The organism is Enterococcus sp. AZ177 (assembly GCF_050544585.1).
In the GTDB taxonomy this organism is placed as follows: Bacteria; Bacillota; Bacilli; order Lactobacillales; family Enterococcaceae; genus Enterococcus_L; species Enterococcus_L plantarum.
Genome location: NZ_CP172944.1, coordinates 2,416,226 through 2,531,568, shown reverse-complemented (window position 1 = coordinate 2,531,568; position 115,343 = coordinate 2,416,226). Strand labels below are relative to the sequence as shown.

Annotated in this window: 120 protein-coding genes, 1 tRNA gene, 4 pseudogenes, 1 riboswitch and 2 other annotated features (1 of these 128 cut by a window edge); of the genes and pseudogenes, 107 read left to right on the top strand and 18 right to left on the bottom strand. The window is 35.8% G+C overall.

Translation table 11 applies throughout. From position 1 onward, the window contains the following. Positions 1-27 precede the first annotated feature (27 nt). From IGJ34_RS12505 to IGJ34_RS12490, 4 genes are all read left to right on the top strand, one after another. Positions 28-1,224, top strand: coding sequence for a M20 metallopeptidase family protein (locus IGJ34_RS12505; RefSeq protein ID WP_206835746.1), 1,197 nt, complete (start codon positions 28-30; stop codon positions 1,222-1,224). Positions 1,225-1,264: 40 nt separating this feature from the next. Beyond that, on the top strand, positions 1,265-2,929 hold the full coding sequence (locus tag IGJ34_RS12500) for a formate--tetrahydrofolate ligase (RefSeq protein ID WP_206849626.1): 1,665 nt from the start codon (positions 1,265-1,267) through the stop codon (positions 2,927-2,929). A 421-nt stretch (positions 2,930-3,350) separates the two neighbouring features. Beyond that, the gene (locus IGJ34_RS12495; RefSeq protein WP_430597584.1) at positions 3,351-3,944 is read left to right on the top strand and encodes a hypothetical protein; all 594 of its coding nucleotides are present in this window, start codon (positions 3,351-3,353) and stop codon (positions 3,942-3,944) included. A 211-nt stretch (positions 3,945-4,155) separates the two neighbouring features. Then, entirely contained in the window at positions 4,156-5,541 is a 1,386-nt protein-coding gene (locus IGJ34_RS12490) for a hypothetical protein (protein WP_069654450.1), read from the top strand. 73 nt (positions 5,542-5,614) lie between these two features. On the opposite strand, the gene IGJ34_RS12485 is transcribed toward IGJ34_RS12490, so the two are convergent. Further along, the gene (locus IGJ34_RS12485; RefSeq protein ID WP_430597583.1) at positions 5,615-6,724 is read right to left on the bottom strand and encodes an ABC transporter ATP-binding protein; all 1,110 of its coding nucleotides are present in this window, start codon (positions 6,722-6,724) and stop codon (positions 5,615-5,617) included. A gap of 186 nt (positions 6,725-6,910) precedes the next feature. Between IGJ34_RS12485 and mgsA the strand changes: the two genes are divergently transcribed. Both mgsA and IGJ34_RS12475 read left to right on the top strand, forming a co-directional pair. Beyond that, a complete protein-coding gene (mgsA, locus tag IGJ34_RS12480; protein ID WP_069654448.1) occupies positions 6,911-7,333 on the top strand; it encodes a methylglyoxal synthase in 423 nt (140 codons plus the stop codon). Between the two features lie 73 nt (positions 7,334-7,406). Then, positions 7,407-7,542, top strand: a riboswitch (THF riboswitch). 161 nt (positions 7,543-7,703) lie between these two features. Continuing rightward, the gene (locus IGJ34_RS12475) at positions 7,704-8,240 is read left to right on the top strand and encodes a folate family ECF transporter S component (protein ID WP_083241783.1); all 537 of its coding nucleotides are present in this window, start codon (positions 7,704-7,706) and stop codon (positions 8,238-8,240) included. A gap of 65 nt (positions 8,241-8,305) precedes the next feature. On the opposite strand, the gene IGJ34_RS12470 is transcribed toward IGJ34_RS12475, so the two are convergent. After that, complete coding sequence (locus IGJ34_RS12470; protein ID WP_430597582.1) at positions 8,306-10,069, bottom strand: ABC transporter ATP-binding protein; 1,764 nt, start codon at positions 10,067-10,069, stop codon at positions 8,306-8,308. Then, positions 10,066-11,790 carry an ABC transporter ATP-binding protein gene (locus IGJ34_RS12465; protein ID WP_206849630.1) on the bottom strand — a complete coding sequence of 575 codons (1,725 nt, stop codon included), beginning with the start codon at positions 11,788-11,790 and terminating at the stop codon, positions 10,066-10,068. Before IGJ34_RS12465 ends, IGJ34_RS12470 begins: the two co-directional genes overlap by 4 nt. Before the next feature lie 198 nt (positions 11,791-11,988). On the opposite strand from IGJ34_RS12465, the gene IGJ34_RS12460 reads away from it, so the two are divergent. The 3 genes from IGJ34_RS12460 (at position 11,989) to IGJ34_RS12450 (ending at position 14,919) form a co-directional block, all read left to right on the top strand. Further along, positions 11,989-12,834 carry a putative ABC transporter permease gene (locus IGJ34_RS12460; RefSeq protein ID WP_430597581.1) on the top strand — a complete coding sequence of 282 codons (846 nt, stop codon included), beginning with the start codon at positions 11,989-11,991 and terminating at the stop codon, positions 12,832-12,834. A 228-nt stretch (positions 12,835-13,062) separates the two neighbouring features. Next, complete coding sequence (locus IGJ34_RS12455; RefSeq protein WP_430597580.1) at positions 13,063-14,226, top strand: 3D domain-containing protein; 1,164 nt, start codon at positions 13,063-13,065, stop codon at positions 14,224-14,226. Between the two features lie 123 nt (positions 14,227-14,349). Further along, positions 14,350-14,919: a GNAT family N-acetyltransferase gene (locus tag IGJ34_RS12450; RefSeq protein ID WP_069654441.1), complete on the top strand. Its 570-nt coding sequence runs from the start codon at positions 14,350-14,352 to the stop codon at positions 14,917-14,919. A gap of 23 nt (positions 14,920-14,942) precedes the next feature. Here IGJ34_RS12450 and IGJ34_RS12445 read toward each other — a convergent pair whose 3' ends face one another. Together IGJ34_RS12445 and IGJ34_RS12440 are read right to left on the bottom strand one after the other, a co-directional pair. Then, positions 14,943-15,458 carry an LURP-one-related/scramblase family protein gene (locus IGJ34_RS12445; RefSeq protein WP_069654440.1) on the bottom strand — a complete coding sequence of 172 codons (516 nt, stop codon included), beginning with the start codon at positions 15,456-15,458 and terminating at the stop codon, positions 14,943-14,945. A 39-nt stretch (positions 15,459-15,497) separates the two neighbouring features. Continuing rightward, positions 15,498-16,367 (bottom strand): Cof-type HAD-IIB family hydrolase, encoded by an 870-nt coding sequence (locus IGJ34_RS12440; RefSeq protein WP_430597579.1) that lies wholly within the window; start codon positions 16,365-16,367, stop codon positions 15,498-15,500. A 197-nt stretch (positions 16,368-16,564) separates the two neighbouring features. Between IGJ34_RS12440 and IGJ34_RS12435 the strand changes: the two genes are divergently transcribed. The 5 genes from IGJ34_RS12435 (at position 16,565) to IGJ34_RS12415 (ending at position 21,190) form a co-directional block, all read left to right on the top strand. Then, on the top strand, positions 16,565-17,248 hold the full coding sequence (locus IGJ34_RS12435; protein ID WP_069654438.1) for a uracil-DNA glycosylase: 684 nt from the start codon (positions 16,565-16,567) through the stop codon (positions 17,246-17,248). Between the two features lie 153 nt (positions 17,249-17,401). After that, positions 17,402-18,382 carry a phosphate acetyltransferase gene (gene pta / locus IGJ34_RS12430; protein WP_069654437.1) on the top strand — a complete coding sequence of 327 codons (981 nt, stop codon included), beginning with the start codon at positions 17,402-17,404 and terminating at the stop codon, positions 18,380-18,382. A gap of 122 nt (positions 18,383-18,504) precedes the next feature. Then, entirely contained in the window at positions 18,505-18,978 is a 474-nt protein-coding gene (gene tsaE, locus IGJ34_RS12425; RefSeq protein WP_430597578.1) for a tRNA (adenosine(37)-N6)-threonylcarbamoyltransferase complex ATPase subunit type 1 TsaE, read from the top strand. Continuing rightward, positions 18,975-19,496 (top strand): GNAT family N-acetyltransferase, encoded by a 522-nt coding sequence (locus tag IGJ34_RS12420; RefSeq protein WP_069654435.1) that lies wholly within the window; start codon positions 18,975-18,977, stop codon positions 19,494-19,496. The genes tsaE and IGJ34_RS12420 overlap by 4 nt, the downstream gene beginning before the upstream one ends. A gap of 374 nt (positions 19,497-19,870) precedes the next feature. After that, positions 19,871-21,190, top strand: a complete 1,320-nt coding sequence (locus IGJ34_RS12415) for a 6-phospho-beta-glucosidase (protein ID WP_430597577.1) — start codon at positions 19,871-19,873, stop codon at positions 21,188-21,190. Positions 21,191-21,214: 24 nt separating this feature from the next. On the opposite strand, the gene IGJ34_RS12410 is transcribed toward IGJ34_RS12415, so the two are convergent. Beyond that, positions 21,215-21,967, bottom strand: a complete 753-nt coding sequence (locus IGJ34_RS12410) for a MurR/RpiR family transcriptional regulator (RefSeq protein ID WP_430597576.1) — start codon at positions 21,965-21,967, stop codon at positions 21,215-21,217. Between the two features lie 8 nt (positions 21,968-21,975). Further along, entirely contained in the window at positions 21,976-22,518 is a 543-nt protein-coding gene (locus IGJ34_RS12405; protein ID WP_430597575.1) for a GNAT family N-acetyltransferase, read from the bottom strand. A gap of 377 nt (positions 22,519-22,895) precedes the next feature. On the opposite strand from IGJ34_RS12405, the gene IGJ34_RS12400 reads away from it, so the two are divergent. The 15 genes and pseudogenes from IGJ34_RS12400 (at position 22,896) to IGJ34_RS12330 (ending at position 37,193) form a co-directional block, all read left to right on the top strand. Continuing rightward, positions 22,896-23,123 (top strand): hypothetical protein, encoded by a 228-nt coding sequence (locus IGJ34_RS12400; protein WP_240485887.1) that lies wholly within the window; start codon positions 22,896-22,898, stop codon positions 23,121-23,123. Continuing rightward, positions 23,120-23,629, top strand: coding sequence for a phage major tail protein, TP901-1 family (locus IGJ34_RS12395; protein WP_069655256.1), 510 nt, complete (start codon positions 23,120-23,122; stop codon positions 23,627-23,629). Before IGJ34_RS12400 ends, IGJ34_RS12395 begins: the two co-directional genes overlap by 4 nt. Positions 23,630-23,726: 97 nt before the next feature. Beyond that, a complete protein-coding gene (locus tag IGJ34_RS12390) occupies positions 23,727-24,068 on the top strand; it encodes a tail assembly chaperone (RefSeq protein WP_069655257.1) in 342 nt (113 codons plus the stop codon). Between the two features lie 56 nt (positions 24,069-24,124). After that, the gene (locus tag IGJ34_RS12385) at positions 24,125-24,409 is read left to right on the top strand and encodes a hypothetical protein (protein ID WP_430597574.1); all 285 of its coding nucleotides are present in this window, start codon (positions 24,125-24,127) and stop codon (positions 24,407-24,409) included. Positions 24,410-24,424: 15 nt separating this feature from the next. Then, positions 24,425-26,725 (top strand): phage tail protein, encoded by a 2,301-nt coding sequence (locus IGJ34_RS12380; protein ID WP_430597573.1) that lies wholly within the window; start codon positions 24,425-24,427, stop codon positions 26,723-26,725. A 13-nt stretch (positions 26,726-26,738) separates the two neighbouring features. Continuing rightward, positions 26,739-27,506 (top strand): distal tail protein Dit, encoded by a 768-nt coding sequence (locus IGJ34_RS12375; RefSeq protein ID WP_430597572.1) that lies wholly within the window; start codon positions 26,739-26,741, stop codon positions 27,504-27,506. Further along, the gene (locus IGJ34_RS12370) at positions 27,503-30,262 is read left to right on the top strand and encodes a phage tail spike protein (protein WP_430597571.1); all 2,760 of its coding nucleotides are present in this window, start codon (positions 27,503-27,505) and stop codon (positions 30,260-30,262) included. Before IGJ34_RS12375 ends, IGJ34_RS12370 begins: the two co-directional genes overlap by 4 nt. A 25-nt stretch (positions 30,263-30,287) precedes the next feature. Beyond that, the gene (locus IGJ34_RS12365; RefSeq protein WP_206835786.1) at positions 30,288-31,163 is read left to right on the top strand and encodes a phage baseplate upper protein; all 876 of its coding nucleotides are present in this window, start codon (positions 30,288-30,290) and stop codon (positions 31,161-31,163) included. Then, positions 31,163-31,393, top strand: a complete 231-nt coding sequence (locus IGJ34_RS12360; RefSeq protein ID WP_206835789.1) for a hypothetical protein — start codon at positions 31,163-31,165, stop codon at positions 31,391-31,393. Before IGJ34_RS12365 ends, IGJ34_RS12360 begins: the two co-directional genes overlap by 1 nt. After that, positions 31,390-31,656, top strand: a complete 267-nt coding sequence (locus IGJ34_RS12355) for a hypothetical protein (RefSeq protein WP_069655263.1) — start codon at positions 31,390-31,392, stop codon at positions 31,654-31,656. Before IGJ34_RS12360 ends, IGJ34_RS12355 begins: the two co-directional genes overlap by 4 nt. Further along, positions 31,656-32,174: a hypothetical protein gene (locus IGJ34_RS12350; RefSeq protein WP_069655264.1), complete on the top strand. Its 519-nt coding sequence runs from the start codon at positions 31,656-31,658 to the stop codon at positions 32,172-32,174. The genes IGJ34_RS12355 and IGJ34_RS12350 overlap by 1 nt, the downstream gene beginning before the upstream one ends. A gap of 230 nt (positions 32,175-32,404) precedes the next feature. Beyond that, positions 32,405-32,878: pseudogene (gene tnpA / locus IGJ34_RS12345) on the top strand (IS200/IS605 family transposase). A 235-nt stretch (positions 32,879-33,113) separates the two neighbouring features. Continuing rightward, positions 33,114-33,578: a MarR family winged helix-turn-helix transcriptional regulator gene (locus IGJ34_RS12340; RefSeq protein WP_111248604.1), complete on the top strand. Its 465-nt coding sequence runs from the start codon at positions 33,114-33,116 to the stop codon at positions 33,576-33,578. Beyond that, positions 33,575-35,311 carry an ABC transporter ATP-binding protein gene (locus IGJ34_RS12335; protein ID WP_430597570.1) on the top strand — a complete coding sequence of 579 codons (1,737 nt, stop codon included), beginning with the start codon at positions 33,575-33,577 and terminating at the stop codon, positions 35,309-35,311. The genes IGJ34_RS12340 and IGJ34_RS12335 overlap by 4 nt, the downstream gene beginning before the upstream one ends. Beyond that, complete coding sequence (locus tag IGJ34_RS12330) at positions 35,304-37,193, top strand: ABC transporter ATP-binding protein (RefSeq protein WP_069655268.1); 1,890 nt, start codon at positions 35,304-35,306, stop codon at positions 37,191-37,193. Before IGJ34_RS12335 ends, IGJ34_RS12330 begins: the two co-directional genes overlap by 8 nt. 62 nt (positions 37,194-37,255) lie before the next feature. Here the strand turns inward: IGJ34_RS12330 and IGJ34_RS12325 are convergent. Beyond that, positions 37,256-37,329, bottom strand: a tRNA-Arg gene (locus IGJ34_RS12325). A 171-nt stretch (positions 37,330-37,500) separates the two neighbouring features. Then, positions 37,501-37,578: a sequence feature (ribosomal protein L21 leader region), on the top strand. Positions 37,579-37,597: 19 nt separating this feature from the next. On the opposite strand from IGJ34_RS12325, the gene rplU reads away from it, so the two are divergent. The 9 genes from rplU to IGJ34_RS12280 all read left to right on the top strand — a co-directional run bounded on the left by rplU (position 37,598) and on the right by IGJ34_RS12280 (position 43,284). After that, positions 37,598-37,906, top strand: a complete 309-nt coding sequence (rplU, locus tag IGJ34_RS12320) for a 50S ribosomal protein L21 (protein ID WP_010762829.1) — start codon at positions 37,598-37,600, stop codon at positions 37,904-37,906. Positions 37,907-37,940: 34 nt separating this feature from the next. Continuing rightward, the gene (locus IGJ34_RS12315) at positions 37,941-38,285 is read left to right on the top strand and encodes a ribosomal-processing cysteine protease Prp (protein ID WP_025873320.1); all 345 of its coding nucleotides are present in this window, start codon (positions 37,941-37,943) and stop codon (positions 38,283-38,285) included. Positions 38,286-38,297: 12 nt separating this feature from the next. Further along, positions 38,298-38,585, top strand: coding sequence for a 50S ribosomal protein L27 (gene rpmA / locus IGJ34_RS12310; protein WP_010762831.1), 288 nt, complete (start codon positions 38,298-38,300; stop codon positions 38,583-38,585). Positions 38,586-38,892: 307 nt separating this feature from the next. After that, the gene (locus tag IGJ34_RS12305) at positions 38,893-39,243 is read left to right on the top strand and encodes a hypothetical protein (protein ID WP_430597569.1); all 351 of its coding nucleotides are present in this window, start codon (positions 38,893-38,895) and stop codon (positions 39,241-39,243) included. A gap of 299 nt (positions 39,244-39,542) precedes the next feature. After that, positions 39,543-39,761, top strand: a complete 219-nt coding sequence (locus tag IGJ34_RS12300) for a hypothetical protein (protein WP_430597568.1) — start codon at positions 39,543-39,545, stop codon at positions 39,759-39,761. 124 nt (positions 39,762-39,885) lie between these two features. Beyond that, a complete protein-coding gene (locus IGJ34_RS12295) occupies positions 39,886-41,661 on the top strand; it encodes a hypothetical protein (protein ID WP_430597567.1) in 1,776 nt (591 codons plus the stop codon). A 178-nt stretch (positions 41,662-41,839) separates the two neighbouring features. Further along, positions 41,840-42,307, top strand: coding sequence for a DUF2798 domain-containing protein (locus IGJ34_RS12290; protein ID WP_206835804.1), 468 nt, complete (start codon positions 41,840-41,842; stop codon positions 42,305-42,307). Positions 42,308-42,467: 160 nt separating this feature from the next. Continuing rightward, positions 42,468-42,872: a pyridoxamine 5'-phosphate oxidase family protein gene (locus tag IGJ34_RS12285; protein WP_069655271.1), complete on the top strand. Its 405-nt coding sequence runs from the start codon at positions 42,468-42,470 to the stop codon at positions 42,870-42,872. Positions 42,873-43,137: 265 nt separating this feature from the next. After that, the gene (locus tag IGJ34_RS12280; RefSeq protein ID WP_167351535.1) at positions 43,138-43,284 is read left to right on the top strand and encodes a hypothetical protein; all 147 of its coding nucleotides are present in this window, start codon (positions 43,138-43,140) and stop codon (positions 43,282-43,284) included. A 68-nt stretch (positions 43,285-43,352) separates the two neighbouring features. On the opposite strand, the gene IGJ34_RS12275 is transcribed toward IGJ34_RS12280, so the two are convergent. Beyond that, positions 43,353-44,162, bottom strand: coding sequence for a metallophosphoesterase (locus IGJ34_RS12275; protein ID WP_069655272.1), 810 nt, complete (start codon positions 44,160-44,162; stop codon positions 43,353-43,355). A 171-nt stretch (positions 44,163-44,333) separates the two neighbouring features. Between IGJ34_RS12275 and IGJ34_RS12270 the strand changes: the two genes are divergently transcribed. The 10 genes from IGJ34_RS12270 (at position 44,334) to recN (ending at position 53,278) form a co-directional block, all read left to right on the top strand. After that, entirely contained in the window at positions 44,334-45,398 is a 1,065-nt protein-coding gene (locus IGJ34_RS12270; RefSeq protein ID WP_430597566.1) for a M24 family metallopeptidase, read from the top strand. A gap of 315 nt (positions 45,399-45,713) precedes the next feature. Beyond that, entirely contained in the window at positions 45,714-46,139 is a 426-nt protein-coding gene (locus tag IGJ34_RS12265; RefSeq protein ID WP_010771224.1) for an Asp23/Gls24 family envelope stress response protein, read from the top strand. Continuing rightward, on the top strand, positions 46,132-46,581 hold the full coding sequence (gene nusB, locus IGJ34_RS12260) for a transcription antitermination factor NusB (protein ID WP_069655274.1): 450 nt from the start codon (positions 46,132-46,134) through the stop codon (positions 46,579-46,581). The genes IGJ34_RS12265 and nusB overlap by 8 nt, the downstream gene beginning before the upstream one ends. Positions 46,582-46,680: 99 nt before the next feature. Then, a complete protein-coding gene (locus IGJ34_RS12255) occupies positions 46,681-47,526 on the top strand; it encodes a bifunctional methylenetetrahydrofolate dehydrogenase/methenyltetrahydrofolate cyclohydrolase (protein WP_430597565.1) in 846 nt (281 codons plus the stop codon). A 9-nt stretch (positions 47,527-47,535) separates the two neighbouring features. Then, positions 47,536-48,879, top strand: a complete 1,344-nt coding sequence (xseA, locus tag IGJ34_RS12250) for an exodeoxyribonuclease VII large subunit (protein WP_430597564.1) — start codon at positions 47,536-47,538, stop codon at positions 48,877-48,879. 4 nt (positions 48,880-48,883) lie between these two features. After that, positions 48,884-49,123: an exodeoxyribonuclease VII small subunit gene (locus tag IGJ34_RS12245; protein ID WP_430597563.1), complete on the top strand. Its 240-nt coding sequence runs from the start codon at positions 48,884-48,886 to the stop codon at positions 49,121-49,123. Continuing rightward, positions 49,123-50,010: a polyprenyl synthetase family protein gene (locus IGJ34_RS12240; RefSeq protein ID WP_069655278.1), complete on the top strand. Its 888-nt coding sequence runs from the start codon at positions 49,123-49,125 to the stop codon at positions 50,008-50,010. The genes IGJ34_RS12245 and IGJ34_RS12240 overlap by 1 nt, the downstream gene beginning before the upstream one ends. A gap of 16 nt (positions 50,011-50,026) precedes the next feature. Continuing rightward, positions 50,027-50,842, top strand: coding sequence for a TlyA family RNA methyltransferase (locus tag IGJ34_RS12235; RefSeq protein ID WP_206835815.1), 816 nt, complete (start codon positions 50,027-50,029; stop codon positions 50,840-50,842). Between the two features lie 277 nt (positions 50,843-51,119). Then, positions 51,120-51,569 carry an arginine repressor gene (locus tag IGJ34_RS12230; protein ID WP_069655280.1) on the top strand — a complete coding sequence of 150 codons (450 nt, stop codon included), beginning with the start codon at positions 51,120-51,122 and terminating at the stop codon, positions 51,567-51,569. Between the two features lie 17 nt (positions 51,570-51,586). Further along, on the top strand, positions 51,587-53,278 hold the full coding sequence (gene recN / locus IGJ34_RS12225) for a DNA repair protein RecN (protein ID WP_430597562.1): 1,692 nt from the start codon (positions 51,587-51,589) through the stop codon (positions 53,276-53,278). Between the two features lie 228 nt (positions 53,279-53,506). Here the strand turns inward: recN and IGJ34_RS12220 are convergent, their stop codons facing one another. Both IGJ34_RS12220 and IGJ34_RS12215 read right to left on the bottom strand, forming a co-directional pair. Next, positions 53,507-53,620 carry a DUF4044 domain-containing protein gene (locus tag IGJ34_RS12220; protein WP_071868151.1) on the bottom strand — a complete coding sequence of 38 codons (114 nt, stop codon included), beginning with the start codon at positions 53,618-53,620 and terminating at the stop codon, positions 53,507-53,509. 70 nt (positions 53,621-53,690) lie between these two features. Continuing rightward, positions 53,691-54,647, bottom strand: a complete 957-nt coding sequence (locus tag IGJ34_RS12215; protein ID WP_069655282.1) for a magnesium transporter CorA family protein — start codon at positions 54,645-54,647, stop codon at positions 53,691-53,693. A gap of 184 nt (positions 54,648-54,831) precedes the next feature. On the opposite strand from IGJ34_RS12215, the gene IGJ34_RS12210 reads away from it, so the two are divergent. The 17 genes from IGJ34_RS12210 (at position 54,832) to ileS (ending at position 72,893) form a co-directional block, all read left to right on the top strand. Next, on the top strand, positions 54,832-55,203 hold the full coding sequence (locus tag IGJ34_RS12210; RefSeq protein WP_069655283.1) for a DUF3397 domain-containing protein: 372 nt from the start codon (positions 54,832-54,834) through the stop codon (positions 55,201-55,203). A gap of 278 nt (positions 55,204-55,481) precedes the next feature. Next, a complete protein-coding gene (gene mraZ / locus IGJ34_RS12205; protein ID WP_069655284.1) occupies positions 55,482-55,913 on the top strand; it encodes a division/cell wall cluster transcriptional repressor MraZ in 432 nt (143 codons plus the stop codon). A 13-nt stretch (positions 55,914-55,926) separates the two neighbouring features. Next, positions 55,927-56,886, top strand: coding sequence for a 16S rRNA (cytosine(1402)-N(4))-methyltransferase RsmH (gene rsmH / locus IGJ34_RS12200; protein ID WP_069655285.1), 960 nt, complete (start codon positions 55,927-55,929; stop codon positions 56,884-56,886). 16 nt (positions 56,887-56,902) lie between these two features. Then, positions 56,903-57,304 (top strand): cell division protein FtsL, encoded by a 402-nt coding sequence (ftsL, locus tag IGJ34_RS12195; protein ID WP_069655286.1) that lies wholly within the window; start codon positions 56,903-56,905, stop codon positions 57,302-57,304. A gap of 24 nt (positions 57,305-57,328) precedes the next feature. After that, on the top strand, positions 57,329-59,194 hold the full coding sequence (locus IGJ34_RS12190; protein WP_430597561.1) for a peptidoglycan D,D-transpeptidase FtsI family protein: 1,866 nt from the start codon (positions 57,329-57,331) through the stop codon (positions 59,192-59,194). Positions 59,195-59,239: 45 nt separating this feature from the next. Beyond that, a complete protein-coding gene (gene mraY, locus IGJ34_RS12185; RefSeq protein WP_069655288.1) occupies positions 59,240-60,205 on the top strand; it encodes a phospho-N-acetylmuramoyl-pentapeptide-transferase in 966 nt (321 codons plus the stop codon). Positions 60,206-60,281: 76 nt separating this feature from the next. Next, complete coding sequence (gene murD, locus IGJ34_RS12180; protein ID WP_430597560.1) at positions 60,282-61,652, top strand: UDP-N-acetylmuramoyl-L-alanine--D-glutamate ligase; 1,371 nt, start codon at positions 60,282-60,284, stop codon at positions 61,650-61,652. Between the two features lie 7 nt (positions 61,653-61,659). Continuing rightward, positions 61,660-62,751, top strand: coding sequence for an undecaprenyldiphospho-muramoylpentapeptide beta-N-acetylglucosaminyltransferase (murG, locus tag IGJ34_RS12175; protein ID WP_430597559.1), 1,092 nt, complete (start codon positions 61,660-61,662; stop codon positions 62,749-62,751). Positions 62,752-62,844: 93 nt separating this feature from the next. Beyond that, positions 62,845-63,798: a cell division protein FtsQ/DivIB gene (locus IGJ34_RS12170; RefSeq protein WP_069655291.1), complete on the top strand. Its 954-nt coding sequence runs from the start codon at positions 62,845-62,847 to the stop codon at positions 63,796-63,798. A gap of 161 nt (positions 63,799-63,959) precedes the next feature. After that, positions 63,960-65,282, top strand: a complete 1,323-nt coding sequence (ftsA, locus tag IGJ34_RS12165; protein ID WP_069655292.1) for a cell division protein FtsA — start codon at positions 63,960-63,962, stop codon at positions 65,280-65,282. A 26-nt stretch (positions 65,283-65,308) separates the two neighbouring features. After that, the gene (gene ftsZ / locus IGJ34_RS12160) at positions 65,309-66,559 is read left to right on the top strand and encodes a cell division protein FtsZ (protein WP_069655293.1); all 1,251 of its coding nucleotides are present in this window, start codon (positions 65,309-65,311) and stop codon (positions 66,557-66,559) included. A 15-nt stretch (positions 66,560-66,574) separates the two neighbouring features. Then, positions 66,575-67,252 (top strand): YggS family pyridoxal phosphate-dependent enzyme, encoded by a 678-nt coding sequence (locus IGJ34_RS12155; RefSeq protein ID WP_069655294.1) that lies wholly within the window; start codon positions 66,575-66,577, stop codon positions 67,250-67,252. Between the two features lie 13 nt (positions 67,253-67,265). Next, a complete protein-coding gene (locus IGJ34_RS12150; protein ID WP_069655295.1) occupies positions 67,266-67,871 on the top strand; it encodes a cell division protein SepF in 606 nt (201 codons plus the stop codon). A gap of 10 nt (positions 67,872-67,881) precedes the next feature. Continuing rightward, on the top strand, positions 67,882-68,154 hold the full coding sequence (locus IGJ34_RS12145) for a YggT family protein (RefSeq protein ID WP_069655296.1): 273 nt from the start codon (positions 67,882-67,884) through the stop codon (positions 68,152-68,154). Between the two features lie 22 nt (positions 68,155-68,176). Then, on the top strand, positions 68,177-68,959 hold the full coding sequence (locus IGJ34_RS12140; protein ID WP_111248623.1) for an RNA-binding protein: 783 nt from the start codon (positions 68,177-68,179) through the stop codon (positions 68,957-68,959). Between the two features lie 19 nt (positions 68,960-68,978). Continuing rightward, positions 68,979-69,683, top strand: a complete 705-nt coding sequence (locus IGJ34_RS12135; RefSeq protein ID WP_069655298.1) for a DivIVA domain-containing protein — start codon at positions 68,979-68,981, stop codon at positions 69,681-69,683. Between the two features lie 420 nt (positions 69,684-70,103). Further along, entirely contained in the window at positions 70,104-72,893 is a 2,790-nt protein-coding gene (gene ileS / locus IGJ34_RS12130) for an isoleucine--tRNA ligase (protein ID WP_430597558.1), read from the top strand. Positions 72,894-72,985: 92 nt separating this feature from the next. Here the strand turns inward: ileS and IGJ34_RS12125 are convergent, their stop codons facing one another. The 3 genes from IGJ34_RS12125 to IGJ34_RS12115 all read right to left on the bottom strand — a co-directional run bounded on the left by IGJ34_RS12125 (position 72,986) and on the right by IGJ34_RS12115 (position 77,438). Further along, complete coding sequence (locus IGJ34_RS12125) at positions 72,986-75,184, bottom strand: GH25 family lysozyme (protein WP_430597557.1); 2,199 nt, start codon at positions 75,182-75,184, stop codon at positions 72,986-72,988. 16 nt (positions 75,185-75,200) lie between these two features. Continuing rightward, positions 75,201-76,718, bottom strand: a complete 1,518-nt coding sequence (gene zwf, locus IGJ34_RS12120) for a glucose-6-phosphate dehydrogenase (RefSeq protein WP_206849658.1) — start codon at positions 76,716-76,718, stop codon at positions 75,201-75,203. A gap of 72 nt (positions 76,719-76,790) precedes the next feature. Next, positions 76,791-77,438, bottom strand: a complete 648-nt coding sequence (locus IGJ34_RS12115; protein ID WP_206835840.1) for a metal-dependent transcriptional regulator — start codon at positions 77,436-77,438, stop codon at positions 76,791-76,793. Between the two features lie 293 nt (positions 77,439-77,731). On the opposite strand from IGJ34_RS12115, the gene ssb reads away from it, so the two are divergent. The 4 genes from ssb to IGJ34_RS12095 all read left to right on the top strand — a co-directional run bounded on the left by ssb (position 77,732) and on the right by IGJ34_RS12095 (position 80,627). Beyond that, on the top strand, positions 77,732-78,256 hold the full coding sequence (gene ssb / locus IGJ34_RS12110) for a single-stranded DNA-binding protein (RefSeq protein ID WP_430597556.1): 525 nt from the start codon (positions 77,732-77,734) through the stop codon (positions 78,254-78,256). A 241-nt stretch (positions 78,257-78,497) separates the two neighbouring features. Then, entirely contained in the window at positions 78,498-78,992 is a 495-nt protein-coding gene (locus IGJ34_RS12105) for a DNA/RNA non-specific endonuclease (protein ID WP_430597555.1), read from the top strand. A 113-nt stretch (positions 78,993-79,105) separates the two neighbouring features. Next, on the top strand, positions 79,106-79,207 hold the full coding sequence (locus IGJ34_RS12100; RefSeq protein ID WP_069653760.1) for a putative holin-like toxin: 102 nt from the start codon (positions 79,106-79,108) through the stop codon (positions 79,205-79,207). Positions 79,208-80,015: 808 nt separating this feature from the next. Next, positions 80,016-80,627, top strand: coding sequence for a recombinase family protein (locus IGJ34_RS12095; RefSeq protein WP_206835844.1), 612 nt, complete (start codon positions 80,016-80,018; stop codon positions 80,625-80,627). A 67-nt stretch (positions 80,628-80,694) separates the two neighbouring features. On the opposite strand, the gene pepG1 is transcribed toward IGJ34_RS12095, so the two are convergent. After that, a complete protein-coding gene (gene pepG1 / locus IGJ34_RS12090) occupies positions 80,695-80,838 on the bottom strand; it encodes a type I toxin-antitoxin system toxin PepG1 (protein ID WP_340689660.1) in 144 nt (47 codons plus the stop codon). Between the two features lie 331 nt (positions 80,839-81,169). Here pepG1 and IGJ34_RS12085 point away from each other — a divergent pair. From IGJ34_RS12085 to IGJ34_RS12045, 9 genes and pseudogenes are all read left to right on the top strand, one after another. Continuing rightward, positions 81,170-81,497 (top strand): annotated as a pseudogene (locus tag IGJ34_RS12085) (transposase); the annotation flags it as partial. Positions 81,498-81,654: 157 nt separating this feature from the next. Continuing rightward, on the top strand, positions 81,655-82,908 hold the full coding sequence (locus tag IGJ34_RS12080; protein ID WP_430597554.1) for a DUF4135 domain-containing protein: 1,254 nt from the start codon (positions 81,655-81,657) through the stop codon (positions 82,906-82,908). Continuing rightward, entirely contained in the window at positions 82,872-83,594 is a 723-nt protein-coding gene (locus tag IGJ34_RS12075; RefSeq protein WP_430598538.1) for a DUF4135 domain-containing protein, read from the top strand. Before IGJ34_RS12080 ends, IGJ34_RS12075 begins: the two co-directional genes overlap by 37 nt. A gap of 105 nt (positions 83,595-83,699) precedes the next feature. Further along, on the top strand, positions 83,700-84,680 hold the full coding sequence (locus IGJ34_RS12070; RefSeq protein WP_430597553.1) for a lanthionine synthetase LanC family protein: 981 nt from the start codon (positions 83,700-83,702) through the stop codon (positions 84,678-84,680). Between the two features lie 68 nt (positions 84,681-84,748). After that, the gene (locus tag IGJ34_RS12065; RefSeq protein ID WP_206837909.1) at positions 84,749-84,925 is read left to right on the top strand and encodes a mersacidin family lantibiotic; all 177 of its coding nucleotides are present in this window, start codon (positions 84,749-84,751) and stop codon (positions 84,923-84,925) included. Positions 84,926-84,942: 17 nt separating this feature from the next. Next, the gene (locus tag IGJ34_RS12060; protein ID WP_206837912.1) at positions 84,943-85,113 is read left to right on the top strand and encodes a mersacidin family lantibiotic; all 171 of its coding nucleotides are present in this window, start codon (positions 84,943-84,945) and stop codon (positions 85,111-85,113) included. A 156-nt stretch (positions 85,114-85,269) separates the two neighbouring features. Continuing rightward, complete coding sequence (locus tag IGJ34_RS12055; RefSeq protein ID WP_430598537.1) at positions 85,270-85,707, top strand: cysteine peptidase family C39 domain-containing protein; 438 nt, start codon at positions 85,270-85,272, stop codon at positions 85,705-85,707. A 22-nt stretch (positions 85,708-85,729) separates the two neighbouring features. Continuing rightward, a complete protein-coding gene (locus tag IGJ34_RS12050) occupies positions 85,730-87,364 on the top strand; it encodes a peptidase domain-containing ABC transporter (protein WP_430598536.1) in 1,635 nt (544 codons plus the stop codon). A 33-nt stretch (positions 87,365-87,397) separates the two neighbouring features. Then, on the top strand, positions 87,398-87,745 hold the full coding sequence (locus IGJ34_RS12045) for a hypothetical protein (protein WP_206837918.1): 348 nt from the start codon (positions 87,398-87,400) through the stop codon (positions 87,743-87,745). Between the two features lie 56 nt (positions 87,746-87,801). On the opposite strand, the pseudogene IGJ34_RS12040 reads toward IGJ34_RS12045, so the two are convergent. Then, positions 87,802-88,493 (bottom strand): annotated as a pseudogene (locus IGJ34_RS12040) (IS6 family transposase). A 137-nt stretch (positions 88,494-88,630) separates the two neighbouring features. On the opposite strand from IGJ34_RS12040, the pseudogene IGJ34_RS12035 reads away from it, so the two are divergent. The 5 genes and pseudogenes from IGJ34_RS12035 to IGJ34_RS12015 form a co-directional block, all read left to right on the top strand. Further along, positions 88,631-89,372, top strand: a pseudogene (locus IGJ34_RS12035) (excinuclease ABC subunit A); the annotation flags it as partial. A 1,107-nt stretch (positions 89,373-90,479) separates the two neighbouring features. Beyond that, on the top strand, positions 90,480-91,667 hold the full coding sequence (locus IGJ34_RS12030) for a reverse transcriptase domain-containing protein (RefSeq protein WP_430597552.1): 1,188 nt from the start codon (positions 90,480-90,482) through the stop codon (positions 91,665-91,667). 36 nt (positions 91,668-91,703) lie between these two features. Continuing rightward, complete coding sequence (locus IGJ34_RS12025) at positions 91,704-92,099, top strand: hypothetical protein (protein WP_206837921.1); 396 nt, start codon at positions 91,704-91,706, stop codon at positions 92,097-92,099. A gap of 35 nt (positions 92,100-92,134) precedes the next feature. After that, on the top strand, positions 92,135-92,533 hold the full coding sequence (locus IGJ34_RS12020) for a VOC family protein (protein WP_206837924.1): 399 nt from the start codon (positions 92,135-92,137) through the stop codon (positions 92,531-92,533). Then, on the top strand, positions 92,523-92,741 hold the full coding sequence (locus tag IGJ34_RS12015; RefSeq protein WP_242596273.1) for a hypothetical protein: 219 nt from the start codon (positions 92,523-92,525) through the stop codon (positions 92,739-92,741). Before IGJ34_RS12020 ends, IGJ34_RS12015 begins: the two co-directional genes overlap by 11 nt. Before the next feature lie 196 nt (positions 92,742-92,937). On the opposite strand, the gene IGJ34_RS12010 is transcribed toward IGJ34_RS12015, so the two are convergent. Continuing rightward, on the bottom strand, positions 92,938-93,684 hold the full coding sequence (locus IGJ34_RS12010) for a TraX family protein (protein ID WP_206837927.1): 747 nt from the start codon (positions 93,682-93,684) through the stop codon (positions 92,938-92,940). A 552-nt stretch (positions 93,685-94,236) separates the two neighbouring features. On the opposite strand from IGJ34_RS12010, the gene IGJ34_RS12005 reads away from it, so the two are divergent. The 10 genes from IGJ34_RS12005 to hisE all read left to right on the top strand — a co-directional run bounded on the left by IGJ34_RS12005 (position 94,237) and on the right by hisE (position 102,034). Beyond that, positions 94,237-94,890, top strand: a complete 654-nt coding sequence (locus tag IGJ34_RS12005; protein WP_206837929.1) for a DUF4947 domain-containing protein — start codon at positions 94,237-94,239, stop codon at positions 94,888-94,890. A gap of 291 nt (positions 94,891-95,181) precedes the next feature. Then, positions 95,182-95,451 (top strand) — a binding site (T-box leader). A gap of 125 nt (positions 95,452-95,576) precedes the next feature. Next, positions 95,577-96,761, top strand: coding sequence for an ATP phosphoribosyltransferase regulatory subunit (gene hisZ, locus IGJ34_RS12000; RefSeq protein ID WP_206837932.1), 1,185 nt, complete (start codon positions 95,577-95,579; stop codon positions 96,759-96,761). A 2-nt stretch (positions 96,762-96,763) separates the two neighbouring features. Beyond that, a complete protein-coding gene (hisG, locus tag IGJ34_RS11995; RefSeq protein WP_069655429.1) occupies positions 96,764-97,447 on the top strand; it encodes an ATP phosphoribosyltransferase in 684 nt (227 codons plus the stop codon). Continuing rightward, positions 97,398-98,678: a histidinol dehydrogenase gene (hisD, locus tag IGJ34_RS11990; RefSeq protein WP_206837935.1), complete on the top strand. Its 1,281-nt coding sequence runs from the start codon at positions 97,398-97,400 to the stop codon at positions 98,676-98,678. The genes hisG and hisD overlap by 50 nt, the downstream gene beginning before the upstream one ends. 38 nt (positions 98,679-98,716) lie before the next feature. Beyond that, entirely contained in the window at positions 98,717-99,301 is a 585-nt protein-coding gene (hisB, locus tag IGJ34_RS11985) for an imidazoleglycerol-phosphate dehydratase HisB (protein ID WP_430597551.1), read from the top strand. Next, the gene (hisH, locus tag IGJ34_RS11980; RefSeq protein ID WP_430597550.1) at positions 99,302-99,928 is read left to right on the top strand and encodes an imidazole glycerol phosphate synthase subunit HisH; all 627 of its coding nucleotides are present in this window, start codon (positions 99,302-99,304) and stop codon (positions 99,926-99,928) included. Next, on the top strand, positions 99,906-100,631 hold the full coding sequence (gene hisA / locus IGJ34_RS11975) for a 1-(5-phosphoribosyl)-5-[(5-phosphoribosylamino)methylideneamino]imidazole-4-carboxamide isomerase (protein WP_069655311.1): 726 nt from the start codon (positions 99,906-99,908) through the stop codon (positions 100,629-100,631). The genes hisH and hisA overlap by 23 nt, the downstream gene beginning before the upstream one ends. Continuing rightward, on the top strand, positions 100,621-101,376 hold the full coding sequence (gene hisF / locus IGJ34_RS11970; RefSeq protein ID WP_069655312.1) for an imidazole glycerol phosphate synthase subunit HisF: 756 nt from the start codon (positions 100,621-100,623) through the stop codon (positions 101,374-101,376). Before hisA ends, hisF begins: the two co-directional genes overlap by 11 nt. After that, positions 101,373-101,678 (top strand): phosphoribosyl-AMP cyclohydrolase, encoded by a 306-nt coding sequence (gene hisI / locus IGJ34_RS11965; protein ID WP_069655313.1) that lies wholly within the window; start codon positions 101,373-101,375, stop codon positions 101,676-101,678. Before hisF ends, hisI begins: the two co-directional genes overlap by 4 nt. A gap of 44 nt (positions 101,679-101,722) precedes the next feature. Next, positions 101,723-102,034, top strand: a complete 312-nt coding sequence (gene hisE / locus IGJ34_RS11960; protein WP_069655314.1) for a phosphoribosyl-ATP diphosphatase — start codon at positions 101,723-101,725, stop codon at positions 102,032-102,034. A 69-nt stretch (positions 102,035-102,103) separates the two neighbouring features. Here the strand turns inward: hisE and IGJ34_RS11955 are convergent, their stop codons facing one another. Continuing rightward, complete coding sequence (locus IGJ34_RS11955) at positions 102,104-102,493, bottom strand: DUF4828 domain-containing protein (RefSeq protein WP_069655315.1); 390 nt, start codon at positions 102,491-102,493, stop codon at positions 102,104-102,106. A gap of 217 nt (positions 102,494-102,710) precedes the next feature. On the opposite strand from IGJ34_RS11955, the gene sfsA reads away from it, so the two are divergent. From sfsA to IGJ34_RS11885, 14 genes are all read left to right on the top strand, one after another. Continuing rightward, the gene (gene sfsA / locus IGJ34_RS11950; RefSeq protein ID WP_181429554.1) at positions 102,711-103,448 is read left to right on the top strand and encodes a DNA/RNA nuclease SfsA; all 738 of its coding nucleotides are present in this window, start codon (positions 102,711-102,713) and stop codon (positions 103,446-103,448) included. A gap of 8 nt (positions 103,449-103,456) precedes the next feature. Next, on the top strand, positions 103,457-104,458 hold the full coding sequence (locus IGJ34_RS11945; RefSeq protein WP_430597549.1) for a Gfo/Idh/MocA family protein: 1,002 nt from the start codon (positions 103,457-103,459) through the stop codon (positions 104,456-104,458). Positions 104,459-104,484: 26 nt separating this feature from the next. Next, on the top strand, positions 104,485-105,768 hold the full coding sequence (locus IGJ34_RS11940; RefSeq protein ID WP_206837945.1) for a DEAD/DEAH box helicase: 1,284 nt from the start codon (positions 104,485-104,487) through the stop codon (positions 105,766-105,768). Between the two features lie 38 nt (positions 105,769-105,806). After that, on the top strand, positions 105,807-108,521 hold the full coding sequence (locus IGJ34_RS11935; RefSeq protein ID WP_430597548.1) for a sigma 54-interacting transcriptional regulator: 2,715 nt from the start codon (positions 105,807-105,809) through the stop codon (positions 108,519-108,521). A gap of 149 nt (positions 108,522-108,670) precedes the next feature. Continuing rightward, on the top strand, positions 108,671-108,991 hold the full coding sequence (locus IGJ34_RS11930) for a PTS sugar transporter subunit IIB (protein ID WP_430597547.1): 321 nt from the start codon (positions 108,671-108,673) through the stop codon (positions 108,989-108,991). A 34-nt stretch (positions 108,992-109,025) separates the two neighbouring features. Next, complete coding sequence (locus tag IGJ34_RS11925) at positions 109,026-109,346, top strand: PTS lactose/cellobiose transporter subunit IIA (RefSeq protein WP_111248641.1); 321 nt, start codon at positions 109,026-109,028, stop codon at positions 109,344-109,346. An 83-nt stretch (positions 109,347-109,429) separates the two neighbouring features. Then, on the top strand, positions 109,430-110,722 hold the full coding sequence (locus IGJ34_RS11920) for a PTS sugar transporter subunit IIC (RefSeq protein ID WP_206837949.1): 1,293 nt from the start codon (positions 109,430-109,432) through the stop codon (positions 110,720-110,722). A gap of 122 nt (positions 110,723-110,844) precedes the next feature. Continuing rightward, positions 110,845-112,242 (top strand): glycoside hydrolase family 1 protein, encoded by a 1,398-nt coding sequence (locus IGJ34_RS11915; RefSeq protein WP_206837952.1) that lies wholly within the window; start codon positions 110,845-110,847, stop codon positions 112,240-112,242. 223 nt (positions 112,243-112,465) lie between these two features. Beyond that, the gene (locus tag IGJ34_RS11910; RefSeq protein WP_111248643.1) at positions 112,466-112,786 is read left to right on the top strand and encodes a PTS sugar transporter subunit IIB; all 321 of its coding nucleotides are present in this window, start codon (positions 112,466-112,468) and stop codon (positions 112,784-112,786) included. Positions 112,787-112,816: 30 nt separating this feature from the next. Next, positions 112,817-113,137: a PTS lactose/cellobiose transporter subunit IIA gene (locus tag IGJ34_RS11905; protein WP_430597546.1), complete on the top strand. Its 321-nt coding sequence runs from the start codon at positions 112,817-112,819 to the stop codon at positions 113,135-113,137. Positions 113,138-113,269: 132 nt separating this feature from the next. Next, complete coding sequence (locus IGJ34_RS11900) at positions 113,270-114,724, top strand: PTS sugar transporter subunit IIC (RefSeq protein ID WP_069655325.1); 1,455 nt, start codon at positions 113,270-113,272, stop codon at positions 114,722-114,724. 74 nt (positions 114,725-114,798) lie between these two features. After that, positions 114,799-115,017, top strand: a complete 219-nt coding sequence (locus tag IGJ34_RS11895) for a hypothetical protein (RefSeq protein ID WP_069655326.1) — start codon at positions 114,799-114,801, stop codon at positions 115,015-115,017. Between the two features lie 20 nt (positions 115,018-115,037). Continuing rightward, complete coding sequence (locus IGJ34_RS11890) at positions 115,038-115,235, top strand: DUF3188 domain-containing protein (RefSeq protein WP_069655327.1); 198 nt, start codon at positions 115,038-115,040, stop codon at positions 115,233-115,235. Further along, a protein-coding gene (locus IGJ34_RS11885; protein ID WP_069655328.1) for a DUF3284 domain-containing protein crosses the window boundary here: on the top strand, positions 115,235-115,343 show its 5' end (the start). The gene runs 305 nt beyond the window's last position; only the first 109 of its 414 coding nucleotides appear in the window; the start codon lies at positions 115,235-115,237; its stop codon lies off the right edge, out of view. The genes IGJ34_RS11890 and IGJ34_RS11885 overlap by 1 nt, the downstream gene beginning before the upstream one ends.

Here is a 115,343-nt window from a genome sequence, read left to right as displayed (position 1 = left end):
AATTTTAAAAGAAAAGGAGAAAAAATAATGCTAACAGAAAAACAAAAACGTTTCGCCGATAGCTTAGAAGAAGAGCTGATTCACATTAGACGACATCTTCATCAAAATCCAGAAATTGGCATGGAATTGCCGAACACTGTCGCTTTTGTAAAAGAGAAATTAACAGAATATGGCTATGAACCAGAAGCTTGCGGAGAGTCAGGTGTCACGGTAGTTGCAGGCAAAAAGAGTGGGAAAACATTCTTATTACGTGGTGATATGGATGCATTACCTATCCAAGAATTGACTGATTTGCCTTTTAAATCGGAAAATGGCTATATGCATGCATGCGGTCATGATATGCATACAACAATGCTCCTTGGAGCCGCTAAGTTATTAAAAGAATTTGAAGATGAGCTAGAAGGTCAAGTGAAATTACTATTTCAACCAGGGGAAGAAATTCTTTCAGGCTCAAAAGAGTGTATCAAAAATCATGTACTGGAAAATCCTAAAGTAGACGCTGGAATGATGATTCATGTTTTCCCGTTTAAAGGATTTAAGGCAGGACAAATCATGCCAACACCAGCAGGGACATTTATGGCTAGTGCGGATTGGTTTGAAATCAACATTAAAGGTCGAGGCGGACATGGGTCACAACCAGAGACTGCGATCGATCCAATCAACGTAGCCGTTCATATTTACACAGCCTTACAAGAACTTTCAGCAAGAGAAATTGGGTCAGAAGAACGCTTTGTTCTGACAATTGGTGAATTTACTGGAGGTACGCCGGGTGCGTCAAATATTATTCCAGAAACAACGGTAATGAAAGGAACTCTTAGAACCTTAAAAGAAGAGGTTCGTGAGCAGGTCAAAGAACGAATGACCGTTATGGCTGAGAATATTGCTAAGGCGTTTCGTGCTGAAGCAGAAGTTGTTTTCACTAATGGCTGTACGCCGAATGTGAATGATCCAGATTTAACGATCTTTGCCAAAGAAACGCTAATTGAAACTTTTGGTACGGATCGGATCGTAGCTATTCCGACATCAACACCGCTTATGGGCAGTGAGGATTTTGGTGAAATCAGTCAATTGATTCCAACAACGACTGTTTTATTAGTCGCATCAGAAGAAAATATCAATCTTCATAATCCAGCGATTGTTTTTGATGAATCTGTTTTAGTTGAAGGGGCGAAAGTCTACACAGATACAGCAATGTCTTGGCTAAAAAAAGGACAAAATTCATAATATTTTTATATGGAATAGCTTATGAACTGGAGGGATAGAAGTGGTTAAATCAGATATTGAAATTGCACAAGAAGCAACAATGCTGCCTATTGCGAAAGTAGCAGAAAAAATTGGTTTAAATGAAGAACAATTTGAGTCTTATGGAAAATATAAAGCAAAAATCGAAGTTGAAAAAATCGACGCAACTAAAGAAGGAAAAGTGATCCTGGTTACAGCCATCACGCCAACACCGGCTGGTGAAGGAAAAACAACGACCGTTGTCGGATTAGGTGATGCGTTGAATCGAATTGGAAAAAATACGATCATTGCATTAAGAGAACCTTCTTTGGGCCCAGTTTTTGGGATAAAAGGAGGAGCTGCTGGTGGTGGTTATGCTCAAGTTGTGCCAATGGAAGATATCAACCTTCATTTTACAGGGGATTTTCATGCAATTGGAGCAGCAAATAACTTGTTAGCAGCAATCATTGATAATCACATTTTTCAAGGAAATGAACTAGGCATTGATAATCGCCGAATCACTTGGAAACGAGCAGTTGATATGAATGATCGACAATTAAGACAGATTGTAGATGGTTTAGGTGCTCGCGTTAATGGTGTTCCTAGAGAAGATGGGTTTGAAATCACTGTTGCATCAGAAATCATGGCTATTTTGTGTTTGTCCAATGATATTGAAGACTTAAAAGAAAACCTAGCGAATATCATTATTGGCTACACATACGATAATCAACCAGTTACAGCGAAAGAATTGAATGCGCAAGGTGCAATGACCGCTTTACTGAAAGATGCAATCAAACCTAATTTAGTTCAAACCTTAGAAAATAATCCAGCCTTGATCCATGGTGGGCCATTTGCGAATATCGCTCACGGGTGTAATAGTGTGATCGCAACCAAGACGGCTAGAAAATTAGCTGATTACGTAGTGACAGAAGGGGGCTTTGGTGCTGATTTAGGTGCGGAAAAATTTATCGATATCAAATGCCGAAAATCTGGTATTCGACCTTCAGCCGTTGTAGTCGTGGCAACAGTTCGCGCACTAAAAATGCATGGTGGTGTTTCAAAAGATCAGCTTGGGGTTGAAAATGTAGCTGCGTTAACAAAAGGCTTACCGAATCTTTTAAAACACATCGAAAATACAACAACCGTTTTTGGTCTACCAACCGTTGTTGCTATTAATAAATTCCCAACGGATACCGAGGCAGAATTGAATCTTGTCAAAGAAGAATGTCAAAAACGTAATGTAAATGTGGTTCTTTCAGATGTCTGGGAACATGGCGGTGCTGGTGGTGAAGAGTTAGCGAGAGAAGTCGTTCGTTTAGCAGATCAGGACAATCACTTTTCATTTGCTTATCCAGATGAACTACCAATTAAAGAAAAAATTAGTGCGATTGTAGAAAAAATATATGGTGGAAATGCAGTTCGTTATGAACCAATTGCTGAAAGAGAAATTGCCAAACTAGAAAAATTAGGGTTTGCTCATCTGCCAATTTGTATGGCGAAGACTCAATATTCACTTTCAGATGATCAAACGAAATTGGGGAGACCAACTGGTTTTACGATAACAATCAGTAATATCAAGATATCAGCGGGTGCTGGCTTTATCGTTGCTTACACAGGAACAGTGATGACCATGCCAGGATTACCGAAAAAAGCGGCTTATGAAAAAATCGATGTTGATTCTAGCGGAAAGATAATTGGCCTATTTTAAAGTAAAATCAAACACAATAGAAGAAAATAACAGCGGGGACAGAAGCGTTTAATCTCGAGAAATAAGAAAGAATTCACGAAAATTTTTTTTTAGTTTTGGTGACCAAGTAGGTACTGTGGGACATCATCTCGTTCCTTGTTGTGCTTTACAGCAATTTCAGCTTATTTCCGAAGCCTTCAAATCTTAGTGCTTTAGCACTTAGAATTTGATGTGATCGAAGCGAAGCGTTGTTTAGTCGTATTTAGGGTGTGATACAAAAGTGATGTTTACTTTTGTATCACACTCTATTTCATATTTTAAGAAGTAAAACGCAAGATAAATCATCTTTCGTTAAATTGAATAGCAGATGTGTCTTGACACGCACCTTTTTCTCCCTTAAAATAAAGATTGTTATATATGTCAAGACACATCGGAGGAGAGCATGAAAAAGAATTCAGTTAGACAGTTGACGATATCAGCTTTACTCGTTGCAATGGGCATCATTATTCCTATGGTTATGCCAAGAATCACGATAGGGCCAGCTTCATTTACTTTAGCTAGTCATGTGCCAGTATTTTTAGCGATGTTTTTTTCACCAGGAGTGGCAGTTGCTGTTAGTTTAGGTACTGGCTTTGGTTTCTTTCTGTCAGCAACACCAATCATAGCAGTAAGAGCACTTTCTCATTTACTTTTTGCTCTTATCGGTGCGATGTATTTACAAAAACATCCGACAATCGTTTTAACTAAAAATAAATTTAGTTTATTTAACGGTCGCTTTCAACTGTTTAACTTTGTGATTGGCTTAATACATTCAGTTGCAGAATTAGCTGTAGTTAGTGCTTTTTATACGATGGGAAATATGCCGGAAACGTATTACACACAAGGATATATGTACTCGATCTTTTTGTTGATGGGCATCGGTGGATTAATTCATAGTTTGGTCGACTACAACATTGCGTATTTTGTGGCAAATGCATTAAGCAAACAATTTGATATTCCAGTATTTAGTCAGGCTAAAAAACTGGAACAAGTATAAATAACGATTCTTCCCCAAGAGACTAGGATATGACCTAACAAGTTGTATCCTTTTTTTATAAAAAAACCGTTTTTTCAACATATAAAGGATGATAGATACTTGATTTATATGGATATCCGATCATTTGATAAAGAATATTCGATTTTATTCCTAAAGTTATTTATTTATTCCTCGAAATGCACTATACTATCTAGTTGATAGGAGGGATTTTTTGGAAAATAAATATGAAAAATTTAATTTGATATTATCAATTATTGGGTTGATTGGTAGTTTTGTTTTTGCGTTATTTGAAAAACAAACGATTGCACTTATTGCACTTGTGTTAGGTCTGATTTGTTTTTATGGTTGGATCCAGTTTAAAGGGTTTACTGGAAGAAAAAAATGGGGGCTGCTCCTTTTAGGAGGCGCAGTATTATTAATGGGGACGAGTGCTTATATTTTATTTGGTAGCTTAGAGCCAGAGCTTGCCCAAAAAAAGGATAGCACAATCAACAGTTCGACAGTCAGCATCAAAGATACAACAACTTCTTCAAAAGAGTCGTCAGTGAAAACCCACTATACTCAAAATCAATTGCCGGATGGTTGGCAGCCGATAGTCGATTTTTCTGTACATAATCAGATAAAAATCACAGATACAGGTCATTTGACGATCGATTTTCGTTTTCAAAATAAAAGCATTTCTGGAAAAGTATTGTCCGAAACATCTGGAAAAGAAATTACAACATTTAATCTTTATGAAAGTAACGGTGTGCCCACAGTCGAATCGCTTAATTTAGATTTAGCGGCCGATACCTATAGTATTGTTTTAACCGAAAATCAAACGTATCAGGAAAAAGAACAAGAAGAAAAAATGGAATGGAAAGCAACATTTGTGTCATTTGAATCGAATGAAAAAGAACCAAATAATGATATGGAATCAGCGATTGTACTGAAAAATGGGAATGAAATAAGCGCTAATTTTACACAAGAAGATGAATTAGATTATTATAAATTTTTAGCAGAAAATGCTGGTACACTAAAAGTTACCACGACAATGTATATGGGTGCAGTTGATTTTGCTTTGCTCGACCAAGATGGAAAAGAAATCAAAACAAATAATTTTTATGATTCTGAAGCATCAATGAAAGAACCAAAAACAGAAGAATTAATGTTTGATTTAGAAGCAGGAACATACTATGTCCGTTACAAAAAAAAGGATACTGGCAAATATGAAATTAAATTAGATTTTACGATTAGTAATAGTGTATTAAAAACAAAAAATGATACCTTAGAGAAATCCTTGGAAGTCAATTCTGGTGATACAAAAAATATGTTTTTCTCAATGCAAGATGATTGTCACTATTTCAAAATCACTGCTGCACAATCAGGGAAATTGAAGGTTCGGGTTTCCGCTAATTTTCAATCAATGGAATTGGAAATTATTAATGCGGCAGATAAACTAACTGTCAAAAAGGAAAATCTATATCTAAACGGATCAGAAAAAGAAGTGAAATCAGAAGAATTAGAGTATGATTTAGATGCAGGAACTTATTATATCAAATGCAAACGTAATTCGAGTAGCACAGGAAACTATGAGATAGCCATTAATTGGTTATAAAATAAGAGTGTAAGGAAGATGTCAGAGAAACATTTGATTTTTTCCTTACACCCTTTTCACTTTTTTGAACGATTTAAGACAATTTAATCACTTGTTCAGTTTCTGGATCGAAGAAGTGAGCTTTGTTGATATTGAATGCTAAGTCGACCATTTCTTCTGGTTTATGAAAATCACGCGCATCTACTTTTGAAATAAACTCTGTATCACCTAATCTTGTATAGAGCATTGTTTCAGCACCTAATAATTCAGACACCACGACTTCAGAACGAACGACAGCATTGTTCATTGTATCTAAGGCAACCTGTTCGCTGTGAATAGCTTCAGGTCTAATGCCAAAGATAACAGTTTTACCTTCATAGCCTTTTTCAACTAATAATTTATTTTTTCCTTCCGGAATTATAAGTTCTAATCCGTGGCCGTCACGTATGACGCCATTAGTTAAGGTTACCGTAAAGAAGTTCATGGCAGGTGATCCGATAAAGCCAGCAACAAAGACATTATTTGGTGTATTGTAGACTTCTTTTGGTGTTCCGATTTGTTGAATAAATCCGTCTTTCATAATGACGATACGATCGGCCATAGTCATAGCTTCTGTTTGGTCATGGGTAACGTAAACGGTCGTTGTTTCTAGTCGACGGTGTAATTTGGCGATTTCGGCTCGCATGGCTACGCGTAATTTTGCATCTAAGTTAGATAAAGGCTCGTCCATTAAAAATACTTTCGCATCCCGAACGATTGCTCGACCCAAAGCGACACGTTGACGTTGTCCGCCAGATAAAGCAGCTGGTTTACGATGTAAATAATCAGTCAACCCTAAAATTTCTCCGGCGTTTTCAACACGATTTTTAATTTCCGCTTTATCATATTTACGTAGTTTTAAGCCAAAGGCCATATTGTCAAAGACAGTCATATGAGGATATAAGGCATAGTTTTGGAACACCATTGCGATATCACGATCTTTTGGCGCAACATCGTTCATTACGTTTCCACCAATAGAAAGTTCACCTTCAGTGATATCTTCAAGTCCTGCAATCATTCGCAACGTAGTTGATTTACCACAGCCTGAAGGGCCTACAAAAACAATAAATTCGCGGTCTGCAATTTCTAAGTTAAAATCTGTTACAGAGTAATTTTCTGCATGATCATATTTTTTATAGACATGTTTTAACGCCATTTCTACCATTCTCGTCACTCTTTTCTCTTTTTATTGTATCCTTAGTATAAATGAAAGCGCTATACATTCTCAACGTAAGGTTGCACAAGAAAGAGTCAATTTCTTCGTCAAAGTGACAAAGTAGCAATCATTCCTTTAACTCTATATTGGAAGATTTTGTTATAATAAGAAAAAGACTGAATTGAGGGATAACGAATGAAAATTGCATTGATAGCACACGATCGAAAGAAAGAATTAATGGTCAAATTGACTTTAGCGTATCAACCAATACTAAAAGAACACGAATTATTTGCGACTGGAACGACTGGCTTGAAAATTTCTGAAGCTACTGGGTTGCCTGTTCATCGTTTTAAATCTGGACCATTAGGTGGAGATCAACAAATCGGAGCAATGATTTCAGAAGATAAATTAGACATGGTCATTTTTTTGCGAGATCCATTAGCAGCACAACCTCACGAACCAGACGTAACAGCACTGATTCGTTTGAGTGATGTTTATGAAATTCCTTTGGCAACCAACATCGGTACGGCAGAGATTTTATTAAGAGGCTTACAAGCAGGTTTTGCGGACTTTAGAAATGTCGTTCATGCATTAGACAATAAACCATTGTCTTTCTAATGATGTTTCGTCTAAGTTAGTTGCAGCAAGGTAGGGAATATGTTATATTTCGTTTAGGCTTAGGCCTAAATAAAACAGAGTAGGAAATAAAGCGTTAAGTGCTGAAAGGATGGGATGTTGCCTTTCGGACGAAGAATAGATGAGAGTAGTGAAATAGCTAGACCAGTTCGTTTTACTTTTCTATGGTATAGTTGCACGAACCATCTCTTTAGGAAAATAGATAAAGTATCAGTGAAACAAAAAGCGTTTCAATACTACTTTCCTAATTTTCAAAAGAGACGACCAGTTCGTTTCACTTTTCTATATTCGCGGTTTTGTTTTCGCATTCGCTGCATATTTTGTGTAGCAGCTCTTAGAGGAGATGCTAGAAATGAAGAAAAGAAAAATTGATACACGAACCATTACGCTGATGAGTTTACTGATTGCGTTAATGGTGGTTTTTACACGGTTTATTTCGTTTGAAACACAGTTTTTACGAGTTAGTTTGACCTTTATTCCGGAATCACTGATGGCCATTCTGTTTGGACCGTTTTGGACAGGGATCGGCAGTGCTATAGCGGATACGGTCGGCATGTTATTATTTCCTAAAGGTCCTTATTTTCCTGGGTTTACCCTGAATGCATTTATTTCTGGTGCGATTTATGGATTCTTTTATTACAAGAAGGAATTAACATGGAAGCGAGTAATCATGGCGACATTATCTGTTACGTTGATTATTCACATGTTTTTAACGCCTTTGTGGCTTGGTTTGATGTACGGTGTGAATATTTCCAACCTTGCTTGGTGGGCACCTAGAATCGTGAAGAATATTATCTTTTTCCCGATACAAGTAGTAGCCACTTACTATTTAGGAAATAAAATTCCTTATAAACAACTTTTGAATAGATCATTGACCAATTTAAAATAAAAAAAGAACCCTCAACTTTCCAACATCCCAAGGAAGTTTGAGGGTTTTTTCTTTAATAAAAAGAATCACAATTGATTTTTAAATTGCGCTTCATACAAGGCGTGATAATAACCATCTGTTTTATTGATCAACTCATCGTGACTACCAATCTCAACCACAGAACCTTGCTCCATGACTAAAATTTTATCTGCATTTTTAATAGTAGAAAGTCGGTGAGCAATCACAAAACTTGTGCGGCCATCCATCATTTGTAAGAAGGCATCTTGTATATTTTTTTCGGTCAAAGTATCAACAGAGCTAGTCGCTTCGTCTAAAATCAGCATCGGTGGATCACTGATCATCGTTCTAGCAATCGTCATCAGTTGTCGTTGTCCTTCGGAAATTTTGATGCCACTGGCACCGATCAGAGTATCTAATCCTTCAGGTAAGCGAGTGACAAAATCAAAAATATAAGCTTTTTTCATCGCAGCTTCAATTTGAGCCTCGGTTGCTTTAGGATTTCCATAAGTCAGATTATCACGGATCGTGCTATCAAATAACCAAGTATCTTGCAAAACCATCCCAAAGCTTTTACGCAAACTATCTCTTGTCACTTGCGTGATTGTATGACTATCAATCAAAATTTGTCCATGATCTACTTCGTAAAAACGCATCAATAAATTAACCAAGGTTGATTTGCCAGCACCTGTTTTTCCTACAATAGCAATTGTTTCACCAGGAAATGCAGTTAAATTAAAATCTTGGATCAATGGTTTTGAGGGGGTATAAGCAAAATCTACATGTTCAAATACGACTTTGCCTGTAACATCATTTAGGACAAGTGCATGTTCACCATCTGGTTTTTCTTCAGGTTGACTGATAATGTCAAATGTACGATCTAATCCGGCCAATGCAGTTTGAATTTGAGTAGTGATTCCTGACAACTCAATAAACGGTTTAGAAAACTGACTTGAATAAATGGTAAAACTAGAGATTATACCAATCGTAATTGCTTGATTCCCACTTAATAACAGCAAGCCACCAACAAGACCAATCGATAGATAGGCTAGATGATCAATAAAACGGGAAAGTGGGTTTGTGAGTGAAGACGAGAACTGTGCTTTTTGCCCGCGTACATACAAATCTTGATTCAAGGATTCAAAACGTTGTTGGGCAACATTTTCTTGTTGAAATGCTTTGACGATTTTTTGATTGCCAACCATTTCAGAAACGTAACCAGAAATTTCACCCACGATTTTTTGCTGAGCAGAAAAGTTTTTCTGAGACGATTTTGCAACGATCCAATTGACTAGAAAAATAATTGGTGTAGCAATCAGAACAACAGCTGTAAGGAGTGGACTTAGTTTGAGCATAAAGAAAAATGCAATGATTACTACAGAAAGTCCTGAAAATAATTGGTTAAAAACAGCTGAGCAGGCGACAGATATGTTATCCATATCATTTGTAAAACGACTAACAATATTTCCGTGAGATGTTTGATCATAATAAGTTAAAGGTAGACGATTTAAATGAGCAAAAGCATCTTTTCGTAGTTCTGCCACTGAGAGGTAAGACACGCGATTACCTAAACGTTGGATCAGCCATTGACTGATCACTGTAATGACCAAAATCCCAGCTAACATAGCAAGTAATCCCAAGAGAATCGTAAAATCAACATTGCCTTTTCCAATCATTGTATCTACAGATTTCCCCATGTAATAAGTCATCAAAACGGTGGTTAATCCACTAAGAATTCCTAGAACAACTGCCGCAATCATTTCCTTAGGGTATCGGAGTAAATAGGGCATGAAACGATTAAATGAATTTGTCGTTGTTTTTTTGGGTGTCATTCGTTCGTTTCCTCCTCTTGTGAAGCGACGATTTCTTGATAAGCTTTAGATTGACGTAATAATTCTTCGTGGGTTCCTAGCCCAACTTGTTGACCACTAGCTAATACTAAAATTTGATCTGCTTGTTGAATCGAACTGATTCGCTGTGAAATGATAATAAGCGTCGTTTCCTTTAAATCTCTTCGTAATGCAGTACGTAAATTTAAATCCGTTTGATAGTCTAAGGCACTCAACGAATCATCTAAAATCAAAACGTCCGGTTTATGAATCAAAGCACGTGCAATGGTTAAGCGTTGTTTTTGGCCACCGGAAAAATTTTTCCCACCTTCGTATACTTTTGTATCTAAACCATCACTTAAGTTTTCAACAAAATCCTTGCATTGAGCGGTTTCTAATGCTTGCCAACATTCTTCATCGGTCGCATTTTCTTTCCCCCATTGAAGGTTTTCGCGAATTGTACCTGTAAATAATACCGCAGTTTGTGGTGTGATCGCGATTTTTTTGCGTAGTTTTTCTATAGACCAATCACGAACGTTGATTCCATCAACAAATAAATTTCCTTCACTAGTATCATAAAAGCGAGGAATCAATTGAGTCAAGGTACTCTTTCCGCCACCAGTCGGTCCTGTAATACCCAGAATTGAATTTTTAGGAATTTTTAATGAAATATCTCTCAAAGCCAATCCAGCAGTTGGTTGGTAACGGAAAGAAACATGATCAAAGACGATTTCTTTTGTGTTACCATCAGACGAAAGACCGTGCTGTGTTGCTTGAATGCTTGGCTCAACAGCTAATACTTCCTGAACTCTTGATGCAGAAGCTGAAGCACGCGTAAAAATGATAACTAAATTTGAAACAACAATCAATGCAAGCAACATCTGATTCATATAATTGATCAAAGCCAACACTTCACCTTGCTGTAATCCACCGATTTCGACTTTGATTCCACCAAGATAGAGCAAAGCTAAAATGCCGAGGTTCATTACTAAAGTAGTAGCAGGAGTCAACAATGCCGAGATATTCGAAACACGAATATAGATTGAAGAAAGATCATCCGTCACCTCATTGACATGTTTTTCTTCTGTTTGTTTTCTGGCAAAGGCCCGAATGACTCGAACGCCACTTAGATTTTGGCTGATTTGTCGATTTAACAGATCTAGTTTTTCTTGAACTTTTTTATACAAAGGCACAGTTGTTTTGATAATAAAATAAAGAATAAGGCAAAAAATTGGCAACATCAGTAGGAAAATAAGGCCCATCTGTACATTGATATAAAAAGCCATGATAACGGAACCGATACTGAGAAAAGGAGCTCGAATCACGAGGCGGATCAGCATCGCCAAAGCAAGCTGTAGCTGATTAATATCATTTGTCATCCGTGTAATCAAGGTATCTGTTCCAAAACTGTTTAATTCAGCGTGGGAAAGCTGGTTGATCTTTTTCATCAATTGATTTCTCAATTCTGTTCCAAATCCTTGTGAAGCAATAGAAGAATAGTATTGACAGATCATTACACAGACTAATCCAATGACGGACATCAACAGCATCCAACCTGCCATTTGGATCACATAACTTCGGTCATTATTTCGAATACCTTGATCGACTAAACGAGCCATAAATAATGGTAAAACTAACTCAAAACAAGCTTCTAGAAACTTAAAAAATGGGCCTAGAATGATTTGCTTGCGGTATTTTTTCGCATAGATGAGTAAACTGAACATGGTTTTCCTCCTAAATTTAAAAGTGTAACGGGCTCGTCCAGTCTGATAGAAAACTGAACGAATAAATAGAAAGCAATGAACAAAAATAATTTTTCTCTTCTATTGTATATCAATTGCTACTGAGAATAAAGTTGCTCGCATTAACCCATGGTTATTTGTTACAATAACGAATAAATGCTAATTTAAAGGAGAAGACACATGAATGAATTTATTAAGATCGTTTTATTATTTTTCATCTACTCATTTATCGGTTGGCTGTGGGAGACAGTTTACTGTTCATTGAAAGCTAGAAAATTTGTATATCGAGGATTTTTAGTAGGCCCTTATTGTCCCATTTATGGTTTTGGTATTTTGGGGGTTCTCTACTTTTTAGAGCCGCTCAAACAAAATATCGTTATTTTGTACTTATTATCGACAGTTTTAGTAACGATTCTTGAATACATCACAAGTTATGGCCTAGAAAAAATGTTCCATGCTTCTTGGTGGGACTATAAAGATGTACCGCTGAATATAAATGGTCGGGTCGCTTTACCTGTTTCTCTCTTTTGGGGAATTGGTTGTGTCCTGATTGTACGCATCATTCATCCCAAGGTAATGCTATTCGAAGACTTTTTATCTGAAAAATTTGGTATCCTATTGCCAATAATCTTATTGCTTCTGATCATGACAGATTTGATTTACACATTGGGTAACATGCAGGCATTCAAAAAAGTTACAGCTCAAATCAGTACAGCTATTGAAGAACGCAAACAAGAACTAGAAACTGTATTGACTGAAAAACGTGATGAGCTTTCTTCCAACCTTTCTGAACTAAAAGAGACTGTTTCAGAAGGAATTAATGAACGAAAACAAGCAAAAACGACGGAAAGAAATTCTTTGATGGAAGAGTTTAAAGAAACACCAGCAATTAAAAAATTAGTAACACATCTGAACTACAATCAAAAACGCTGGGTGAGAAATTATCCCAAGTTAAAGCTGAAAAATGTGAAAAATCCTTCTGAAGTCCAACAAGTTATTAATAAAAACAAAAAAAAGTCTAAATAATTTTTCTTTAGTATAACAGTCTATTTTTGTGTTTCATACTTAAGGGAAATGCTGATAGATAGAGGTTTTAACAGGGGGACTAGCACTAAAACAAGTAAGAGAAAAAGGCTTAATGTTACAGAAAAACGGGCATTTTCGCAAAAATGTAATAAATTGTAACGATACTGCAACAAAATAACCCTTATAGATTAGTATAATAGGTGGAGTTGGATTTAGTTAGGAAAGGTGTTGGATTCAGTGAAAGTAAAAAAATTGATACCATTTTTAGCTGCTATCATGCTAGTAAATGTTGCTCTTCCAATCGGTGCCGCAGCAGAGTCATTAGATGAGCTGAAGGATAAAGAAGTACAAGCCGCACAAACGGGAGAATCACTTAGCCAAGATATCAATACAGCTTTAAATGATGTTAATGAAAAATACGCTGAAATTGAAAAACTTAAAGCAGATATTTCAAAAGCTGAAGAAACAATCAAGAACTCTGAAGCCGAAATAGCAGCAACAGAGCAAAGTATTGCACGCCGTAAAGAAGTCGTTGGAAATCGTATGAAAGATGTCCAGCTAAGTGGGGAACAGCGTACATGGCAAGTATTATTAGATGCTGAAAGTGTATCTGATTTCTTTAATAAAGCGTATGCGATGACTATCTTACAAAACGCAGAAAAAGAAAAGATTGATCGTCTATCTAAAGATAAAGAGAAATTGTCTGAACTTCAAGAAACTGTAAAAAACAAACAAAACGAATTACAAACCAACGAATCAAAATTACAGGACGAAGCCTCTGCAATGGACGAACAAGTTGTCACATTAAAAGAGCAATTATCTAATAATCAAGCAGCGTTACAACAAATCGCCAGCGAAAAACAGACAGAACAAAAACGTATCACAGATGAAAAGAAAGCTAGCGAAGCTCGTCAAAAGCAAGCTGCATTAGAAGAAGCAAAAAGAAAAACTAATGCTAGTTCTCAAGAAAGCTCAAGTAGCAGTTCATCATCAAGCATTGATTCAAGTAGCAGTAGCTCAAGCAGTGAAGAACAACCTGTTGTTACACCACCAACACCACCGGTAGAGGTACCAAGCACTGGTGAAGAAAATAACGGTGAATCAAACGGTCGAGTACTGTACATGCAATCAACAGCTTATTCATGGAAAGAAGCTGGTTCAGGATTCATTACTGCAACTGGAATTGATTTACGTTCACAAAGCAATGTGATCGCAGTTGACCCAAGTGTGATTCCATTAGGCTCTTTTGTTGAAGTCGAAGGATATGGTTTTGCTGTTGCTGGAGATACTGGTGGCGCAATTAACGGCAACATTATTGATGTACATTTCCCATCTGTTGAACAATGTTTAAACTGGGGTCGTAGAAATAATGTTAAAGTGACAATTCAATAAAAATAGGCACTCGTTTGAGTGTCTTTTTTTTGAGCAATTATTAAAACAAATTAAAAAACAATTGAATGTAATGCGTGAACAAAAAATAAATGGTACACTCAATAAAGAAAGTGAGGAATAACAATGATTCGTTTTGCTACAAAAGAAGACGGAGAGGCTATTGCTCCGTTAATATTAGTTATTTTAAAAGATATGGAATTGCCTTTATTAGAGATTGTTCCAGAAGAAACACTGTTAGCAGTTTTAGCTGAGGCAGTGGCAGACCCAACATATCGTTATGGTTACCAACGAGGTTTAGTCTACGAAGAAGACGGCCGAGTAGCTGGAATAGCATTTGGTTATCCTAATGAAGATGAGCCGATAATTGATGAACCACTAAAAAAAATCCTAAAAAATTATAATTTGGATGAAGAAATAAGACTATTTATTGATCCAGAGACCTTACCAGGTGAGTGGTATTTAGATTCAATTTCTGTTGATGAAAAGCATCGTGGATCAGGAATCGGATCCGCGTTATTGGATGCTCTGCCAAAGATGGCTAAAAGAGATGGAAAAGACATTATTGGACTAAGCGTGGATAAAGGAAATCCTAATGCTAAAAAGCTGTATAGTCGTAAAGGGTTTAAAGATGTTTCGGAGATGATGATCAGCGGCCATTTATACGATCATATGCAAAAAAAAATCAGCGAATAATTTTCGCTGATTTTTTAGTTATCTTAACAAGTTCCCCAACCGATGATTGGTTTACGAGTGGCATTCTTTTTTTTATTGTACAACCAATAATCTAGTACTGCTGCTACGCATATACATAACGGAGCATCTTCGTCATTTGAGACATTTAAGCTAAAATAGTCACCTGAAAAAAGAGTCGCTTTGTTCATGTCCATAACTTTATGGTTGACTTGATAAATGGAGTATTGGTGATTTTTAATGTCGCCTAAAACAGTCCAATGCAAATGTTGGATGTAATAAAAGTCAGCATTCAAATGTAAAATTTTTCGCAATACCCCAACTTTTTCAAACCCTTTATAGAGTTCAAATCTTGTACCAAAGGCAAATGAGGTTTGTTTGATACTAGCGACCAATTCACCACTCATCGCGTATAGAGTAAGTGCATCACCACGAGTTCCCCAACGTCCAACAAGTAAGAAAAGAGACTTGCCATCTTCATCTTTGACAATGGTTCTTGTGATATTGCTTAATTGTTGTTCTTGAATAAAAAACTCAGACACCTTAGCTCACCTCTTTTCTTTGTTGGTTCGCTTGTTCTATTATAAATTTTCTCGAATTGCTCGTAAGATTGCTTCGCCTACCCCATTTTCTAAGTTAGTAGAAGTGAGGTATTTTGCATGGTCTTTGACTTCTAATTCAGCATTTCCCATGGCAAAGCTAACATCAGCCCATTGAAGCATACTAACATCGTTGAAATTATCCCCAATCGTCATAACGTCTTTTGCAGAAATGCCACGGTCTTTTGCAACATGAGCGACTGCGATTCCTTTTTGTGCATTTTTATGATTGACTTCAATATTATTTTGAGCAGATGAAGTGACTGCTAAATCATTCAATTGGCGAATTTGACTACTTGCAGGCCCTAACACTTTTGGACCGTCCATACTAAAACCGATTATTTTGAGCACTTCTATATCATTTTGAGCAATCAAAGCGCGCATATCGTTTATATAGGTAATATCGAGTAAAGACAAGTGAGCTGCGGCCATGGCAATCGCTACTTTGTATGTCAAATGTGGCATTGATGTTGCGATATGAGAAGCGAAGTTCTCGATTCTTTTTTCTTGTTGTTCAGAATAAATGCCTTTGTTGGTAGAGACTTCAAAATAGATATTGTGTGCATCTAAAATGTCTAAGATTTCAGTTGTCGTCTTCTTGTCTATTCCAGCAGTAAAAAGTGAATTTCCAGCTTTATCAAATACTTGAGCACCATTTAGAGTAATCATTGCACATTTAATACCGGCTTCATCTAGAGCTGGTTTTGCCTCTGTATAAGCTCGGCCTGTAGCAACCATAAACTCAATACCTAAACGCTCAGCTTCTCTAATAGCAGAAGCATTGTCTTTTGAAATACCCATTTTTGAATCTAATAATGTTCCATCCATGTCTGAAGCAATCAATTTAATCATGAAATTTTCTACACCTCGTTTATTTAACTTATCTATAGTTTACCATGTTTTTTCTTTTTCAGTGTAGAAAAAATTTCCTTGTCACCTCATACAAAATCAGATATCCTTAAAGTGTAAAAGAAAGCATCCAGAATAGAAGTTTTAATTAGTAAGAATAGAAAAATACCGTACTGCAAAAAAATGAAGGAGGCTGGCAAATGAAAGCAATCATTCATAATAGTTGGCAAGATATTTTAGAAGAAGAGTTCACCAAGGAATATTATTTGAAATTACGAGATTTTTTAAAGCAGGAATATAGCGAGCAAACGATTTATCCAGATATGTATCACATATACTCAGCGTTAGAACTGACGTCTTATGAAGAGGTTAAAGTAGTAATATTAGGGCAAGATCCTTATCATGGTCCTAATCAGGCGCATGGATTGAGCTTCTCTGTACAACCTGGTGTTCGAACACCGCCTTCTTTAAAGAATATTTACAAAGAATTACAAGAAGATCTGGGGTATCCTCCTGTGTCCCATGGATTTTTAGAAAGTTGGGCAAAACAAGGTGTTCTCTTATTAAATACAGTTTTAACGGTTCGAAATGGTCAAGCATATTCTCATCGAGGCCAAGGGTGGGAAAAGTTGACGGATTCGATCATTAAAAAATTAAGTGAACGTGAGAAACCGATTGTATTTATTTTATGGGGCAAACCAGCGCAAGAAAAAATTAAAATGATTGATACCAACAAGCATATCATTATTCAATCGCCACACCCAAGTCCCTTGGCTGCACATCGCGGCTTCTTTGGCTCAAAGCCGTTTTCGAAAACAAATCAGGCTTTAGAGCAGTTAGGGGAGACCCCAATCAACTGGCAATTACCTGATACAGTGTCTTAAAACAGCTCTATCTGTTATAGTGCAGAAAGGCGAGTTTGTGAAAATAATATCAGAATCAGCATTTTTTACACTAATACAGCTATAAATAACTGTTATTTTCTTGAAGAATGGTGTATGATAAGTTTGTATAAATAATCAGTTGGAGGGTATATCGTGGAATTATTCGATAGCTTAAAATTTAAAGTGATTCGCCGTAACATCAAAATTGTTTTCCCAGAAGCAACAGATCCTCGTATTTTAGGGGCTGCAGCTCGTTTGAAAGCAGAAGAATTAATGGAGCCAATCTTGATTGGTAAACAAGAAGCAATTGTTGAAGCAGCACATGCTCGTGGAATCAAAACGTCTAACTTTACGATTATTGATCCAGATAATTATGATGGATGGGAAGAAATGGTCACAGCGTTTGTTGAACGCCGTAATGGAAAAGTCACAGATGAAGATGCTCGTAAGATCTTAAAAGATGTCAACTATTTCGGTACAATGCTTACTTACATGGGTCTTGCTGATGGAATGGTGAGTGGTGCGATCCACTCAACTGGCGATACAGTTCGTCCAGCCCTACAAATCATCAAAACAAAACCAGGCGTTAGCCGTACAAGTGGTGCAATGATCATGGTTCGTGGTCGCGATCAAGAGAAATACATTTTTGCCGATTGTGCAATCAATGTCAATCCAACAGCCCAAGAATTAGCTGAGATTGCTGTTGATAGTGCAAAAACAGCTGAATTATTTGATATCGAGCCAAAAGTAGCAATGATGAGCTTCTCAACAAAAGGTTCTGCAAAAGCACCTGAAGTTGATAAAGTAGTTGAAGCAACAAAAATTGCGAAAAGCTTAGCTCCTGAACTTGAAATCGATGGTGAATTACAATTTGATGCTTCTTACGTAGCATCTGTTGCTCAATTGAAAGCACCGAATTCATCTGTTGCAGGACAAGCGACAGTCTTTGTTTTCCCAGAGTTACAATCAGGAAATATTGGGTATAAAATCGCTCAACGTTTAGGTAACTTTGAAGCAATTGGTCCAATCTTACAAGGATTGAACAAACCTGTATCTGACTTGTCTCGTGGAGCAAATGAAGAAGATATTTACAAGTTATCAATCATCACTGCCGCTCAAACATTAATGAACTAATTAAATTGACTAAGGAATCAGGACAAGACGTTTAGCGTTTTGTCCTGACTCCCTAGTTTTTTTTTCAATAATTCGGTATACTACATTACATACAAACAGGGAAAGTTTAGGTAGGTGAAAGAATGGATATTGCAATCAACAATCCTAAAGAAACGGAATCTTTAGCAAAAATTATCGGGCTGGTAGCTGAACCAAGCGATACAATTATTCTTTCCGGAGATTTAGGTGCTGGCAAAACTACGATGACTAAAGGAATCGCTTTAGGTTTAGGCATTGATCAGATGATTAAAAGTCCCACTTATACAATTATTCGTGAGTATCAACAAGGACGTATGCCTTTGTATCATATGGATGTATACCGCATAGAAAATGGTGCGGATGATCTCGGTTTGGACGAATATTTTGAAGGCGATGGATTATCTGTTGTTGAATGGGGCAAATTATTGGGTGAATTCTTACCGACAGACTATTTAGATATTACGATCACTAAAGATCCGCAAGTGTTAGAAAAAAGAGTCTTGTCATTCCAAGCTTTTGGAAAACGAGCGGAAAACTACTTAGATCGTATTCAGAAAAAAATGGAGGACGTTATATGACAGAGGTTGAATTTACGATTCGGGAGGCAATTCCAGACGATGCAGTAGAGATTTTGCGTGCGCTAAAAATAGCTGGCAGTGAGACTCCTTTTTTAGTAATGGATGAAAAAGGTTTAGAAATGACACCAGTTGAGATGAGTGAGAATTTAGCCAATCTTTATGAATCCCCAAATAATCTATTGATGGTTGCTTTAGCAGATGAGCAAGTCATTGGGACAGCATCTATCAAAGCATCATCAAAAAAACGGATAGAGCATATTGGTGAAATTGGGATCAGTATTTTAAAGGATTATTGGGGCTTTGGCTTAGGGACTTTGATGATGGAAGAATTGATCGAATGGGCAAAAGAAAGTGGTGTGATTCGCCGTTTAGAATTAACGGTACAACATCGAAACCAGCGGGCGGTTCATGTATATGAAAAAATAGGCTTTAAAACGGAAACAATCATGGCTCGAGGTGCTAAAACAGATGAGGATGAATTTTTAGATGTACATTTAATGAGTAGGCTGATTGATTAAAAATAAAAGAGGAGGTTGGGACAGAAGCGTTTAATCCCGAGAACTAAGAAGGAATTCACGAAAATTGTTTTTTCGAATTTTTGTGCCCAAGTAGGTACTGTGCAATATCAACTCGTTCTTTGCTGTGTTTACAGCAATTTCAGCTTGTTTCCGAAAGGATTGCTTCTCCTCCCACCGTTTATTCACATTTAGGGTGTGAAACAAAAGTGATGTTTACTTTTGTCCCACACCACTCTTTTTTTGTAACACCTTGATACACAAATGTCACAATTTACATCTTCTTTTTTATGTAACCACTTTCTTTTTTTCTATATATTCTCTCACAGTAAAAGGCTATACTAGGGTCAGATAAAACGCTTAAGGAGCTGAACGAGATGTCAGAGGGAATTAAAATCGTTACCATCGGTGGAGGATCAAGTTATACACCAGAATTAGTGGAAGGGTTTATTAAACGATACGATGAACTGCCAGTACGCGAGTTATGGCTAGTCGACATTGAAGCTGGAAAAGAAAAACTAGAAATCGTTGGCGCAATGGCGAAACGTATGGTTAAAGCCGCAGGTGTTGACTGTGAAGTACATTTAACATTAGACCGTCGTGAAGCATTGAAAGATGCTGATTTCGTGACAACACAATTACGTGTGGGACTTTTAGATGCACGTATCTTAGATGAACGCATTCCATTAAGTCATGGCTTAATCGGTCAAGAAACCAATGGTGCTGGTGGTATTTTCAAAGCGTTGAGAACTGTTCCTGTGATTTTAGATATCGTAGAAGATATGAAAGAACTTTGTCCAAATGCTTGGTTAATTAACTTTACCAACCCAGCTGGTATGGTAACAGAAGCTGTTTTACGTTATGGTAATTGGGATAAAGTTGTTGGTTTATGCAACATTCCAGTTAATGCTGTATTTGAAGAAGCAGAATTATTAGGTGAAAACAATCGTGATCTATTCTTCCAGTTTGCAGGAATCAATCATTTACATTGGCATACAATTACAGATAAAAATGGAAAAGATCGTACGGATGAATTAATTAAGGTAATGTATGGTCAAGATGATGCTAAATCAATCGTAGCGAATATCAAAGACAACAACCTAATCTGGGAACAAGTTGAAAATCTACACATGGTTCCATGTCCCTACCACAATTATTACTACTATACAGATAAAATGTTAGCTGAAGAATTAGAAGACTTCAAAAACAATGGCACGCGTGCTGAAAAAGTTAAAGAAATCGAGCATGAATTATTTGAATTATACAAAGATCCTAATTTAGACTACAAGCCAAAACAATTAGCAGAACGTGGTGGCGCTCGTTACAGTGACGCAGCGTGTGAAATCATCAACTCGATTCACAATGACAAACGTACAACAATGACTGTCAGCACTAGAAATAACGGGACGATTACAGACTTACCGGCTGAAAGTGCCGTAGAAGTAACGTGTACGATTACTGGAAAAGGTCCAGTTCCCTATAACTTCGGCAGCTTTAAACCGCAAGAACGTGGGTTGTTACAAGTGATGAAATCAATGGAAGAATTAACGATCGAAGCGGCTGTTACAGGTGATTACGGTACATTATTACAAGCTTTTACAATGAATCCGTTGATTACAAGTGGTGATGTTGCTAAAGAAGTAATGGATGAATTATTAGAAGCGCACAAACAATATTTACCAGCTTTCTTTAAATAAGATAAAAAGCAAGGCAACTCGTTTTTATGAGTTGTCTTGCTTTTGTTTTTGTACTTCTTTTGCCAAATATTCTACCGTATAAAGTGCTGGCACCTGGGATGTAATATCGCTATCCCCAATTCTTTCAGTTGAAATATAATAAGGGATATTTATATCTGAAAGAGCGGCTATTGTTGATTTTTCACTGTTAGTAATCGAAATAATGGAACAGTCATTCGTAATAAAATGATTCAAATAATCGATAATTGCATCGTTCTCACCACTTACAGACAAGGCAATCACACAAACATTTTTTGCCATACTTTTATTAAAAAAGTTTACCGGATGATTAATTGGGTCTTCTATATGGAAGGCCATACTGAAAATAGATGAAAAATATAAGGCACCATATTCAGCAATGATTTTTGATGAGCCGGTTCCAATAAAAACGACAAGCTCTCTTTTAGCTAACATTTTTGCTGCAGCCTGCATTCGTTCTTGATAAAAAGCTTCTGTGGAACGCTGGATGAAATTGGTAAAAGATGTTTCATCTACTGCATGTGTTGTAACGAGTTCAGCTAAAGATTTTCGATACAAATTTAATTTAACTTTAAATTCTGAGAACCCTTCACAGCCAAATTTTCGACAAAAACGCAAAATACTGGCGGTACTACTATGGGTTTCTTTGGCTAATTCACGAATCCGCATATATACTACTTCATCGATATGAGAGGCAATATATTTATAGATTTCTAAATCAATGGGACTAAGATCAGGACTATAATCTAAAAATAACAAGATATTCCCTACTTTCTTTGTTCATATTCGTTCGTTAAATCAAGACTATACACAAAATGACGAACGGACAGACCAGAATAATTTTTATCAAATTGTTTGACGATGGTCATACCATTTTTCTCAGCAATTTTTCGAGAGGAGAGATTCGTATCTCGAATGATAGAACAAATTTTTTTCGCTTTTAATTCATTTTTAGCATAGGCAATGCATAGTTGGCTAGCTGAAGTTGCATAACCTTGATTCCAATAGTGTTTATTGACTAGGAAGCCAATTTCTAATAAGGATTCATCTTCGACCTTTGAATAGACAATTCCACATTGACCGACAAAAACTTTACTTTTTTGATCGATGATCGCCCAGAGACCAAAACCATTTTCTTGATAGCTTTTTATATTCCAACGCAACCAATCGTTTACTTTTTCTTCTGTGAAGGCTGCTTCATACGCATACATCGTTTCTTCATCTTGTAGAATCAAACTTAGATCCTCAAAATCCTCGGATGTGAAATTTCTTAAATAGAGCTTTTCATTTTCAACTATTTTTTTATTCATACGAAACTTCCTTTAATTTAGACATAAATTCATGACGCACAAAGGACCATATTCCCCTTTAAACAGAAATTGTTCCTTATCTAACTGGTATTGCTGGATTATTTTTGAAAAGTCATTGGTGTATTTCTGTAAGATCATCTGTAGTATATCTTCTCTTACTCTTATTTCAGTTATAAGACAAAATGACTTTTCTTTATTTTACCATAGTAAATAGGCAAGGCTATAAAAAACACGATTTAAAAATCCAAACAGTGAAAGAAAAGTAACAGAATCTTGGGATAATTTTAACAGAATTCTGGGAGTTTAGAATCACTATTTCTTTGTATACTAGGTTCATCAAGTACGAATGGCTGTGACTATTTGATAAAGAGTCGCCCGTGACTTTAAATGAGAGGGGATGTCAAGTAGGATTGAGTACTATTTTTGTGAGAGAAAGTCAGCATATAACTTTTGAGCAGCAAGATCAGGCAATCAAAAAACAATTGAAAGTGATCGGAAAGCTGCAAAAAAGGGTGAAAGCAGAACAACGACGAAAAAATCAGCTTGCTTCTCAACTAAAAGAACTAAAACAGCAACAAAACACTAAGGAGGAAATAAACAGATGACAGCATTAAGTGGAGTAGATGTGGTTTGGCGTTTTCGTTTAGCTGAAGACGAAGGAAACGAAAGTGCTTGGGGATTAGCCTATAGTACAGAAAATGGGTATTCAAAATCAAAAGAAAGTGAATCAACTGTAACCAAAGATGGCAGCGTAGTGACACCAGGCGCTACTGAAACAACAGTAACTGCCACAACATTGTACAAAATCGGTTCGACACAAATTGATAAATTAGAAACGGCGATGGATGAAAACAAACGTGTTCAAATTTGGCGTATCAATACGAAAGAAATCGGCACTGGCAACGACGAAGGGAAATTTAAAGCGAAATATTTTGAAGGCTATTTTACGTCATTTGAAGAAACTGATTCAGCAGAGAATAAAGTTGAATATTCTTTAGAATGGGCAATCGAAGGTGCTGGGAAGAATGGTTTTGCAGCATTAGAGTTAGATACATCAGAAGGCGGCGATTATGAATTTAAAGACACTGTAAAAGTGGAACCAAAAGCATAAGCACTTCATTCTATAAAATACTTGAAAGAGGTTAAATTTTAGCCTCTTTCACATAGTTTAGTGTAGCTAGACAATTTTTCATTAGGAGGAAAATAATATGGAATTAACGATGAACGAAAAAACATTCGATTGTAGATTTGGTTATGGATTCTTAAAAGAAATCAACAAACGGTACTCAATAGAACGCGGCGGTATGCAGTTGAAATTAGGTGTAGGCGCAATTGTTTCAAACCTGATTTTATCTGATGTGGATACTCTTTTTGAAGTCCTATTGATTGCAAATATGACAGAGAAACCTCGTATGACGGTTAAATTTTTAGAAGATTATGTTGAACAAAATGGTACAAAAAATTTGTTTGAAGAAGTGATTGATGAATTAAAAAAGTCGGAATATACCGGGACGATGACCAGCAAGATGTTGGAAGAAGCACAAGCGTAACCAACATACATTTTGATGAAGTCTATGAGCAAGTTTGCTTAAACTGTTTACGTTTTTTGCAGATTGAAAATTTTAATGAAATTGCAAGACTGACGATTCCAGATTACGAATTACGGATGAAGGCCTATCAATTAAAACAGTTAGATCGACAATACGAAATCCATCTGCAAGCTTGGGCAACGGTTATGGCAGGACAAACACGCAAGGGCAAACCGATTTTCAGAACCTTTGATAAGTTCTTCGATTATCGCAAGGCAGAAGAGAAAATACTTGGTAGACAAAAAAGAACTACTCCTGATAAAGAAAAACTTCAAAATTGGATCGCTAATTTTAATTCATAGGAAAGGAGGGGGAAAATGGAGAAAAAACAAAATGTAACGACAGTCTTATCAGCTATAGACAATAATTTTTTTAAAACATTAGCTAGTGCTGAGGGGGCGCTTAACAGTACTAAAGGAACATCAGATCGTTTATATGAATCTTTTACTAAATTAGCATCATATAATATCCCTACTCAGAGTTTCGAGGTATTCAAGCAAAGTGCACAAGATGCTTCAACTATGGTGGATAACCTTGGGGAAAAGCTAAAAAAAAGATTTACTCCAGTTATTGAAAAGCCAAATTTGACTGGAATGATAGATACTGTTGATAAAACAATTGATGATATCAACAGCAAGCTGGAACAATTTCATATGCCTAGTTTGGGAAAAATGATGAGTGGGGACGACTCTGTTTTTGGGAAAATCAACGGTAATATAGATAAAGTAACGCAGTCTTTTGGCGGAATGACTCAAAGCTTTGGTGATAAACAGAAACAAATGATTTCAGGTATGTCGAATTGGAAACAAAATCTTACTGGATTTACAGAAAATACTAAATACCAAATGAAGTTGTTTACGATGGCCATGAGAACTGAGGGGTCTCCTATCGATAAGTTAGGTACAGCGTTTGATGCAGTTTCTACTAAAGTTTCATCAGGTTTTTCAAAAATGTATCAAAGCTCTGGAATGATGGGCTCAGCATTTAGACAAGTTGGTGAAGGATTTAACGGTGTAAAAGATTATATGAGTGGACTACCTGAAAGTGCAAGATATCAAATGAAGCTTTTAGGGATGCATATAAGAAGTGAGCATCCAGCGTTGGTTGAATTAGGAACCAAGTTTTCAGATATGTCTTCTCAAGTAGGTGGAACGATTTCTACTGTTACTTCTAAATTTGGTGCTTTAGGAGGGAAATTTGCTGATACAATTACAAATTCTAAACTGTTAAAATCTACCTTCAGCGGAATAGGAACAACCTTACAAGGTTCTGCTAATGTGGGAACAACAGCTATGACTTCCATGGTTCAAGGATTATCTTCTGTTTTTGGTTTTGCACTAAAAGCTTTAGGACCAGCGGCTATTTTAGGTGTTGCATTAGCTGGTTTTGGTTTATTAGATAGTCAGTTTGATGGACAAATCGGTAAGATGATAGAAACAGCAACTACAAAAGGACCAGCTATTATTGCAGGTTTTGTTCAGGGAATCATAGATAAGCTTCCAGCATTGATGGAAACAGGCACACAATTAATAGCGGGCTTGGCACAAGCAATCACAGGAAATCTACCTGTGATCATGCAAAGTGCAGTTAACCTAATTAGTGCTCTAGTTAGTGGGGTAATTGAAAGTTTACCAACGTTGATTCCAGCAGCTTTAATGTTAATTGAATCCTTGGCTACGAGTTTATTATCTGCAGCTCCTAAGTTGTTAATGACAGGATTAGATTTATTAATGGCTTTGGTTAGTGGAATTGTAGATAACAAAGATCAAATCGTTGCAACAGTCACAAGAATCATTGAATCATTTACTACTAATATTACAGGACAACTACCTGAAATCATTAAAAAAGGTATTGAAATATTAACAAAACTTGCAGAGGGAATTGCTTCGATATTGCCTGTTTTAATTCCAGTCGCAATTGAGGCTATTGCTACGTTAGTAAGAACTTTGTCTGAACAGTTGCCAACAATTATTTCTGCTGCAGTAAAAATTATCTCCACTCTTGTTGCTGGTTTACTCAAGGAGCTTCCAAGTATTTTAGTAGCAGCAGGAAAGTTGATATGGGAACTAGTCAAAGGAATTCTAGGTGCGTTACCATCCATCGCAACAGTTGGCTATCAGATTATTAATGAACTTTCTAAGGCTCTATTTGACATTGATCTATTTGAAATTGGAGGGAATATCATCCAAGGATTTATTGATGGTATTACAGAAAAGGCAAAAAAAATATGGAAAGTTCTTGAAAATATTGGGAACGGGATTAAAGACTTTTTTACAGGAAACTTTAAAATCCACTCACCATCCCGTTGGATGCGAGATGAAATCGGCGCAATGCTGCCAGCAGGGCTTGCCATTGGGATTGAAAGAAATGCTCATGTAATAGATCAACCAATGGACAAACTAGCTTCACAAATCATGCTACCAAGCCTAGACAGTTTAGATCAGCATTTGGCAACAGTCCAAGATGTATCCGTCCAATCCAGTAGTAAACAAATGCAAGTTCAAACTAAACAACCAGCAACATTCAACATCAAACTCGGCAATCAACAATTCAAAGCCTTTGTTTCAGATATCTCAGAAGCAATGGGGCAAGATTCTGCTATTAACTTAGCATTTTAGAAGGAGGGAAAACATGTATTATTTTGAAGACACAACGAAAAAAGTCCACAAAGATGAGTTGATCCTTCCTTCTTCAGCCATGATGTATGACGGTGTGTATCTAGAAAAAATGATTGATGGCTACCGTACGTTAGCTGTAACAGGCAGAGAAATGCTATCACTGAATATTGAAACACAAGAAACACAAGTAGGAAGCATCAAACTAAATCAAAAATTACCAGCTCGAACAATCAAAGTAACCTATCAATTGATTGGGAAAGATGCAAACGATGTACAGAAGAAATACCATCAATTGATGCGTTTACTTTATAAAGAGTCAGATGTCGAGATTCGTTTCAAAGACGAATTGGACTACCATTATCATGGACAATATATAACGACAGATGATGTTCGGGGAGATACAAATAGTATTATTGCAAGTTTTGAAATACTTTGTACAGATCCAAAAAAATATTCTGTTTTGTTGAAAACAGACGGAATCATTACGACGTATTTACCTTATCAAACAACGCCTGAACAAATTAAAGTAACAGTTGCAGTATTTGGTTCTTTGATGATTACAAATGGAGCAAAGACGATTAAAATCACAAGTTATAATTTAAGTGCTGGTGACCAGGTTGTTTTTGATTTCTTAAAGGGAAAAGTCTTTGTCAATGAGCTAGATCAAACTTTTTTACTAGATTTAGAAAGTGATTTCGAAAATTTTACTATTAAAGAAGGCCAAATTATTCAATGCAACAATGGCAAAATGACTATTTCCTACCGGGAGGTACAATTATGAATAAGAATGTTTATTTCTTTGATGAACGTCAGCACTTACTCCGAATCGTTAAAGAAAATGAATTGATAGAAGCCATTCAAGAAAAAGAAATTACGTCAAGTAAAAATGAATTGATGAATGATACTTTAAATGTGTCCACCATATATGATGAAGAGTTGAAACAAGCGGCATACATGGCTGTAAAAGAAGAAGGATCTTTTTATAGTTTATACAGAATTATTTTAGACAGTGAAGAGGAAAATAGTCTATCCTTTGTCGGCATTAGCTTTGCACCAGATGAGTTAGATTCTTACGTTATCAAAAATGTACAAGTAAAAAATGAATCAATCAAAAATACTCTAAAAAAATTGTTAGTTGAAACAGAATGGCGTGTAGGCGAAGTAAACGCAAATTTACCTGCAATAACAGACGATTTTAGTTTTCTATCTGTACGAGATGCATTAAAAAATATTCAAACACAAGGCTGTGAAATTCTTTTTAAATATAAGATAGATGGCATTGGAATCACAGATAAATGGATAGAAGTTTATCGTGAAATCGGTGAAAAAAGCAAACAGCGTTTTACTTATGGTGACAAAGCATTGAGCATTGTGAAAGAACAAGATCGTAATCAAGTATACACAAGCTTGATCGGTCGTGGTCGTGGCGAAGACGTTGGGGATGGAAAAGGCAAGCGAATCGAGTTCACAACTATAGAATGGAAAAAAGCAAAAGGGAAACCGTTGAATAAACCAAAGGGACAAAATTGGTTGGAATTTCCTGAAATGACCCAACAATATGGTATTCCACTAAAAAATGGTGGGATGAGAAGACGAGAAAAAGTCATTACATTTGATGAAGAAGAGAATCCAGAAAAATTACTACAAAAAACATACGATTCACTCATTGAATATTCTCGTCCACTCGTTCAATTTAAAACTGAAATTTTAGGTGGAGATGCGATTGGAAATACTGTAACAATTCATCGCCATGATCGAAATTATCACTATCAAACACGAATTTTTAAAGTCAAAATCGATCGTTTAACAGGAAAAGTCGAAGCGGGTTTAGGAGATAATATTACGAAAAGTATTTCAAAAGCAACCTCTGATTTAAAAGGAAATGTTGATACTTTGGAAGAAAAGAAGATGACTTTCTATGATTCAGAAGAGATTTCTAAGTGGCAAGATGATATTATTCGTGGAGCCAAGGGTGGCTCTATCAAATTGATGAACGGTATTGAAACTGGGAAGTCTAACAGTCGTGAACCTTATCAAATGGTATGGATGAACAAGGATTCGCTAGAGACAAGTGACCATTTTCTAGTAGCAAATAGTGAAGGCATAGGTTTTATCGATGGGGATTTTAATAAAGGTAAATACAAAACAGCATGGACGATCGATGGGAAATTCAATGCAGATTTTATCCAAGCAGGTACGATTCGAGGTAGAACAATTGAAGGTTGTGAGTTTAAAACTTTAGATGACACATTCCAAATAAAGATTTTAAACGGCAATATTATTTTCAGTGATAAGAAAATGAGTAAAAAACTAGGATCAATTAGTGCAACACGAGGTGCTAACGGAGTAAATGGATTTGCTGTTATTCAACAACCGGGTTTTATTTTTTCTTTAAATTCTGGGAGTAAAGACAAAAATGGTACATCTAACTATGTGATCCAAATTCCCAAAGAAAGTACGATGGAAGAACCTAAACTCAATTCACAAGCGATATGGAAGCATAACGGTGATTTGCATATTACAGGGAAACTATTTATTAATGGAAAAGAAATAACAGGTAACGGCAGCGGCGGCTCTGGTGGAGGCGGCGAAATACCCCCAGAACTGACAACAGATCAAGAAAAAAATGCTTGGGGAATTTGGCACTTCTTTAAAAATAAAGGCTGGACGGAGCAATCTATCGCTGGAATGCTTGGAAATATCCAATCAGAATCGGGAATCATGCCTGATATTGACGAATTAAGTGGTGGAGGTGGTTATGGGTTAACCCAATGGACTCCTAAATCTAAGCTTGTTAATTGGTGTAACGAACATGGATTAGATCACCGAACACTTGATACTCAATGCCAACGGATTCAATGGGAAATGGAAAATAATCAACAGTGGTTTCCAAATTATGAACGTCCAGACTTATCAACTATATCATTTAGGGACTTTACCAAATTATCAGATGTTAGACTGGCAGCGGAATATTTTATTGCATTTTATGAGCATCCTAAATATCCAAATCAACCAGCTAGAGCACAGCAAGCTCAGTATTGGTATGACAAATTAAGAAATTTAAAACCTGGAGCTGATACTGGAGCAGCAGGCTTGGCCCATTTAGATACATTGTACAAACAGCCTTTAGGTAATGGACAATGTTATGCTGTCTCAGCAGAGTATTCTGGATTTCTAGGAGGCTGTGGTTTAGGCGCTAATACAGGATATCCTTTAAGCCATGTGATCGGAGATACAGAAGCAGCGGCTGAAATTGGTAGTGGATATAATTGGGCCGCAGTCGGTTGGAAAGTTATTTATAACCCGTCTTATCAACAGTTAGTCGTAGGGGCGATCATCAACTGGAAGCGCGGCGGCAATATTGGCGGCTTTACTGTTGATAGCACATATGGTCATACAGGCGTCATCCGTGGTTTAGCCAATGGAGGCTTCCAAACGTACGAACAAAATATCGGGTTAGGACAAGTAGTCGGCAAATATGAGCGTTCATGGGTCGGAGCAAGTGAAATCAGCTCAATTGTCATCCCGCCCAAATAAACAATTTTTAGAAAGGAGTGAGTAAATGTCAATCGTCTATCCAATTTTTTTATCAACAACACAACCAAACGATAATATTCCTTCGATCATGATTCGTCAATTTGACGAAGGAAGCCAAGTCTTGGCTGTAACCATAACAGAACATGGAAAACCAAAAGACATTTCAAATTTAACCCCTTTTTTCTGCGTCAAACAAGGACATCATGCAGGTCTCGGTTTATCGGAACAAAAAGTCACTAAAATCATCGACGCAAAAAAAGGAACATTAGAATACACCTTAACCAATTACGATATGCAAAATATTGGAGAAAATACGGCTTACTTTAGCTTTAGAGAACTGCAAAAAGACTTAAGCTGGCACCAACAATTTTCTACCAGTGATTTTACGTATCAAGTCAAAAAAAGCATTTATGATGATGGGGTCAAAGACAGTAACTACATTTGGACATTTGAAGAAATTTTACGCTATTTTACTGAATGGGTGAAAACATGTCAGGAGGTCTATGATGACTGGTATGTGGTAGCACAAGAAGAACTACAGCGGATTATTGCTGAATTCCAAGCGTGGATCACAACAAACCAGCAGCGCTATGATCAATGGTCACAAGGTCAAAGAACAGAATTTGACCAATGGTTTGCTACGATCAAAGGAATTTTAGATGAAAATGCAGCGGGAAATCTTTTGCATTTGATCGAAGAATTAAAACGAGCACATTTTACTTTAAAAAGTGGTGAAACCGGAATTCTTAGAACGATTCGAGATGATAAATTTAGCTTGAATCATAAGGTGACGAAAGTAGGAAGCGTTACTCATAAAAAAGAAGCTTCAGCCTTAGTGATAGCTGAAATCGACAGTGAAAAACAACATACTTTCTTCCTAAGAAAGGTAGGCTCAGTCTAATGGCACATAAAGTAGAAATCAAAAAAGTTATGGAAACCGAGGAATCAGGTGTACAACGTCAAGTTTTTCCTGAAACCCATGTTAGTGCAGTTCTTGGTTTAGATCAAATCGCAACAGTAGGAATTGGTGTTAGATCGATCAACGGAAAAACAGGCGACATCACCTTAACAGCTAAAGATTTAGGTGTTGAGGGAACAGGAATAACAATAGAGAAGGTGGGAACAGTATGACGGATATCGTTGAATTAAAAAGTGATGGATTCGTTGTTTATCCTAAAACCCATGTCAGTGCGATTGAAGGAATGACAACGATCAAAGGTGAAAAAGGGGATACAGGGCCTCAAGGTGTACCTGGATTACAAGGACCAGCAGGAATAAACGCAACAACGACAGCTGATGCAACGCAAACAGTTAAAGGATTGATGAGTGCAGCTGATAAGAAAAAATTAGATACATTACCAACAATAACATTCAGTAAGGTGGGAGCAGTATAATGGCAGATATTGTACAATTAGAAGAAAAAGGAAATTTACTTTATCCTAAAACACACGTAAGTGCGATTGATAATTTTGATGAAACAGTTGTCAAGAAAAGTGGAGATGAAGAAATTGCTGGGGTTAAGAATTTTAAGGACGGATTACAAATTTCTGGTAAAGAAGTAATTAAGGGATATGAAAAATATACGCTCAAAAACACGATGATCAATACGGAAGCGAAAAAGAACGTCTCTGAGTTAGCGGGAGTTTTCGTTAAAACAGGAAACGTAGTTACTTTTAACGGAAGAGTTAATATTTCTATAGCAAATGAAACCAGCAGTTTTTTGGAAATATTATCCATACCTTCTAATTTTCTACCTAACTCTACAGGTTATTGGAACGTAGCGGTCACAATCAACCAATTAAGTAACGCTGAAGCGACTAGAATTTCTATCATTGATGGTGCAAAGAAGAGTTTGCTTGTTTATACCAATAAAACTGGAAATCACTATTTATCAGCTTCTTGGCACACTTAATAATAAAAATAGAATTCGATTTTTTAGGTGATAATTACTAAAAAGTGAATATTTAGTCTGTAGAAAAACTATTCGGGTAGTTTTCTACAGACTTTTTTGTGTGTTCTGAAAACCACCTGCTATGCGGGTGGTTCCATAGAGCTTCCAGCGAGGTAATAAAAAAGCCCCCTAAAATGTTAAACTGATATAGGTTTCCCGACCGAATCATCAACATTAAAGGAGGTTCCTTTATGAAAAAGGACAATCAAAGTTTATCACACACCGTATGGAAATGTAAGTATCACATCGTCTTTGCGGCAAAATACCGTCGCCAAATCATTTATGGCAAGTACAAGAAAAGTGTCGGAGAAATCATTCGACTTTTATGTGAAAGAAAAGGCGTCGACATCATCGAGGCAAATGCATGTCGAGATCACATTCATTTGTTGGTCAGTATTCCACCGAAATTAAGTGTCTCGGGTTTTATCGGTTACCTAAAAGGAAAAAGTAGTTTAATGATCTTCGATAGACATGCGAATTTAAAGTATCGATATGGCAACCGTAAGTTTTGGTGTCGTGGCTATTATGTCGATATCATTGGCCGAAACAAAAAACAAATAGAAGAATATATTCGCAATCAAGTTTAGGAAGATTATATAGCAGATCAGCTGACATTGTTTGAGGAGTATGATCCGTTCACAGGTAATAAAAATAGCAAAAAATAAAAAATGAAATTCTTTAAGAATCAGCGAGAAGAAGTGGTGCGCAAGGGAGATCCGCTCAGAAGGCCTTTCAGGCCGTGTCCGGTAAAAGAGGCTTTCAGCCGAAGAGCAAACCTCCAGTGAGAACTGGAGGTTTTGATTGCATTAGGTCATTGTTTTTGAGATTATTTTCTTGACCTTATTACAATTCTTATCGTAATATAGTTAGGAGCCGAACTATTGAAAGAGGAGGTAAATAATGGACAGAAAAATCGGTCTAAAAATCAGAATTTTAGCGAATGAAATCAATCGAAAGTCAGCAGAAATTTTAAAAGAAGAAGACGGCGAAGCCTCTTCAAGTATCCAAATGCGCATTCTAAACTTCATTCACCGCCGTAATAGCCAACAAGTACCAGTCTATCAAAAAGACATCGAACAAGAATTTGACATTCGACGTTCCACTGCGACGGGCGTTTTGCAAACAATGGAGAAACGCTTGTTTATCGAAAGACGATGTTTGGAAAAAGATAATCGTTACAAAACGATAATGTTAACTGAATTAGGCGAACAGAAAGTCAAAGAAAACATCGTAAAGCTACATAAATTCGATGAGTTACTTGTGCGAGGAATTCCAGAAGAAGAACTAGCAATCTTTTTCAAATTATTGGAAAAATTATCTGAGAACAGCAAAAAAATAAATAAGGAAGGTGAACTAGTTACATGATAAAAAAACTAATCGCCAACATAGGTGTCTATAAAAAAGAAAGTATCATCACGCCAATTTATGTAACTGGAGAAGTAATTTTAGATATTATCATCCCCTTGGTTATGGCAATGATGATCGATAATGGCATCGAAAAGGGAAATACAAACGCTATTTTAATGTATGGGGCTATTTTATTTATTTGTGCAATTATTGCGTTATTTTTTGGAGCGATGTCAGGTCGTTATGCTGCAGTTGCTTCAGCTGGATTTGCGAAAAATTTACGCGATCAATTATTTGTTCGTATTCAAGGATTTTCATTCTCAAACATTGATCGTTTTTCTACATCCAGTTTGATCACACGGATGACAACAGACGTGACCAATATTCAAAATGCGTACCAAATGATTATTCGGCTGTTAGTTCGAAGTCCACTGATCATGATTTTTTCATTAGCCATGGCTTATAGTATCAACAAGGATCTGTCCTTGATTTATTTAGGCGTCGTGCCATTTTTGATGATTGGTTTAGCAGCAGTTATTTATTTTGCTCACCCTAATTTTAATAAAGTTTTTCGTATTTATGACAAATTAAATAACGTCGTTCAAGAAAATTTACAAGGGATTCGTGTCGTTAAATCTTATGTAAGAGAAGAACATGAAGACGAGAAATTCAAAACGGTTTCTAAAGATATCTACAAAACATTCTCGAAAGCACAAAGCATTGTTGCCTTCAATAATCCGATTTTACAGTTTGCTGTCTATACGTGTATGTTGTTGATTTCATGGTTAGGGGCAAAATTTGTAGTAGGGAGTACGTTGACTACTGGGGAACTGGTCAGTATGTTTACATATACAATGCAGATTTTAATGAGTTTAAATATGCTGTCAATGGTTTTTGTCATCGTACTGATTGCACGGACATCTGCTGAACGGATTACTGAAGTTTTATCAGAGGAAAGTGATTTAAAAAATAATCCAGATCCACTCTATGACATTCCAAATGGTTCTGTTCGTTTTAACGATGTATGTTTCAGTTATGCGAATAATCTTGAAAAATTGGCGCTGATGCATGCGAATATGGAAATCAAGTCAGGTGAAGTGATTGGGATTGTTGGTGGGACTGGTAGTTCAAAATCAACATTGGTTCAATTGATCCCGAGATTGTATGATGTAACACAGGGGTCAGTAGAAGTTGGTGGACATGATGTTCGGCACTATGATTTGAAATCATTGCGTGACCAAGTCAGCGTAGTTCTACAAAACAATGTATTATTTACTGGAACAATTAAAGAAAACCTTCGTTGGGGAAATGAAGAGGCGACGGATGAAGATTTGATCCGAGTGTGCAAGATTGCTCAGGCAGATGGTTTTATTGAAGAATTCCCTGATAAGTATGATACGATGCTTTCTCAAGGCGGAAATAATGTTTCAGGTGGGCAAAAACAACGGTTGTGTATTGCACGTGCATTATTGAAAAAACCTAAAATTTTGATTTTAGATGATTCGACTAGTGCTGTGGATACAAAAACAGATCGTTTGATCCGTGAAGGAATGCGACAAGAAATTCCAGGGACTACAACATTCATTATCGGACAACGGGTTTCCTCTGTTCAAGATTCTGATCGTATCATCGTGATGGATAAAGGGGCAATCAATGCTATTGGAACCCATGACGAATTATTAGCGACTAATCAGATTTATCAAGAAGTTTATGAGTCTCAACAGAAAGGATTTGGTGAAGAAGATGCGTGATGAACAAGCAAAAGGGATTCGCAAAAGTCAAGATCCTTTGAAAACGTTGAAACGACTATTCTCATATATGTTTAAAAACTACAAGTTCCAGCTTCTATTTGTTCTTATTCTCATTTTATTAAGCACCTTTGCGAATGTTCGGGGCTCGTTATTTTTACAAGTGGTGATCGATGATTACATTACACCGTTACTTGGTCAAAGTGACCCTGATTTTTCTGGGTTATTAAAGGCAATTACAACGATGGCACTGATTTATGGCGTTGGAATCATTTCAAACTTAGGGTTTAACTTGATCATGGTACGTATCAGTGAAGGAACGCAAAAAACAATTCGAGATGAAATGTTTACTCATCTTGAAACATTGCCGATTCGCTATTTTGATTCAAATTCTGATGGGGATATTATGAGCCATTTTACGAATGATACGGATACATTACGTCAGATGATCTCTCAAAGTATCCCTAATCTGGTTGCTGCTGTGGTCAGTTTTATTAGTGTATTTATCGCGATGTTTACGATCAGTGTTCCATTGACCTTAGTTGTGTTAGTTTCTGTTTCGATAATGATTGTGACGATTCGGATGATTGCAGGACGCAGTAGTCGCCATTTTGGTAAGCAGCAACGTGATTTAGGAAGCGTAAACGGTTATATTGAAGAAATCATGCATGGCCAAAAAGTGGTGAAAATTTTTAACCATGAGCCGCAAACGATCAAACAATTTAAAAAAATCAATGAAGAATTACGACAAAGTGCTACTCAAGCGAATAAATACGCAAATAGCTTAATGCCGATCATGATGAATTTGTTAAATATTCAATATGTACTCTTGGCAGTCATTGGAGGAATCTTTTCAGTGTATGGTGTTTCTGGTTTGACGATTGGGATGATTGCTTCGTTTCTACAATTGAGCCGTTCGTTGAACATGCCAATCAGTCAAGTGTCACAACAAATCAATTTTGTGATTATGGCTTTAGCGGGCGCTGACCGTATTTTTATGTTGATTGATGAAAAATCAGAAATAGATGATGGCTATGTAACGTTAGTTAATGTAAATCGTGCGTCAGGTGCTCTTGTCGAAAGTGAAGCTAGAACAGGAATTTGGGCCTGGAAACACCCACATGCGGATGGAACTGTTACGTATACTGAATTGACTGGAGATGTTCGTTTTGAAGATGTATCCTTTGGGTATACAGATAAAAATCGCGTATTAAAAGATATCAATCTTTATGCGGAACCAGGTCAAAAAGTGGCCTTCGTTGGGGCAACAGGTGCAGGTAAAACGACCATCACAAATTTGATCAATCGTTTCTATGATATTCAAGAGGGAAAAATTCGTTATGATGGAATCAACGTAAAAAAAATCAAAAAAAGTTCCCTAAGAAGATCATTAGGGATTGTTTTGCAAGATACTCATTTATTTACAGGGACGATTCGTGAGAATATTCGATATGGGAAATTGAATGCTTCTGATGAAGATGTACTCAAGGCCGCACAGTTAGCAAATGCAGAGGATTTTATCAATAATTTACCCGATAAATATGATACAGTGATCACTGGTGACGGCGAAGGATTATCGCAAGGACAACGCCAATTGTTATCGATCGCTCGAGCAGCGATTGCGGATCCTCCTGTAATGATTTTGGACGAAGCAACATCTAGTATAGATACTAGAACAGAAAAGCATGTACAAGCTGGTATGGATCGCCTCATGAAAGGCAGAACAGTATTTGTCATCGCACATCGATTATCAACGATTCAAAATTCAGATGCAATCATGGTCATGGATCATGGTCGAATTATTGAACGAGGCAGTCATGAAGATTTACTTGAAGAAAAAGGAATCTACCATCAGTTATATACAGGGAAAGTGGAACTTTCATGAGAACAATAAAAAACACCAATCACTTAGTGATTGGTGTTTTTTGATATGAACGTTTAAAATAATACGCCAAGAGAGATTCGAACTCCCGACCGCTCGCTTAGAAGGCGAGTGCTCTATCCAGCTGAGCTATTGGCGCAAAATGTTAACGCAACAAAATTTATTATAATGAAGATACATAACAAAGTCAATCATAAATTAGAAATAACAACGAAAAAAATTGAAAAAGAGTTTGTAGGAGAGAAAAGTGAAGTTTTCATTGACTCAGTATTCTTATTTTGATACAATGTTAATGTTGTAATTGTGGACTCCACAGCTACAACCGCACAGAACAAGTTTTTAAGCATGACACTAGTCATCACTTGGGATGGCGAGTCTAAGTCTAGAAGAAGGAGGTGCTGTATAGCATGTACGCAATTATCAAAACTGGTGGTAAACAAGTAAAAGTTGAGGTAGGTCAAGCGATTTACGTTGAAAAATTAGACGTAGAAGCTGGCGAAAAAGTTGTTTTTGACGAAGTTATCTTAGTGGGTGGCGAATCTACGAAAGTAGGAGCTCCAACCGTAGCAGGTGCAACTGTCGAAGGAACTGTAGAAAAACACGGCAAACAAAAGAAAGTCGTGACTTTCAAATACAAACCTAAAAAACACACTCACCGTAAACAAGGTCACCGTCAACCATATACAAAAGTTGTAATCAACGCAATCAACGCATAATTCTTTTAAGTTGCATAGGAAAGAAGGCCTATCAATGATTAAAAGTTCTTTTAAACGAAATGGCGCTGGCCAAATCGTTTCTTTTGAAGTCTCAGGGCATGCTGAGTCTGGTCCATATGGCAGTGATATCGTTTGTGCAGCTGTGTCTGCTTTAACGATTAGTACGGTCAATGGTATCGATGCTTTAGCTGGGTTTGAACCGATTGTTGAAACCAACGAAGATGAAGGTGGTTACCTTTATGTCGAGATGATTTCAAATGCAAATCAGGAACAAACAAACATTGCCCAGATTCTCTTGGAAAATCTTTTACTAGGTTTACAAGCAATTGAGCAAGAAAGTCTTGAATTTATTCAAGTCAAAACCATAAACGAAAAATAGGAGGTGCAGACTATGTTATTAAATATGAATTTACAATTATTCGCCCACAAAAAAGGTGGAGGTTCTACTTCCAACGGACGTGATTCAGAATCTAAACGCCTAGGCGCTAAAAGTGCTGATGGACAAACTGTTACTGGTGGATCAATTTTATACCGTCAACGCGGAACTAAAATTTACCCAGGAGCAAACGTAGGTATCGGCGGAGACGACACTTTATTTGCTAAAGTTGACGGCGTAGTACGTTTCGAACGTAAAGGCCGCGACAAAAAACAAGTGTCTGTTTACCCAGTAGCTCAATAATAGTTGAACTAAACGGCTCTATCCTTTTATCAAGTAAAGGGATAGGGCTTTTTTGTTTAGGGTCAAAAGACTCTTGGATACTGAATAGAATAATTGTTTAACCGACTCCGACCTGTCGGTTTTTAATACCTAAATTCGCTTCTATTCACATGTATAATGATATTGACCAAACACCCTATAACAAAACGTTTTCGTTTTACCTTGCGTAACAACTTCTTAAACTTCTACTTATTATAAAAAACTTATTGACAAAAATATATTCTATAAAGTATTATTATTCCACTTAAAAGAAAACGGAGTGTTATGTATGAAAAAGGTTTTGATTCATGTTCTGAGTTGTAGTTTTTTGATAGGATCAGCGGTAATTCCAATTGCAAATGTAGCGCTCGCCAACGAAAAAGAAGTAATACAAGAGATACGTCCGGATTCTGATGCATCAATCTTATCCGATGAAGGAGCAGGCTATTTAGATGTTCCGGAAATAAATTTAGATGACGACTTCAAAGAATATGAAACAGATGTTTCGTCTCCTCAAGCTAGAGCAGCTTTCCTCATAACTTGGAAGATAGAATCGAAAAAACGTCTGGAACATCGTATGGTCCGTGGAGAAAAGGTCCGTCTGGAAAAGGGAAAGCGACGCTATCTGCTAATAATTTAAATACAAGTAGCAGGTCAGTTTCATCGAGTATATCGGGAGACTATCCTATCGGCAAAGGGAAAATAGGCGCATCGTTAGGAATAACGATAGGGCAATCAAAGACATATGGTGTATCATACTCTAGATTGATACCAGCTGGGAAAAGAGAGCAAATTATTTTTAGACCAGTCTATAAGCTAACCAAGATTAAACAAAGAAAATATCTAGCAGGTACTAAAACAAACACTACTCAAACGGCTATGGTGAAATCGTTTAGTCATTGGGATTATTCATTCAAATCTATCTAAGGAGTACAATAAGTGATTAAAACAAAGTATCTAGTAAGTCTTGTTATAGGCTTAATTATGGTGTTCATCTTACAGACTATAAGCTATTTAAACTGGATATTAGTTGATCAAGATGTGATTAATGGGGTACGTGATCAATATTTATTTTTAAAAACACCGTTAATGATAATTCCAGTTTTGTTTATCTCTTACTTTGTTTATGGGGTGAACAGCAAGGGAACTAAAGAGTAAATAACTATACTTAAAGCTGTAGCGTAGAAATGCTTGCTATATTGCTAGCTAGTCTATTATGTTTAATATGTATTTTATGTTATTATGTAATTATTTGATGCAAATATTAAATGGAGGAGATAAAATGTCGAAGCTTTCAAGAACTATGACTGAACGAATGATTTTTCAAAAAAAACAGATTTTTCAAGCTTTTTTTATTATAGCTATGCTGTCTTTTTTTATGGTTTCACCTCAACTATATAAACATGCTTTAATTATTTCAAATGATTTTTTATTTCATATGAATCGTTTCTATGATTTAAATCAGCAAATGACTACAGGAAATTTTAATTATTTTCAGTCATTATATGGCTTTGCTCAGTCAGGAAGAATAGTAAATGCGATGTATGGAATGGATTTTGCTATATTTCAAGCTGTTATATTAACTTTATTAGGAACTTGGTTTAAATTTCAAATCGTTTCGTCTTTCTTATGTTTTTTTGTCAGTGGCTTTTCAATGTATATATTGTGTAAATATGCAATGGTCAAAAATTCATATTCCATAGTGGCATCTGCTTTTTATATGTCCACTTCAACTATTGCGTATTATGCATTAGTCACAAATTATTCTGGTTGGGGAGCAGCCTTTTTACCGCTAGCATTTCTTCCGGCAATTCGCATGTTACAAAATGAAGAGAGACCAATTAAACCACTATTACTGGGTGTTCCGATTGCTTTGCTAATATCTGTTCACATGTTTTCAACAGTGCTGGCCGTCTTAGGATTGCTTCCTTTCTACATCTATGCCTTCATAAATTGTAATAAAAAATCCATTATGATAAAGGATACTATTTGGGCAATATTAATAGCTGTAGCTCTTTCAGCTAATACATTTGGGAGTATAATAGATTTGTCTGGCGATACTTTAATTGGACCTTATCCTGTACAAGATATGATGTCGAATAGTACCTCTTTTTCAATTGGTGCACCAGGATGGGCAACATTTGGCTTGATTTTTTCATTTCTATTTATTTTTCAATCAGTAACTACGTTTGTGTCTTGGAGATATCTCTCAAATATGGAAAAGATGATTAACTCTGTGGGGCTTTTCTTTTTACTTGTTTCATCAAAATTACTTCCTTGGAATGCTATCGCAGCAAGATTTACTTTTATTCAAGGTATGCAATTTCCCCAAAGATTTGCTTGTGTTGCATGCATCTTATTATTATTAGGTTGGGCTATCAGAATACAACGATTATTTGACGTCAATTCTGATAAAAGTCAAATTATTAGACAACCAATTTTAATTTTCTTTGCTACTATGGCAATTCTTAGCTGTAATAATATCAATCTGCAGATGGCTTCCAGTTCGGATGCTTGGAAATCGAATCAACCGATAAAAGATAAGGGAGCATCTGAGATATTTGAAACTGATCCAGAAAAGATTAGGCAAGCTTTTGGAGGGCGTAACGAGCTTGGGAAAGGATTTTCTATTGTCGTGAAACCAACTTCGGATTATTTACCTAACCACAGTAAGGAGAAATTTGATACTTATGGAACATACTCAGCGGAAATCATCCATAATGAAAACAACGTAATTAAAAAGATTACGTCTGATAATCAGATTGAATTAAATTGGGAAAATAAACAAGATAAGAATAGTTCTTTACTTCCGATAATAATTTATAATCATAGTACGGTAGAATTGAATGGGAAAAAATTATTAAAATCTGAATATAAACTTTCAAAGATAGGTAGTTTGATTATAGATGCACCGATTGGTCAAAATAGACTTGTAGTGGGGTATCAACCGAGTTTATTCTTTAAGTTATCAATAGTTGTTAAAATAGTTTCTATGGTTGCGTTACTAATTTATGGGATAAGGTATCTTTGGATTAATAAATCTAATAAAAATGTATAGTATAAAAAAATGATATTATGAGCTTGATATAATAAGAGGAATAATTTTTAAAATATGCCGCATAGACATACTTTTTTAGAAAAAAGCAACATTTCAAATTATTTTTGTAATTTTAACTTACGAGAAAATTTTTTTTATGGTAGCATAAACTCTGTTATTAAAAAAGAGGAGTGTATGTATGCCACAAAACAAAAAAGAAGGAATATTCTTCACAACAATTGTCTGTTTTTCGATGGTGCTTTCAATGAGTGCTTACAATCTTTTATTACACGGACAATTTTCATTAAGCAATTTATTGGGTGGATTAGTGCCAGGATTTATTGTAGCGTTTATATTTGACGTCTTGATTGTCTCATTACCAGCTAAGAAAATTGCATTTGCTCTGCCTATCAATAAAGAGAAAAAAATCCAGATGATCATTGCTGTTTCAAGCTGTATGGTTTTAGGAATGGTCTTTTTTATGTCGATGTATGGAGTTATTATGCAATTTGGCTTTACAGAGAATTTTTTGAGCTATTATATCGGCGCGTTTTTTAAAAACCTGATTATGGCATTGCCGTTGCAATTATTGATTGTAGGACCGATTTGTAGAAGGATTTTGAGCATGAGTCGTCAAAGTAGCTGGCTAAAAGAAACAAATAATTAAACGAATCAAAACGAGTAAAGTAAGCCGATTAACAGGAGTTTACTTTATTCGTTTTTTTGGTGAAGTAAAAGGAGTGGGCTAAAAAGAGGGTCGAGCTTTCCAAAATCGATAAAAAGTTGTTATAATTAATAGAAACTTGATAAATAGGGGGCCTTCAACAATGGAGATACATGAGCGAATTGTCAGGTTATTAAATTCAAGTACCGTATTTTTAATTTCAACCATTGATAAACGAGATTTTCCAACCGTTATTGCTGTTTCTAAACCGTTGTGGAGAGAAGGGTTGTTAAAGTTACAATTTTATTTGGATGGAAATGGAGAAACGGTTAAGAATATTGAAAGTAATCCGAATGGATCTGTTTGTTGTTATGAGGAAATTCAACATGAAAGCTTGCTTTTAAAAGGGAAGTTGACAATCGAACACATTGAGTCTGTTCAATCGATTGAGCCTAAATTGTCAAGCTACCAAAAAGAATTAAATCACTCGGACCCTGTATTGGTTACTTTTGAAACGTGGACCGCTAGGATACATATGGATAAAAAAACAAAAGATATCATTGTTTAGAATAGATAGAAAGCTGATATTTTTTTTAAAATAGGAGTATGAAGAGTTGAGATGATGAACGATCTCTGCTCTTTTTATTTTTTGTAGTATAATTTAGCGTTCTTAATAAAACGTGATCGATCTTCATTTTTTCTTAAGAAGTGTTCATCATTTATTCGAAGATTTTTATGTTTGAGTTAAGTTTTTGGGGTTATAATGAATTATCAACAAATAATGGTAATGGATTTTAAAGCTATTAACCATATGAAAGAAAGGGGGAATGACGATGTACGCTGTAAAAGTATTACATGGGTATATTGGTAAAGACGGACACCGTACAAGAGATAAAAACCATGTTCGAATCTTTCAAACAAAAAATTACGCAGAAAAATTCGCTGACAAAATTGGCGGACGTGTTAAAGTACTAGGATAAAGTTATATATACAGGAAACGAGCAGCCTAAACGATAATTAGTTTGGGCTGCTCGTTTGTAAAAATATATTAAATGTAAAGATCAAAAACAGCAATTTCTGGTGGAACTCTAAAGCGAGCAGGAATTTTTGTGGTACCTAAACCGGTATTAACGTATAAAGTGGTGTCGTTCGCTAACGTATAAAAACCTTCAAAGTATTTTTCTGCCAATACATTTTTGATTGTAACAAAGGGCAACTTTACTTGCCCGCCATGACTATGACCTGATACAATCAGCTGAATATCGTGATCAATTAGTTCATCTGCCTTATCGGGTTCGTGGCTTAATAAAATAGTATAGTCACTCTGACGAGCGGCTAAGGTCTCATCAATCGATGAATTTCCCAACAAAGAGTCATCTAAACCACCAATGTAGACTGATTTTCCATCAGGAAGTGAAACATTAGCACCGGAGTTTTCCAGTAGTTGGAAGTCTGCTGCTGCTAAAATGTCAGGATAAACACGAGTAGCGCCGCCACCATAATCATGATTTCCCCAAACTGCATATTTTCCTAAAGGGGCAGACAAACGACTCAGTGCGGCAATCACTTCATCAATTGGTCCATATTTTGCATAATGATCAAATAAATCGCCTGTAAATAAAATAATATCTGGTTGTTCGTTATTGACTTTCGTGACGATTTTTTCTAGTTGTGCAACTGGATATTTTTCTTGAATATGAATATCTGAAAGTTGCACTACTTTGACTGGTTTTTGGCCATCATTATTCCCTAGTGTGTAGTGATGAGTGACAATTCTTTTTGGTTCTATAAAGAAGGCGTAAAGAGCTATGCCGATAAAAACGAATATAACGCAATAGAAAACGTATCTTTTTTTCATGAGTAACCTCACTTTCACTATTTACTATAACGAAAAGAAATTAAAAAATGGTAAAATGAGACTTGTAGCATAGAAACTTTAGAATAATTTAGAGGTTGTAGGTCTTCGGTGTTTTTCAAAATCATTATTTGCTATAATAGAGAAGAACTTATTAGAAAGAAGGATGAAACAATGATGGTAAGAGTAAATAAATTAAGAGCGTTAATGAAACAAAATGATCTTTCAGGTTTTTTAATTACAAGTCCGTACAATTTACGTTATCTAACCAATTTTACAGGAACAACTGGACTTGCGCTGATTACGTTAGATAAGGCTTTTTTTGTAACGGATTTTCGTTATACAGAACAAGCAGCGGAGCAAGCACAAGGTTTTGAGATCATTCAAAATGCTGGTCCAATCTATGATGAAGTGGTAGCTATCGCAGAAAGAGAAGAGTTGACTAATTTAGCTTTTGAAGAAACTTTTGTTAGTTTTGCAGAATATAGTTTGTTAGAAGAAATAAAGCCATGTGATCTAATTCCGGTAGCGGGGTTAATTGAAGAATTGCGTGAAGTTAAAGATGAAGAAGAAATTGCGATCATCGAAAAAGCTTGCAGTATTGCCGACCTTGGATTTAAACATATTTTAACTGTGATCAAACCTGGTATGACGGAAATTGAAATCGCCAATCAATTAGATTTTTATATGCGTTCTTTAGGTGCTTCTGGTGTCTCTTTTGAAACAATCGTAGCCAGTGGTTTGCGTTCCGCGATGCCACATGGTGTTGCCAGCGAAAAAATTATCGAAAAAGGGGATCTAATCACATTAGATTTTGGTTGTTACTATCAAGGCTACGTTTCGGATATGACGAGAACTTTTGCAATTGGTGAGCCAGATAGTCAATTGAAAGATATTTACCAAATCGTTTTAGAAGCACAGTTAAAAGTCTTAGATGAAGCAAAACCAGGACTGACTGGCATTCAACTAGATGCGATTGCTCGAGATCACATTGCATCTTACGGCTACGGTGAGGCGTTTGGGCATAGCACTGGGCATGGTATCGGCTTGGAAATACATGAAGGTCCAAATGTTTCCTTTAGAGCAGACAAACAATTTGTTGCTGGAAATGTGATCACAGATGAGCCGGGAATTTATATTCCTGGTCTTGGCGGTGTTCGGATCGAAGATGACCTATTGATTACTAATGAGGGGAATCGTGTTTTAACACATTCACCTAAAGAATTGATCATTTTATAAAATAAGTAGACCATCGATGAGGAAAGAACTAATAGATAGTCTAATAGATGCTATTTTATTTAAATAAACCCTTTTCAACTCATTTTCTCATAGTTTTTTTGGTAGCGAAATGAGCGGATTAATGATAAACTATGAGGGAATAGAAACATAGATAGGTAATTGAATATAAACGAAAAAACGTTATTCTCTTATTTTCTTGTCAGGGCTATACGTTATGACCGTTCTATCATCTAGCTTCGCAGGCTGTCTCTTGAAATGTTACAACCAAAGAGACATTCGTGAGCCTGTTGCGCTTTTATTATAAGGAGGATTAAAATGACTGAAGAAAAAAATCTAGTGATCAATACAAAAGATTCTTTAGGTGAAATTGTTATCGCACCAGAAGTAATTGAAGTCATTATTGGTATTGCTGCATCTAAAGTGGATGGCGTTTATGGCATGCGTGGAACATTTGCTAATAATGTAACGGAATTTCTTGGCCGTGCTGCTCACGGTAAAGGTGTTTATTTAAGAGCGGAAGAAGAAGGGCTGAAGGTGGATATTTACTGTTACTTGAATTATGGTATTTCTGTACCTAAAGTAGCATTAGAAATGCAAGATCGTGTCAAACAGCAAGTGTTGTTCATGACAGATATCGATTTAGTGGAAGTCAATATCCATGTTGTAGCAGTAGTTCCAGAAAAACTACCTGAACCAGATTTCGATGAATTATTCCCGGAAGATGAGGGAGAAAATGAGTAAGCCAAGTTTCACTCGTCATGAGATTCGTGAAAAAGCGCTCCAAGCGTTGTTTCCTTTAGATTTTAATGTTGACTTAACAAAGCAAGATGCGATTTCATATGCATTAGAGTTAGACAATCAAGAAATCATTAGTGAAGATGGGGAAGAATTTGTCCCAACTTATTTAGATTTATTGGTAGGCGGCGTTTGTGATCGAAAAGCAGAACTTGATGAGATTATCAAAAAACATTTAGGGAATAACTGGTCGATCACTCGTATTGCTAAGATGGATTTAATCATTTTGCGTATGGCGATTTTTGAAATGCTGTATGTTGGAGATGTTCCCAACACGGTTGCTTTAGATGAGGCAATTGAGCTTGCTAAAAAATATAGCGATGATCGTTCTAGAAAATTCGTTAACGGTGTTTTAGCGAATGTAATGAAAGAAATTGATTCAAAGTAGAGATGCTTTGAATCTTTTTTCATTTAGAAATCATAGAGTGTTAAGACTAGCCGAATTATGCTAAAATAAAAGAATATCGACAAAACGAGGAGTGTGCATATGGGAGAGTTAATCAATGGCCGCGAATTAGCAGATAAGATGCAAGCGCAAATCAAAGAAGAAGTGCAAGAACTTGAAAAAAAAGACATTCGTCCAGGGTTAGTTGTATTGTTAGTTGGTGAAAATTCAGCCAGTCAGACCTATGTGAAAAATAAAGACATTGCAGCAGCTAAAATCGGAATCCATTCAAAAATTGAACGTTTACCTGAAACAATTTCTGAAACTGAACTAGTTTCTGTTATCGAACATTATAATCAAGACCCAGAATACCATGGAATCTTAGTTCAGTTACCGTTACCAAAGCATATCGATGAAGAAAAAGTCTTATTAGCTGTGGATCCTAAAAAAGATGTCGATGGGTTCCATCCGATGAACATGGGACACTTATTTATTGGGGAGCCCACGATGATACCTTGTACACCCTACGGCATCATGAAAATGTTTGAAGCTTATAATATTGATTTAGAGGGCAAGCGAGCAGTTGTGATCGGACGAAGCAATATTGTTGGAAAACCAATGGCGCAACTTATGATGATGAAAAATGCTACGGTTACGATTGCACACTCAAGAACCGTTGATTTGCCAGCTATAGCTAGAGAAGCAGATATTTTAGTTGTTGCGATTGGCCGTGGTCATTTCGTGACAAAAGAATTTGTAAAACCTGGTGCAGTCGTGATCGATGTCGGGATGAATCGAGACGAGAATGGAAAATTGATCGGCGATGTAAAATTTGATGAAGTGTCACCTGTTGCAAGCTTTATCACGCCAGTTCCAAAAGGTGTTGGACCTATGACGATCACAATGTTGATGTATCAAACGGTCGAAGCCGCGAAAAAACAAAAGTAAGGTGAGAAGATGGAGCAGCAATATTTAACAGTTACAGCCTTAACAAAATATTTAAAACGTAAATTTGATGCTGATCCATACTTGGAACGGGTTTATTTGACGGGAGAAATATCCAATTTCCGTCTTCGCCCCAATGCTCATCAGTATTTTAGCTTAAAAGATGATGGTGCGAAGATTTCCGCGATCATGTTTAAGTCGGCCTTTCAAAAGTTGAAATTTCAACCAAAAGAAGGGATGAAGGTTCTTCTAGTTGGTCGTATTTCATTATATGAGAGTGGCGGCTCTTATCAAATTTATGTAGAGCATATGGAACCAGATGGCGTTGGTGCTTTATATCAAGCTTTGGCAGAATTGCGTGAGAAGTTAGGCAAAGAAGGCTTATTTGAAGGACCCAAAAAAATATTGCCGAGATATCCTAAACGAATTGCGGTCGTTACAAGTCCAAGTGGTGCGGTCATCCGAGATATTATTACGACAGTCAAACGAAGATATCCGATTGCACAGCTGGTGTTATTTCCCACATTAGTTCAAGGCAATCAAGCAGCTGATGATATTGTTCGCAATATTCAGCGCATTGAAGAATTAGGTACTTTTGACACGATGATCATTGGTCGTGGTGGTGGCTCGATCGAGGATTTGTGGCCGTTTAATGAAGAACGAGTAGCTAGAGCAATTTATCAGGCAAACACACCTGTTATTTCATCAGTAGGTCATGAGACAGATGTAACGATTGCCGACATGGTAGCGGATGTCAGAGCTGCAACACCGACCGCTGCAGCAGAATTAGCCGTTCCGGTACTGAATGAAGAATTACTAAGAATCAAAGACCGACAAACTCGTTTAGAGCAAAGTTTCCTCTATCAATTACAACAAAAAAATGAACGGTATCAACGGTTAAGAAATTCATATGTATTCAAACAACCAGATCGTTTGTATGAAGGTCAAACAATCAAATTAGATCGAATCACACAACGGTTAATTCAATCAATGGAAACTGTTTACCATCAGAAACAACGGACAGCACAAGAGATTATTGGACAATTTAGACAGCAAACGCCTCTTGGGCAAATTAGAGAAGGGCAACAGCAACTAAAGTTTTTGAACCAATCACTTCATGATCGGATGGCGCAATACATGAAGGATAGGGAAAAACAATTTACTTCTGCTGTTCAGCAATTGGATTTGTTGAGTCCATTAAAAATCATGGGTCGAGGCTATAGTTATACAACGAAAGAACAGCAAGTAATCAAATCAGTTAACGAACTGAAACCAAAAGAAAAAATTCAAATCCATTATGTGGATGGCATAGTAGATACGGTGATTGAAAAAATAACACCCGCTGAAGAGGAGTAAAAAAATGGCCAAAGAAAAAGCAGTTGAAAAAACATTTGAAGAATCATTAACTGAATTAGAAGGAATCGTCCAACGTTTAGAACGTGGAGATGTACCTTTAGAAGAAGCATTAGCCGCTTTTCAAGAAGGTATGATTTTGAGTAAACAGTGCCAAGATACGTTGCAAAAAGCCGAAAAGACATTGACAAAAGTCATGACCGAAAATAATGAAGAAGTTTCGTTTGAAGAGAGTGAGGATAATTGATGGAAGCTTTCAGTGATTTTCGTAAGCAAAGTTTACCGCTTATTGAAAAGGAAATGGAAAATTTTATCAATGAATACACTGCAAATGACCAGTTGAAAGAAGCTATGCTGTATTCGATTCATGCTGGAGGTAAAAGATTTCGCCCGCTTTTAGTGTTAGCAACCATTCGTTCGTTTAATAAAAAAGCGCAAACGCATGATTATCAAGTTGCAGCAGCTCTGGAAATGATTCATACGTACTCATTGATTCACGACGACCTGCCAGCGATGGATGATGACGATTTGCGTCGTGGAAAACCAACAAATCATAAAGTGTTTGGTGAAGCCCAGGCAATTTTAGCCGGCGATGGCTTACTTACTGCGGCTTTTCAACTCGTAGCCCTCAGTCAAATAGAGTCAAATCAAAAAATATTGTTGATTCAGATACTAAGTAAGGCTGCTGGAACTCAAGGAATGGTCGCAGGGCAAGCAGGTGATCTACAAGGAGAAAAACGCTCATTGTCATTGTCCGAGTTAGCTAATGTTCATGAAAAGAAAACGGGAGCTTTGATTGAATTTGCTCTCTTAGCAGGTGGGATTTTGGCGGAGCAGCCAGAAGAAATAGTTGATTTACTGGGTATTTTTGCTCAACATTTAGGGTTAGCTTTTCAGATCAAAGACGACTTGCTGGATGCGACAAGTACAGAAGAAGAATTAGGCAAGCAAGTTGGGCGAGATGAAGCACTAAACAAAAGTACTTATCCAAATTTACTTGGATTAGAAGGTGCTAAAGAAGCCTTGAACGAACAATTAACTAAGGGCAGTAATACGTTAAAAGCAATAAAAGAAACAAGCTCGGAGTTTCATTCAGAATTATTACAAGAATTATTAGAACAATTGCAGTTATAATAGAAAGAAGGCACTTATGAAAAAAGAGCGCGTCGATACTTTAGCGTTTACTCAAGGATTATTTGAAACAAGAGAAAAGGCCAAACGTGCAGTGATGGCTGGGCTCGTGTACAATGATAAAAACGAACGATTAGATAAACCGGGGGAGAAGATTTTGAGTGAAACCCCCTTGCAAGTAAAAGGTCAAACTCTGCCGTATGTATCCCGCGGGGGATTGAAACTAGAAAAAGCGTTGGACGTATTTGAATTAGATGTGACAGATAAGACCATGTTGGACATTGGTGCTTCGACTGGAGGGTTCACGGATGTAGCGTTGCAAAATGGTGCTCGCTTGAGTTACGCCTTGGATGTCGGATATAACCAATTAGCATGGAAAATTCGTCAAGATGAACGAGTTGTTGTGATGGAACGGACCAATTTTCGTTATAGTACACCAGAAGATTTTCATGAAGGTGTTCCTGATATTGCTACGATCGACGTATCCTTTATTTCGCTGAAGTTGATTTTACCTCCATTGCATAAAATTTTGAAACCAGGTGGTAAAGTAGTCGCTTTGATTAAACCTCAATTTGAGGCTGGCAAAGAGCTTGTAGGGAAAAAAGGGATTGTTCGTGAACCAGAAACACACACACTTGTTTTAAATGATATTCTTTCATTTGCGCAAGAACATGGATACTCTGTTAGCGGATTAGATTACTCACCAATCACTGGTGGAGAAGGAAATATCGAATTTTTAGCCTATTTAACCTCTAAAGAAACATCAGAGCCTAAAGATCTTTCGGCAGAAACTACGGCAGTTGTTGAAGCTGCGCATAAAAAGTTGAAAGGCTAGGTTATAAAATTAGACGAAAGAACGATTAGTTGCTCGTTAAACACAAGATCTTATTGATAAGACTGAGATAAAACCTTCAGTGTTTTATTTTCAGCCTTATTTTTTATCCTTTCAAAATGAATAAAAATACGCTATTATAAAATGGAAATGAATCGAAAAAGAAGTGTGCCTATTTAGTACGTTATAATGGTAGAAAAAAATAACACTAGCTTTTATTTCTAAGTGCTGAAAAGCGATGTTTGGAAAGACGAATCATTAGGAAAGGGAGCATATTAGTATGAGAAAAAAAGATCGGCATCGTTTGATTACTCGCTTATTAGCTGAAAAAAATATTCAAAAACAAGAAGACTTTGTGACATATCTAGAAGAAAAAGGGATCGAGGTGACACAAGCAACCATTTCTCGTGACATTAAAGAAATGAAATTAATCAAAGTACCTTCCGTAGATGGCGGCTATCGATACAGTATTCCGGCAGAAACAAAGGAAGATACGTCGGTCAAACTAGAAAAATTGATGAAAGATGCATTTGTTTCAGTCGATCAAATGGAAAAGCAAGTTATTTTGCGTACTATACCAGGGAACGCTGCAGCAGCATCTAAATTAATAGAAAAGCATTACAAAGACATTGTTTTTGCAACACTTAATGATGATGCCAGTGTCTTGATCATTGCACGAACTGAAAAAGATGCTGAATTTTTAAAAAATGAGTTTTTCCGATATTTATAAAATCGAGGTGAATAAACATGCTGCAAGAGCTTTCTGTAAAGAATTTTGCGATCATATCCTCCTTACAATTAGAATTTCAAATGGGAATGACCGTTTTGACTGGGGAAACAGGTGCGGGAAAATCAATCATTATTGATGCGATGGGATTGTTGACAGGTGGTCGAGGATCAAGTGATTATATACGCCAAGGCGCTACTAAATGTACGCTTGAAGGCCTATTTACAATGCCAAAAAATCAAGAATTAGTGACCCTTTTAGAAGAATTGGGGATTGAGACCGATGAAGAATCAATCGTAATCCAAAGAGATATTTCAACTTCGGGGAAAAATGTTTGTCGTGTGAATGGCCGAATCATCAATATTTCAAATCTACGAAAAATTGGTGAATTTTTAGTCGATATTCATGGTCAGAATGAACACCAAGAATTGATGCAAAGTGAAAAACATTTAGGCATGTTGGATGACTTTGGCGGCAAAGAATTATTCAAGATAAAAGAGCAATATCAAGAAATTTACTCAGAGTACCGCATGATCGAAAAAAAAGTCAGAAACAGACAAAAGAACGAAAAAGAATTTGCACAACGGATGGATATGTTACAATTTCAAAGTGATGAAATAGCTGCAGCACAACTTGTTTTAGGTGAAGAAGAACAATTGATCGAAGAACGAAATAAGCTAGGGAATTTCCAAAAAATAGCAGACGCTTTAGCTGCCAGTTATGAAGCAGTCAATGGGGACGGGGATAGCAGTTTAGATAAGATCGGCTATGCGATGAATGAATTACTCTCGATCGAGATGCTGGATCCAGAGTATAAAGCTATTTCTGAAGCAGTTCAAAACAGTTATTATCTTTTACAAGAAGCTAGCGGCGATTTGTCTCGCCATATCGATAGCTTAGAATTAGATGAAAACCGATTGAACGAAGTAGAAACGAGGCTTGAACTTATTCGTCAGATGAAAAGAAAATATGGCGAATCAATTGAATCGATCCTTGCTTATTATCAAGAGATCACACAAGAATTGGCAGATGCTGATTTTCTAGAAGGACGGACTGGCGAGTTGGAAACACTTCTGGTCGAAAAGAAAAATCAGGTAATCTCAAATGGGTTGAAATTGCGGGATATTCGAAAAAGAATTGCAAAAAAACTTGAAAAAAATATCCTGAGGGAACTAAAAGAATTGTATATGGAACGAACGGTTTTTGATATTCGTTTTACTGAATTATCGGAAGAGCAGTTCACGGAAGAAGGACTGGATCAAGTGGAGTTTTATATCACTACGAATCCGGGAGAGCCATTAAAACCTTTAGTAAGAGTTGCTTCTGGTGGTGAATTGTCCCGTGTGATGTTAGCATTAAAAACAATTTTTTCTAAATCTCAAGGAATTACGAGTATTGTCTTTGACGAGGTCGATACAGGTGTCAGTGGTCGTGTCGCACAAGCAATTGCGGATAAAATTTATCAGATATCTGAAAATTCTCAAGTATTGTGTATCACGCATTTGCCGCAAGTGGCTGCCGTAGCAGATTACCAATATTTCATCGAAAAAGAAATCATTGGGGAACGGACTGAAACAAAAGTTAGGAAATTGAAGCAATCTGAACGAGTAGCTGAAATTGCTCGCATGCTTTCAGGAAGTGAAATCACTAAGTTGACAACAGAACACGCCAAAGAATTATTGAATATGGCTGGTAAAGAACGCAAAGGCTAACAGGGGTTTGCTTTTTGGGTAAGAAGGCTTTAATTTAAAAGCGAAAGAAATCAAGAAAACTTATAGGCTAGCTATCTGCGTTTAATCAGATTTAGAGTATGGAGCAAAACTATTTTTGGGTTTTGCCTCATGCTCGTTTTTATATAAGTTTAACGTTACTCAAAAAAATAGAGAAGAAAAACGATGCAAGGCATCTATCTTCTTCTCTGTTAATGTCTATTTAGTTGATTATCGTAAACTCATTATTGCAGTCAATATTGTTGAGCCAGCAATGGCAATTAGCATCAACCAAACAACGACTTTAGTGACTTTAGAAAATGTACTAGTCTTTTTATCGTTCATTGATTCTACACATCCTTATTCTTTACTTTCTTTAGTTTACATCGTTTTACAAAAATCAGCAACTAAAATTTTACAAAAGGTTTCGTTTTTTAAGCCGTCGAATGACAAAAATACATGTTACTGTTGTGACAACTGTAATCCAAAAAAAGGCATCTGCTCGGTTGGCGAAGGGTAATTTCACATTCATACCGAAGATTCCACCGATAATTGTGGGGATTGTCAAGACGATCGTTAAAGAAGTCAAAATCTTCATTACGTTATTGAGATTGTTTGAAACAATTGCTGAGAATGTATCGCTAACTTTATCTACAAGTTTAAGTTGAATACTAGTAGTTGTTGCAGCTTGCTTTGTTTCCACTAGAATATCATGGAGCCGCGGTAAGTGAGCTCTAGGATCAGTAAATATTCTAGCATTATAGAGCATATTCAAAACCTCTAAATTGGAATTTATAGCAGATTCAAAATAAACTAAACTTTTTTGAATGTCCATCATTTGATATAGTTGACTATTTTCGGTTGACACTTTTAATTCACCTTCAAGCATGTTTGTTTGTCGGATCAATTCTTTTAAAAAGCGGTTATAACAAGTCGATATTTGCCATGATAAGTGTAGAATCAAGGTTTCATGAATAGGTAATTCACTACTAGGGACTGGGGTAGAAAATGTTTGTTTTAAAAAATCAGCTGAATTATTGATCACGGTGATTACTTTTCCTTCAGTCGTCAAAATAATTGCGAAAGGGAAAGTATCTAATTGCGTGTACCCACTAGGACTGATTGTTTCATGGGGATATTGAAGCAACATCAAAGCAGGCTCTTCTAAAGTATTTTGATGTAACCCTTCAAACCGAGAATTTTCGTTATCATCTAGCACACCTGTGATATAATCTTTAGGGAGTTTATAAGTTGTGACTAATTGGTCGATTTCTTCTTCCGTAGGTTTTTCAACAGCAAGCCAAATGGTTTCATCTGTATCGGAATGAGAAGGAATCAGTTGACCATCTTCTATCTTTAAATAATTAATCAAAATGCCACCTCTTTTTTTATGAAACTACTATAGCTCCATTATAATAGAAGTAGTGTATTTTTGGGAAACAAAGCTCTCTTAATTTAGTATTATTTAGGCATGAACTTTTAAACGAAATGAAACATCTGTGTAAAGAAAATAAAGTATAGTTAATAAAGCGTGTTACGAAAGGAATTGTTAGTAAATGGTGTCTTTTTCAATCATTATGCTTTTTTGGTATGTTTTCCCAGTAATTGTCTTATTTGCGAGTAATTTTATTATTTCAACGTTCTCATTGACAGAGCGTTTTAAAGTAAAAGCGCCGGATATTTCAATTCCATTTTTATTCATAGGATTAAACGAATTATCAAAAGATAGTTACGGACAAACAATTGTGCCTTATATGATCATTTCAGTTTTGCTATTGGGGATTTGCGTGGCTGTTTTCCAAGCATACTATTATGGAGAGATTCTTTATGGCAGATATTTTAAAATGTTTTGGCGCTTAGTCTTTCTTTTAAGCTTAGTCTTATATGCAGTGCTTATTTTGCTGAACATCGTTCATTATTTTTCATAAATTTAAAAGGGTGGCAGACATCTCACCACTTGTCCCCACCCTTTTTATTTGAAATATTTTTATGAGAAATCTCACTTGAAAATTGGAAGTTAAAATCCTTATAAAATCCGTTGTATAGGAATTGGTACCGCTTTTTCATATAGTTGTTCTACACACTTGAATATTACAAATTTTTTAAATAACCATTAAAAGGTGGAAGATTTATTGTTTTTGGTGGTAGAAAGTGGTGGGATGTGGTAGACTGTTTCTATCAAGTGGAAAAGTGGGGAAAATTGGCTATGTTTATGGGTGAATTTCAACATAATATAGATGCCAAAGGCCGACTCATCGTACCAGCTAAATTTCGAGACCAATTAGGTGAGAAATTTGTGGTAACTAGGGGAATGGATGGCTGTTTATTTGGTTATCCAATGTCCGAATGGGAGCAATTAGAGGAGAAGTTGAAAGAAATGCCTCTAGCCAAGAAGGATGCCCGTACATTTGTCCGCTTTTTTTACTCGGCTGCTACAGAATGTGAAATCGATAAGCAAGGCAGGATTAATATCCCAGCTACTTTGAGAACGCATGGTAGTTTGGAAAAAGCTTGCGTGATTATCGGTGTTTCAAATCGAATTGAGATTTGGGATGAAGCACGTTGGCAAGAATTTTCTACAGAAGCTGAAGAGAATTTTGATGAAATTGCAGAATCGATGATTGATTTTGGCTTTTAGAAAGAGGAGCATTATGACAGAAGATTTTCAGCATTATACTGTTTTATTAAAAGAGACAGTTGATGGCTTACATGTGAAAGAAGATGGCATCTATGTCGATTGCACATTGGGCGGCGCAGGTCATAGTGAGTACTTACTCTCACAACTAAGCGAGCAAGGGCATTTATATGCGTTTGATCAAGATCAAAAAGCATTGGATTTTGCAGCACAACGATTAAAAAAATATGTTGATCTAGGGATGGTAACCTTTATCAAGTCGAATTTTCGATATTTAAAAGAAGAGTTAGCGAATCAGGAGATTTATCATGTCGATGGTATTTTATACGATTTAGGTGTTTCTTCTCCTCAGTTGGATGAAGCTGAGCGTGGATTTAGCTATCACCAAGATGCACCGTTAGATATGCGGATGGATCAAGAAGCAGAGTTATCTGCTTACCAAGTCGTTAATGACTATACTTATCATGAATTAGTGAAGATTTTTTTCCGTTACGGCGAAGAAAAATTTTCTAAACAAGTTGCTCGAGAGATCGAAAGAGTACGTGCGAAAGCACCGATTGAAACGACTGGCGAACTAGTAGAAATTATAAAATCTGCCATTCCAGCACCTGCTAGACGCAAAGGTGGACATCCAGCAAAACGAATCTTTCAAGCAATTCGAATTGCGGTCAACGATGAACTGGGAGTCGTAGAAGAGTCTTTGGAACAAGCGATTGCTTTATTAAACAAAAACGGTCGGATCAGCGTGATTACATTTCACTCCTTAGAAGATCGGATTGTAAAAAGCATGTTTAAAGAATATAGCACAATGCAGGATTTACCACCTGGGCTACCAGTAGTTCCAGAAGAATTTCAACCAGAATTAAATGTAATAACTAGAAAGCCGATTTTACCAGGTGAGACTGAATTGGCTGAAAATAATCGCTCACGAAGTGCTAAATTAAGAATTGCCGAAAAAGTTAAATTAAACTTATAAAGAAAGGGGTACTGACATGGCTGAGTTAAAAAAAATGGAAGATTTTCAATATGATATTCCAGTGATGGATGAACCAGTCAAAGGTCCAAATAATGAACCTAAAGTTCAAAAAAATGTAGACCTACCCCAATCACCGAAAAGGAAGTTGAGAAATATCTCGCTTTTAGAAAAGGCAATCGGCTTTTTATTGTTAGTAGCGATTATTGGAATAGCAATTCTCACCATTCAAGTACGTACATCTATTACACAAATGACGAACCAAATCACTGAAACACAAGCAACGATCCAAGAAAAAGAAGAATCAGCTTTGAAATTAGAGCAACAAAAAAATGAATTATCAAAAGCAGATCGTATTAAGGAAGTTGCAAAAAGCAAAGGTCTTTCTGATAATATTGAGAATATTAAGAAAGTAAAATAAGGAAATATAAGGAAAGTGAAATAGATGAGCACAAAAAATAAAATAAAGAATTTTGTCAAAAAGAAGAACTTAAATCCAATGAACAATCGTAAAAAAGTAGGCATTATTTTATTTGCTACGAGTATTGGATTGTTCTTTTTATTTGCCTTTAGATTAACGTATATTGTGGCTGTTGGTAAAGTCGCTGGTGTTTCTTTGCCAGAAAAAACAGCGGACCTTTATCAAGGTAGTAAAGTTGTTAAAGCCAAAAGAGGTGCGATATTAGATCGTAACGGCGAAGTAATCGCAGAAGATGCTACTTCATATTCCGTCTACGCTATTTTGTCAGAAACCTATCTTGGCGAAGATAATAAAAAACTTTATGCACAGAAAAAGGATTTTGATGCTTTAGCTGAAATCTTAGATAGAAACACAGAATTATCTAAAGATGAAGCACTAAATTACTTAAATAAAGGTGTCAACGAAGATGGTACCGTGAAGTTTCAAGTTGAATTTGGAAGCAAAGGGAAAAACATCACGTTAGAAACTAGACAAAAAATTGAAGATGAATTAAAACAGAAAAAACTTGCAGGACTTTATTTTGAAGGACATCCAGCTAGAATTTATCCTAATGGTGTCTTTGCTTCTCACTTTATCGGGTATACAGATTCTGTCGATGCTGAAGACGATTCAAAAGGGTTAGTTGGGAAAATGGGCTTAGAAGAGTCTTACAATGATATTTTAAAAGGGCAAGATGGCAAAATCGAATATGAAAAAGATGTATATGGAAATCCTTTACCTGGTACAGTTGCTAGTAAAAAAGAAGCTGTAGATGGCAAAGATATCTATACAACGATCGACAGTCGTATACAGAGCCAATTGGAATCATTATTAGATCCAGTTGTTGAAGAATACAAACCAGAAGATATGACAGCAATGCTGATGAAAGCAAAAACTGGTGAAATACTTGCCATGTCACAACGACCTTCATTCAATCCTGAAACAAAAGAAGGAATAAAAGAATGGCGTAACTTGTTAGTAGAAGACAGGTTCGAACCAGGTTCCACTATGAAACTTTTCACTACAGCCGCAGCAATGCAAGAAGGGAAGTTTAACCCCAATACAACATTTGCTTATCCAGCTGGCGGTTATAAATTAGATGACAGAACTGTAAACGATCATGATTTTGGTGCAGTGGGGCCTTTGACGTTCCGTCAGGCTATTTCTTGGTCTAGTAACGTAGGAATGCTTACTTTAGAGCAAATGATTGGTGGCGACAAGTGGAAAGAGTATCTGGAAAAATTTGGATTTGGTAAATCAACGAATTCAGATCTAGCAGGGGAGTCAGCAGGGGAACTTCCAGGAGATAACTGGGTCGATCAAGCGATGTCTTCATTTGGTCAAGCAATCTCTGTTACAAACTTCCAAATGATGCAAGCTTATACAGCAATTGCCAATGACGGTTCAATGTTGAAGCCGCAGTATATCAGTAAAATTGTAGATAAAAATACTGGAGAAGAAAAAGTTACTCAACCAGAAAAAGTAGGGCAACCGGTCATTGCACCACAAGCTGCAAGTGATATTCGAACATATATGATCGATACAGTAGAAGATCCTAATTATGGTATTGCTTATGACGTTTACAAAGTTCCAGGATATCATGTAGCGGCTAAAACAGGTACAGCTCAAATCACTGGAAAAAATGGATACATGGCTGGTTTAACAGATTATACCTATTCTGTTGTAGAAATGGTACCAGCAGATAATCCAGAATATATTTTGTATCTTACAATGAAAAAACCTCAAACCTACACTAGAGATGCACTTGCTAAAATTGCTAATCCGTTGATGAAAGTTGTAATGGATTCGATGGATAGTGACTCAGCTGCAACTGAAGATGTGGCGAAATAAATGAAAAAGTAAACCAATACGAGTTGAATAATTAGGAGAGATATCATGGAGTGGACACAAATTTTTATTCCCATAGTATGTAGTTTTGCGATAACAGTGGCGGTAATGCCGATGTTTATCGGTTACTTCCAAATGAAGAAACAAGGACAAACAACACGTGAAGACGGTCCGACTTGGCATAACGTAAAAACAGGCACGCCAACGATGGGTGGTTTAGTATTCTTAGTTGCAAGTTTTATCACGTCATTATTAGTGGGATTATGGAAACAAGAACTCACTCCTTCTTTACTGATTATTTTATTCATCTTAGTTCTTTATGGTTTATTGGGATTTTTAGATGATTTTATTAAAGTATTTAAAAAAAGAAACATGGGGTTAAATTCCCGTCAAAAATTGATTGGTCAAATCATTGGCGGGTTAGTATTTTATTTTGTTTACCGTTCAGAAGGATTACCTGATACGTTAGATTTATTTGGTGTTATGACGTTGCCTTTAGGTATTTTTTATGGCGTATTCGTCATTTTTTGGTTGGTTGGTTTTTCCAACGCTGTGAACTTAACTGATGGGATCGATGGATTGGTCGCAGGTTTAGGGACGATTTCCTTTGGTACATATGCCATCATTGCTTGGAAGCAGCAACAATTTGATGTTGTGATCATATGTTTAAGTGTGATCGGTGGGCTATTAGGTTTCTTCCCATATAATAGAAAACCAGCTAAAATTTTTATGGGTGATGTTGGTTCACTTGCCTTAGGCGGCTTGTTGGCGGCGATTTCAATTATATTGCGTCAAGAGTGGACATTATTGTTGATCGGATTGGTTTATGTATGTGAAACAGCGAGTGTTATTTTACAAGTTGCTTCATTTAAGCTGTTTGGTAGACGAATTTTTAAAATGTCGCCGATTCATCATCATTTTGAAATGTGTGGTTGGTCTGAATGGAAAATTGATATTGTCTTTTGGTTAACCGGCGCTATTTGTTCAGCTATCACATTATGGATTATTTTTTAGAGAGTCCTAGATAAAAAAAGTCTAGCATCAAGAAGCAACACTTCATTCAGCTTTTCTAAGATAAGGGGAAATTATAATGAAAAAAATTACAGAGTATGAAAATAAAAAAGTCCTTGTTCTTGGACTTGCTAAAAGTGGTGTTAGTGCGGCTAAGTTGTTGCATGAGCTAGGTGCATTAGTAACGGTAAATGACTTTAAACAATTTGATCAAAACCCTGAAGCCCAAGATTTATTAACCTTGGGTATTCGTGTTGTTACAGGGGGGCATCCAATTGAACTTTTAGATGAAGATTTTTCTTTGATCGTAAAGAATCCAGGGATTCCTTATTCAAATCCTTTGGTAGCAAAAGCAATAAGCATACAATTACCTGTGCTTACAGAAGTAGAGCTTGCTTATCAAATCGCAGAATGTCCTATTATTGGGATTACGGGAACAAATGGGAAAACAACAACCACTACAATGATTGGGTTACTGCTGAATGCAGAGCGTAAAAATGGCACTGCTCGTTTAGCTGGGAATATTGGCTATCCAGCAAGCGAAGTTGCTGAAAAAGCTAGTGCAGCAGATGATATTGTTATGGAATTATCAAGTTTTCAATTGATGGGAATCCAAACTTTTCGTCCACAAATAGCTGTAATCACAAATATTTACGAAGCACATTTAGATTATCATGGGTCAAGAGAAGAGTATGTAAAAGCCAAATGGGCAATACAAGAAAATATGCAAGAAAATGATTTTCTTGTTTTAAATTGGAACCAGCAAGAATTACAAGAGTTAAGCAAGCAAACAAAAGCTGAAATTATTCCATTTTCAACGAAAGAAAAAGTTGCCGGTGCTTATCTTGTAGACGGGAAAATTTACTTCAAAGAAGAATATATCATGCTGGCAGCAGAACTTGGTGTACCAGGCAGTCATAATATTGAGAATGCATTGGCTGCGATTTCTGTTGCTAAATTAAAAGATACTCCAACAGAGGTGATCAGAAAAACTTTAATGGTGTTTACTGGAGTACCTCATCGCACGCAATATGTTGGAGAAATCTCAGGACGAAAATTTTACAATGATTCAAAAGCGACTAATATCTTGGCTACGGAGATGGCTTTAAGCGGGTTTAATCACTCTTCGCTTGTCTTATTAGCCGGTGGACTAGATCGAGGAAATAGCTTTGATGAGTTGGTTCCCTCACTAAAAGGAATCAAGGCAATTATTCTTTTCGGTGAAACAAAAGATAAACTGCACAAAGCAGCAGTCGAAGCCGGAATCAAAACAATTTATTTGACAGAAAACGTTCAAACGGCTGTACAAGAAGCCTATGATTTTTCTGAAAAAAATGATACTATTCTATTATCGCCTGCGTGCGCAAGTTGGGATCAGTATCCTAATTTTGAACTGCGCGGAGAGGCGTTTATCCAAGCGATGCACCAGCTAAAAGACATAGAAAAGTGAGATAATTATGAAGATATTAATAACCGGCGGCGGAACAGGTGGACACATTTATCCAGGTTTAGCCTTTGTGAACTATATGAAACAAATAGATCCTGATACTGAGTTCATGTACGTTGGAACACAAATAGGCCTAGAGAGCAAAATTGTGCCAAAATACAATATTCCGTTTGAAACGATCAGAATCCAAGGGTTTCGTCGTTCGCTCAGTCCTCAGAATATTAAAACAGTCTATCTTTTCCTAAACAGTATCGGAAAAGCTAAAAAAATTATTAAAGAGTTTCAACCTGATGTTGTCATTGGAACAGGTGGCTATGTCTCAGGTTCGGTGGTCTATGCTGCAAAGCAGTTAAACATCCCAACCATCATACATGAGCAAAATAGTATACCTGGAATGACAAACAAGTTTTTAAGTAAATATGCGACTAAAGTAGCCATTTGTTTTCCTGATGTTGCTGAATATTTTCCTAAAGATAAGGTCGTTTTGACAGGGAATCCAAGAGCTCAAGAAGTCGTTATGATCGAGAAAACGGATGTTTTAAAAGACTATGGACTAGACCCTAACAAAAAAACAGTCGTAATTTTTGGTGGAAGCCGTGGTGCATTGAAAATAAATCAAGCGTTCATTGAAGCCTTCTCTCTATTTGAACAGCGTGAGTATCAAGTTCTATACGCATCAGGCGAGCGATATTATAAAGAATTACAAGAAACATTAAAACTGTCAGAAAAAAAATTGACAAACATCAGTATTCAGCCTTATATTGATAAAATGGCTGAGGTTTTAGCCGCAGCAGATTTAATGGTTGGACGGGCTGGAGCGACCTCTATCGCAGAATTTACAGCGTTAGGATTACCTGCGATTTTAGTACCAAGTCCATACGTCACAAATGATCATCAAACAAAGAATGCCCAAAGTTTAGTCAAATCTGGAGCAGTTGAGATGATCGCGGACAAAGAACTTACTGGTTCTGATCTAGCAACAACAATCGATGAAATTTTGTTAAATGAATCCCGCCATCAATCTATGGCTAAGGCTTCTAAAAAAGAAGGAATTCCAGATGCCGGTGAAAGACTGTACAAAGTGGTGAAAGAGATAACTTGATAGGAGGTGTAAAAGATTAGTAAGAAAAAAGACAATTCAAGGGGTCAAGAAGACCAAAAATTAGATAATTCTGAACAAATAGATGAGCAAAATCTGACCCCATGGCAAAAAGAAAATCTAGAATATTTAAAAAAGCAAGGCGACAAGCCAGTATGGAACCCTTCTGTGGTTTCAGATGAAAAAGAAGAAGAGCCTGTTGAAGATGAAAACACTGAAACAGACGACGAAACGCCTTCAGAGGAGTCGGAAGTAAAACAAAAGAAAACTTACGAATCTTTTGCAGACCGCTTACCAAAAATAAAAAAAGTACGAAATACACGATTGTTTCGTAGATTGACATTGATCGTTTCAGTCTTTTTGATAGCAATTCTCATTGTACTTTATTTTGTTTCGCCACTTAGTAAGTTAGGTAAGATTAGTGTGACAGGAACTAAAGATGTTAATAGTCAAGAGATCATTGCTCAGTCTAAATTAGAGAAGGACCAAAGTTTGTGGGAACAGTTTGGGGATAGAAAAATTTATGAAGATAAGATCAAGCGTCAAATCCCCCGTGTAAAAAAAGCAACGATTTCATTAAGTGGGATCAATTCATTTAATATAAAAATTGAAGAATATAAAGTAGTTGCTTTAGAATCTGTTCATCCTAATTATCATCCGATTTTAGAAAATGGGAAAATTTTACCTGAAGAGATGAAAGCACCTATAAGTGGTATGCCCATTTTTCTAAACTTCAAAGATCAGTCGATCATAAAAAATTTAATGAATTCTTATAACAAACTGCCTGAGGAATTGAAACAAAATATCTCGGAAATTCGTTATGCTCCATCAAAAGCAAACAAAGAGTTGATTAATATTAATATGAAAGATGCCAATGAAGTAATCGTAAATATCTCTCAATTAGATGAGAAAATGGCGTATTATAGCAAGGTAGCAAGCCAAATGGAGAAACCAGGAATCATCGATATGGAAGTGGGAATCTTCTCATATCCATTTAAGAATGAGGAGACAGAAGAAAGTGTGGAAGAATCTTCACAGGTCTTAGAATAATATAAAAAAAAATAAAACAACAAATTAGTAGAATCTACTTTCTAAAAAGCCTATGTTTATGGTAAAATTGAAAGAAGTGAGTATTCATAAAAAATATATATGTAAACAGGTGTTTTTTGCCCGCTTACATATTGGAATTAATAGGAGGAGGAACCCCATTCATGGCAAAGACAGGAATGTATGTAGGCCTTGATATCGGTACAACATCAGTGAAAGTTGTAGTTGCTGAGTTTATCGAAGGTCAAATGAATATCATCGGCGTAGGAAACGCAAAATCTGATGGATTAAATCGAGGGATCATTGTCGATATAGATAAAACAGTTAATGCGATTCAAAGAGCAGTAAAACAAGCAGAAGAAAAAGCGGGAATTCAAATTAAAAGTGTGAATGTGGGGTTACCAGCAAACTTACTTGAAGTTGAAAATTGCCAAGGAATGATCGCTGTAAGTAGTGAGTCAAAAGAAATCACTGATGAAGATGTAAGAAACGTAGCATCTGCAGCTCTGGTTCGTTCAACTCCTCCTGAACGTCAAATCGTAGCAATCTTGCCTCAAGAATTCACGGTGGATGGATTCGAAGGGATTAAAGATCCACGGGGAATGATTGGCGTTCGCTTAGAAATGTTCGGAGTGGTCTTTACAGGTCCGAAAACAATTATTCACAATACTAGAAAATGCGTTGAAAAAGCAGGCTTAATAGTTAATGAATTAGTGATAATGCCATTAGCCCTAACTGAAACAGTTCTTTCTGATGGTGAAAAAGATTTTGGTACTATCGTGATTGACATGGGTGGCGGACAAACAACAACATCTGTGATGCATGATAAACAATTGAAATTTACTCATGTAAACCAAGAAGGTGGAGAGTTTGTCACTAAAGATGTTTCGATCGTATTGAATACATCATTTAATAACGCGGAAGCACTAAAAATCAATTATGGTGATGCTTATCCTGAACGAACATCAGTAAGTGAAGAATTTCCAGTAGATGTGATTGGTAAGTCTGAACCTGTAAAAGTTGATGAACGTTACCTTTCCGAAGTGATTGAAGCGAGAGTTGAACAAATCTTTAAGAAATCTAAAGAAGTATTAGACGAAATCGATGCTTTAGAACTTCCTGGTGGAGTAATTTTAACTGGCGGTGGCGCAAGCCTTCCGGGTGTCGTTGATTTAGCACAAGAAATTTTTGATGCAAGTGTGAAACTATATGTACCGAACCATATGGGATTACGTAACCCAGTCTTTACAAATGTGATCAGTATTGTAGAATATTCTGCTCAGCTGAATGACATTTATCATATTGCCAAGGGTGCGATTCCAGGCGAAAAGATCAAGTCATCACAGCCAATAGCAGTTCAACAAGAAGTACAATATGATACTTATACAGATACAACTCAAGATGATTACGACGATTCTGAAATTCACGAATCTGGTGAAAAAGTTACAGGTAAAATAAAAGACTTCTTCTCAAACATTTTTGACTAACAATTCAAACAGGAGGAAACGATACTATGGAATTTTCTTTAGACAATAACATTAACAATGGCGCTGTCATTAAAGTTATCGGTGTAGGCGGCGGTGGCGGCAATGCTGTTAATCGCATGATCGATGAAAACGTCAAAGGCGTTGAATTTATCGCTGCAAATACAGATGTACAAGCTCTCAAAAACTCAAAAGCAGAAACAGTGATCCAACTTGGACCTAAGTATACACGTGGTTTAGGTGCTGGATCTCAACCCGAAGTTGGCCAAAAATCAGCAGAAGAAAGTGAACAAGTAATCTCAGATGCCTTACAAGGTGCTGACATGATCTTTATCACTGCTGGAATGGGCGGCGGAACAGGAACAGGAGCTGCTCCTGTTGTTGCTAAAATCGCAAAAGAATTAGGTGCATTAACAGTTGGTGTTGTCACAAGACCATTTAGCTTTGAAGGACCAAAACGCGGACGCTACGCAGCTGAAGGAATTGCTCTTTTAAAAGAAAATGTCGATACATTATTGATTATCTCAAACAATCGTCTATTAGAAGTTGTAGATAAAAAGACACCAATGCTTGAAGCATTCCGTGAAGCAGATAATGTATTACGCCAAGGCGTACAAGGTATTTCAGATTTAATTACAGCTCCAGGCTATGTTAACTTGGACTTTGCCGATGTGAAGACTGTAATGGAAAACCAAGGCACTGCTTTAATGGGGATCGGTGTTGCTAGCGGTGAAGACCGTGTTATCGAAGCAACTAAAAAAGCTATTTCTTCTCCATTATTAGAAACATCTATTGATGGCGCTGAACAAGTATTGCTAAATATCACGGGTGGTTTAGATATGACATTGTTTGAAGCACAAGATGCTTCTGATATCGTGACAAGTGCCGCAACTGGTGATGTAAATATTATTCTAGGTACGTCAATCAATGAAGATCTAGGCGACGAAATTCGTGTTACTGTTATTGCGACAGGAATCGATCCTTCAAAAAAAGATCGTAAATCACAACGTCAAAGCAGACCTACACAAATCCAAACAGTGCAACAAGCACCCGTTTTGGATATGGAACAATCAAAACCGTCACAACCGCAACCTCAAGAAGAGACAAGTGCTTTTGGTGATTGGGATATCCGACGTGAGCAAAACGTACGACCAAAAGTTGAAGATACAACATTTGAAAATGTTGAGAAAAAAGATTTTGAAACATTTCATCGTGAAGAGCCATCACAAAATAATGACGATGAATTAAATACACCACCATTTTTCCGCAGAAAAAGATAGGAGCGATTTTTAAGCATGCTTGTTGATAACATAGAAAAAATAAATCAAGACATTCAGCTTGCATGCCAAAAAGCAGCTCGTTCAGACAATGATATAACAATGATTGCCGTAACCAAATCAGTGGAAAAAGACATTGCCAAGGAGCTTGCTGAACTTGGTATTGAGAATATGGCTGAGAACCGAGTCGATAAGTTACTAGAGAAAAAAATAGCACTTAAAAACTTTCCATCTATTAAGTGGCATTTGATTGGTAATTTACAGCGTAGGAAGGTAAAATCAATAATAAATGAGATAGATTATTTTCACGCTTTGGACAGTTTGAAATTAGCCGAAGAAATCCAAAAACGAGCAGAGAAGCAACTTGCCTGTTTCGTTGAGGTGAATGTTACTGGCGAAGAAAGTAAGCACGGATTAAATTCAGATGATGTTATCGCGTTTATTCAGCAATTAGCAGCATTTGATAAAATCAAAGTCGTAGGGTTAATGACTATGGCGCCGTTGAATGCTTCAGAGCAAGTTCTTCACGAAGTGTTTTCTAAGTTGAAAAAATTGCAACTAGCAGTAAATAATCAGCATCTGTCATATGCACCATGTACAGAGCTTAGCATGGGAATGAGTAATGATTTCTCAATTGCTATTGAAGAAGGTGCAACTTTTGTACGAATCGGAACAGCAATTTTCAGAGGTGCGTAAAGGAGGGGAATCTATGTCAATTTTTAGTAAAAATGCGTTATCGAGCTTTTTTGGATTATCTGGTGAAGATGAATATGATAATTATGATGAATACGAAGAGCAAAAGGTTGTGAATGAACAGCCCAGACAGGCGGTTCGACAATCACAAGCACAGGTACAAAGACCGACTGTAACTGAGCCTTTAACCGAAAAACCATCTGCTCGTTATCGTTCAACAGAAACACAACAAGATAAGAAAGAAAGCCGTCAGGAAACAGCATTTAATGAGCAAAAGGTTGTCTCCATGCGTAGTTCTAATAACTCAAATTCTAAACGTTCGCAAGAAACACATAGTTCAGTTAAACCAGGAAAAATCACGATTATTGAACCAAGAGTTTATTCTGAAGCAATGAATATCGCTAAACATATTATTGCAAGTGACGCTGTGTTGATTAATTTTCATTTAGTGGAAGAAAATCAAGCAAGAAGAATTGTGGACTTTCTTACAGGAACTGTTTATGCATTAGATGGAGACATTCAACGAGTAGGCGATGAAATTTTTCTTTGTACGCCGTCAAACATAGAAATCGATAGTGCTACCGCACAATCGTTAGCTAAGAAACAAATGTTTGATTTTTAGTTAGGAGGTAATGAGTATCGCTCTATTTATATTTCTATTATACAAAGGTGTTCAAATCTATTCAGGCGTTTTAATCATATATGCATTATTATCTTGGTTTCCAGGAGCTTATGATTCTACGTTTGGTCGTTTGATTTCAAGAATTTCCGAACCTTACTTAAGCTTATTTGATCGATTAAATTTGAGAATAGGTATGGTTGGTTTTAATGTAATGATTGCAATCATTGTGTTGAATTTAGCCGCGAGTGGACTGGGACGAATTTTACAACTAATCTTGTATTAATAAAAGAAAGGATGATTTATCTATGAACGCAAATGTGTATCAACATTTTCGCAAAGATGAGCATCCTTTTATTGATTCCGTTGGTGATTGGTTGGAGCAAGTTGAAAGTCAGTACGCTCCTTACTTATCGGATTTCTTAGATCCGAGGCAAGCATACATCTTAGAGACGTTGATTCGTCAAAATAGTGAACTTGAATTTCAGTTTTATGGTGGATATGAACAAGCTGAACGAAGACGCTGTTTGATTTTTCCTGATTATTACGAACCAAAGGAAGAAGATTTCGAAGTAGAATTATTAGAAATTGTTTATCCTGTAAAGTTTTCCACATTATCCCACGGTAAGGTATTGGGTACCTTAGTCAACACTGGGATCAAACGGGATTATTTTGGCGATATTATTTCTGATGGCAATCAATGGCAAGTTTTTATTGCTAAAGAAATAGCAAATTTCGTTGAAAATCAGGTAGAAAAAATCGGGAAAATATCAGTAAGAGTAGAAAAAAGAAAATATACAGAGATGATTCTTCCTAAAGATGATTGGATGCATGAGCGGACAACAATAAGTTCGTTACGTCTGGATAATTTGATCTCTAGCGTATATAATATATCTAGACAGAGATCAAAACAATTGATCGAATCTGGAAAAGTCAAAGTGAATTGGACAGAAAATACAAGACCAGATTTTTTAGTAGATTTATTAGATATTGTATCTATTAGAGGGTTTGGGCGAATCCAAATTCAAGAGTTAGAGGGGAAGACGAAAAAGGACAAGTTTCGTTTGTTACTGGGAGTTCTACGAAAATAATCCAAAGAGGTGAAGGAATATGGCATTAACTCCATTAGATATTCAAAATAAGAACTTCTCTACAAAAATGAGAGGGTACAACCAAGATGATGTCGATGATTTCTTAGATCAAGTAACGAAAGATTATGAAGATTCTCTTCAAAAAACACGTGAGCTTGAAAAATCATTAAAACACGCAGAAGAAAAATTACAATATTTCAATGAATTAAAAGATGCATTGAATCAATCTATTATTGTAGCACAAGACACTGCTGATAAAGTAAAAACGAGTGCGAACAAAGAGTCAGAAGTAATCGTTACTTCTGCTGAAAATACAGCAAATGAAATGATTTCTTCTGCTGAAAAACGTTCAAGCAATCTTATTACGTCTGCAGAAGAAAAAGCAAAAGAAATTCTAACTGACGCAACGGACCGTGCACGTCAATTAGCTGCTGAAACCGATGATTTGAAGAAGAAAACACGTGTCTTCCATCAACGTTTAAGCTTAATGTTAGAAGCACAACTGGAACAGGTGAAGAGTGAAGAATGGAATGAACTATTAAAACCCTTCTCAAGTTACGTAAGTGACTCACATACTGTTATTAAAGAAGTTTTAGCACAAGAACTTGATAAGAGCGATGATGTTGCTACAGAACCGATTGTAACAGAAGAACAACCTACACTTGAAAAAGCTGCAATTGATCCAAAAGCAATGCTTGATTTATTAAATCAAGATCCTAAATAATTCTGTAGATAAATAGAACAGAAAAGTCAATAACCATTCTTTTAGCGAGTCAATGATAGTGAAAGTTTGACAGACCCTGGTATTGAAAAGATCCTCTATTTTACTTCAAGTTTGAATAAAGTAAAACTTGACGAGTGATTTCGTTACCAATTAACAGAGGAAATAATTGAGTTGATCGATTATTTTAAATTTGGGTGGTAACGCGAGTACTTTCGTCCCTTGGGATGAAGGTGCTTTTTATTTTGCTAAGAATCACTACACTTCGTTTCGATCTCATCAATTTCTAAGCGCTAAAACACTAAAAATTGAAAGACTACGATTGGTTCTGCCAGAGTAGATGATTTGGGCTACACAATAATTAATTTATCCACAATCAATATTTTATAAATAATAGCAATAAACGAAAGTGAGGAAATAAAAATGAAAATGAAAGAAACATTACAGTTGGGAAAAACAGCTTTTCCAATGCGTGGGAATTTGCCAAATCGTGAAGTAGAATGGCAAAAAGAGTGGGAAGAAAAAAAAATCTACGAAAAACGTCAAGAATTAAACGAAGGCAAACCAACATTTGTTTTACATGATGGACCGCCATATGCCAATGGAAATATCCATCTAGGTCATTCGTTAAATAAAATTAGTAAAGATATCATTATCCGTTCAAAATCTATGTCAGGATTCCGCTCACCTTACGTTCCTGGTTGGGATACACATGGATTGCCGATCGAACAAGTATTGACAAATAAAGGGATTAAAAGAAAAGAAATGACCTTAGCTGAATATCGCGAAAAATGTGAAGAGTATGCTCGTTCGCAAGTTGATACTCAACGTGCTGATTTTAAACGTTTGGGGGTTGCGGGAGATTGGGAAAATCCTTATATCACACTGGATCCAACTTATGAGGCAGCTGAAATTCGTGTGTTTGGTAAAATGACGGAAAAAGGCTATATCTATAAAGGATTGAAACCAATTTACTGGTCTCCATCAAGTGAGTCGTCACTAGCGGAAGCAGAAATCGAATATAAAGATGTTAAATCAGCTTCTATTTATGTTGCTTTTAAAGTAGTAGATGGCAAAGGAATTTTAGATACAGATACGTCATTTGTAATCTGGACGACAACACCTTGGACACTTCCAGCAAACTTAGGAATTTCCGTGAATCCAGCGTATCAATATGTTGTTGTGAAAGCCTATGGTAAAAAATACGTTGTTGCTAAAGATCTTTTAGAGACAGTCAAAGAAGCAATCGGTTGGGATGACGTTGAGGTTCTTGAAACAATTGCTGGTAAAGACATGGAATATATGACAGCACAGCATCCATTTTATGATCGGACATCATTAGTTATGTTAGGGGATCATGTAACATTAGATGCAGGTACTGGGTTAGTACATACGGCTCCAGGACATGGTGAAGATGATTATATCGTAGGGAAAAAATACAATTTAGACGTTCTTTCACCTGTGGATAATCGTGGGGTGTATACAGATGAAGCACCAGGCTTTGAAGGAGTTTTCTACGATAAAGCAAACCCCATGATCACGGCCTTACTGGATGAAAAAGATGCGCTGTTGAAATTGGATTTCTTTACACATAGTTATCCACATGACTGGCGTACAAAGAAACCTGTCATTTATCGTGCAACACCACAATGGTTTGCATCAATCGATAAATTCCGCCAAAATATCTTAGATGAAGTTGAGAAAGTGGATTGGATTCTTCCTTGGGGAAAAACGCGTCTTTACAACATGATTCGTGATCGTGGTGACTGGGTAATTTCTCGTCAACGTGCGTGGGGCGTACCATTACCAATTTTCTACGCTGAAAACGGTGAAGCAATCATTACACCAGAAACAATCGAACATGTGGCAACTTTATTTGCTGAACATGGATCAAATATCTGGTTCAAACGTGAGGCAAAAGAATTATTGCCAGAAGGATATACACATCCAGGTTCTCCAAATGGTGAATTTACAAAAGAAAATGATATCATGGATGTTTGGTTTGACTCAGGTTCTTCTCATGAGGCCGTATTACGTCAACGTCCAGAACTAACTTTCCCAGCTGATATGTATTTAGAAGGCTCTGATCAATACCGTGGTTGGTTTAATTCGAGTATTACAACAAGTGTTGCTATCAATGGTGTAGCGCCTTATAAAGCTGTTTTATCACAAGGGTTTACGCTGGATGGCGAAGGCCGTAAAATGAGTAAATCATTGGGAAATACAATTTTACCAGATAAAGTAATCAAACAAATGGGTGCGGATATTTTGCGCCTGTGGGTAAGTAGTGTAGATTATGAAGCTGATGTACGCGTTTCTATGGATATCTTAAACCAAGTGTCTGAAGTGTACCGTAAAATCCGTAATACAATGCGCTTCTTATTAGCAAACACAAGTGATTTTGAACCCAAAGAACATACTGTTGCGTATGAAGAGTTACGTTCTGTGGATAAATATATGATGGTTCGTTTAAATCAAGTAATCCAAGAAATTCGTGAAAAAGGGTATGAGAAATATAATTTCATGCAAATTTATCGTTCAGTGATGAATTTCTTAACGGTAGACTTATCTTCTTTCTATTTAGACTTTGCTAAAGATGTAGTGTATATTGAAGCAGAAGATAACTACCAAAGACGTTGTATGCAAACAGTCTTTTATCAAATAGCTGTTTCATTAACAAAATTGTTAACACCAATTATTCCGCATACATCCGAGGAAATCTGGAGCTTCTTGAAAGAAGACGAAGAGTATGTTCAATTGGCTGAATTCCCAGGTTATGAAGAGTTTACAAATCAACAAGAATTATTAGATACTTGGGCTGCGTTCATGGACTTTAGAGATAATGTCTTAAAAGCGTTGGAAGAAGCGCGTAATTCTAAATTGATCGGTAAATCGTTAGAAGCGAAAGTAACGGTTTATCCGAATGAACAAATCAAAGAATTGTTAACAGCTGTGGATGCAGATGTCGCACAATTATTGATTGTTTCTGATTTTGAGGTAGCGACTTTAACAGCTGAAATTCCTGAAAATGTTGAAAAATTTGAGGATATGTCGATTCTTGTGGAAAAAGCAGCAGGGGAAACGTGTGAACGCTGTCGTGCCGTGCGCACAGACGTTGGTGAAAATGAAAAACTTCCGCATTTATGTGGGCGTTGTGCCACTATCGTTGAAGAAAATTATCCTGAGGCTGTTGCTGAAGGATTTGAAGCGTAAAAATCGTTAAAACAATAAAAAGAGTATTAAACAATTTTTGTTTAATACTCTTTTGTTTTAGAGACTGAAAACTTTTTCGCAATGTATGAGAGTTATTTAGTAGCATTTGAATTTAAGTAACCTATCCAAGTACCATTTTTATCATAAATTGAATAGTAGGCAGCACCGGAAAAGTGATTGTACATTCCTTGCACCTGATAGTTCTTTTTATAAAGATCAGTCGTGTTGCCTTTCTTTTTAGAAAAGGTATTGATATCTGCCCAGACGGTATATTTCTTTCTTTCGATAGTTACCTGCTTATTCGTTTTTATCCAAGCTCCTTGAGCGCCAGTAGTACTTGTTGCTCCAGCAGCATTTAAATACCCTTTCCATTTTCCTTTATTATCATAGAGCGAGTAATAGACGGCGCCAGAAACGTGGTTATATTTCCCTTTGACTTGAAATGTTTGTTGATAAAGAGGAGTGGTATTGCCTTTCTTATTAGAGAATTTATCAATATTTCCCCACAGTGTTTGTCCTTTTTTAGTAAGTGTGACATACTTGTTCTCTTTTAACCAAGCCCCTTGTGGCCCTGTAGCGCTTGTAGCCAATGCAGAATTTAGATACCCTTTCCATTTGCCTTTATTATCGTAGAGAGAGTAATAAACGGCGCCAGAAAAATGTTTATACTTGCCTTTCACTTGGTACGTTTGCTGATAAAGAGCCGTAGTGTTGCCTTTTTTACTAGAGAATTTATCGATATTTCCCCACAACGTTTGTCCTTTTTTAGTGAGCGTGACGTACTTGTTCTCTTTTAACCAAGCTCCTTGAGCCCCAGTAGCGCTCATAGTAGCCGCAGAATTTAGATAGCCTCTCCATGTTCCTTTATTGTCGTAAAGTGAGTAATAGACAGCACCTGAAACATGATTGTATTTCCCTTTAGCTTGGAATGTTTGTTGATAAAGGTTAGTTGAGTTGCCTTTTTTGCTAGAGAATTTATTGATATCTCCCCAAAGGGTTTGTCCTTTTTTTGTAAGGGTAATATATTTATTTTCACTTAACCAAATTCCTTGAGGACCAGAGGCGTTAGTCGTTGCTTCTGCGTTCAAGTAACCTTTCCAGTTGCCGTTATTATCATAAAGAGAGTAATATGTAGCACCATTCATATGTTTATATTTACCGTTGACTTTAAACGTTTTATTGTAAACTTTTGTTGTAGAGTTCGTCGTTGAGTTAAAATTAAAGTTTGACCAAATTGAATAGTTCTTTTTAGTGATCGTTACATATTGATTAGCACTGAGCCATCTTCCTTGAGCTCCGCTTTCAAGGTAGCCAGAATAGTCCATGGATATATCAAAAGGATGAGCAATTCCAGGAATGTAATATTGAGAAGACCACTGCCAGGCAGAGAATTCATTATTCCATTTCATAGCAGCCGTTGGTGTATATGGATATTGAGCAACCCACATATTTTTAGCCCCAAACTTACTCACAGAAAAATAACCGCTTGTTGCGTATGATCTATTCATGTAATACATGGGGTTAGAGTACCCTTTAGATTTTAGCGTATTGACAAAAGTCGTAGTATTAGGCGTTAAAGAAGAGTTCAGCATTTTTCCTTCTTCAATATCAATAACCATAATAGTAGATTTTGGCAATTTGAAGCGGTCAGCAAGTGAAGCAAAGTAATTTGCTTCTTTTGCAGCACTGCTGCTTGTTGTGTAATGTGCATAATGATAGGCTGATACTTTTAATCCAGCAGCTGTAGCATTATTTATTTGTTCTTGCGCAAAAGGATTAGTATAATAATCCGCTTCAGTAAGTTTTACAACTACACCTTTAATGCCGTATGTTTTCATTTTTTTAAAATTAGCAACAGATATTGAACTATTGTGAGAGGATATATCAATAAAATGTGATTTAGGTCTATTTGCTTCACCAGCATAGACAATATCCATAGAGTTGCGAAGTAGATTGCTACTTCGCGCTACAGGCGTTGAATCTGAACGACCTGATGGAAGATAGTAATCTTCAAAATAGAGCGTTTCATCAGGTTCAGTTACAGAACGTTGAGTTGTTTCCTCTTCAGAATCAACTTCAACAGAGTCAGTAGAAGAATTCACTTCAGAACTACTTTCAGTTGATTCAACTACACTAGAACTTGTCTCTGTTACCCTTTGAGTCGACTCGAGTGTACTTGAAATTGAACTGTCTACATTTGAAGTTTCCTCTGCGTAAGCTGGTAAGTTCATGCTGATGGTCAATGCGGTAAAGGCGCAAAGGATCGTGCTTTTAAATTTTATTATTTTCATTAGTTCCCCCATTATTTTAAAGTTTTCCCCGTTCACGATACCAAATATCAGGCTGCCAATCCCAAGTGAAATCATCTTGTTCTAACAATTTAAATGCAGCATCAGGTCCCATTGAACCTGCTTCATAATTTGGGAAATCTACAGATGTTTTATCCCAAGCATGACGAATGATATCAACAATACGCCAAGATTGAGCCACTTCATCCCAATGAGAGAAGTTTGTGCCATCCCCGTTCAAACTATCCAATAATAGTTTTTCATAAGCTTCTGGACTATTGCCAGTTGTTTCTGCACTGTGACGGTAATCTAATTTTACTGGTGTCGTTGTAAAGCCTTGACCAATTTCTTTGCCATTTAGAGTCATAGAGAAACCTTCAGTTGGTTGAATATAAATCGTTAGGACATTTGGTGGTAGATCGGTCTTTTCACCGCATTTGTCAACATCATCTTTGAAGACATTCACTGGGACCTGTTTGAAAACGATGTTGATCCGTGTCCCTTTTTCTGTTAAACGCTTGCCAGTGCGGATATAAAAAGGAACGCCAGACCAACGGAAATTATCGATCAGGAATTTACCAGCGACAAAGGTTTCAGTTTGAGAGTGTTCGTCAACATTAGGTTCTTCACGATACCCAACAAATACTTGGTCATCTAGTTTGCCTTGACCATATTGACCGCGAACAAAATGTTGTAATGCTTCTTTTTCTGAATAAAGACGAATAGCTTGCAATGCCTTGACTTTTTCTGCACGAATTTCAGCTTCTGAAAAAGCAACGGGTGGCTCCATTGCTAATAAGGCAACAACTTGCAAGATATGATTTTGAACCATATCTTTTAGGGCACCACTGTGTTCATAATAGCCACCACGGTCTTCAACACCAAGACTCTCAGCAAAGGTAATCTGTACATTATCGATATAGCGATTATTCCACTGTGATTCAAAGATGTTATTCGCAAAACGAATCGCTGATATATTTTGGATCATTTCTTTTCCTAAGTAATGATCGATTCTAAAAATATCTTTTTCTGGGAAAACGGCACGAATTTCTTCATTTAATTTATAAGCAGAGTCATAATCTGAGCCAAATGGTTTCTCTATGACTAAACGATCAAAACCGTTGTCCGTTAGAATTTCTTGTGATTTCAAGTGTTGTACGATAGTGCCAAAAAATTGTGGCGCCATTGCTAAGTAATAAATATGGTTGCCACCTAGTTGGTATTTATCGTTTAGAGTATCAGATAATTTTTTTAAGGTATCGTAGTGTTCAGAATCATTGACATTGTGGGACTGATAGTAGAAGTGACTTGAAAATGCCTCTGCTTCTTCAGCTGTTGGAGCCAAGTCTTTGATTGTGTCACGAACGATCTCACGATAGTGCTCGTCAGACCATTCTCTTCTTGCAGTACCGATCACTGCGAAGTGTTCAGCTAAATTTCCTTTACGATATAGACGGAATAAAGATGGATAAAGTTTTCTTTTGGCTAAATCACCAGTACCGCCAAATATAGTAAATAGAGCGATCTTTTCATTCATTTCATTTCCCCGCTTTCTTGATGGAGGCTAGGTCCTATGGAATTTTGTACCTGCCGCGTCGTTGTTATTTTTTTATAATTTATCAACAAAAATTGTACTTGCTGCCTTATAACTGATTGCTAATGTTTTGTTGCCGTTGCTGATACTGATTGGACCTTCATAAGCTGCGATTTCATCGATCATATATTCTTCGTGGATTTTTAGATCGATCGATACTAGATAATCAAGTAATTCTTTTTCATCTAGTACACGCGCAATGCGTATCTTAGTGCCAATTGGATAATCTATTAAAGTTTGTCGTTTTTCTTCATGGACAGGTTGATCATCTCCTGGGATAACACCACCATGAGGACAAAAATTAGGCTGATTCAAGTAGTCAGACAATCGATTTGCTAAGGTTTGAGAGGTAACATGTTCTAAGACTTCAGCTTCATCATGAACTTCATTCCACGAGTAGTTCAAATGTTCCACTAAAAATACTTCCCATAATCGATGTTTGCGAATAAGCGTACTTGCTTTTTTTAGCCCTATCTCTGTTAGTTGAACCCCTTGATAAGGAGAATGTTCCACTAGTTTTTCTTTAACTAACTTTGAAATCATCTCACTGACAGATGCAGCGGAGACATCTAAGCCAGAAACGATTTGTTTGTTGTTGATTTTATTTTCATCGCCACCTAATTCGAAAATAAGCTTTAGGTAGTCTTCACGATTCGGGGTCATATAGTTCATCCTTTCAAAGAAGCCATCAAGATAAGTTTATCAGAAAATTGTTTTTTTGACCATTTAATAATATGTTAATCTAAAAAAAATGGTCAGTATTTTTTTAATACAAAAAGAGGGTAAAAAACCGTAGAGTTGATAACGTTTTCTAAGATAGAAATAAATCAAAACGATGGATAACGTGGAAATCAGAAATTATCTAAAAATCTATAAAATTTTCAGTAAATGAAATACATTGTATATTAGAAGCAAATTAGTCCCTAAAAAATAAATAATTAAATGGAGGAAGTTATATGATTAACAATGTTGTATTAGTTGGACGACTAACGAAAGAGCCTGATTTACGTTATACTCCTGGCGGAAATGCCGTCGCTACGTTTACGTTAGCGGTCAATCGTAATTTTACCAATAATCAAACAGGCAAGCGTGAGGCTGATTTTATTAACTGTGTGATTTGGCGCAAACCTGCGGAAACAATGGCTAATTACGCACACAAGGGAACGTTACTAGGGGTAGTGGGACGTATTCAGACAAGACACTATGAGAATCAGCAAGGGCAGCGTGTTTATGTCACAGAAGTTGTCTGCGAGAATTTTCAATTATTAGAATCACGCTCCGCTTCAGAGCAAAGACAAAGTGGTTCTGATTATCAACCGAATACGAGCGATAGTGGTGGGAATTACCAATCACAAAATAACTCTAACCAGTCAGCTTATCAAACAAACAATAACGGAATGCCTGATTTTGATCGAGACTCTGATCCATTTGAAGGCTCTGGAGCGGTAATTGATATTTCGGATGATGATTTACCATTCTAAAAAGGAGTATTGATATGAACAGACTGAAAAAAAGTTGGTGGCTGCTATTATTAGCAGTCGCCACACTAAATTTAAGTGGTTGTACTGAAGTGTTGGACAGACTAAACATGAATATAATATCTTTAGTAAGGATCGATCAGCAGCAGTACAAGCTAACCAAACTGAATTACCTACAGAGTATGACGGATCATACCAAGAAATCGTAATTAATGATAATGTACCAACGTATGAACAAGAAGAATTGTCACTAGATAACGGTGTGTGGCAGATATTTTCAGACTTAGATAGTCTCAATCGTGTTGGTGTAGCAAATGCTCTGATTGGAAAAGAATCATTTCAACATGAAACGATAGAACCTTTGTCAATCAAACCAACGGGTTGGAATCAAAAGAAATTATCGGATAGTCAATGGTTATATAATCGTTGTCACCTCGTAGGCTATCAGCTTACAGGTGAGAACAACAACATGAAAAATCTCATGACAGGCACACGTAGTTTCAACACACCACACATGTTGAACTATGAAAATCAGATCATGGATTATATCCGATTAACAGGAAATCACGTTCGTTATCGAGTAACACCTCATTTTATTGGCGATGAATTAGTGGCTCGTGGTGTGCAAATGGAAGCAACAAGTGTTGAATCGAATGATTTTGCCTACAATGTTTATATTTTTAATATTCAGGAAGGATACACAATCGATTACACGACTGGAAAAGCAACAAAGAATTAGACGATGAAATATGGCATACTAACGAAGTAGAAAAGTTATGACGGTGGCTATCTTTGAAGGGTGGTGGTGCTTATGAATGTAAGTGCTAAAATCTTTAGAAAGTAAATGCCTTTTTGTCTGCGTACGAAACAATTCAGACGATTTTTGCATTTGGTATGTTTACCATTGCTTTAATCAGTTTGATTGTGAAGTTACTAAAAAACGACAAAAAATAAATGACCGCTCATTAACTTTGGGAAGTTAGCGATCATTTAATCTGATTTAAAAACTTGCTACCGTCTTAAACGGTTCTACACAAGAGGGATATGTTGAAGTATATCTCTCTTTTCGTTTTCATTATAGCATTTTTTCACTTTGTTTATCAAGTTAATAGAAACTATGCGCTTTGGAAAGGAAAATAATATGAATAAGTATAGTAAGATAAAAAGATTTAGAAGTCGAAATTACCTAATAGCTATAAAAAGAGAAAGATATAGCAAATTTGTAGATTCAGATACTTATATTTATCCTGAAAGTGAATATATACTTTCATGGGATGAATTTTTTTATTAAGTGGGTTAACAATAGAAAAAGGACAACTTTTTAAAGAGAAGTTCATTCACTATTATTTTCATTTTGGTTATTCTGTGGTTGACTTATTAGATAAAAAAGAATTTAATCCATATCAACAGCTGATAATTAGTTATCGTGAATTATACATACTGAAAATTCATTTCCCAACAAACTATACTAATTTTTTATTGAACTACCAATATCAGTTACTCGAACAAAAATATAATATGTACGATGCTATTCCAACAAAAGTTAAGAAAAGATTTATACAATCCGTATATGAAATGACAGATATCTCTGTAGAAAGTATAGATAAATTTTATGAAGGTTATGGTAAATCATATAAAACAGAAAAATTCTGTATGTAAAAATAGGGTATACTCATAATGCACAAAATGAAACATTAATTTAAAGCCTTTTTTAGTGTACATTTTACATGTGCATTAATTAAATTTAAAATGAGGTGAAAAAATGGCAAAAATAGGATATATTCGAGTTTCTTCTACAGACCAAAATCTCGATTGGCAAATTGTCGAAATGGAGAAACTTGATTTAGATATTTTATTTCAAGATAAAATGTCTGGCAAAAATATGAATCGTCCAGAACTGCAAAAAATGTTAGATTATGTTCGTAAAAACGATACAATTTATTTTGAATCATTAGAACGTTTAGGCAGAGACTATGACGAAATAAAGGAAACGGTTGTTTCTTTAAAGAGTAAAGGGGTTAAAGTTCAATTCTTAGACGCTCCTTTTTTAAACTTTGATACAGGAAATGAATTATTAGATAAAGCTATGTTTGATATGTTTCTTTCCTTATTAAGCTATGTAGCACAAAATGAACGTGAAAAGATACGAAGCAGGCAGAAGCAGGGGGTTGCTATTGCAAAAGAAAAAGGAATATACAAAGGGCGAAAAACAGAATACACACATGATTCTCAAAATGTCCAGAAACGAGTGATTTATTTTAAAATTTTAGATTTACTTGAAAAAGGTTACTCGAAAACTGATATAGTAAAAGAAACTGGTGTTAGCAGAAGAACTGTTTACAATATAATAGAACGAAATAATAAAACGAAATAATTTAAGACGGTAGCAAAATTTTATACTAATTTAGTAACTAGTCGACTCTGCTAAAGTTAATGACTGGTTACTTTTTTTTGTCGTTTTTTTGCAAATCCACAATCAACTTAATCAATGCAATGGTAAACATACCAAAGCTTAGAATTAGCTGAATTGTTTCTAATGCCGAAAAAAGGCTTCTCCTTTCGCAAGATTGTGTACTTACTTTCATAAGCACCACCTCCTCAAAGATAGCCACCGTCATAACTTTTCTACCTTATTAGTATATCGTATTATTTATAGGTAGGGGTTCACGTATCAGTCATACGAAATTTTACGGTATAGAATAAAAACCGAACGTATCAAATATCACTTGTTACTTTTGACATATATCAAAAGTAGAAAATATAGATTTTGACATACGGATTTACACTAATAATGACTTTATCAAAATGTATATCTTTTGACAGACCGAACTTAGAAAAACAAACATTATTATAGAGAAGAACTAAAATATTCGACTTTATACCGTAAAATTTCGTTCCACTGATACGTGGACCCCTGATTTTAAAACAGTTTATCAGGCTGTCTCAAAAGAAGAAGCAATTGAGCAAATAGCTTTTATGACAGACAAATGGAAAAAACAGTATCCACGAGTAGTTAAATCGCTCATGAACCCTGCTCTATTAACTTTTTTTACTTCCCTTCGTCAATTAGAAGAACCATATACTCAACGAATTTAATTGTGAAGGATTTAACAAACAATTAAAAAAGTACACAAAGAGAAAAGAACAATTTCCTAATGAAGAATCTCTGGAGAGATTCCTGGTTTCTCAATTCAACCATTATAATCAAAAATTTTTAGGTCGGATTCATAAAGGTTTTAAGTAAATTCAAGATACGTTAGAATCAATGTTTTAACTCTTAACTAAGGGAATGGATTTTCCATTTACACATAATTCTTGACGAAACCATTCTTAATATAAAATTTAGTTGACTTTGAATTAAAAAATGATAACGTCAAGTTATAAAAGGATGTGAATTTGATTTGAAGAACAATGTTTATTCAAATGAAGAGTATATTTTTAATATTATAAAAAAAACTACAACCATTGAAGATAAGATTAATTGTTATCAAAACTATGAATCAATTGATTATTCATATCTTGAAGAATGGAAAGGAAAAAAAAGTTTAATTAATAAAAAGATCTTTAACTATGAATTAGATAATTTAGGGTATTCTCTTGATCAATTTAGTTATGGAGTGTCTCCTTTAAAAAAGGAAAAAATAAATAGTATAAGAAAACAAGATTGGGTAAATATGTTTTTGGAAGTAATGTCTAACTTTGATATTAAAGATTTAAGATTATGTACTGAAAATAAAATTTCAATTTCGTATGCACCATTTTTACAGTATGTATCAAAAAAAATAGACTCTATATTAAATAAATTTCCTGATATAAATATTCCAGTATATGAAAGAAAAAATATGGTAGATATGTTTAATTTAAGTTTATTATCTATCGTTGGGAAAGTTATGATAATTGAGATTAACAATTTTAGAAAAAAACATAATTTCAAAACTAAAGATTCGAAAGAGCAATTGATAGAATGTTTAAATATTTATTTTGAATCAGAAAAAAATTTTTTAGATTTTTATAGAAAATATGCTGTTTGTACTAAATTACTTTGTATGAGAACAGAATACTTTGTAAATAATTTTGAATTCATGTTATCTGCAATCGAAAATTCTAAAAATGAAATTAAGAAATTACTCAATATAGAAAAAATAAATATTGAGAAATTGAATTTTTCTGCAGGGGATTCTCATGAAAAAGGGAAAAGCGTAGTAATTTTGACAATAGATAGTAAAAAAATAGTTTTTAAACCTAAAAATTTAGATGTATGCAAAAAATTTGAGAACTTTATACGTTGGGTAAACACAGATATGAATTTATTGGAGATTAAATTTCCCCGGGGTGTTTATGAGAAAGAATATGCGTTCCAAGAATGGATAGAAGTTGAAGAATGTAATAATGAAAAAGAAGTAGCTGATTTCTATGAACGTTTTGGGTATCTCTCTGCCATATCATATATTCTTTCTGGTACTGATTTTCATTATGAAAATATAATTGCTAACGGACAGTTTCCAGTAATAGTTGACGGAGAAACTTTTTTTCAAAATCCTCCTAAAATTAAAGTGGAAGGAGGAATAGAGGAGTTAGTACAAAGAGAGCTTATGTTTGACTCTGTTTTGAGTTCTGCATTGTTTCCTCAGTATACAAATGGTGTTCAAACTTAGATATCTCTGCTTTCTCAGGAGATAAACAGCAATATAATAAAAAAGTTCTACAGCCTAAAAATTTAAATTCAATAGATTTTAAATATGAATATGATTTCTTTGAAATAAAACAGGCAAAAAATATTCCTCATCTTAAGGGAATTAATTGTGATCCTTTTAGGTATAGAATACAAGTAATTTTTGGTTTAAGAAAGATGCTTTTATCATTTTATAAAAAAAAGTCATTATTGCTTGAGCAAATATCATTTTTTAAAGAGATGAAAATACGATGTGTTCTTAAATCGACACAAACTTATGGAGAGCTGTTGGAATTTTCTTCACATCCTAATTACTGTTCTGAAATGAGAGATAGAGAAAAACTTTTTGAAAATATTTGGGCATATCCTCATGAAGATCAGCGCATAGTGAAAAGTGAACTAGATGATATTTTGTATAACGATATTCCTATATTTTATACTTTTGTTGATTCCCAAAATATTATTGATAGTAGAGGTAAAATAATAGAAAATTTTTTTAAACGATCTGGTTATGAAATTGTAACTGAAAAAATAAAGAATCTTAATAAAGAATCTATAGAAGAACAAGTAGATTTGCTAATAGTTAATTTACAATTGTTAGGTAAAGAGAAAGAAAATGATTTTTCTAATTTATATTGTAATCCAATGACTATAGTTTATGACATATAGTCAAAACTTTATGATTCTAAGTATGTTTTATTTGATAGATATAAAAATGAAGTGACTTGGAGAACAGTACAGATTAATTCGAGTGGGCAACATAGTATAGGACCAATGAATTCTGATATTTATGGAGGATTGTCTGGCATTGGCTTGTTCTATCTTAAACTATACAAAATAACAAAAGATTCTAATTACTATAGCGAATACCGTAATTGCATAGATACTGCAAAAAGAATATCCGAATACTATAATGAGTATGAGTCTGCATATACAGGAGCTCTTTCTCCAATCTACCCGTTACTTCTTGAAGACTATATAATGGGAACCAATTCTAATTATTGTTTTATAAAAAAAACGTTTACTCGATTAGATAAACAAGGGTTTTCAAAAAATGCTAAGATTGATTGGATTGATGGTTTGAGTAGTATTCTAAAATTATCAATAGAATGTTTAAATATAACTGGAGATAGCGATTATATCCCAATAATTCATCGTATTTTTTCGAAGCTATTAGCTTTAATAAAAAATAGAAATAAAGATGAAATTTTTATAGGTTTTGCTCATGGATACTCTGGAGTATCTTTAGCTATGTCGTATTATTATAAATTATTTCCAGCAGATGACATAAAAGATAGCATTATTGAACTACTTGAGAAAGAAATTACATCTACTGATCTTAACAAGTGTTCGTATTGGTGTGCAGGATCAATGGGTATGCTCCAAGCAAGAGTTCTTATAAAAGACATTATCGATAGTAATGTTATTGCAGAACAGATAGAAACTATTAAGGATAAAATTAATATAAAGAATGCATTTACGACATTAGATGATAGTTTATGTCATGGATTGGCTGGTTTTATTTATAATTATGATATAATTTCAAATTTAAAAATTGAAAATTCATTTGATAAAATAGATAGTATAATTTCTTTTATTGCAGTGAACAGATTGATTAATCAGGAGTACAATATTGAAAGAGTTCCAAGCATATCTACAAAAGGTATTTTTACAGGTTATGCTGGTATTGGGATTAGTTTAATTAAGATTCTTTCTAATGATACAGATAACTTACTTACATTGTCTATATATTGAAAATTAAATTAGGGTAGTAAAATCCTATAGGGATTTTATATATATTTTTTTTGAAAGGAGTGATTATAATGTTAGAACAGAATCTTATTGGTAAGGCGTTTGAAGAATTATCAGAAGAAGAGATGAATCTTCTTCAAGGTGGGGAATCGGTAGAGATGCAGTCTCGAACAAGTGCAGGTACACCATTTTTTACTGCTGGAATAGCAATTAGTTTAGCGTTTTGTAAACCTGTAGAAGTAGAATAGAAAAGGATGTGTTTAGTATGAATAAAAGAGAAAGTACAAATGAGGAACTAATTGGTTATGCTTTTGAAGAACTTTCTGATGAAGAGATGGAATTAACTCAAGGTGCAGCTGGGACTTGGTTTTGGATTACGGGTGGTATTCAAGTTTCGGATTGGTTAACTGAATTAGTAAATAGTGGTTACAACTAATTTTTTAAATTACAATAATAATGCGTTTAAGCGTTAAGAATAACTTTTAATTCTTACGCTTAGACTTATTTATTAGCTAATATTATTGAGTTATAATATTCATAAAAAATTAATTTCGACCTCTATTATAGGGAGTGTTATGATAATTTGAAAAAAATGAGTGTAATTCAGCAGATGGAGCATAGTGAGTGCGGTTTAGCTGTAGCAGCAATGTTTATTAGTTATTTTAAAAAAGATGTATCATTAGTAGCACTTCGCTCTAAATATGGTGTTCCTGTAGGAGGACTAAATCTATATCAGATAAATTTGATAATTAAAGATTATAATATAGATTCTAAGGTAGTTCGAGTAAAAGATGATAAAGTATTAAATATTTTACCAGCACCATTCATTGCATATGTTAAAACCAGTCATTTCGTTATTGTAGAAAAAGTACATAGAAATAGTATTATGATAATAGACCCTGCTTTTGGTAGAGTAAAATATAAGTATACGGAGTTCTTAGATATTTTTTCTAATGTTGTATTATTTACAGATGAAAAAAAAAAGAAGAGAAATGAAAAAAACGAAAAAACGAAAAAATTATTAGCATAATAAAAAAAATAGAAAAGCGTTAATAAGTACTTTTTTTATTACTTTTTTGTCACAGTTGATTGCTACAGTTATACCTATTTCAATGCGATCAATTATAGATGATAATAATAAACTATCAATTAATCAATTAGTTACTGTATTGCTATCATTTACTATCGCTTTTTATTCAATTAATGCTTTAAGAAGATTGATTATTACTAAATTGCAAATAGCTTTTGATTATGATTTAACAAGTGAAACAATAGTGAGAATTTTGGCTCTACCATTAAAATTTTTTGTAAATAGAAGTAGTGGTGAATTGATTTTTCGTGTGAATTCAAATTCATTTATTAAGAATATAATAAGTGATAAAATAATTTCTGTGGGAATAGATTTTATTTTTACTCTATTCTATATTTTATTAATGTTATACTATTCTCCTAAGCTAACAATATTGACATTAATTATAGCAAGTATGATTGTTTTCTCGTCTTTTATCAGTAGTAAAATGATTTATAAAGTAAGTCAGAATCAAATCATTTCTGTTTCTGATAGTCAAAACGTTGTTTCAGAAATAATTAGTAGTATATCAACGATTAAATCTGTAAGTGCCGAAGAAAAAATGTTTATGAATTGGGATAATAAAATTAAAAAAAGTATTTTTTTTGAACGTCAAAAGGGGAGATATGCGGCGTTTATATCAACGGTTCCTCTGACATTGCAAATTTTATATCCGTTACTTATTATAGTAAGTGGACTTTATTTATTTCAAAATGAAGATTTATCTTTAGGAACAATTATTGCTTTCAGTAGTTTGGGTGCAGGATTTTTGTCACCGTTAGCATCATTATCTTCTTCATATACAGAAATATTATTAGTAAAAGTGTACCTAAGTAAATTAATTGATATTCTTGATTCTGATGAAGAAGATAGCCTAAACTTAAAAGATATGTTTTTATTAGAGAAAGGAAATATTTCCATAAAGAATGTTTCTTTTAAGTATGATTTACTATCTAAAAATATTTTGAATGATATAAATTTAGAGATTTCTGATGGTGAAAAAATTGCAATAGTAGGTCCTAGTGGATCTGGAAAAAGTACTTTAATTAAGTTATTAACAGGTTTGTACCTTCCAAACTCTGGAGAAATAGAGGTATCCAATAAAAATTTAAAGGAATACTTAAAGCACTCATATAGGAAACAACTAGGAATTGTAATGCAAGATTCGGATATATTTAGTGGTTCTATAAGAGATAATATCCTCATGGGTAGAAAATTCACTGACGAAGAAATTTTGAAAACAGCAAATAAAATCAATTTACTTGAATTAATTGAAAAGTATCCTTCTGGCCTGAATACTCTTATTTCAGAGAATGGACAAAACTTTTCAGGAGGACAAAAGCAACGTATAGCAATTTGTAGAGCAATGATTGGGAACCCTCGCATTATGGTATTTGATGAACCAACAAGTTTTTTGGATAATATTTCTGAAAATGTTATTATGGATAGTATCTTTAAAAATAAAACAACTGTAGTTGTTGTAGCACACAGATTAAGCAATATTAACAAATTTGATAAAGTAATTTTAATGAATAATGGTACAATTGAAGATATGGGATCTCATAGTGAGTTATTGTTAAAGAACGATATATACAAAAAATTAATTTTAAAAAAATAAATTTTTATAATTAATGTAGGAGGAATAATTGCTTTGAAAAAAAAATATATATATGGATTATTAACAGTTATAAGTTTACTATTACTTATTTTTGAAACTGCTTTTAATAAGAATAGTTATTATTTAGATTTTTCATTAGTATGGGGAGCATTTTTTTTAACAAGTTTACAAAAGTTTATTACTTTTCTTCCACTAAAGAAGAGAAAAATAATATCCGTATTTTTGATTTTATTTTCTATAGGTCTCTTTTTTTTAGGAAATTATTTCACCATAAAAGAAATAAAAATAGTAAATATTAGTGGATGGTACTTGGGAATTTTTAGTATTGCATTATTGATTTCGGGTATATTTCAATTAAAAAGATCAAAATCCAATGAATAGGGTTGTGTTGCAAAGTTCTAAAAAATATCAAACTACTCCAATTTTCAAGTGATTTCTCATGCTGTCTGAAGCAAGTTTTCAATTTCATCCCATGGCGAAAAGTCGAAGAGCGATATATCTCTTCGACTTTCTTTATATAATGCAGAAACAACTTCAATTCCTTTGATTGCTGCCGCTTCAGTGTAAGTGGATTGGAAATTATTCCCGTAGGAAAGCCTTGACTTCACCTGTCGGTGATCTTGTTCCAAGATATTATTAAGATACTTGGATTTCCAGTGATTGACTGCTGGTGTGAGAATCCCATCCTCTTTCAGCTCTTTTATAGTTTTAAAGAAGGTGCATGTTTGTCTGTCACAATGGATTTTGGTTGACCATAATCACGAATGAGACGCGTCATAAATGCTTTGGTGGAAATAGTATCTCGATGATTCCTTAGCCACATATCTAGTGTAATCCCTTTGGAATCAATAACTCGATAGAGATACCGATTTTTCCCTTTAACTTTTAAATACGTTTCATCGATCCGCCATGATTTGTTCACATTTCCTTTTTCATTTCGCTTTTTCCACAAATGATAGAGAACTTTTCCATATTACTTTACCCAGCGATAAATAGTGGTGTGATCCATACCAATGCTGAACTTTCTCATCAGTTTTGCACAGTCTCGATAGCTCAAAGAAAAATGATAATAAAGGCCGATGGCCTCAATAATAATTCGGTAACCGTATTGTTTGCCTTTAAGTGGAATAGAATTGATTAAAGCTTCATGTGATTTACAACATGTGGCTTTTCTTGTCTATAAGAATAATATCTCATGCTACTAGACAAAGGGAACTCAAGTTCGTATACTATGAGTAGATAATTCTTTTAGAAAAGGTGAGGTTTATGAAATTTGATTACGACAAAGAACCTAATAGAGATATCTTATATATCGACTGTAAATCATTTTATAGTAGTGTTGAATGTGTTGAACGTGGACTGCACCCGTTGAAAACGATGTTGATTGTTATGAGTGGTGCAGAGAATGCAGGTGGTTTAGTATTAGCTGCTTCCCCCTTAGCAAAAAAAAGTTTTAGGCATAACGAATGCCACTCGATCAAATGAAGTTCCGTATCATAAAGATTTACTGATCGTACCACCACGTATGACACTCTATATGAAAAAGAATATTGAAATTAATCAAATTTACAAATCATTTGTTGCGGATGAAGATCACTCTATTTTTAGCGTGGATGAATCATTTTTAGACGTAACCGATTCTTTAATGCTATTTGACTGCAAAAATGCCTATGAAATGGCAAAGAAAATCCAACTGAAGGTGAAAGAGCAAACGGGAATCTATGTGACTGTGGGTATTGGTTCCAATCCCTTATTGGCCAAGTTAGCCCTGGATAATGGAGCAAAGCATAGCAAGGATTTTATCGCTGAATGGCGTTATGAGGATGTAGAAGAAAAAGTATGGAGTATCCACCCAATGACTGAGTTTTGTGGTATCGGAAATCGCACTGTTAAGAGACTCAATTGGTTAGGTATCAGGACCATAAAGGAAATAACTGAAGCTGATCCCTACCGGTTAAAAAGAGAGTTTGGCGTATTAGGGTTGCAGCTGTATGCGCATGCCTGGGGGAGTGCGAAACGTTCGTAACTGAAAAGGTTACGCACGCTTTGAAGAGTATCGATGAATACTCAATAAGAGTGTGAACTCTTAAACTGATAGATGAAATGACGGATTAACAACCTGAAGCGTCTAGCCTAATACTCCGACATGCAATGTGATTTTGTGTAGTATCATATTGTATGAAGCTCGGTGAAGTCGACTGACAATTACCGTAGTATCAGATTCTTGATAACCGAAATACCGCTTTCTGTGGTTGTAATTAATAGGTCGGGATTCTATAAAGTTAGTATGGTGAGAATGTCTAAAAGACTGACGAACTTGCGAATGTACGCTCCTTAAAGGAGAATCATTATAAATGATGAAGTCAACCCGCGTGTTGATGCATTTCAAGGATGAGTAAAAATTTCCCCTATGAAAATCCTGATACTGTTACAGGCAGTATAGAAAATGCAGGAGTAAAGTAAGCACCTAACCTAATATGGACAGATAAGTTTAAGGGAACGTTGGAAACCATTGACGTGGAAGGAAACACACCTTTTGAAGCGTTGAAAAAGAAATCATAACTTTTCTTTACAATGGTGAAAGTAGTGGCACGACCTGTGAAAATTTTGTAATGAAACGGGAGGAACAGCCACAAGTCATTTTATAAAATTAAATAGCAAAACTTAATCAAAGCATGGATTCTTGTAGGATAAAAAAAAGATTACCAATATATTAATAAAAGGCTGGTGGTTAAACCATGACACAGAACATAACCAAAAATAGTTCTTTGAGATACGCTGAGTACTATGATACAACAAGTTCCATGGACAAACTTTATAAAACGAGTTCTGAAAATCACATATTTAAAAATTTGATGTGCTATATTCTGTGTGAAAATAATATTCTTTTAGCATATAGAAATATTAAACGTAATACAGGAAGCAAAACAGCGGGCGTTGACGGTAAGACCATTTCAGATATCGAAGTTCTTCCAACTTCTACATTTCTAAAAATAATTAAAAAAAAGTTTTCATACTATAAACCTAGACTAGTAAAACGAGTAAATATCCCAAAATCCAATGGTAAAATCAGACCTTTAGGGATTCCTTCTATATGGGATAGGATTATTCAGCAATGTATTCTTCAAGTTTTAGAACCCTTATCGAAGCCAAGTTTTACAAACATAACTATGGTTTTCGCCCTAATCGTTTCACAGAACATGCCATTGCGGCATGTCATCAAAAAATAACCTTGGCACATTTACAATATGTTGTAGACGTTGATATCAAAGGATTTTTCGATGAAGTAAACCATACAAAGCTAATGCGGCAATTATGGACATTGGGGATTCGTGATAAACAATTATTAGTAATTATAAGGAGAATCTTAAAAGCACCTATTCGATTTCCTAATAGTACAACAGTTATCCCGAATAAAGGCACATCTCAAGGTGGTATACTGTCCCCTTTGTTAGCAAACGTTTGTTTAAACGAATTTGATTGGTGGGTTGCAAAACAATGGGAAACGAGAACGGCAAAAGAATACAAAGCATACTTTAGGAATAATGGAACACTATACAGAGGAAATTACTATAAAAAGTTGAGAAGTAGTACGAATTTAAAAGAAATGTATCTCATTCGTTATGCAGATAATTTCAAAATATTCTGTAGAACTAGAAAGGAAGCACAAAAAATCTTTATAGCTGTTAAACTATGGTTGAAAGAACGGCTAAAACTCCCGATATCAGAGGAAAAATCGCACATAACGAATCTTAAAAAACAAAGAAGTGAATTTCTAGGATTTGAACTCACCATGAAACCAAAAAGAAAGTCTTATATTATGCGCTCTCATGTAAGTAAAAAGGCGAAAAAAAATATAAAGAATCAGCTCAAAGAACAAATAAAGGTTATTCAAAAGTCACCTAATAGTGATACGGCAATTAGAAATATTGCCATTTATAACAGTAAAGTAGTGGGCATACACAATTATTATCGAATAGCAACCATGGTTAATCTTGACCTAAATAGAATTAATTATGAATTGAAACTAGCTATGAATAATAGATTGTCTAAGTATGGACTTAGTAAAAACGGAAAGTATAAAGGGACCGATAGAAATATCCTTCCCTACCTATCGTCTAAAATGGTGAGGTATTTAAATAATAGACCTATCCTTCCCGTTGGATTTGCAAAGCACCGTAAACCAATGAATAAGAAGATAACTATTATTAAAGAAAGATTAGAAAATATCGCTAGCTTGGACAAGATAAATTGCGCTTTGGTAGATAAAAGGACTATTGATTATTTCCTTGAGAATCTTTAAAATAAACAAGCAACTGTATAATAAAGGAGAGGTAAAATGAAAGTACCATGGATTTGGAAGGGATTGGGTTGGTTTTTAGTAGTTGTTCCATTGCTTGGTTTAGTTGGTCTGTTCAGAGTAGCTATGGAATTTGGTATTCATTTTATTTTTTCTATGTTTGGAATGCTAATGTGGATAAGTTTGATGAGTGTCATTTTTTCCGTTGTTGTGGGTGTGCTTTTAATCAGAGGAAGTATTTGGGGCTATCATTTAACAAAAGTGTTAATGGTTATTGCAATCATTAATCTTATCTATTTGATAGTTGATTTTGAGTGGAAAATTGTACTGTCTCAATTTGTTAGAATCGTCATATTGGGAAAAGTTATTTATGCTAATACAACGAATTTATACGTATCAGAGTTAAGATATAGGGCAAAAGAAGTGAAAATATAGTTCAGGAATGAAGGAAAAGAATGGAGGTTAGTAGTATGAAATTAGATATGGTTGGGATTATTGTAGAATCAATGGAACAAGCGATTTTATTTTACGAACATTTAGGTTTTGAGGTTGTAGGCGAAAAAGATGCAGATTACGTAGAATTGAACAATGATGGCATGCGAATATCCTTAAATACTAAAAACATGATTGAAGGGATCTATGGATACCTACCAAAAAGTGAAGGGGATAAAATAGAATTGGCTTTTCTTTGTGATTCTCCTAGCGAGATCGATCAGCTATGTGGAAAAATGAAACGTTCTGGTTATGAAATTTTTAAGGAACCATGGCAAGCAATTTGGGGTCAGTATTACGCGATTATCAAAGATCCAGATGGAAACTTGTTGAGCTTATTTTGTAATAATCAATTGGGAGAAACCAATGAAAAATAAAATTCAGTACTTAAAAGAGATCGCTAAAACATGGCCGGGTACTTCAGTTGATTACCGGGAAGATTGGAATTGTGATTACTTTGGGATCGAGAAGAAATGTTTTTGTATGCTCGGAACCAATAAAGCAGGTGATTGGGTGATGACGGTCAAAGGTTATCCAAAAGAAAATGAAGTGTTACGAGAGCAATACCCAGATGTAGCTCCATGATATTATGCGAATAAAACACACTGGAATTCTTATCTATTAGAAAATTCATCTTTTACAGAAGATCAGTTAGTTGTGTTCTCATAAAAATCATACGCATTAGTATTAAAAAAATACCGAAAAAAGTACAAATAAAGTATTTATGAATGGATGTAAAAACGTCGCTTTAAGATGAAAGTCTTAAAACGACGTTTTTGAATCACCCTTGATGTAGATAAAAGTTAACCAATGTGATAATCCACAAATGTACTGAATAAAAGATATAAAATAAATATTTAAAAGCTGGATTGCTGTTCCCTTTCTTCCCATTATATAGATGAATAAAAGGAATCACTAAAATAAATAAAAAGTCAGGGTTACCTCCAATCTGCTCTTTAATCATCTCAAAAGAATAGTTGGGCAATCCAAGAAGAGGCATTATGAATAAAGGAATAGCAAAAATCATATAGGAAATGTCTCTTTTTTTTGCATTATTCCTGAAGAAATAACTAAGCAACATAAAAGGAATGATGACAAATCCGCCTTCTGCTGGAATCAAGCCTAGACAAACAGCTAATGTTAAAATGATTGTTAGGATAGTAGTTATGATTTTAAAGACAGTTTTTTTTTCATGTTTTGCGAAATCAATCAAGGATAAAATAGTGACACCTACAGCTAATGTCAGAAAAATATTATTGTAAGAAAAATACATTGGGTCTTTGATAATCAGTGAGTTGATCAACGTATTTCCTGTAAACATGATTGCAGCCCAACCATAAAGACGAAGTAGGTAATTTTTTCGGCTTCTCGTATAATGAAACCCTTCGACTGCCATAAAGGCGAAGAATACAGCAACACAGCGCGTGACCATATGAATTGGTGTAGCAAATTGTGGTGGTAATAGTGGGATAAGATGATCTAATAACATCAAGCTCATCATAAATAGTTTTAATTGATTTCCGTTCATTTCATTCTCCTAAGTAAATGTTATTTTTAACTTTTAAAGTATATAAAAAATAACTCGTCAAGTCCTATGAATCAACGAACAAAAGCCTTACAAAATTGAGAGTATGAGGTAAGATAATTATTTAATTGAGAAATTCACTTTGGCTACGGTAAAAATCAAAAATCGATTTTGCGTAAATGTAAGGGATGAATTCATTTTGAGCAAGCATGGTTAGATAGTCTTCTTCCGTTCCCTATTTCATTTCGCGAACTTTTTCAAATGAGACAGTCAAACGGCTTGGAATAGTACTCAAATCAACACGAATCTCAGTTTCTTCTAGCAATTCACGTTCAGCATCTTGATAGAAAGATTCATCAGCAGGATAATCACATCAGTTTGCCCATGCATTTTTTGAAGATTGTCGTTTTTTCTCTATATAATAATACTTTTACAAAAGAGAAGAAGGTAAAGGAATTTATTTTTAAGTCATTCCCTCCTTTTCACTATTTTCTTTACTTTAAAGTTATGATAAGCTTGAGTATGGTTGGTTAATATTAAATAAAGGAGAGTAAAATGAAAAAGACACTATTACTTTGTGGAGTATTTATCGTATTAATGGGCGGATGTGCTACGAAAAAAGAGGCTAATTCCAAGGCAACTAATACATCAAAAGAGACAAGCACTTCTAGTGCTCTCACTGAAAGTACGACAAAAGAAACAAAGACTTCTACAAGTTCAACTGAAGGCAGTAAGACAAAAGCAACAGAGAAAAAAGCAGCAAAGAAAACAGAGGTAAATGAGCAGTTTTTTACACCAAATCCAGAAGATGATGATGAAGAAGTAAGTTATCAGTCATCAGGTGATGGTAATATCTCTGCTTTTGTTCCAGACTATTCACAATACAATAAAGAGCAAGTAATCAGTAAGTTAGGCGAACCGAGTCAGATCATTACGGATTCTGCCGCAATTCGTGACAGACTTGAAGAGGGCGAGTGGCAATTGATCAAAGAACAATTTGATCTTGGTAAATTAAGTGAAGAACAAGCAAAGGCGTTTATGTTTGCGACAAAAGATTTATCGCTAGCAGTTTCTATGAATATGGAACTAGAAGTATTAGTCTACGAAGACCAAGGCAAACCTAATGTTTACTTATCAGAAAATAGCGTTCAGTTTATTACACCGATGACCGACTATATTGATTTTAACGGTAAAATAGACACTCTTTAAATTGATTCGTTGAGTAGTTGAAATAAGAGCTATTTTTGTTTTCGCTATTTATTCGGATTCCATAAGGCTGGGATGTAACTCGTAGAGTTATGTCTCAGTCTTTTTTGAATTGCTTACACCGAAAATAGAGGCTACTAGTAGAGGAAAAGAAAGAGAGGATTATAAAGTGCGTCTGTCGTGATAACTTTAGTCAGAGAACCAAAATAAAATAGAGAGCAATCAATTTTTCAAAAACTATTGACTAAATTTCATTTTCGTGATAAATTGTTTAAAAATAAATGATAATTAAATGAAAAAACGATGATCAGAATAGTAGGTGAAGTGATTTGTTTTAGAGAGTTTCCGTTCGCTGTAAGGAAATAACAAATCATCATCGAACACGCCTGTAAGTTGTTTTTCTGAAATAATAGATTTATGGATGACAGTATTTGTTACCTAAATCAGTAGGAAAAATCGGAGAGTCCGTTATCACTCCTTAGTTTATCGAACTAACAGAGGCTTTTATTGTGAAGTAAAAGTAAATCTGAGGTGGGACCACGTGAAAATTTTCTCGTCCTCTTGGCTTATTTGCCAAGGGGCGTTTTTGTATTTACTTTTATAGGCTTGTTCGATGAAAAAATATGAAATTGGATTGTATGTAAAATGTTAGGCTAATAGTGATTATCTAAAAACAAGGAGGGAACTAAATGAAATGGAATCGTAGTTTACCATCAGGAACAAGAGATAAATTATTTCGGGAAGCTAATGGCGCGTATCAACTAGAAAAACAAGTCAACGATATCGTAAAAAAAAGAGGCTATCAACGAATCGATACACCCGTAATCGAGTTTGAAGATGTATTTTACAGTGAAGAAAAAAATGAAAAAGAGTTTTACCGTTTTTTTGACAAGCAGGGCCGGCTACTAGTATTAAGACCTGATATGACGATGCCAATCGGTCGAGTGATTGCCACAACGGGCATTCAACCACCGCTAAAATTATCATATAGTGGAAAAATATTTCGCTCAAATGATGCTATGCTGGGAGAACAAAATGAAGTAACACAAGTTGGAATTGAATTGATTGGCTACACCTCTTTAAAAGCCGACGTTGAATGTATTACTTGTGCGGTTGAAATTTTGGAAGAGTTGAAAATTCCTAATTTTCATTTTGAATTGGGACATGCTCAAATTTTTCGTTTAATTGTACAATTCCTCAAGTTGGATGACCAAGCAAAAACAAATCTTCAACTTTATTTTAATAATAAAAGTTTAACTGATCTCAACCAATTTGTTGCGCTCTATCCAAGTGAATTGGATGCGTTTATTTGTGCGATTCCTAAACTCTTTGGTGAACCTCACGAGGTATTATCAATCGCAAGAGAACTATTGCCAAAATCATCAAAAATCATACAAGTCATCGATGAACTAGATAGAGTTGTGCAAATTATCAAATCACTACACTCGAAAATCTCATTAACGGTAGATTTAGGCTTAGTAGCACTAATGGATTATTACACAGGTGTTTTATTTAGTGGATATGCTGATTTGGTGCCAGATATTTTTCTTAGAGGTGGACGGTATGATCATTTGGCAGAACAATTCGGTCATTCGATCATTCCAGCTGTTGGGTTGGGAATTAATTTAGATACGTTGGTTACTTTACAATATCAACTCAATAATCTTGCTTCTTTGGAACAGCCAACAACATTAGTCCACAGCTCTTTGGCCCTCTTGTCAAAAGCCGAAGCGTTAGTGAAGGAGAATCCAGATTATCAATTATCTTTATTTGAAACAGTCGAAGAAGCGATAAGCTATGGAAAAAAATGGCGATACCACCAGGTGATAGAAGTAACCCAAGACACTATACGTAAGATAAAGGTTGGTGATTGAAATTGACACAATTGACTATTGCATTGACAAAAGGGCGGTTGGAAAAAAAGACACTTTCTCTATTTGAACAGGCAGGAATCGATGTCTCCTTTATGCAAGACAAGCAACGTAAATTGATTTTCACCAGCCCAGATCAACGGTTTAAGTTTCTATTAGTGAAAGCAGCTGACGTAACGACTTACGTACGGCATGGTGTGGCTGATATTGGAATTGTGGGCAAAGATGTCCTTATGGAACATCCCTTTGGTTATTATGAGATGCTGGATTTAAAAATCGGTGTCTGTAAATTTTCAGTTGCTTCCACAAAAAACTACCAACCAGATGATTATAAAAGAAAACGGATTGCAACGAAATATCCCACAGTTGCCTCGGAACATTTTCGTAAAAAAGGGGAAGATGTTGAAATAATCAAGATCGAAGGATCTGTTGAAATTGCGCCCGTTTTAGGATTGGCCGATGCAATTGTTGATATCGTTGAAACAGGTACAACATTAAAAGAAAATGGGTTAGAAATTTTTGAAGATATCTGTTCAGTCTCTGCTCGCTTGATTGTCAATAAAGCAATGTTGAAAAGAAAACGCCAAGCAATATTTCAATTGTTTGATGAATTAGAAACAGTGATTGGAGGAGATAGAAATGAAATGGCTGAAGGGAGAAACAACAGAAATTTTAAGGGCACTAAATGAAGATGTCCAGATGATACAAAAAGACAATCAGCAAATAGAAGAACAAGTTCGTCAAATCGTTCAACAAGTGATTCAAAACGGAGACCAGGCTTTAAAAGCGTATTCTAAGAAGTTTGATCAAGTGGAACTGCAGGAGTTATCTCTATCAAAAGAAACTATAGAGTTAGGCTATCAGAATGTAGAAAAAGAGGTGATTGCCGCTTTAGAAGCAGCCAAAGAGAATATTATCAGTTACCATCAAAAACAAAAACAATATGATTTTATGGATACAGAAAAATCAGGAGTGTTACGTGGACAATTAGTATTGCCACTAGCTCGTGTAGGAGTCTATGTTCCAGGTGGAACGGCGGCATACCCATCCTCAGTCTTAATGAATGTACTGCCAGCAAAAATTGCTGGGGTTAAAGAAATCATTATGGTCACACCGCCGTCGAAAGAAGGAATTCCAGATGTTATTTTAGCAGCGGCAAAAATTGCAGGAGTAGACAAAATTTTTCAAATCGGCGGAGCACAAAGTATAGCCGCCCTTGCTTATGGAACAGAAACAATTCCCAAAGTGGACAAAATAGTTGGACCAGGAAACATCTATGTAGCAACTGCAAAAAAACAAGTTTTTGGTACTGTAGGAATCGATATGATCGCAGGACCTTCAGAGATTGGGATAGTAGCAGATGAAACAGCAAATCCCATTTATATTGCGGCCGATTTGTTGTCTCAGGCAGAACATGATACGCTTGCCCGAGCGATACTAGTGACAGATTCAGTCAAACTTGCAGAACAAGTCGAAATAGAAATTGATCGACAGTTAGAAACACTACCGCGAAAAGAAATCGCCGAACAATCCATTAAAAATAATGGTCTGATTATTGTAGTATCAACTGTATCGGCGATGTTTACGATTATGAATGAAATAGCACCAGAGCATTTAGAAGTCCAGCTGGCGGACCCAATCAGTTATTTACATGAAATTAAAAATGCTGGATCGATTTTTTTAGGAGCGTATGCATCAGAACCAGTAGGAGATTATTTTTCAGGAACCAATCATGTATTGCCAACAAGTGGTACAGCAAAATTTTATTCCCCTTTAGGTGTGTATGATTTTGTGAAATATAGTCAAGTCACTTATTATACAAAAGATGCTTTAGCAAAGGCTAAGGATGCCATTGCACTTTTAGCGAGAAAAGAAGGTCTAGAAGCACATGCTAGAGCAGTCGAATGTCGCTTTGAGTGATTTTATAAAATAGATTTTATAACTGGGGGAGAAAAGGAATGAGAACAGCCGCTTTAACAAGAGAAACTGCAGAAACAAAAATTGAATTGAGACTTGATTTAGACAGTCAAGAACCAGTTATGATCGAAACAGGCGTTGGATTTTTTGATCATATGCTGATTTTATTTGCTCGTCACAGTCGAATATCTTTGGAAGTGAAAGTAGAAGGAGATTTAGATGTAGATAGTCACCATACGGTAGAAGATGTTGGGATCGTTTTAGGCCAATGTATTCGAGAGGCGCTAGGAGATAAAGCTGGAATCAATCGCTATGGGACTAGCTTTGTACCGATGGATGAATCTTTAGGTGTGGCTTCTTTAGATTTAAGTGGGCGTTCATATTTAGTATTTGATGCATCGTTTGCTAATCCTAAACTTGGTGATTTTGATACAGAATTAGCAGAAGAATTCTTCCAAGCATTGGCTTTTAACACTAAAATGACACTTCATTTAAAAATTTTACATGGCAAAAATACCCATCATAAAATAGAAGCATTATTTAAAGCAACTGGTCGAGCTTTGAGGGAAGCAATCACGGAAAATCCGTCGATTCAAGGAATCAACTCCACGAAAGGAATTCTGTAGATGATTATTATCATTGATTACGACACTGGAAATACACGGAATGTTCAAAAAGCGTTAGAGTACGTTGGCTTGGAAAGTAAAATCTCTGCAGAACCTTATGAGATCCTAAAAGCAGATGGGCTGATTTTACCTGGGGTAGGCGCTTTTTCATTGGCAATGGAGGAATTAAAACAGCGCGAGTTAATCAGCGTGATTCAAGATGTTGCTCAAAAAGGTATGCCTATTTTAGGTGTTTGCTTGGGTATGCAGTTGCTTTTAGAAGGAAGTATGGAAAATGGTTTTACTGAAGGATTAGGCTTGATTGAAGGACTTTGCGAAAAACTTCCAGATGATCCCAATTCACCTGTTCCTCACATGGGGTGGAATCAATTGATTACTACAAAGGAAAACTTGCTAACAAAAGAGGTGAATGAACAGTATGTCTATTTTGTTCATTCTTATTATGCAGATTGTGAACCAGATAAAATTGATGCTCTTGTACAGTATTCCATTAAAATACCTGCAATGATCTCAAGTGGCAATATTTATGGGACTCAGTTTCATCCAGAAAAAAGTAGTGATGTTGGTTTGAGGATTTTAAGAGGATTTAAGGAGGTGGTAGATCATGTTCGTTTTACCAGCGATTGATATTAGAGAAGGAAAAGCTGTTCGATTGATACAAGGTGACTTTTTACAAAAAACAGTTGTTCATCCCAATCCAGTAGCGCAGGCAAAAGAATTTAAAGCAGCAGGGATTGAGATGATGCATATTGTTGATTTAGATGGCGCTTTAATGGGGAAAGCAACGAATGCCCCATTAATTGAGGAAATGAAAAAAGAAACGGGGCTAAAGATAGAAGTTGGCGGGGGAATCCGTACACTGGAACAAGTTGATGCCTATGTTTCACTTGGAATTGATCGAATTATTATTGGTTCAGCAGCCTTACAAAATCCAGAGTTAGTTAAAAAAGCTGTTATAAAATATGGGGATAAAATCGCTGTTGGTATTGATGCTAAGAATGGGAAAGTTGCGATTAGTGGTTGGCTTGATGTTAGTGAAACGGATTATCTACAACTGGCTGAAGAAATGGCAAGAATCGGAGTGCAGACGATTATCTACACAGATATTGCGAAAGACGGAACGCTTGCTGGACCAACGTTTGAAGATTACGCCAAGTTGACTCAAGCTGTACCTGATGTACAAATCATTGCTTCAGGTGGTGTTAGTAAAAAAGCAGACCTGTTAAAATTGGCCGAATTGGGCGTTTATGGAACCATTGTCGGCAAGGCCTTTTACAATGGCACTATCTCGCTAGCGGATATGTTGGAGGTAGAAAAAAATGCTGACTAAACGTATTATTCCATGCTTAGACGTAACTAATGGTCGAGTAGTCAAAGGAGTCAATTTTATTGATCTTCAAGATGTGGGAGATCCAGTAGCTATTGCCAAGGCGTATAATGAACAGGGAGCAGATGAGTTGGTTTTTCTAGATATTACTGCCACTAGCGACGATCGTGATACGATGATTGACGTAGTAGAACGAACGGCAGCAGAAGTGTTTATCCCTTTAACAGTTGGCGGGGGAATCCGAACCGTTTCAGATATGAAAAAAATGCTACAAGCAGGAGCTGACAAAATTTCTCTTAATTCAGCAGCGATTCAACAGCCGGAATTGATTCAGGCTGGAGCTGAAAAATTTGGTTCTCAGTGTATCGTTGTCGCAATTGATGCCAAACGAGAAGGTGATTCCTGGCATGTTTTTGCTAAAGGTGGTCGAGAAGATACGGGATTAGATGCAATACAATGGGCTAAGCGAGCGGTGACTTTAGGTGCAGGTGAAATTTTATTAACAAGCATGGATGCAGATGGGACAAAAAACGGGTATGATCTTGCCTTGAATCAAGCGATTTGCCAAGCTGTCACTGTTCCAGTGATTGCATCAGGTGGTTGTGGTAGTGCAGAAGATATTATAGACGTATTTGAGCAAACCAAAGCAAGTGGAGCGTTAGCTGCGAGTATTTTTCACTATGGGGAAGTAAAGATTCCGGAATTGAAAGAAGTCTTGAAACAAGTTGGGATGGTGGTGCGAAGATGAAACCTGATTTTCACAAAGGTCTATTACCTGCAATTATTATAGAAGAAAAAACGAATGAGGTCTTGATGTTGGCTTATATGAACGAAGAGAGCTATAAAAAAACACTTGAAACTAGAACCACATGGTTTTATTCACGCTCACGTCAACAATTATGGAATAAAGGTGCAACGAGTGGCCATACACAACACGTAAAAAGTCTGGTTATGGATTGCGACAAAGATACACTGCTTATCACTGTGGAACAAAAGGGTCCCGCTTGTCACACTGGTGAACATAGCTGTTTTTTCAATGTCATTATCTAACTATAAAAGTTAGTCTTTCATATAAAAGTAAGGAGGTAAAAAGTATGATCAAGACACTCTATGAAGAAATACAAGCGCGTAAAAAAGAACCAAAAGAAGGCTCCTATACAAATTACTTGTTCGATCAAGGATTGGATAAAATTCTAAAGAAAGTCGGAGAAGAAACGACAGAAGTGATCATTGCAGCTAAAAATAATCAAGAAGAATTGATTACTGAAACATCGGATTTGATTTATCATATGTTAGTCTTGCTTGCTGAAAAAGATGTCTCTTTAGAAGCAATTAAAAATGAACTACAGAAACGAGAAGGAAAATTGAGCAAGACGAAGGAACGCAAACAAATCGATGAACTTTAAACGATCAGAGTATTAAAAAAGACCAGGCCGGGACATAACTCTATGAGTTACGTCCCAACCTCGTCTTTTTTATGGACGTTCTAAAGAATCAGTAGATTCTAAAACATAAGTAGCATCATCCGCTTCATCATATAATGATGCAGGCTTATCTTTTAAACACTGAACGATCAAATGATAGCCGTATTCATCTTGCGCAACTAAGCGTTTATTAGTCAATTCAACTAACATGTAGCTTAATTTTTTTCCATCAATCGTGATCTGTAAATCATCTTCGATCGTCAAGGTATGTTGGGTGGCTTTTTGTTTATTGACAAACCACCAACTGCCTAAATAACTTTTATATAAATTAGGAATATCTGAATCAGATCGCTGTCTTTCTTGTTTCTTTTTTAAGAACAATGAACCTGCAATCCCTGTAATAAGTGATGCGCCTAAAAATAATGACCAATTTTTTTTCATACTATCATTCTCCTCCAAAACAATCATAGCACGAAATTAAAAAACAAACTATTCGAAAATCTTCTCCTAAAAGAAAATTTAATGAAGTCGCAATGATTAAAAAAAAGGTAATTGTTCATGAATATTTCCGTTATACATTCAAAAAAATGGATGAAAAGTTTGACGATGCTTTTTCATTCAAAATATGGTATTGTTTTGATGAAAGGGTGTTACAATGATTGCATATCAGAACGTGCATTTAGCACATTTTATGAATAGACCAAATCGTTTTATAGCAGAATGTCGATTGCAGGAAACTGGCGAAATGGTAACGGTTCACGTAAAAAATACCGGCCGTTGCAAAGAACTATTTCATCCAGAAGTAGAGGTTGCTCTGTCGTACCAACCTTCGCCTAAGAGAAAAACAGCGTATGATCTGATTGCTGTCAAAAAAGACAAAGCTTGGTTTAATATCGATAGCCAAGTTCCTAACGCGTTAGCAGCGGATGGTATCCAAGACGGTACGATTATTTTGCCTGGATTAAAAGGCGATATTGTTTCCATAAAAAGAGAAAAACGATTTGCTCAGTCAAAATTTGATTTATTAGTTGAGACAGATACTGGAAATCAAGCATTTGTTGAGGTGAAAGGCATGACCTTAGAAAATCATGGAGTTGGTGCGTTTCCTGATGCACCAACACTTCGAGGCTTAAAGCATGTGACCGAATTGATCGAAGCCATGAAAGAAGGGTATCAAAGCTATGTATTGTTTGTAGTCCAATTTGAACAGGTTGAAGCTGCGACAATCCATACAAATATGCAACCAGCTTTAACAGAAATGATTTTATCAGGGCAAACACAAGGATTAAGCGTCATTGCTTACAATTGCAGTGTCACACCTGATACAATAGCAATAGAACATCCAGTACCATTCGATGTTAAAACAACGTTTGAAGATCCAAATTCAGAAAGGTGAGGGTAAAGATGATTCACTTAGGTATTATTGGAACAAACTGGATTAGCCATCAATTTGTCAACGCAGCATTGGAAACGAATCGCTATGATTTGACAGCGGTTTATTCACGTAAATTAGAAACCGCTCAAAAATTTGGTAAAGAGTACGGCGATGTTGAATACGCAACAGATTTAAAAACATTTTTTGGTATTGCGCATATGGATACGGTTTATATCGCTTCCCCTAATTCTCTTCATTTTGAACAAGCGAAACAAGGGATTCTGGCAGGGAAAAATATCATTGTCGAAAAGCCAGCCTTCTCAACACCTGAAGAGATGGCAGAAATCATTGAGTTAGCAAACCAAGAGAACGTCTTCTTTTTTGAAGCAGCTCGTAATATCCATGAGAAAAGCTTCAAAAAAATTCGCGACTTATTACCATTGAAAAATCAAATTATCGGTGCAAACTTTACTTATATGAAATATTCATCTCGTTATGATCAAGTACTTAACGGGCAAGAGCCAAATATCTTTTCACCCCATTTTTCTGGAGGCGCAATGGCGGATCTTGGAGTCTATTTGGTTTATGCCGCTGTTGGTTGGTTTGGTATGCCGAATGAAAGCCATTATTTTGCAAGAAAAATCCCGACAGATGTAGATGGACTAGGTACAGCAATCTTAAGATATGATTTGTTTGATGTAACGTTACAGACTGGTAAAAATGCAGATTCTTTCCTAGATTCTGAAATTTATTTTGAAGGCGGTACATTGATTTTAGACAGTGTAAATGCCATCTCTAAAGCAGAATTTCATGATCGAAACCATCAAGAACGCGAGATCATTTCTTTAACAACCGAAGAAAATCCAATGATCGAAGAAGCCAATGATTTCGCGGATGTTCTTGAGAATCCCAATGATCCAACTATAGGAGCACGTTATGAAGAATGGGTGGAATTATCACGTAATGTGAACAAAGTAGTAACAACCTTAAGAAAAAGTGCGGGTATCGTTTTTGATGCAGACACAAAATAACTAGCGTTAACGAAGAAAGGACTATTATGACATTTAACAAAAATTTACCAGAAGCTTGGCAAGAACATTGGCGAGCTTCTGGTTTTAGCGAACCATCAATGATTCAACAAAAAAGTTTTCAGCCTTTGAAGGAAAAAGAGAATGTCTTGGGCATTTCCCCAACAGGGTCGGGTAAAACCTTAGCGTATGTTTTACCATTGCTTTTAAATGTAGAAAAAGAACAAGGCAATCAGTTATTGATTTTGGCACCATCACAAGAGTTAGCGGTTCAAATCAGTCAAGTTGTTCGTGATTGGGCAAGCTTGCTTCAATTAAAGACACAAAGCTTGATTGGTGGAGCCAATGTCGGCCGCCAAATTGAAAAATTAAAAAAGAAGCCTGAGATTTTAGTTGGGACACCAGGACGTGTGCTAGAGTTGATCAAAACGAAAAAAATCAAAAGTCATTTGCTAAAGACTGTTGTAATGGATGAAGTGGATCAGCTATTTCACGAAAAAGAACTAAATTTAACAAAGCAAATTCTAGCAAGTGCACCGACAGAATTTCAATTAGTCTTTTATTCAGCCACTGCCGATCGAGTCATAGAAGAAGCTCAGAAATTAACGGATCAGTTAATGATTATTGATGTAACAGATGAAGATCAATCTGGTGGCACAGTGAAACATTATTTTATGGCATTGTCTCCAAGAAAGAAAAGCGAATATTTAAGAAGTTTAGCTTATACACCTAATTTTCGAGCAATGGTTTTCTTTAATCAAGTGGCTGATTTAGGTTCAGTAGAAGAAAAATTGATTTATGAAGGACTAACAGTAGCAGGTCTTGCTTCTGATCAAAATAAAACCTTGCGTAAATTGGCAATCGATCAATTCGCTAAAGAGCGGGCAATCATGCTTTTAACAACAGATCTTGCGGCTAGAGGATTAGACTTTAATGCGATTCCATTTGTTGTGAACGCTGAAGTTCCACTATCCGAGGAGAGCTATATACACCGAGCAGGGCGCGTAGGAAGAATGGGTGCAGATGGTGCTGTTATTACCTTTGTCAATGATGCAACTAAGAGAGATTATCAACGATTGATGAAAAAAATAGAACGCCCTTTCCAAGAAATCTTTCTTTACGACGGCGCAATCCACCTGACTAGAAAAGAAAAAAGTTCAACAGAAGAAAAAACGAGTTCTGCGAATGTGACCGTAAAAAAAGAACAAACGTCAAAATCACTTCCAACGAAAAAAATAGCAAAACCTAAAAACCGTCCCAAAAATACCAAAAACAAAGGGGCTAGACGAAAATCGTCTAAACCTGAACTATAAAGGATAAGTGAAGACGTCATGATTTAAGGAGGCTATCCATGAAATCTAGAAAAGACGAGATTTTAGCAGTCTTAGAATTAAAAAAGCAAGGCATGACAGCAGCAGATGTCGCTAGTGAGCTAGCAATTGATCGTAGCAATGCTAGCCGCTATTTAAGTGAATTGTTCAAAGAGCACAAAATCATTAAAAGTGATGGTCGACCCGTCATCTATTCAGTTGTTACGGAAGAAGCCAAAGTGCACGTGGATAGTTCCAGTGAGGTAACATTCGATAACTTAGTGGGAGCGCAAGATTCTTTAAAGGTCAGCATCCAACAAGCAAAAGCCGCGATTTTATATCCTCCACGTGGCTTACACACAATTATTTTTGGTGAAACAGGAACGGGTAAATCCCTATTTGCCGAATGTATGTATCGTTTTGCAGTTGATTCAAAAACCTTGGCAGCAGATGCGCCTTTTGTTTCATTTAACTGTGCGGATTACGCTCAGAATCCACAATTACTTTTTGGTCATATTTTTGGGGTCAAAAAAGGAGCATATACCGGTGCAAATGAAGATAGTCCTGGGTTGATGTCGAAAGCCGATGGAGGAATACTTTTCCTTGATGAAATTCATCGCTTACCGCCAGAAGGTCAGGAAATGCTGTTCACCTTTATTGACAAAGGTATTTACCGTCCGCTTGGTGAAAGTGGTAAAACCTATGAAGCCTCGGTTCAAATTATTGGTGCAACAACTGAATCGTCTGAAAGCTTTTTAACAACGTTTAATCGCAGAATTCCAATGGCAATAACATTACCGTCTCTAGACGCGCGCTCACTTGATGAACGGTATGATATTATTTCATTATTTATTAAACAAGAAGCGAATCGTTTGAACCAACGAATCGACATTAAAAGAGAAGCAATCCTAGCCTTTATGCTCTATGATGCTGAAGGGAATATCGGTCAAGTGAAACGGGATTTAAAACTCGTCTGTGCCAAGTCGTTTCTTCATTATCGAACGCATGATGAATCCAGTTTGGTGATTCAAAAACGAGATTTACCGCTGCAAGTTCAAAAAGGACTATTAAAAATCAAAGAAGTTTCTGATCGCTTAGACCGTTTTGTCGATAGTAAAAGCAATTATTTGAGTTTTGAGCCAGGAACAAATGAAGTGGTTTGGCCTCAAGATCCGGCTCGTGATATGCAAGTCTATAATGAAATTGAAGAGAAAGTAGCAACACTGTCAGCGAATGAATTAGAAAATGTGGATTTAGAACAGCTGATATCACGCGACATGGATGCTTATTTTCAAACATATGTAGATGAATTGACACAAAATCCTGTGCATAAGGAATTATTACCAGAACCGATTTGGAGATTGACGGATCAGTTATATGATATCGCTGAAAAGAGATTAGAACGTACCTATAACGAAAAAGCCCGTTTTGCTTTTGCTTTACATTTACAAAGTACGATCGATCGAGTGAGAGAAGGACACGTAATCGTTCATCCTAATTTAAACAATGTTCGCAAGAAAATGAAGAAAGAATTTCAGGTAGCGATGGATCTATCTGCTATCATAGAAGAAGAAAACAATATCGAAATTCCTTTTGATGAAATTGGCTTTATCAGTATGTTTTTGTCGATCAATGTTGGAAGTAAAGAAAAAGTTCATGCCAATAACGTTGGTGTGGTAGTTTTGATGCATGGGGATTCAACAGCTTCCAGTATGTTGAAAACGGCTCAGGAATTACTAGGAACAGAAACCGGTGTTGCGATGAACATGCCGCTTACGATGGAAGTTCAAACAATGTACGAACAACTAAAAAGCTTTGTCTTAAATTATCGTGATAAATTAGTAAATGGGATGCTTCTTTTAACAGATATGGGCTCATTGAATTCATTTGGAAATCTGATTTTTGAAGAAACCGGTATTCGGACAAAAGCAATCACAATGACGAGTACAATGATTGTTTTAGAAGCGATTCGTATGGCGAGTGTGGGACGCAGTTTAGAAGATATTTATCAAAACATCCAAATGTCATTTGAAAGTATCATCAGAGAGCAGTTTCGTACCAGTCCACAAAATCGTGAGGACGTAAAAAAAGCTGTAGTTGTGACTTGTTTCACTGGTGAAGGCGTTGCAGCAAAACTATATCAACGGATTTTACCTGTGATTGATGAAAATAAAGTAGAAATTATTCAAATGCAGTTTTTAGAACGAGAAGCCTTTAAAAAACATATCGACAGTTTAATGGAAGAGTATGAAATCAAAGTAATCGCAGGAACAGTCGATGTAGAATATCAAAATATTCCTTTCTTTTCAGCCTACGACATTTTCGATGACGAGAAATTAAATGTTCTTAAACGAATTGCTGGTGATGACGTTCCAACAGAGAAGATCGTGAAATCATTAGGTGGAACAATTACTGCAGTCGATTCATTGCAGAAATTGATTGTTATGTTGCAAAAAACGGTTCATCAAATTCAAACGGATATGCATATTATAGTAGAACCTGGTGTGGATGCTGGTATTGTGATCCACTTAGCATTTTTAGTAGATGCTATCTTGAAAGGTGAAAAATCAAAAGAATTCGAGAATCTAGCAGACTTCATGAAAAGGAACCGACTAGAAACTGATGTCACTAGGACTAATTTAATGACTATTGAAAAAGCCTATCGTGTAGCATTTACCGAGTCGGATATCGCACATCTGACACAACTGTTTTTAGAAAATAGAATTGAAATGATCACAGAAAATAAGCAACATTGATTAGTGTGTAGATTGAAAATAAATAGTGTGTACACAAATTGTATAGACCAAAAACCTATTGTGACTAGGTTTGGTCTATATTTTTTTTGGCACGCTTCTTGCTTTATATAAAAGTGTAAATACAACAATTTTAGAAGGAGTGACTAATAATGGCTAAAAAAACAATTATGTTAGTATGTTCAGCAGGGATGAGTACAAGTTTATTAGTAACAAAAATGCAAAAAGCAGCAGAAGATCGTGGAATGGAAGCAGACATTTTTGCAGTATCAGCATCAGATACAGATAATAACTTAGAAGCCAAAGATGTAAACGTATTACTATTAGGTCCACAAGTTCGTTTCATGAAAGCTCAATTTGAACAAAAATTAGCACCTAAAGGAATTCCTTTTGACGTAATCAATATGTCAGATTATGGCATGATGAACGGCGAAAAAGTGTTAGATCAAGCAATTGCTTTAATGGGTGAATAATCAACAAAATAAAAAATGAATGGAGTTTTTGAATATGGAAGAGCAACAAAATTTAGAAGCAGTAATGGGATTGATTATGTATGGAGGAAATGCTAAAAGCGATGCAATGGAAGCGATTGCTGCAGCGAAAGCAGGAGACTTCGAATTAGCAGATCAAAAAATTGTAGATGCAGAGGAATCTTTAGTTCAAGCACATCATTCTCAGACAGGGATGTTAACACAAGAAGCACAAGGAAATCATATCCAAGTCACATTACTGACAGTTCATAGTCAAGATCATTTGATGACTGCAATTGCGTTTACAGATTTAGCAAAAGAGATCATCGAGTTGTATCGTCGTATGGATAACGAGTAATAGAAAACGGAACAGTAGTTACAATAGATTTGAAGAGTGTACAGGCTTTTTAGATAAATATTATTTAGGGGGATTTACAAGAAATGGACGGATTTGTTCAATGGATGGAAAAACATTTTATGCCGAAAGCTTCAGTAATTGCGGCTCAACGCCACTTAGTGGCAATTCGTGATGCATTTGTCGTTACGATGCCATTAATGATTTTAGGAGCATTAGCGGTACTTATCAACAATTTACCAATACCTGGATTTCCAGAATTAATGGATAAATTATTCCCAATGATTGTCAACGATGCACCGATTTGGAAAAGTTTCGGTGGCAATATTTGGAATGGAACATTTGCTATTTTTTCAATTTTAGTTGCCTTTTTAGTAGCATATAACTTAGTAAAATCTTACGGTAAAGACGGAATTGCGGCAGGGACAGTTTCAGTTGCTTCGTTCTTTGCAGTTGGTGGATTAAGTGGAACAGATGCTACAGGATTATTCATTGCTCTAGTTATTGCACTTATTTCAGGAGAAATTTTCCAAAGATTAGTTGGAAATGATAAATTAGTAATCAAAATGCCCGATGGTGTTCCGCCAGCGGTAGCCAAATCATTTGCGGCTTTATTACCTGCAATGATCACAATCAGCTTTTTTAGTTTGATCACATCAATTTTATTAGGCTTTGGTGTTGAAAATATCGTAGTGTCATTCTATGAAGCAGTTCAAAAACCATTTATGGGATTAGCAAACAGCTATCCATCAGCATTACTATTAGCGTTTATTACACCTTTCTTATGGTTCTTTGGGTTACATGGCGCCAATATGGTTGATCCATTGATGCAAACAATCAATGTACCAGCGATCGATGCCAATATCAAAGCGTTAGAAGCAGGGGAAAAAATTCCTTATATCGTAAATAAACCTTTCTTTGATTCATTTGTAAACCTAGGTGGAACAGGTGCTACATTAGGATTGCTGATTGCAATCTTCTTAGTAGGACGTAAAAATAAACCATTTAAAGTAATCACAAACTTAAGTTTCGCACCAGGTATTTTTAATATTAATGAGCCAGTAATGTTTGGACTTCCGATCGTATTGAATCCAATCATGTTTATTCCATTTATCATTACGCCAATGGTTCTTGTAACAACGGCGTATATTGCAACTTCAACAGGACTTGTACCAGCTGCGACATTTATGCCACCATGGGTAACTCCGCCAATCATTGGTGGATTCTTAGCAACTAAGAGTATTGCGGGTGGTGTATTAGCTGCCGTGAACTTAGTGATTTCTATATTGATTTATATTCCGTTTGTCAAAGTCGCAACGGATCAATTTGTAAAACAGGAAGCAGCAACCTTAGCTCAAGAAGAGCAAACACAAGCTTAATGATATAACCAACAGATAAAATCTCTTCAAGAGCAGCGAGACAAAACAAAGTCATTGTTTTATCTTGCATTTTGAGGGATTTTATCTCTTTTTAAATAAATTTAATGTAGGAGATGACGAGCATGAATTATCAGTTCCCAGAAGGTTTTTGGTGGGGTTCAGCAGCTAGTGGCCCTCAAACAGAAGGTGTTTTTAAAGGGGATGGAAAAGCACAAAATATATGGGATTTTTGGTATGAAGAGAAACCTGAAAAGTTTTTCAATGAAGTAGGTCCAGATAAGACTTCTCAGTTTTATAAGAACTATCATGAAGATGTCCAACTAATGAAAGCAACTGGGCATAACTCTTTTCGGACGTCGATTCAGTGGAGCAGATTGATTCCTGATCCAGAGACAGGCGAAGTAAATCCAAAAGCTGTTGAATTTTATAATGATGTAATCAATTGTTTGTTGGATCAAGGTATTGAACCGTTCATGAATTTATACCATTTTGACATGCCGATGGTGTTACAAGAAAAAGGCGGCTGGCTGAACCGAGAAGTTGTGGATCACTATGTTGTTTATGCTAAGACTTGTTTTGAATTATTTGGCGACCGTGTGAAAAAATGGTTTACGCACAATGAACCAATCGTGCCTGTCGAAGGTGGATACTTATATGGCTGGCATTATCCAGAAGAAGTAAACTTAAAGCATGGTGTTCAAGTTGCCTATCACGAAGCTTTAGCAAGTGCAAAAGCGATAGAAGTCTACCATAGTCTGGCTTTAACAGGTGAAATCGGAATCGTTCTTAATTTGACACCAAGTTATCCTAGAGATCCTGGAAATGAGGCAGATGTTAAAGCTGCCCGTTTGGTAGATGGATTGTTCAATCGTTCGTTTTTAGATCCAGCTGTAAAAGGTCATTTTCCAGAAGATATAGTAGCATGGCTCAAAGAACAGGACTTGATGCCTGAAACAACACTAGAGGATTTAGCGACGATTGCTGAAAATACGATTGATCTTTTAGGCGTGAATTACTACCAACCACGTAGAGTAAAAGCCAAAGAATCACCAATTGAAATATCAAGCAATGGTATTTTACCAGAAGATTTTTATGATGTGTATGATATGCCAGGGAAAAAAATGAACCCTTATCGCGGTTGGGAAATTTACGAAAAAGGGATTTATGATACCTTAATGAATTTGAAAGAAAACTATCACAATATTCGTTGCTACATTTCTGAAAACGGTATGGGGGTAGAAGGTGAAGAACGTTTTGTAAATGCAGAGGGAATGATCGAAGATGATTATCGAATCGAATTTGTAAAAGATCATCTAAAATGGGTCCATCAAGCAATTCAAGAAGGAAGCCAAGTTCAGGGATATCATATGTGGACATGTATGGACAATTGGTCGTGGTTAAATGCCTATAAAAACCGGTACGGATTCATTGCAGTAGATTTAGATCAAGAGGCCAAAAGAACGATTAAGAAAAGTGGCTATTGGTTTAAAGAGCTCACAAAAAATAATGGTTTTAACTAAAAATATAGGATCTCTAATGAAACGATAAATCATTTTAAATATTAATATATCAACAAAGAAAGCGCACACAAATATTAGCGTGCAGTAGTTAAGTAAATAGTGTGTACACAATCTGTATAGACCAAAACCTTGTTGTTGTGAGGTTTGGTCTATATGTTTCTTTGGCACACTTCTTGCTTTATATAAAAGTGTAAGTACAACAAATTTTGAAGGAGTGTAAAAAATGGCTAAAAAAACAATTATGTTAGTTTGTTCAGCAGGAATGAGTACAAGTTTATTGGTAACAAAAATGCAAAAAGCAGCAGAAGATCGTGGAATGGAAGCAGATATTTTTGCAGTATCCGCATCAGATGCAGATAATAATTTAGAAGCTAAAGATGTAAGCGTATTACTTTTAGGTCCACAAGTACGTTTCATGAAATCACAGTTTGAACAAAAGTTAGCACCTAAAGGTATTCCATTTGATGTGATCAATATGTCAGATTATGGTATGATGAATGGCGAAAAAGTGTTAGATCAAGCAATCGCTTTAATAGGTGAGTAAAAAATAATATGAAGAAACGGAGTTACAAACGTGGAAGAGCAACAACATTTAGAAGCAATAATGGGGTTGATCATGTACGGAGGAAATGCAAAAAGCGATACTATGGAAGCGGTTGCATTTGCCAAAGCAGGAAACTTCGAATTAGCGGATCAAAAAATTGCCGATGCAGAAGAATCTTTAGTCCAAGCACATCATTCTCAAACGGGAATGTTAACGCAAGAAGCTCAAGGAAATCACAGTCAAGTCACATTATTGACAGTTCATAGTCAAGACCACTTGATGACGTCGATCGCTTTTACAGACTTAGCAAAAGAGATCGTCGATTTGTATCGTCGTATGGATAATGAGTAAGAGAAGATATTTTCTTTTTTGAACGGAAGAAGATGGATGTTAAAGTTTTTTGAACGGGACTTTAACGATGACATTGTTTTAAGGAGTTTAACCGCTCTTTAAATAAATATTATTTATAGGAGGAATTAAAAAATGGATGGATTAACAGCCTGGATGGAGAAATATATTCTACCTGTGGCCGGCAAAATTGGTGCGCAAAAGCACTTAGTTGCATTACGTGATGCTTTTATTGGGACAATGCCAGCAACAATGGCAGGTTCGATTGCAGTAATGATCAACGCGATAATTCGTGACTTGCCACAACAATTTTTCTCAGACTATGCAACAAACCTTGCAGCAGACAAGGGAATCTTTGCAGTTATTAATGTTATTATTGGAATCAACGGATTTGTTTGGAATGGAACTTTGGCGATTGCCGGTTTGATTTTTGCCTTTTCTTGGGGGTACAATCTAGCTAGAGCATACAAAGTAAATGATTTAGCTGGGGGTATCGTTGGGTTAGCGACATTGATCCAAGGAATTGCATTTGCTTATTCTAATACATTAGAAACAGCAGTACCTAAAGAATTGATGAACACAATCAATGCTGGCTCTGCAGATTCTGGTTGGTCAGCAACAGCTGAAGGTTTAACAGCAGGCGGTTGGGGTTGGTTAAAACTAGATCACTTAAATGGTAACGCATACTTTACTGTAATGATCATGGGCGCGATTTCAGTTATCATTTTTTGTAAATTAATGTTGGCGAATATCACAATCAAAATGCCTGATTCAGTTCCGCCAGCAGTTTCAAAAGCGTTCGCAGCTATTTTACCAGCGACGATTGCGTTATATGTTATTGCAATTATTAACTATGTTGTAGGGAAAGTAACGAATGGACAATTGATCATCGATCTTGTTCAAAAATATATTGCAGAACCATTCTTGGGCTTATCTCAAGGGTTAGGTGCTGTATTGATCGTAACGATTTTTGTTCAAATTTTCTGGTTCTTTGGTATTCATGGTCCAAACGTATTGGCACCAGTTTTAGAAGGTATCTGGGGACAAGCACAATTAATCAATATTGATATTTTCCAAAAAGGCTACAAAGGCTTGACTGGTACCCCAGCTGTCTTGAAAGCCATTGATGAAGGGAAAGCGTACATGTGGGTTCGTGGTTCATTTGATGCATTCGCATGGTTTGGTGGTTCAGGTGGTACGCTGGTCTTGATCATCGCTATCTTGTTATTCTCTAAACGTGCAGATTACCTAACGGTTGGTAAATTATCATTAGGACCTGGTATCTTCAATATTAACGAACCAATCATGTTTGGTTTACCAATTGTATTAAATGCTATCATGTTTGTGCCATTCTTAGTCGCTCCAGTTGTTGCAACAACAATCGGCTGGTTAGCAACGTACTTTGGTTTAGTAGCACCAGTGTCACAACAAGTAACATGGGTAGTACCTCCAATCTTGCTTTCATTCTTAGCAACAGGAGCTGACTGGAGAGCACCAATTGTAACAATTGTATGTATGGTTGTAACATTCCTAATCTGGACACCGTTCGTTATTGCGGCTAACAGAATGGAACCAACTGATTTTGAATAAAAAAACTAAATAGTTTGTTGCTTTCACTTTTAACCAAGTGAGAGCAACTGCTTTATGATTAAGGAGAGGTTAAAATGATCACAATTGCGAGTGCAATGCAACAAGAAGAAATCAAGAACTTATTAGAAAGCTATGATGGTGGCGACTTTACATACACTTTCAAAGAAAAAAAAGGCATCAAACTAGCATTCGACGTAACAGGAGATAAAGAAGAAGCAGCTAAGAAAGCAAAAGAACTAATTAAAGCACAACCTTGGGGCGGTGTCTTGTTCTTCCAAGCCGTTGCAGTTTAAAAAGATTGGATGGATGTAAAATGGTAAGAAATGGTTTATTCGTATGCAGTATCGGTTTAATTATAATCTTATATGCGCTTAATCCTGCATCAATGACGTATGATTTGTTAAGTATGACTACAGGTATATTCTTAGTAGTCGTTGGAGGATATTTTTTCTTCAAAGGCAGGAAGAAAGAAGAACAAAATAAGAAAAATAGTAACGAGGTGAAAAGATAATGGAAATTATAAAAAAAATGAATATTCCTGCATCTGTTTTTTATGACCAAGTCATGGATTCTGTTTTGTTTGATATACGGAAGCATACAGGCAAAAGTTTAACAAGAA

Coding starts and splice junctions, on each gene's coding strand:
- IGJ34_RS12505 (WP_206835746.1), top strand. CDS start 28: ATGCTAACAGAAAAACAAAAACGTTTCGCCGATAGCTTAGAAGAAGAG.
- IGJ34_RS12495 (WP_430597584.1), top strand. CDS start 3,351: ATGAAAAAGAATTCAGTTAGACAGTTGACGATATCAGCTTTACTCGTT.
- IGJ34_RS12485 (WP_430597583.1), bottom strand. CDS start 6,724: ATGGTAGAAATGGCGTTAAAACATGTCTATAAAAAATATGATCATGCA.
- mgsA (WP_069654448.1), top strand. CDS start 6,911: ATGAAAATTGCATTGATAGCACACGATCGAAAGAAAGAATTAATGGTC.
- IGJ34_RS12475 (WP_083241783.1), top strand. CDS start 7,704: ATGAAGAAAAGAAAAATTGATACACGAACCATTACGCTGATGAGTTTA.
- IGJ34_RS12470 (WP_430597582.1), bottom strand. CDS start 10,069: ATGACACCCAAAAAAACAACGACAAATTCATTTAATCGTTTCATGCCC.
- IGJ34_RS12465 (WP_206849630.1), bottom strand. CDS start 11,790: ATGTTCAGTTTACTCATCTATGCGAAAAAATACCGCAAGCAAATCATT.
- IGJ34_RS12460 (WP_430597581.1), top strand. CDS start 11,989: ATGAATGAATTTATTAAGATCGTTTTATTATTTTTCATCTACTCATTT.
- IGJ34_RS12450 (WP_069654441.1), top strand. CDS start 14,350: ATGATTCGTTTTGCTACAAAAGAAGACGGAGAGGCTATTGCTCCGTTA.
- IGJ34_RS12440 (WP_430597579.1), bottom strand. CDS start 16,367: ATGATTAAATTGATTGCTTCAGACATGGATGGAACATTATTAGATTCA.
- IGJ34_RS12435 (WP_069654438.1), top strand. CDS start 16,565: ATGAAAGCAATCATTCATAATAGTTGGCAAGATATTTTAGAAGAAGAG.
- tsaE (WP_430597578.1), top strand. CDS start 18,505: ATGGATATTGCAATCAACAATCCTAAAGAAACGGAATCTTTAGCAAAA.
- IGJ34_RS12420 (WP_069654435.1), top strand. CDS start 18,975: ATGACAGAGGTTGAATTTACGATTCGGGAGGCAATTCCAGACGATGCA.
- IGJ34_RS12415 (WP_430597577.1), top strand. CDS start 19,871: ATGTCAGAGGGAATTAAAATCGTTACCATCGGTGGAGGATCAAGTTAT.
- IGJ34_RS12405 (WP_430597575.1), bottom strand. CDS start 22,518: ATGAATAAAAAAATAGTTGAAAATGAAAAGCTCTATTTAAGAAATTTC.
- IGJ34_RS12395 (WP_069655256.1), top strand. CDS start 23,120: ATGACAGCATTAAGTGGAGTAGATGTGGTTTGGCGTTTTCGTTTAGCT.
- IGJ34_RS12390 (WP_069655257.1), top strand. CDS start 23,727: ATGGAATTAACGATGAACGAAAAAACATTCGATTGTAGATTTGGTTAT.
- IGJ34_RS12380 (WP_430597573.1), top strand. CDS start 24,425: ATGGAGAAAAAACAAAATGTAACGACAGTCTTATCAGCTATAGACAAT.
- IGJ34_RS12375 (WP_430597572.1), top strand. CDS start 26,739: ATGTATTATTTTGAAGACACAACGAAAAAAGTCCACAAAGATGAGTTG.
- IGJ34_RS12370 (WP_430597571.1), top strand. CDS start 27,503: ATGAATAAGAATGTTTATTTCTTTGATGAACGTCAGCACTTACTCCGA.
- IGJ34_RS12365 (WP_206835786.1), top strand. CDS start 30,288: ATGTCAATCGTCTATCCAATTTTTTTATCAACAACACAACCAAACGAT.
- IGJ34_RS12360 (WP_206835789.1), top strand. CDS start 31,163: ATGGCACATAAAGTAGAAATCAAAAAAGTTATGGAAACCGAGGAATCA.
- IGJ34_RS12355 (WP_069655263.1), top strand. CDS start 31,390: ATGACGGATATCGTTGAATTAAAAAGTGATGGATTCGTTGTTTATCCT.
- IGJ34_RS12350 (WP_069655264.1), top strand. CDS start 31,656: ATGGCAGATATTGTACAATTAGAAGAAAAAGGAAATTTACTTTATCCT.
- IGJ34_RS12340 (WP_111248604.1), top strand. CDS start 33,114: ATGGACAGAAAAATCGGTCTAAAAATCAGAATTTTAGCGAATGAAATC.
- IGJ34_RS12335 (WP_430597570.1), top strand. CDS start 33,575: ATGATAAAAAAACTAATCGCCAACATAGGTGTCTATAAAAAAGAAAGT.
- IGJ34_RS12330 (WP_069655268.1), top strand. CDS start 35,304: ATGCGTGATGAACAAGCAAAAGGGATTCGCAAAAGTCAAGATCCTTTG.
- rplU (WP_010762829.1), top strand. CDS start 37,598: ATGTACGCAATTATCAAAACTGGTGGTAAACAAGTAAAAGTTGAGGTA.
- IGJ34_RS12315 (WP_025873320.1), top strand. CDS start 37,941: ATGATTAAAAGTTCTTTTAAACGAAATGGCGCTGGCCAAATCGTTTCT.
- rpmA (WP_010762831.1), top strand. CDS start 38,298: ATGTTATTAAATATGAATTTACAATTATTCGCCCACAAAAAAGGTGGA.
- IGJ34_RS12305 (WP_430597569.1), top strand. CDS start 38,893: ATGAAAAAGGTTTTGATTCATGTTCTGAGTTGTAGTTTTTTGATAGGA.
- IGJ34_RS12295 (WP_430597567.1), top strand. CDS start 39,886: ATGTCGAAGCTTTCAAGAACTATGACTGAACGAATGATTTTTCAAAAA.
- IGJ34_RS12290 (WP_206835804.1), top strand. CDS start 41,840: ATGCCACAAAACAAAAAAGAAGGAATATTCTTCACAACAATTGTCTGT.
- IGJ34_RS12285 (WP_069655271.1), top strand. CDS start 42,468: ATGGAGATACATGAGCGAATTGTCAGGTTATTAAATTCAAGTACCGTA.
- IGJ34_RS12280 (WP_167351535.1), top strand. CDS start 43,138: ATGTACGCTGTAAAAGTATTACATGGGTATATTGGTAAAGACGGACAC.
- IGJ34_RS12275 (WP_069655272.1), bottom strand. CDS start 44,162: ATGAAAAAAAGATACGTTTTCTATTGCGTTATATTCGTTTTTATCGGC.
- IGJ34_RS12270 (WP_430597566.1), top strand. CDS start 44,334: ATGATGGTAAGAGTAAATAAATTAAGAGCGTTAATGAAACAAAATGAT.
- IGJ34_RS12265 (WP_010771224.1), top strand. CDS start 45,714: ATGACTGAAGAAAAAAATCTAGTGATCAATACAAAAGATTCTTTAGGT.
- nusB (WP_069655274.1), top strand. CDS start 46,132: ATGAGTAAGCCAAGTTTCACTCGTCATGAGATTCGTGAAAAAGCGCTC.
- IGJ34_RS12255 (WP_430597565.1), top strand. CDS start 46,681: ATGGGAGAGTTAATCAATGGCCGCGAATTAGCAGATAAGATGCAAGCG.
- xseA (WP_430597564.1), top strand. CDS start 47,536: ATGGAGCAGCAATATTTAACAGTTACAGCCTTAACAAAATATTTAAAA.
- IGJ34_RS12245 (WP_430597563.1), top strand. CDS start 48,884: ATGGCCAAAGAAAAAGCAGTTGAAAAAACATTTGAAGAATCATTAACT.
- IGJ34_RS12240 (WP_069655278.1), top strand. CDS start 49,123: ATGGAAGCTTTCAGTGATTTTCGTAAGCAAAGTTTACCGCTTATTGAA.
- IGJ34_RS12235 (WP_206835815.1), top strand. CDS start 50,027: ATGAAAAAAGAGCGCGTCGATACTTTAGCGTTTACTCAAGGATTATTT.
- IGJ34_RS12230 (WP_069655280.1), top strand. CDS start 51,120: ATGAGAAAAAAAGATCGGCATCGTTTGATTACTCGCTTATTAGCTGAA.
- recN (WP_430597562.1), top strand. CDS start 51,587: ATGCTGCAAGAGCTTTCTGTAAAGAATTTTGCGATCATATCCTCCTTA.
- IGJ34_RS12220 (WP_071868151.1), bottom strand. CDS start 53,620: ATGAACGATAAAAAGACTAGTACATTTTCTAAAGTCACTAAAGTCGTT.
- IGJ34_RS12210 (WP_069655283.1), top strand. CDS start 54,832: ATGGTGTCTTTTTCAATCATTATGCTTTTTTGGTATGTTTTCCCAGTA.
- mraZ (WP_069655284.1), top strand. CDS start 55,482: ATGTTTATGGGTGAATTTCAACATAATATAGATGCCAAAGGCCGACTC.
- rsmH (WP_069655285.1), top strand. CDS start 55,927: ATGACAGAAGATTTTCAGCATTATACTGTTTTATTAAAAGAGACAGTT.
- ftsL (WP_069655286.1), top strand. CDS start 56,903: ATGGCTGAGTTAAAAAAAATGGAAGATTTTCAATATGATATTCCAGTG.
- IGJ34_RS12190 (WP_430597561.1), top strand. CDS start 57,329: ATGAGCACAAAAAATAAAATAAAGAATTTTGTCAAAAAGAAGAACTTA.
- mraY (WP_069655288.1), top strand. CDS start 59,240: ATGGAGTGGACACAAATTTTTATTCCCATAGTATGTAGTTTTGCGATA.
- murD (WP_430597560.1), top strand. CDS start 60,282: ATGAAAAAAATTACAGAGTATGAAAATAAAAAAGTCCTTGTTCTTGGA.
- murG (WP_430597559.1), top strand. CDS start 61,660: ATGAAGATATTAATAACCGGCGGCGGAACAGGTGGACACATTTATCCA.
- ftsA (WP_069655292.1), top strand. CDS start 63,960: ATGGCAAAGACAGGAATGTATGTAGGCCTTGATATCGGTACAACATCA.
- ftsZ (WP_069655293.1), top strand. CDS start 65,309: ATGGAATTTTCTTTAGACAATAACATTAACAATGGCGCTGTCATTAAA.
- IGJ34_RS12155 (WP_069655294.1), top strand. CDS start 66,575: ATGCTTGTTGATAACATAGAAAAAATAAATCAAGACATTCAGCTTGCA.
- IGJ34_RS12150 (WP_069655295.1), top strand. CDS start 67,266: ATGTCAATTTTTAGTAAAAATGCGTTATCGAGCTTTTTTGGATTATCT.
- IGJ34_RS12145 (WP_069655296.1), top strand. CDS start 67,882: ATGAGTATCGCTCTATTTATATTTCTATTATACAAAGGTGTTCAAATC.
- IGJ34_RS12140 (WP_111248623.1), top strand. CDS start 68,177: ATGAACGCAAATGTGTATCAACATTTTCGCAAAGATGAGCATCCTTTT.
- IGJ34_RS12135 (WP_069655298.1), top strand. CDS start 68,979: ATGGCATTAACTCCATTAGATATTCAAAATAAGAACTTCTCTACAAAA.
- ileS (WP_430597558.1), top strand. CDS start 70,104: ATGAAAATGAAAGAAACATTACAGTTGGGAAAAACAGCTTTTCCAATG.
- IGJ34_RS12125 (WP_430597557.1), bottom strand. CDS start 75,184: ATGAAAATAATAAAATTTAAAAGCACGATCCTTTGCGCCTTTACCGCA.
- zwf (WP_206849658.1), bottom strand. CDS start 76,718: ATGAATGAAAAGATCGCTCTATTTACTATATTTGGCGGTACTGGTGAT.
- IGJ34_RS12115 (WP_206835840.1), bottom strand. CDS start 77,438: ATGACCCCGAATCGTGAAGACTACCTAAAGCTTATTTTCGAATTAGGT.
- ssb (WP_430597556.1), top strand. CDS start 77,732: ATGATTAACAATGTTGTATTAGTTGGACGACTAACGAAAGAGCCTGAT.
- IGJ34_RS12095 (WP_206835844.1), top strand. CDS start 80,016: ATGGCAAAAATAGGATATATTCGAGTTTCTTCTACAGACCAAAATCTC.
- pepG1 (WP_340689660.1), bottom strand. CDS start 80,838: ATGAAAGTAAGTACACAATCTTGCGAAAGGAGAAGCCTTTTTTCGGCA.
- IGJ34_RS12070 (WP_430597553.1), top strand. CDS start 83,700: ATGAATTCTGATATTTATGGAGGATTGTCTGGCATTGGCTTGTTCTAT.
- IGJ34_RS12065 (WP_206837909.1), top strand. CDS start 84,749: ATGTTAGAACAGAATCTTATTGGTAAGGCGTTTGAAGAATTATCAGAA.
- IGJ34_RS12060 (WP_206837912.1), top strand. CDS start 84,943: ATGAATAAAAGAGAAAGTACAAATGAGGAACTAATTGGTTATGCTTTT.
- IGJ34_RS12055 (WP_430598537.1), top strand. CDS start 85,270: ATGAGTGTAATTCAGCAGATGGAGCATAGTGAGTGCGGTTTAGCTGTA.
- IGJ34_RS12030 (WP_430597552.1), top strand. CDS start 90,480: ATGTATTCTTCAAGTTTTAGAACCCTTATCGAAGCCAAGTTTTACAAA.
- IGJ34_RS12025 (WP_206837921.1), top strand. CDS start 91,704: ATGAAAGTACCATGGATTTGGAAGGGATTGGGTTGGTTTTTAGTAGTT.
- IGJ34_RS12020 (WP_206837924.1), top strand. CDS start 92,135: ATGAAATTAGATATGGTTGGGATTATTGTAGAATCAATGGAACAAGCG.
- IGJ34_RS12015 (WP_242596273.1), top strand. CDS start 92,523: ATGAAAAATAAAATTCAGTACTTAAAAGAGATCGCTAAAACATGGCCG.
- IGJ34_RS12010 (WP_206837927.1), bottom strand. CDS start 93,684: ATGAACGGAAATCAATTAAAACTATTTATGATGAGCTTGATGTTATTA.
- IGJ34_RS12005 (WP_206837929.1), top strand. CDS start 94,237: ATGAAAAAGACACTATTACTTTGTGGAGTATTTATCGTATTAATGGGC.
- hisZ (WP_206837932.1), top strand. CDS start 95,577: ATGAAATGGAATCGTAGTTTACCATCAGGAACAAGAGATAAATTATTT.
- hisD (WP_206837935.1), top strand. CDS start 97,398: ATGAAATGGCTGAAGGGAGAAACAACAGAAATTTTAAGGGCACTAAAT.
- hisB (WP_430597551.1), top strand. CDS start 98,717: ATGAGAACAGCCGCTTTAACAAGAGAAACTGCAGAAACAAAAATTGAA.
- hisH (WP_430597550.1), top strand. CDS start 99,302: ATGATTATTATCATTGATTACGACACTGGAAATACACGGAATGTTCAA.
- hisA (WP_069655311.1), top strand. CDS start 99,906: ATGTTCGTTTTACCAGCGATTGATATTAGAGAAGGAAAAGCTGTTCGA.
- hisF (WP_069655312.1), top strand. CDS start 100,621: ATGCTGACTAAACGTATTATTCCATGCTTAGACGTAACTAATGGTCGA.
- hisI (WP_069655313.1), top strand. CDS start 101,373: ATGAAACCTGATTTTCACAAAGGTCTATTACCTGCAATTATTATAGAA.
- hisE (WP_069655314.1), top strand. CDS start 101,723: ATGATCAAGACACTCTATGAAGAAATACAAGCGCGTAAAAAAGAACCA.
- IGJ34_RS11955 (WP_069655315.1), bottom strand. CDS start 102,493: ATGAAAAAAAATTGGTCATTATTTTTAGGCGCATCACTTATTACAGGG.
- IGJ34_RS11945 (WP_430597549.1), top strand. CDS start 103,457: ATGATTCACTTAGGTATTATTGGAACAAACTGGATTAGCCATCAATTT.
- IGJ34_RS11940 (WP_206837945.1), top strand. CDS start 104,485: ATGACATTTAACAAAAATTTACCAGAAGCTTGGCAAGAACATTGGCGA.
- IGJ34_RS11935 (WP_430597548.1), top strand. CDS start 105,807: ATGAAATCTAGAAAAGACGAGATTTTAGCAGTCTTAGAATTAAAAAAG.
- IGJ34_RS11930 (WP_430597547.1), top strand. CDS start 108,671: ATGGCTAAAAAAACAATTATGTTAGTATGTTCAGCAGGGATGAGTACA.
- IGJ34_RS11925 (WP_111248641.1), top strand. CDS start 109,026: ATGGAAGAGCAACAAAATTTAGAAGCAGTAATGGGATTGATTATGTAT.
- IGJ34_RS11920 (WP_206837949.1), top strand. CDS start 109,430: ATGGACGGATTTGTTCAATGGATGGAAAAACATTTTATGCCGAAAGCT.
- IGJ34_RS11915 (WP_206837952.1), top strand. CDS start 110,845: ATGAATTATCAGTTCCCAGAAGGTTTTTGGTGGGGTTCAGCAGCTAGT.
- IGJ34_RS11910 (WP_111248643.1), top strand. CDS start 112,466: ATGGCTAAAAAAACAATTATGTTAGTTTGTTCAGCAGGAATGAGTACA.
- IGJ34_RS11900 (WP_069655325.1), top strand. CDS start 113,270: ATGGATGGATTAACAGCCTGGATGGAGAAATATATTCTACCTGTGGCC.
- IGJ34_RS11895 (WP_069655326.1), top strand. CDS start 114,799: ATGATCACAATTGCGAGTGCAATGCAACAAGAAGAAATCAAGAACTTA.
- IGJ34_RS11890 (WP_069655327.1), top strand. CDS start 115,038: ATGGTAAGAAATGGTTTATTCGTATGCAGTATCGGTTTAATTATAATC.